The 115,343-nt window shown below is 40.4% G+C and carries 105 protein-coding genes and 7 pseudogenes (2 of these 112 cut by a window edge); 57 read left to right on the top strand and 55 right to left on the bottom strand.

What is annotated here, in order from left to right; all coding sequences use genetic code 11:
- Positions 1-35: pseudogene (locus tag TI10_RS26730) on the bottom strand (phage tail protein) (its annotated part extends 178 nt beyond the left edge of the window); the annotation flags it as partial.
- A gap of 82 nt (positions 36-117) precedes the next feature.
- Between TI10_RS26730 and TI10_RS19550 the strand changes: the two are divergent.
- On the top strand, positions 118-690 hold the full coding sequence (locus TI10_RS19550; RefSeq protein ID WP_049585012.1) for a recombinase family protein: 573 nt from the start codon (positions 118-120) through the stop codon (positions 688-690).
- Positions 691-981: 291 nt separating this feature from the next.
- Here TI10_RS19550 and TI10_RS19545 read toward each other — a convergent pair whose 3' ends face one another.
- Positions 982-1,596: a phage repressor protein CI gene (locus TI10_RS19545; protein ID WP_049585011.1), complete on the bottom strand. Its 615-nt coding sequence runs from the start codon at positions 1,594-1,596 to the stop codon at positions 982-984.
- 396 nt (positions 1,597-1,992) lie between these two features.
- Between TI10_RS19545 and TI10_RS25655 the strand changes: the two genes are divergently transcribed.
- From TI10_RS25655 to TI10_RS19510, 8 genes and pseudogenes are all read left to right on the top strand, one after another.
- Positions 1,993-2,157, top strand: a complete 165-nt coding sequence (locus TI10_RS25655; RefSeq protein ID WP_167337845.1) for a hypothetical protein — start codon at positions 1,993-1,995, stop codon at positions 2,155-2,157.
- Between the two features lie 282 nt (positions 2,158-2,439).
- Positions 2,440-2,643, top strand: coding sequence for a tail protein X (locus TI10_RS19540; RefSeq protein WP_049585010.1), 204 nt, complete (start codon positions 2,440-2,442; stop codon positions 2,641-2,643).
- A 440-nt stretch (positions 2,644-3,083) separates the two neighbouring features.
- A pseudogene (locus tag TI10_RS19535) lies at positions 3,084-3,859 on the top strand (phage baseplate assembly protein V).
- Positions 3,859-4,200 carry a GPW/gp25 family protein gene (locus tag TI10_RS19530; RefSeq protein ID WP_049585009.1) on the top strand — a complete coding sequence of 114 codons (342 nt, stop codon included), beginning with the start codon at positions 3,859-3,861 and terminating at the stop codon, positions 4,198-4,200. The pseudogene TI10_RS19535 and the gene TI10_RS19530 overlap by 1 nt, the downstream one beginning before the upstream one ends.
- 4 nt (positions 4,201-4,204) lie before the next feature.
- Positions 4,205-5,203 carry a baseplate assembly protein gene (locus tag TI10_RS19525; RefSeq protein WP_049585008.1) on the top strand — a complete coding sequence of 333 codons (999 nt, stop codon included), beginning with the start codon at positions 4,205-4,207 and terminating at the stop codon, positions 5,201-5,203.
- Positions 5,196-5,810, top strand: a complete 615-nt coding sequence (locus TI10_RS19520; RefSeq protein WP_049585007.1) for a phage tail protein I — start codon at positions 5,196-5,198, stop codon at positions 5,808-5,810. Before TI10_RS19525 ends, TI10_RS19520 begins: the two co-directional genes overlap by 8 nt.
- Positions 5,807-7,543 (top strand): phage tail-collar fiber domain-containing protein, encoded by a 1,737-nt coding sequence (locus TI10_RS25725; RefSeq protein ID WP_080985109.1) that lies wholly within the window; start codon positions 5,807-5,809, stop codon positions 7,541-7,543. The genes TI10_RS19520 and TI10_RS25725 overlap by 4 nt, the downstream gene beginning before the upstream one ends.
- Positions 7,543-8,175 carry a tail fiber assembly protein gene (locus TI10_RS19510; protein WP_049585006.1) on the top strand — a complete coding sequence of 211 codons (633 nt, stop codon included), beginning with the start codon at positions 7,543-7,545 and terminating at the stop codon, positions 8,173-8,175. Before TI10_RS25725 ends, TI10_RS19510 begins: the two co-directional genes overlap by 1 nt.
- Before the next feature lie 370 nt (positions 8,176-8,545).
- Here TI10_RS19510 and TI10_RS26220 read toward each other — a convergent pair whose 3' ends face one another.
- Positions 8,546-8,806 (bottom strand): tail fiber assembly protein, encoded by a 261-nt coding sequence (locus tag TI10_RS26220; RefSeq protein ID WP_074525042.1) that lies wholly within the window; start codon positions 8,804-8,806, stop codon positions 8,546-8,548.
- Positions 8,807-8,896: 90 nt separating this feature from the next.
- Positions 8,897-9,922, bottom strand: a complete 1,026-nt coding sequence (locus TI10_RS19500) for a pyocin knob domain-containing protein (protein WP_155416498.1) — start codon at positions 9,920-9,922, stop codon at positions 8,897-8,899.
- Positions 9,923-10,323: 401 nt separating this feature from the next.
- On the opposite strand from TI10_RS19500, the gene TI10_RS19495 reads away from it, so the two are divergent.
- The 12 genes from TI10_RS19495 to TI10_RS19440 all read left to right on the top strand — a co-directional run bounded on the left by TI10_RS19495 (position 10,324) and on the right by TI10_RS19440 (position 20,083).
- Positions 10,324-11,496 carry a phage tail sheath protein gene (locus TI10_RS19495; RefSeq protein ID WP_049585004.1) on the top strand — a complete coding sequence of 391 codons (1,173 nt, stop codon included), beginning with the start codon at positions 10,324-10,326 and terminating at the stop codon, positions 11,494-11,496.
- Positions 11,497-11,506: 10 nt separating this feature from the next.
- A complete protein-coding gene (locus TI10_RS19490; RefSeq protein ID WP_049585003.1) occupies positions 11,507-12,022 on the top strand; it encodes a phage major tail tube protein in 516 nt (171 codons plus the stop codon).
- A gap of 26 nt (positions 12,023-12,048) precedes the next feature.
- Positions 12,049-12,366: a phage tail assembly protein gene (locus tag TI10_RS19485; RefSeq protein ID WP_049585002.1), complete on the top strand. Its 318-nt coding sequence runs from the start codon at positions 12,049-12,051 to the stop codon at positions 12,364-12,366.
- A gap of 14 nt (positions 12,367-12,380) precedes the next feature.
- On the top strand, positions 12,381-12,500 hold the full coding sequence (locus TI10_RS24225; RefSeq protein WP_197535146.1) for a GpE family phage tail protein: 120 nt from the start codon (positions 12,381-12,383) through the stop codon (positions 12,498-12,500).
- Positions 12,493-14,919, top strand: a complete 2,427-nt coding sequence (locus TI10_RS19480) for a phage tail tape measure protein (RefSeq protein WP_244161662.1) — start codon at positions 12,493-12,495, stop codon at positions 14,917-14,919. The genes TI10_RS24225 and TI10_RS19480 overlap by 8 nt, the downstream gene beginning before the upstream one ends.
- A 2-nt stretch (positions 14,920-14,921) precedes the next feature.
- Positions 14,922-15,386: a phage tail protein gene (locus TI10_RS19475; protein ID WP_049585000.1), complete on the top strand. Its 465-nt coding sequence runs from the start codon at positions 14,922-14,924 to the stop codon at positions 15,384-15,386.
- Complete coding sequence (locus TI10_RS19470) at positions 15,383-16,465, top strand: phage late control D family protein (protein ID WP_049584999.1); 1,083 nt, start codon at positions 15,383-15,385, stop codon at positions 16,463-16,465. The genes TI10_RS19475 and TI10_RS19470 overlap by 4 nt, the downstream gene beginning before the upstream one ends.
- 76 nt (positions 16,466-16,541) lie before the next feature.
- Entirely contained in the window at positions 16,542-16,763 is a 222-nt protein-coding gene (locus TI10_RS19465) for an ogr/Delta-like zinc finger family protein (protein WP_049584998.1), read from the top strand.
- Positions 16,764-16,967: 204 nt separating this feature from the next.
- Entirely contained in the window at positions 16,968-18,074 is a 1,107-nt protein-coding gene (gene asd / locus TI10_RS19460; protein WP_049584997.1) for an aspartate-semialdehyde dehydrogenase, read from the top strand.
- 166 nt (positions 18,075-18,240) lie between these two features.
- Entirely contained in the window at positions 18,241-18,999 is a 759-nt protein-coding gene (locus TI10_RS24220; protein ID WP_074525038.1) for a DUF4225 domain-containing protein, read from the top strand.
- A 345-nt stretch (positions 19,000-19,344) separates the two neighbouring features.
- Complete coding sequence (locus TI10_RS19445; protein ID WP_049584995.1) at positions 19,345-19,656, top strand: hypothetical protein; 312 nt, start codon at positions 19,345-19,347, stop codon at positions 19,654-19,656.
- Between the two features lie 103 nt (positions 19,657-19,759).
- Entirely contained in the window at positions 19,760-20,083 is a 324-nt protein-coding gene (locus TI10_RS19440; protein WP_049584994.1) for a hypothetical protein, read from the top strand.
- 353 nt (positions 20,084-20,436) lie between these two features.
- Here the strand turns inward: TI10_RS19440 and TI10_RS19435 are convergent, their stop codons facing one another.
- From TI10_RS19435 to dnaA, 5 genes are all read right to left on the bottom strand, one after another.
- Complete coding sequence (locus TI10_RS19435; RefSeq protein ID WP_049585046.1) at positions 20,437-20,916, bottom strand: Hcp family type VI secretion system effector; 480 nt, start codon at positions 20,914-20,916, stop codon at positions 20,437-20,439.
- A 265-nt stretch (positions 20,917-21,181) separates the two neighbouring features.
- Entirely contained in the window at positions 21,182-23,596 is a 2,415-nt protein-coding gene (gyrB, locus tag TI10_RS19430; protein ID WP_049584993.1) for a DNA topoisomerase (ATP-hydrolyzing) subunit B, read from the bottom strand.
- 19 nt (positions 23,597-23,615) lie between these two features.
- The gene (gene recF, locus TI10_RS19425; protein ID WP_049584992.1) at positions 23,616-24,707 is read right to left on the bottom strand and encodes a DNA replication/repair protein RecF; all 1,092 of its coding nucleotides are present in this window, start codon (positions 24,705-24,707) and stop codon (positions 23,616-23,618) included.
- A 21-nt stretch (positions 24,708-24,728) separates the two neighbouring features.
- Complete coding sequence (gene dnaN, locus TI10_RS19420) at positions 24,729-25,829, bottom strand: DNA polymerase III subunit beta (protein ID WP_049584991.1); 1,101 nt, start codon at positions 25,827-25,829, stop codon at positions 24,729-24,731.
- Between the two features lie 4 nt (positions 25,830-25,833).
- Entirely contained in the window at positions 25,834-27,222 is a 1,389-nt protein-coding gene (gene dnaA, locus TI10_RS19415) for a chromosomal replication initiator protein DnaA (protein ID WP_049584990.1), read from the bottom strand.
- Positions 27,223-27,911: 689 nt separating this feature from the next.
- Between dnaA and rpmH the strand changes: the two genes are divergently transcribed.
- From rpmH to mnmE, 5 genes are all read left to right on the top strand, one after another.
- Complete coding sequence (gene rpmH / locus TI10_RS19410) at positions 27,912-28,052, top strand: 50S ribosomal protein L34 (RefSeq protein ID WP_000831330.1); 141 nt, start codon at positions 27,912-27,914, stop codon at positions 28,050-28,052.
- Between the two features lie 16 nt (positions 28,053-28,068).
- Complete coding sequence (rnpA, locus tag TI10_RS19405; protein ID WP_074525037.1) at positions 28,069-28,428, top strand: ribonuclease P protein component; 360 nt, start codon at positions 28,069-28,071, stop codon at positions 28,426-28,428.
- Positions 28,392-28,652: a membrane protein insertion efficiency factor YidD gene (gene yidD, locus TI10_RS24215; protein ID WP_074525036.1), complete on the top strand. Its 261-nt coding sequence runs from the start codon at positions 28,392-28,394 to the stop codon at positions 28,650-28,652. The genes rnpA and yidD overlap by 37 nt, the downstream gene beginning before the upstream one ends.
- Positions 28,653-28,654: 2 nt before the next feature.
- Positions 28,655-30,295 carry a membrane protein insertase YidC gene (gene yidC, locus TI10_RS19400; protein WP_049584988.1) on the top strand — a complete coding sequence of 547 codons (1,641 nt, stop codon included), beginning with the start codon at positions 28,655-28,657 and terminating at the stop codon, positions 30,293-30,295.
- 242 nt (positions 30,296-30,537) lie between these two features.
- A complete protein-coding gene (mnmE, locus tag TI10_RS19395) occupies positions 30,538-31,902 on the top strand; it encodes a tRNA uridine-5-carboxymethylaminomethyl(34) synthesis GTPase MnmE (RefSeq protein ID WP_049584987.1) in 1,365 nt (454 codons plus the stop codon).
- A 176-nt stretch (positions 31,903-32,078) separates the two neighbouring features.
- Here mnmE and TI10_RS19390 read toward each other — a convergent pair whose 3' ends face one another.
- The 3 genes from TI10_RS19390 to TI10_RS19380 all read right to left on the bottom strand — a co-directional run bounded on the left by TI10_RS19390 (position 32,079) and on the right by TI10_RS19380 (position 36,291).
- The gene (locus TI10_RS19390) at positions 32,079-33,299 is read right to left on the bottom strand and encodes an RNA-binding domain-containing protein (RefSeq protein ID WP_049584986.1); all 1,221 of its coding nucleotides are present in this window, start codon (positions 33,297-33,299) and stop codon (positions 32,079-32,081) included.
- A gap of 26 nt (positions 33,300-33,325) precedes the next feature.
- A complete protein-coding gene (locus tag TI10_RS19385) occupies positions 33,326-35,983 on the bottom strand; it encodes a TrlF family AAA-like ATPase (protein ID WP_175445353.1) in 2,658 nt (885 codons plus the stop codon).
- A gap of 68 nt (positions 35,984-36,051) precedes the next feature.
- The gene (locus tag TI10_RS19380; RefSeq protein ID WP_041381254.1) at positions 36,052-36,291 is read right to left on the bottom strand and encodes an HTH-like domain-containing protein; all 240 of its coding nucleotides are present in this window, start codon (positions 36,289-36,291) and stop codon (positions 36,052-36,054) included.
- A gap of 77 nt (positions 36,292-36,368) precedes the next feature.
- On the opposite strand from TI10_RS19380, the gene TI10_RS19375 reads away from it, so the two are divergent.
- The 3 genes from TI10_RS19375 to TI10_RS19365 are packed head-to-tail and all read left to right on the top strand — an operon-like array spanning position 36,369 to position 37,903.
- A complete protein-coding gene (locus TI10_RS19375; protein WP_049584984.1) occupies positions 36,369-36,590 on the top strand; it encodes a hypothetical protein in 222 nt (73 codons plus the stop codon).
- A 43-nt stretch (positions 36,591-36,633) separates the two neighbouring features.
- Complete coding sequence (locus TI10_RS19370) at positions 36,634-37,506, top strand: hypothetical protein (RefSeq protein WP_074525035.1); 873 nt, start codon at positions 36,634-36,636, stop codon at positions 37,504-37,506.
- Positions 37,499-37,903, top strand: a complete 405-nt coding sequence (locus TI10_RS19365; RefSeq protein WP_244161661.1) for a DUF1240 domain-containing protein — start codon at positions 37,499-37,501, stop codon at positions 37,901-37,903. The genes TI10_RS19370 and TI10_RS19365 overlap by 8 nt, the downstream gene beginning before the upstream one ends.
- A 61-nt stretch (positions 37,904-37,964) precedes the next feature.
- Here the strand turns inward: TI10_RS19365 and TI10_RS19360 are convergent, their stop codons facing one another.
- From TI10_RS19360 to fdhE, 6 genes are all read right to left on the bottom strand, one after another.
- Positions 37,965-38,444: an Hcp family type VI secretion system effector gene (locus tag TI10_RS19360; RefSeq protein WP_049584983.1), complete on the bottom strand. Its 480-nt coding sequence runs from the start codon at positions 38,442-38,444 to the stop codon at positions 37,965-37,967.
- 153 nt (positions 38,445-38,597) lie between these two features.
- A complete protein-coding gene (locus TI10_RS24210; RefSeq protein ID WP_139655880.1) occupies positions 38,598-38,759 on the bottom strand; it encodes a RepB family plasmid replication initiator protein in 162 nt (53 codons plus the stop codon).
- A gap of 180 nt (positions 38,760-38,939) precedes the next feature.
- Positions 38,940-40,589: an LTA synthase family protein gene (locus tag TI10_RS19355; protein WP_049584982.1), complete on the bottom strand. Its 1,650-nt coding sequence runs from the start codon at positions 40,587-40,589 to the stop codon at positions 38,940-38,942.
- Between the two features lie 119 nt (positions 40,590-40,708).
- Positions 40,709-42,568, bottom strand: coding sequence for a selenocysteine-specific translation elongation factor (gene selB / locus TI10_RS19350; protein ID WP_049584981.1), 1,860 nt, complete (start codon positions 42,566-42,568; stop codon positions 40,709-40,711).
- A gap of 51 nt (positions 42,569-42,619) precedes the next feature.
- A complete protein-coding gene (selA, locus tag TI10_RS19345; protein WP_049584980.1) occupies positions 42,620-44,011 on the bottom strand; it encodes an L-seryl-tRNA(Sec) selenium transferase in 1,392 nt (463 codons plus the stop codon).
- A gap of 21 nt (positions 44,012-44,032) precedes the next feature.
- Positions 44,033-44,962 carry a formate dehydrogenase accessory protein FdhE gene (gene fdhE / locus TI10_RS19340; RefSeq protein WP_049584979.1) on the bottom strand — a complete coding sequence of 310 codons (930 nt, stop codon included), beginning with the start codon at positions 44,960-44,962 and terminating at the stop codon, positions 44,033-44,035.
- Between the two features lie 527 nt (positions 44,963-45,489).
- Here fdhE and TI10_RS26725 point away from each other — a divergent pair.
- The 4 genes and pseudogenes from TI10_RS26725 (at position 45,490) to TI10_RS19320 (ending at position 50,799) form a co-directional block, all read left to right on the top strand.
- Positions 45,490-46,442: pseudogene (locus TI10_RS26725) on the top strand (methyltransferase).
- A gap of 433 nt (positions 46,443-46,875) precedes the next feature.
- A complete protein-coding gene (locus TI10_RS19330; RefSeq protein ID WP_049584978.1) occupies positions 46,876-47,829 on the top strand; it encodes a methyltransferase in 954 nt (317 codons plus the stop codon).
- Between the two features lie 466 nt (positions 47,830-48,295).
- Positions 48,296-49,249 (top strand): methyltransferase, encoded by a 954-nt coding sequence (locus TI10_RS19325; RefSeq protein WP_049584977.1) that lies wholly within the window; start codon positions 48,296-48,298, stop codon positions 49,247-49,249.
- A 581-nt stretch (positions 49,250-49,830) separates the two neighbouring features.
- Positions 49,831-50,799 (top strand): methyltransferase, encoded by a 969-nt coding sequence (locus tag TI10_RS19320; RefSeq protein ID WP_336431737.1) that lies wholly within the window; start codon positions 49,831-49,833, stop codon positions 50,797-50,799.
- Between the two features lie 265 nt (positions 50,800-51,064).
- Here the strand turns inward: TI10_RS19320 and fdoI are convergent, their stop codons facing one another.
- Genes fdoI through fdnG form a run of 3 tightly spaced genes read right to left on the bottom strand, consistent with a single transcriptional unit; the run spans position 51,065 to position 55,691 of the window.
- Positions 51,065-51,706, bottom strand: coding sequence for a formate dehydrogenase cytochrome b556 subunit (fdoI, locus tag TI10_RS19315; RefSeq protein ID WP_049584975.1), 642 nt, complete (start codon positions 51,704-51,706; stop codon positions 51,065-51,067).
- Entirely contained in the window at positions 51,703-52,632 is a 930-nt protein-coding gene (gene fdxH / locus TI10_RS19310) for a formate dehydrogenase subunit beta (RefSeq protein WP_049584974.1), read from the bottom strand. The genes fdoI and fdxH overlap by 4 nt, the downstream gene beginning before the upstream one ends.
- 11 nt (positions 52,633-52,643) lie before the next feature.
- On the bottom strand, positions 52,644-55,691 hold the full coding sequence (gene fdnG, locus TI10_RS19305) for a formate dehydrogenase-N subunit alpha (RefSeq protein WP_139180543.1): 3,048 nt from the start codon (positions 55,689-55,691) through the stop codon (positions 52,644-52,646).
- A gap of 181 nt (positions 55,692-55,872) precedes the next feature.
- On the opposite strand from fdnG, the gene fdhD reads away from it, so the two are divergent.
- The gene (gene fdhD, locus TI10_RS19295) at positions 55,873-56,703 is read left to right on the top strand and encodes a formate dehydrogenase accessory sulfurtransferase FdhD (protein WP_049584971.1); all 831 of its coding nucleotides are present in this window, start codon (positions 55,873-55,875) and stop codon (positions 56,701-56,703) included.
- 107 nt (positions 56,704-56,810) lie between these two features.
- Here fdhD and TI10_RS19290 read toward each other — a convergent pair whose 3' ends face one another.
- Positions 56,811-57,578, bottom strand: a complete 768-nt coding sequence (locus TI10_RS19290; RefSeq protein WP_049584970.1) for a hypothetical protein — start codon at positions 57,576-57,578, stop codon at positions 56,811-56,813.
- A 772-nt stretch (positions 57,579-58,350) separates the two neighbouring features.
- Between TI10_RS19290 and TI10_RS19285 the strand changes: the two genes are divergently transcribed.
- The 3 genes from TI10_RS19285 to fic all read left to right on the top strand — a co-directional run bounded on the left by TI10_RS19285 (position 58,351) and on the right by fic (position 61,856).
- A complete protein-coding gene (locus tag TI10_RS19285) occupies positions 58,351-59,271 on the top strand; it encodes a carbohydrate kinase family protein (protein ID WP_049584969.1) in 921 nt (306 codons plus the stop codon).
- 47 nt (positions 59,272-59,318) lie between these two features.
- Positions 59,319-60,536, top strand: coding sequence for an MFS transporter (locus TI10_RS19280; protein ID WP_049584968.1), 1,218 nt, complete (start codon positions 59,319-59,321; stop codon positions 60,534-60,536).
- Between the two features lie 210 nt (positions 60,537-60,746).
- Positions 60,747-61,856: a protein adenylyltransferase Fic gene (gene fic, locus TI10_RS19275; protein ID WP_049584967.1), complete on the top strand. Its 1,110-nt coding sequence runs from the start codon at positions 60,747-60,749 to the stop codon at positions 61,854-61,856.
- A 238-nt stretch (positions 61,857-62,094) separates the two neighbouring features.
- On the opposite strand, the pseudogene TI10_RS25280 reads toward fic, so the two are convergent.
- The 3 genes and pseudogenes from TI10_RS25280 to TI10_RS19265 form a co-directional block, all read right to left on the bottom strand.
- Positions 62,095-62,262 (bottom strand): annotated as a pseudogene (locus tag TI10_RS25280) (type II toxin-antitoxin system death-on-curing family toxin); the annotation flags it as partial.
- A gap of 30 nt (positions 62,263-62,292) precedes the next feature.
- Positions 62,293-62,514, bottom strand: a complete 222-nt coding sequence (locus tag TI10_RS19270; protein ID WP_049584966.1) for a type II toxin-antitoxin system Phd/YefM family antitoxin — start codon at positions 62,512-62,514, stop codon at positions 62,293-62,295.
- A 306-nt stretch (positions 62,515-62,820) separates the two neighbouring features.
- Positions 62,821-63,684, bottom strand: coding sequence for a YicC/YloC family endoribonuclease (locus tag TI10_RS19265; RefSeq protein WP_049584965.1), 864 nt, complete (start codon positions 63,682-63,684; stop codon positions 62,821-62,823).
- Between the two features lie 126 nt (positions 63,685-63,810).
- Between TI10_RS19265 and rph the strand changes: the two genes are divergently transcribed.
- Positions 63,811-64,524, top strand: coding sequence for a ribonuclease PH (gene rph, locus TI10_RS19260; protein ID WP_049584964.1), 714 nt, complete (start codon positions 63,811-63,813; stop codon positions 64,522-64,524).
- Positions 64,525-64,607: 83 nt separating this feature from the next.
- A complete protein-coding gene (pyrE, locus tag TI10_RS19255; protein WP_049584963.1) occupies positions 64,608-65,249 on the top strand; it encodes an orotate phosphoribosyltransferase in 642 nt (213 codons plus the stop codon).
- 60 nt (positions 65,250-65,309) lie between these two features.
- On the opposite strand, the gene slmA is transcribed toward pyrE, so the two are convergent.
- The 3 genes from slmA to coaBC form a co-directional block, all read right to left on the bottom strand.
- Positions 65,310-65,909 (bottom strand): nucleoid occlusion factor SlmA, encoded by a 600-nt coding sequence (gene slmA, locus TI10_RS19250; protein WP_049584962.1) that lies wholly within the window; start codon positions 65,907-65,909, stop codon positions 65,310-65,312.
- A gap of 118 nt (positions 65,910-66,027) precedes the next feature.
- Entirely contained in the window at positions 66,028-66,486 is a 459-nt protein-coding gene (gene dut, locus TI10_RS19245) for a dUTP diphosphatase (RefSeq protein ID WP_049584961.1), read from the bottom strand.
- The gene (gene coaBC / locus TI10_RS19240; RefSeq protein WP_049584960.1) at positions 66,464-67,681 is read right to left on the bottom strand and encodes a bifunctional phosphopantothenoylcysteine decarboxylase/phosphopantothenate--cysteine ligase CoaBC; all 1,218 of its coding nucleotides are present in this window, start codon (positions 67,679-67,681) and stop codon (positions 66,464-66,466) included. The genes dut and coaBC overlap by 23 nt, the downstream gene beginning before the upstream one ends.
- Positions 67,682-67,878: 197 nt before the next feature.
- On the opposite strand from coaBC, the gene radC reads away from it, so the two are divergent.
- From radC to TI10_RS19205, 7 genes are all read left to right on the top strand, one after another.
- A complete protein-coding gene (gene radC / locus TI10_RS19235; protein ID WP_049584959.1) occupies positions 67,879-68,571 on the top strand; it encodes a RadC family protein in 693 nt (230 codons plus the stop codon).
- 240 nt (positions 68,572-68,811) lie between these two features.
- Positions 68,812-69,048, top strand: coding sequence for a 50S ribosomal protein L28 (rpmB, locus tag TI10_RS19230; RefSeq protein WP_011148921.1), 237 nt, complete (start codon positions 68,812-68,814; stop codon positions 69,046-69,048).
- Between the two features lie 11 nt (positions 69,049-69,059).
- Positions 69,060-69,227: a 50S ribosomal protein L33 gene (rpmG, locus tag TI10_RS19225; protein ID WP_010847629.1), complete on the top strand. Its 168-nt coding sequence runs from the start codon at positions 69,060-69,062 to the stop codon at positions 69,225-69,227.
- A gap of 174 nt (positions 69,228-69,401) precedes the next feature.
- Positions 69,402-70,523, top strand: coding sequence for a glycosyltransferase family 4 protein (locus tag TI10_RS19220; RefSeq protein WP_049584958.1), 1,122 nt, complete (start codon positions 69,402-69,404; stop codon positions 70,521-70,523).
- A gap of 188 nt (positions 70,524-70,711) precedes the next feature.
- Entirely contained in the window at positions 70,712-71,734 is a 1,023-nt protein-coding gene (locus TI10_RS19215; RefSeq protein ID WP_049584957.1) for a glycosyltransferase family 9 protein, read from the top strand.
- A complete protein-coding gene (locus TI10_RS19210) occupies positions 71,715-72,833 on the top strand; it encodes a glycosyltransferase family 4 protein (protein WP_049584956.1) in 1,119 nt (372 codons plus the stop codon). Before TI10_RS19215 ends, TI10_RS19210 begins: the two co-directional genes overlap by 20 nt.
- Entirely contained in the window at positions 72,814-73,989 is a 1,176-nt protein-coding gene (locus TI10_RS19205; protein ID WP_049584955.1) for a glycosyltransferase family 4 protein, read from the top strand. The genes TI10_RS19210 and TI10_RS19205 overlap by 20 nt, the downstream gene beginning before the upstream one ends.
- Before the next feature lie 33 nt (positions 73,990-74,022).
- Here the strand turns inward: TI10_RS19205 and rfaL are convergent, their stop codons facing one another.
- A complete protein-coding gene (rfaL, locus tag TI10_RS19200) occupies positions 74,023-75,240 on the bottom strand; it encodes an O-antigen ligase RfaL (protein ID WP_049585043.1) in 1,218 nt (405 codons plus the stop codon).
- Positions 75,241-75,359: 119 nt separating this feature from the next.
- On the opposite strand from rfaL, the gene mutM reads away from it, so the two are divergent.
- A complete protein-coding gene (mutM, locus tag TI10_RS19195) occupies positions 75,360-76,169 on the top strand; it encodes a bifunctional DNA-formamidopyrimidine glycosylase/DNA-(apurinic or apyrimidinic site) lyase (protein WP_049584954.1) in 810 nt (269 codons plus the stop codon).
- A 108-nt stretch (positions 76,170-76,277) separates the two neighbouring features.
- Here the strand turns inward: mutM and coaD are convergent, their stop codons facing one another.
- The 3 genes from coaD to waaA are packed head-to-tail and all read right to left on the bottom strand — an operon-like array spanning position 76,278 to position 78,811.
- Positions 76,278-76,760 (bottom strand): pantetheine-phosphate adenylyltransferase, encoded by a 483-nt coding sequence (gene coaD / locus TI10_RS19190; RefSeq protein ID WP_049584953.1) that lies wholly within the window; start codon positions 76,758-76,760, stop codon positions 76,278-76,280.
- Positions 76,760-77,533 (bottom strand): glycosyltransferase family 2 protein, encoded by a 774-nt coding sequence (locus TI10_RS19185; RefSeq protein WP_049584952.1) that lies wholly within the window; start codon positions 77,531-77,533, stop codon positions 76,760-76,762. The genes coaD and TI10_RS19185 overlap by 1 nt, the downstream gene beginning before the upstream one ends.
- On the bottom strand, positions 77,534-78,811 hold the full coding sequence (waaA, locus tag TI10_RS19180; protein WP_049584951.1) for a lipid IV(A) 3-deoxy-D-manno-octulosonic acid transferase: 1,278 nt from the start codon (positions 78,809-78,811) through the stop codon (positions 77,534-77,536). It abuts the gene before it with no gap.
- Positions 78,812-79,040: 229 nt separating this feature from the next.
- Between waaA and rfaQ the strand changes: the two genes are divergently transcribed.
- From rfaQ to TI10_RS19160, 4 genes are all read left to right on the top strand, one after another.
- Positions 79,041-80,105, top strand: coding sequence for a putative lipopolysaccharide heptosyltransferase III (rfaQ, locus tag TI10_RS19175; RefSeq protein ID WP_049584950.1), 1,065 nt, complete (start codon positions 79,041-79,043; stop codon positions 80,103-80,105).
- Positions 80,102-81,232 (top strand): glycosyltransferase family 4 protein, encoded by a 1,131-nt coding sequence (locus TI10_RS19170; RefSeq protein WP_049584949.1) that lies wholly within the window; start codon positions 80,102-80,104, stop codon positions 81,230-81,232. The genes rfaQ and TI10_RS19170 overlap by 4 nt, the downstream gene beginning before the upstream one ends.
- Complete coding sequence (locus tag TI10_RS19165) at positions 81,229-82,332, top strand: glycosyltransferase (protein WP_049584948.1); 1,104 nt, start codon at positions 81,229-81,231, stop codon at positions 82,330-82,332. Before TI10_RS19170 ends, TI10_RS19165 begins: the two co-directional genes overlap by 4 nt.
- Positions 82,333-82,602: 270 nt before the next feature.
- Complete coding sequence (locus TI10_RS19160) at positions 82,603-83,562, top strand: polysaccharide deacetylase family protein (protein WP_049584947.1); 960 nt, start codon at positions 82,603-82,605, stop codon at positions 83,560-83,562.
- Between the two features lie 371 nt (positions 83,563-83,933).
- Here TI10_RS19160 and rfaC read toward each other — a convergent pair whose 3' ends face one another.
- The 3 genes from rfaC to rfaD are packed head-to-tail and all read right to left on the bottom strand — an operon-like array spanning position 83,934 to position 86,897.
- The gene (rfaC, locus tag TI10_RS19155) at positions 83,934-84,899 is read right to left on the bottom strand and encodes a lipopolysaccharide heptosyltransferase RfaC (RefSeq protein WP_049584946.1); all 966 of its coding nucleotides are present in this window, start codon (positions 84,897-84,899) and stop codon (positions 83,934-83,936) included.
- On the bottom strand, positions 84,899-85,948 hold the full coding sequence (rfaF, locus tag TI10_RS19150; protein ID WP_049584945.1) for an ADP-heptose--LPS heptosyltransferase RfaF: 1,050 nt from the start codon (positions 85,946-85,948) through the stop codon (positions 84,899-84,901). Before rfaF ends, rfaC begins: the two co-directional genes overlap by 1 nt.
- 10 nt (positions 85,949-85,958) lie before the next feature.
- On the bottom strand, positions 85,959-86,897 hold the full coding sequence (gene rfaD, locus TI10_RS19145; RefSeq protein ID WP_049584944.1) for an ADP-glyceromanno-heptose 6-epimerase: 939 nt from the start codon (positions 86,895-86,897) through the stop codon (positions 85,959-85,961).
- A gap of 233 nt (positions 86,898-87,130) precedes the next feature.
- On the opposite strand from rfaD, the gene kbl reads away from it, so the two are divergent.
- The gene (kbl, locus tag TI10_RS19140) at positions 87,131-88,327 is read left to right on the top strand and encodes a glycine C-acetyltransferase (RefSeq protein WP_049584943.1); all 1,197 of its coding nucleotides are present in this window, start codon (positions 87,131-87,133) and stop codon (positions 88,325-88,327) included.
- A 9-nt stretch (positions 88,328-88,336) separates the two neighbouring features.
- Positions 88,337-89,362 carry an L-threonine 3-dehydrogenase gene (tdh, locus tag TI10_RS19135; protein ID WP_036811235.1) on the top strand — a complete coding sequence of 342 codons (1,026 nt, stop codon included), beginning with the start codon at positions 88,337-88,339 and terminating at the stop codon, positions 89,360-89,362.
- A 133-nt stretch (positions 89,363-89,495) separates the two neighbouring features.
- Here tdh and TI10_RS19130 read toward each other — a convergent pair whose 3' ends face one another.
- Both TI10_RS19130 and envC read right to left on the bottom strand, forming a co-directional pair.
- Positions 89,496-90,407, bottom strand: a complete 912-nt coding sequence (locus TI10_RS19130; RefSeq protein WP_049585042.1) for a divergent polysaccharide deacetylase family protein — start codon at positions 90,405-90,407, stop codon at positions 89,496-89,498.
- A gap of 4 nt (positions 90,408-90,411) precedes the next feature.
- The gene (gene envC / locus TI10_RS19125) at positions 90,412-91,719 is read right to left on the bottom strand and encodes a murein hydrolase activator EnvC (protein ID WP_049584942.1); all 1,308 of its coding nucleotides are present in this window, start codon (positions 91,717-91,719) and stop codon (positions 90,412-90,414) included.
- Between the two features lie 355 nt (positions 91,720-92,074).
- Between envC and TI10_RS19120 the strand changes: the two genes are divergently transcribed.
- The 4 genes from TI10_RS19120 to cysE all read left to right on the top strand — a co-directional run bounded on the left by TI10_RS19120 (position 92,075) and on the right by cysE (position 94,946).
- Positions 92,075-92,512, top strand: coding sequence for a rhodanese-like domain-containing protein (locus tag TI10_RS19120; protein ID WP_049584941.1), 438 nt, complete (start codon positions 92,075-92,077; stop codon positions 92,510-92,512).
- A gap of 69 nt (positions 92,513-92,581) precedes the next feature.
- Positions 92,582-93,058 carry a protein-export chaperone SecB gene (gene secB / locus TI10_RS19115; protein WP_036778561.1) on the top strand — a complete coding sequence of 159 codons (477 nt, stop codon included), beginning with the start codon at positions 92,582-92,584 and terminating at the stop codon, positions 93,056-93,058.
- The gene (gene gpsA / locus TI10_RS19110) at positions 93,058-94,080 is read left to right on the top strand and encodes an NAD(P)H-dependent glycerol-3-phosphate dehydrogenase (RefSeq protein WP_049584940.1); all 1,023 of its coding nucleotides are present in this window, start codon (positions 93,058-93,060) and stop codon (positions 94,078-94,080) included. Before secB ends, gpsA begins: the two co-directional genes overlap by 1 nt.
- 44 nt (positions 94,081-94,124) lie before the next feature.
- Complete coding sequence (cysE, locus tag TI10_RS19105; protein ID WP_049584939.1) at positions 94,125-94,946, top strand: serine O-acetyltransferase; 822 nt, start codon at positions 94,125-94,127, stop codon at positions 94,944-94,946.
- A gap of 98 nt (positions 94,947-95,044) precedes the next feature.
- Here cysE and TI10_RS19100 read toward each other — a convergent pair whose 3' ends face one another.
- The 18 genes and pseudogenes from TI10_RS19100 to TI10_RS19020 form a co-directional block, all read right to left on the bottom strand.
- Positions 95,045-95,743 (bottom strand): class I SAM-dependent methyltransferase, encoded by a 699-nt coding sequence (locus TI10_RS19100; RefSeq protein WP_049584938.1) that lies wholly within the window; start codon positions 95,741-95,743, stop codon positions 95,045-95,047.
- Between the two features lie 542 nt (positions 95,744-96,285).
- Positions 96,286-96,774, bottom strand: coding sequence for a tRNA (uridine(34)/cytosine(34)/5-carboxymethylaminomethyluridine(34)-2'-O)-methyltransferase TrmL (gene trmL, locus TI10_RS19095; RefSeq protein ID WP_049584937.1), 489 nt, complete (start codon positions 96,772-96,774; stop codon positions 96,286-96,288).
- A 195-nt stretch (positions 96,775-96,969) separates the two neighbouring features.
- Positions 96,970-97,668: a class I SAM-dependent methyltransferase gene (locus TI10_RS19090; RefSeq protein ID WP_049584936.1), complete on the bottom strand. Its 699-nt coding sequence runs from the start codon at positions 97,666-97,668 to the stop codon at positions 96,970-96,972.
- 581 nt (positions 97,669-98,249) lie between these two features.
- Complete coding sequence (gene galE, locus TI10_RS19085; RefSeq protein ID WP_049584935.1) at positions 98,250-99,278, bottom strand: UDP-glucose 4-epimerase GalE; 1,029 nt, start codon at positions 99,276-99,278, stop codon at positions 98,250-98,252.
- Positions 99,279-99,314: 36 nt separating this feature from the next.
- Positions 99,315-101,189 carry a polysaccharide biosynthesis protein gene (locus tag TI10_RS19080; RefSeq protein ID WP_049584934.1) on the bottom strand — a complete coding sequence of 625 codons (1,875 nt, stop codon included), beginning with the start codon at positions 101,187-101,189 and terminating at the stop codon, positions 99,315-99,317.
- A gap of 9 nt (positions 101,190-101,198) precedes the next feature.
- Positions 101,199-101,810 (bottom strand): sugar transferase, encoded by a 612-nt coding sequence (locus TI10_RS19075; RefSeq protein ID WP_175445352.1) that lies wholly within the window; start codon positions 101,808-101,810, stop codon positions 101,199-101,201.
- Positions 101,811-102,968, bottom strand: coding sequence for a DegT/DnrJ/EryC1/StrS family aminotransferase (locus TI10_RS19070; protein WP_049584933.1), 1,158 nt, complete (start codon positions 102,966-102,968; stop codon positions 101,811-101,813).
- Positions 102,961-104,205, bottom strand: a complete 1,245-nt coding sequence (locus TI10_RS19065) for a glycosyltransferase family 4 protein (protein ID WP_049584932.1) — start codon at positions 104,203-104,205, stop codon at positions 102,961-102,963. The genes TI10_RS19070 and TI10_RS19065 overlap by 8 nt, the downstream gene beginning before the upstream one ends.
- A 33-nt stretch (positions 104,206-104,238) precedes the next feature.
- A pseudogene (locus TI10_RS24200) lies at positions 104,239-105,078 on the bottom strand (IS30 family transposase).
- 291 nt (positions 105,079-105,369) lie between these two features.
- Positions 105,370-106,449: a glycosyltransferase family 4 protein gene (locus tag TI10_RS19060; RefSeq protein ID WP_049584931.1), complete on the bottom strand. Its 1,080-nt coding sequence runs from the start codon at positions 106,447-106,449 to the stop codon at positions 105,370-105,372.
- Positions 106,446-107,572, bottom strand: a pseudogene (wecB, locus tag TI10_RS19055) (non-hydrolyzing UDP-N-acetylglucosamine 2-epimerase). Before wecB ends, TI10_RS19060 begins: the two are co-directional and overlap by 4 nt.
- A 123-nt stretch (positions 107,573-107,695) precedes the next feature.
- Complete coding sequence (locus TI10_RS19050) at positions 107,696-108,781, bottom strand: EpsG family protein (RefSeq protein WP_162202315.1); 1,086 nt, start codon at positions 108,779-108,781, stop codon at positions 107,696-107,698.
- A 97-nt stretch (positions 108,782-108,878) separates the two neighbouring features.
- The gene (locus tag TI10_RS19045; protein WP_139180542.1) at positions 108,879-110,090 is read right to left on the bottom strand and encodes an MATE family efflux transporter; all 1,212 of its coding nucleotides are present in this window, start codon (positions 110,088-110,090) and stop codon (positions 108,879-108,881) included.
- Between the two features lie 7 nt (positions 110,091-110,097).
- Positions 110,098-111,197, bottom strand: a pseudogene (locus tag TI10_RS19040) (DegT/DnrJ/EryC1/StrS family aminotransferase).
- A gap of 15 nt (positions 111,198-111,212) precedes the next feature.
- A complete protein-coding gene (locus TI10_RS19035; protein ID WP_049584915.1) occupies positions 111,213-111,800 on the bottom strand; it encodes an acyltransferase in 588 nt (195 codons plus the stop codon).
- 18 nt (positions 111,801-111,818) lie between these two features.
- Positions 111,819-112,868 carry a Gfo/Idh/MocA family protein gene (locus TI10_RS19030; RefSeq protein ID WP_049584928.1) on the bottom strand — a complete coding sequence of 350 codons (1,050 nt, stop codon included), beginning with the start codon at positions 112,866-112,868 and terminating at the stop codon, positions 111,819-111,821.
- A 14-nt stretch (positions 112,869-112,882) separates the two neighbouring features.
- Positions 112,883-114,193, bottom strand: coding sequence for a nucleotide sugar dehydrogenase (locus tag TI10_RS19025; protein WP_049584927.1), 1,311 nt, complete (start codon positions 114,191-114,193; stop codon positions 112,883-112,885).
- Between the two features lie 805 nt (positions 114,194-114,998).
- Positions 114,999-115,343 carry the 3' end of a DMT family transporter gene (locus TI10_RS19020; RefSeq protein ID WP_049584926.1) on the bottom strand. Its footprint extends 615 nt past the window's final position, so only the last 345 of its 960 coding nucleotides appear in the window; its start codon lies off the right edge, out of view — the gene reads right to left on this strand; its stop codon occupies positions 114,999-115,001.

Below are 115,343 nucleotides of genomic sequence, written 5' to 3'. Positions count from 1 at the left end.
GGAAGTGGTACACCTATCGGAATTAGCTTTTCCAATAAACCAAGGTTTTTAAAAACTCGCCAATACGTGATAATTTCGATAATAATAGTCTCATATTGGTATTAGGAAGGGTTACACATGGCGAAGATAGGCTATATCCGGGTATCAACAAATGACCAAAACAGTGATTTACAGCGAAACGCATTGATAAGCATAAATTGTGAGCAAATTTTTGAGGATAAAATTAGTGGAAAAACATCCAACAGACCGGGGTTAAAACGTGCTTTAAAGCAGCTTAAAAACGGTGACACTTTAGTCGTTTGGAAATTGGATCGATTAGGGCGTAGCGTAAAAAATATGGTAACTTTGATTTCTGATTTAAGTGAACGCGGTATTCATTTTCAAAGCTTGACTGATAGCATTGATACTAGTACTTCTATGGGACGATTTTTCTTTCATGTCATGAGTGCGTTGGCTGAAATGGAGCGGGAATTAATCGTAGAAAGAACAAATGCAGGATTAATAGCCGCTCGTGCCCAAGGGAGAATTGGTGGTAGACCAGTATCACTTTCATTTGTTGAACAACAACAAGCAGCAAGATTGTTGGCGAAAGGCCACACACGAAAACAGTTATCATTAATTTACAACACATCGTTATCTACAATATATAAGTATTTTCCAGTAGATAAAAAAAATTGTCGATCAAGTTAGTATTTGCAGTGCGGCTAGTTAAACAGTTAATTTTGTATTTGTAATATCCAAGGCTAATTGGCTCTTAATTTATGCAAAATATATCACGTTTCTTTATCTATTTAAAAAACTTTCGCCGCACTATACATACTATAAAGGAACAACGGAATAAGTTAATAATCAGCAATTTCTCGCAAAATAATTTATTGTATATGAAATCCACTACATCTGAAAATTTTTGAGTAACGAATTGCCATCAGTATAGGATTTACATATCTAAGTAAACTAATTTACTTACAATTGAAAAGCGGGTCAGTACCTGGAAATCATCAAGTAAACGCGACCAATAAAGTTGATTTCATTAATTGCACAGTCAAAAGTTACGTCGTTATCACAAACTCGGATCTTACTAACTGGGATTTTTGTTATTTTTTTAATACTGTGCATACCTTCAATATCAATTAACCATAAACCATCCTGAACATCAGGTTCTTCTGTATTCAACAAATACCAAGTGTTATTGTTATCTACAATAAGAGGTTTTTTTATTTCTTTAGCAATAAGTTGATTATCTAAAATCACTGGGTCGTCATCGTTCAGTTTTCCACCAACTAATTTAACGCGTTGTATTGTTGGAATAATAATGTTTTTTAAAGATTCCTTTTTCTTTTCCCCATCAGGGAACATTTCTCCTTGCCCTGTGCTTAACCATAACAGTGAAGCATTGGTTTCAAGGTTGCATTGAATAACCCAGTCTGCTGGAAAACTGTCCCTTAAATAGCGGTTTGCCATTGTGCTTTTAGACACACCTAAATGGTCGCTCAGCGCTTGACGTGATTTAAACCCATACGCACCCACCAGGCGTTCGATAGCTTGTTTTCCTCCACTATCTGCACCCATTTTTATCTCAGTTATGTTTTTTTTCATTGAAAGTACAGTTTAGTGAGTTTGCTGTCTCCACAAAGCCCTCTAATTAAGAGCTATAGTGATCCCAAATAAGTTTATTAGATCCAATAAGGGATATTGCATCATGGGCATCTAAATTTCAATCTATATACTTTGTGAAACTATGTCATCTAAATAAAGAGAAAAAATCTTCTAAGCGATAAAATAAGAAAAACTTATTAATTACAATGAATTGTGATCAGAAAGAAACCTTTTTAATCATTAATTATTTCAATAAAAACAATAATTAATATATTAACACTATCAAATATAGTTACCAGAAAAGATAAAAAACCACTTTAAATTTTTCTAATCAAAGTGTACTGTTCTTATATACAGTTATGTTATGCGGAGGTAAGTTTGTCAGTGGACTTTCTTATGGAATCAGTAATAGCGCAACGTATTAATTTTATAGCTAGAATGGCAACGAGTTGTGAATGTAATCATGCTGAAGATAAGGAACTTGCTTTAGTTTGGATTGCTGAGTTGTCGACACCACTTGCAAAACAACTTATTAACTACCACGAAACGCTTGAAGAATAAATGCAGCAGATAAATGTGGGAATTCTGTATGATAAATAATCTAAAGTTTCTAAGTTGATAATGATTGCATTGGAAAATGAGCTGAAAAATAGATTTTCCCTATGAATTCAGTAAATTTTGGAAGATATGATTAATTATTAAATTAGCCACTGAAAAGTGGCTTCTTGCTTCTCATTTGTACTGTTTCCTTAACAATATTGTTTCATTGGTTCTCTCCCACTATTCAGCGCACCATAACACTTTAACTTAACAATATTGATTAAATTAGAGAGGGTATACTTAATGAAAATAATTGCACAGCAGAATGATACTATTGATGCTTTATGCTGGCGTCATTATGGTCGTACTCAAGGTATGACAGAACAGGTACTATTAGTTAACCCAGGATTGGCCGAATATGGTGTAATTCTGCCACACGGTACAGAAGTTGAGATGCCGGAAATTATGACAGCTACAACGAAACCTATTTTGCAACTATGGGATTAAATATATCCATTACTAAGTTGGTGGTTTTTGAATAGAATTATCACTCTATATCAGCAAATTAAACTTATCTATATCTGTCTAGATAAATAAACGGTTAAAGTGGATTGATTGAAACTGTGGGCACATTGTTGTTTACATTGTTCAAACAAGAATAACCAGTGTTCAAATCAAATTATCTGGAATGTTGTACTTAATATATAGTCAAATAGCGCAAATTTGAATTTTTTTAACTATTAGAGTCAAGCTTTAACAAAATAGCACGGATTACATAAGGGCCTTTCTCGGTTGCGGGAAAGGCTTTTTAATTTATGCTGTTACATTTTCCCTTTTCAAGAAACTTGTTTTGTCTTTCTTACAATTCCTCTTTGATGTTGGCAACTACCTTTGCTGGCATTCTTTCATACATAAACCCACAACCAGCAAATGGCATTTTTCCAAACATGGATACACAACTAACAGAACTTTTGCGCTTATTGCGTAACTTGATCAGAACTGGTGTTGTTACCGAGGTAGATACCACACGGGAGTTTGCCGAATTGCAACAGGCAATCTCGAAACTGATTGGCGGCCTTGGTTGACAATGCGAGCAGGTAATTCCCGAACTTGGTGGGCTCCCAGTCGTGGTGAGCAAGTTTTGCTGTTATCTGTTGGTGGTGAATTGACCACCTCCTTTGTATTACCGGCTGTTTATTCTAATCAATTTCCTGAGCCATTGGCTGTTTCTGGAAAAACTGTTGATACTGCTTTTGCTGATCAATTCCCATCAGCATTGCCTGCTTCTGCGGAAGCTGTCCATATTGTCTTTCCTGATGGGGCAGTAATGGAGTATGAACCAGCATTCAGCGCCTTAAAGGTAACAGGTATTAAGACTGCGGTAGTGCAGGCTTCAAATTCTGTAGCAATTGAAGCAACAAATATCTCACTCAAAGCACTCAATTCAATCAAACTTGAGGCAATCAATTCTATCGAACTGACTTCAGTCAACAAAATCGATATGAAAACACTACAAGTCGGGATAAATGCACTGGCGGTAAAAGCAGATGTAGCCAAAGGCTTCACACTGGAAACACCAGAGTTTGCTGTAAAAGGAAAAACTAAGCTGGAAGGTGATGTTGAAAATACAGGCGGAAAACTCAGCTCTAATGGTGTGACCCTACATTCTCATAAACACACTGGAGTCATGTCCGGCGGTGCGACAACAGGAGACCCAGTATAATGATGTACCTTGGAATGAACCGACAAACCGGTCGTAGCCTCACGGATCTGGATCATGTACGCCAGTCTGTCAGCGATATCTTACTAACCCCCGTTGGCAGTCGTTTGGAACGGCGCACTTATGGCTCTCTGCTACCCGAATTAATTGACTGGCCGCAAAATGCGGCTCTACGCCTGCAAATTATGGCAGCCACCTACACAGCTATCAGCCGCTGGGAACCGAGGATTAATCTGACAGCTATTACCATAACTACCCAGCAAGACGGCAAAATGACGGTAAATATCTCCGGTCATTATCAGCAGTCCGCCGGGGGGTTTTCTCTATCTATCCCTGTGAGGTAAAACAATGCCGACCATTGACCTGAGCCAGTTGCCACCACCAAATGTAGTCGAGCCACTGGATTATGAAAACCTGTTGGCTGAACGTAAAGCCAAATTGATATCTCTTTATCCTGAAGAGCAACGGGATGCTATTACTCGAACATTAGAATTGGAATCCGAACCTCTGGTTAAGTTACTTGAGGAAAACGCTTACCGGGAATTGATATTACGCCAGCGGGTTAATGAAGCTGCCCGTGCAGTAATGTTGGCCTATGCAACCAGTAGCGATTTAGACCAGTTAGGGGCGAACTATAACGTTACTCGAGCAGTTATGGAGCCTGATAGTACCTTCCGTGATCGCATCCAAAGAGCCTTCGAAGGGCTAAGTGTTGCAGGGCCGATAGGGGCGTATGAATATCATGCCCTTAAAGTTAATGAAAGTATTCGTGCTAATAGAAATGAATACAAAGGTGAATATCAAACTGTTACAGATGTTTCCGTTATCAGCCCATCTCCGGCCAATGTAACTGTGACTGTTTTGTCGCGGAAATGGATATGGGAAAAAGATAAAGAAGACGAAGAAGATAAAGCGCATAAAGGTGTAGCTTCACAAGAGTTACTGGATAAAGTGATTGTGGCGCTTAATGATGAAAACGTCAGACCAGTTGCTGATCGAGTAAAAGTGCAGTCAGCCAAAATAGTGGAATATCAAATTGATGCTGTGCTTTATCTCTATCCGACACCTGAATCTGAACCTATCCGTAAATTGGCTCAACAAAATATGGATAAGTACGTGCTAGATCAACATAAGTTGGGGAGAGATATTCGGTTATCTGCCATTTATGCTGCCCTGCATGTCGCAGGAGTACAACAGGTAGAACTGAGAGCCCCGACGAAGGACATAATTCTGTGTAAAGATCAGGCTCCTTATTGTACCGGTGCAAAACTGGAATTAGGTAAGACACAAGCTGCTGATTGTTCCAAGCCAAATCCAGGTTTGATAGTAGGAGGCTCTGATGAATGACCGCCTGTTACCAACAGGTTCTACGGTTTTGGAGTTGGCTGCTGCTAAGGCGTGTTCGCAATTGCAAAATATTCCAGTACCACTTCGCCAACTCTGGAATCCTGATACTTGCCCTGAAGAATTATTACCCTATCTGGCGTGGGCGTGGTCGGTTGATCGCTGGGACGAAAACTGGCCCGTAAGCACTAAGCGGGACGTAATAAAAAACTCGCTATTTCTGCACAAACATAAGGGAACCATTGGTGCCGTCCGTCGCGTAGTAGAACCGCTTGGTTATCTCATTCAGATAAAGGAATGGTGGCTGAACAACGAAACGCCCGGCACATTCCGGTTGGCGATAGGGGTGCAGGAAAACGGGATCACCGAGGAAACTTTTTTAGAGTTAGAACGGCTAATTTCTGATGCCAAGCCTGTAAGCCGTCATTTGATAGGTTTGTCAATCAATCTGGATGTTAAGGGCGAATTTTATTGCGCTGCAACGAGTTATAGTGGAGATGATCTTACTATTTACCAATATCTCCCTGAAATAATCACAACTAGCGACAATATGCCTTTAGGGGCAGCAATTCATTTGATCGAAACAGATACATTGAGGATTTCACAATGAAATACTTTGCAATTCTAACCAATCTGGGAGCGGCAAAGCTAGCAAATGCTGCTGCTTTGGGGACAAAGGTTGATATTACCCACATGGCTGTTGGTGATGGTGGTGGTAAATTACCCTCTCCTGATGTCAATCAGACCAAATTAGTTAATGAAAAACGTCGTGCTGCAATTAATACATTAAGTGTCGATCCGGTAAACACAAACCAAATTATTGCCGAACAAATTATCCCTGAAAGTGAGGGTGGTTGGTGGATGCGTGAAATTGGTTTGCTTGACAGTGAGGGTAACTTGATTGCGGTAGCAAACTGCCCAGAAACCTATAAACCACAATTACAGGAAGGTTCAGGTAGAACACAAACTGTCAGAATGATCTTGATTGTTAGCAATACGGATTCGGTAACGCTGAAAATCGATCCCTCTGTAGTTCTGGCAACTCGTGATTATGTAGATAGCTCCATTCAGAAACATGAAAAAAGCCGCAATCATCCAGATGCTACGTTGACAGAGAAAGGTTTTACAAAACTTAATAGTGCCATTAACAGTAATGATGAAACTACAGCAGCAACACCCAAAGCAGTAAAAGCAGCTTATGATAATGCTAATAGTAAATTGGCAAAAAACCAAAATGGTGCGGATATCCCAGATAAAAATGCTTTTGTGAAAAACCTTGGTTTAGTGGAAACGGTGAATTTGGCGAAAAATGCTCTTCCTAAGGACTCAACTGAATCATTTACGTCAGGCAATCATAATATTAAAACAGGTGGAAATTATTCCAGTTTGTCACTAACAAAGGGAGATAGCCGATATGTTTTCATAGAAACTACTTCTCATGAAGAAGGCTCTTTCTGTGCAATAGGATATCGCGAGTCTGATTCCTCAAATATAAATGTCATTCACCTCCCTCGAAAGAGCGGCTATGTTGCAATAGCTAATGAGCATTATTCTAAGTCAGAATCTGACAGTCGATTTATTCAGTTAAATACGAATACAAAAACATCAGGTTATATATTAGCTAAAACTGCAAACTATTATGATGATCCTAATTCACGTCATTTGGGCCGTTCGGGATTTTTGAGGCCTAATGGAATTGATAATTTAGGAGCATTAGCAATCCACATAGCTCATCCTAACGTTGATAGCCCGCAGCACTCTCGCGGACTTTCTTTCGGGTATGGGGGTTATTCAGAATCAGAAGCATTCAGCGTTTCTACTTACGCTTTCGATGAAAATGGTAATTTCAGGGGGAAACGTAAGATATTAACAGAGGATGATATTCTTGTTGGTATTCCGCTACCGTGGTCTAAGCCAACCGCACCAGCAGGTTATCTTATTTGTAGTGGCCAGCAGTTTGACAAATCTATATATCCTAAATTAGGGGAAGCATATCCCTCTGGCACACTCCCTGACCTACGCGGTGAATTTATTCGAGGTTGGGATAATGGGAGAAGTATCGATTCAAAAAGGGAAATATTATCTCATCAAAATTCAACAAAGTTACCTAATCTTTACACCCATGCTGGTTCTGCAAATATAGGAGTATTGGTATCTCCTCCTATTAATCGCTTTTCAACTAATTATCCATCAGAAATTATGGCTGGTGATTTTGAGGAAATGGAATTAGGGAGCGGCCAATATTTTTCGACCCAATTAAATCCTTATGGTGCAGTTTCATTATCTACATTTCGAGTACGTCCCCGCAATATCGCATTTAATTACATAGTGAGAGCAGCGTAATGACAACACAGAAACAAAAATATTCTCTAGAACCAAAAACCGCAATATTGGGAAATAACGGATTAGCAACTAAAGCTGGTTGGTTGATAATCTACCATGCAGAGACTTATTCCAGAGAATTTATTGACGCCAGACCAGAATATTTAATGGAAGGAGTAGGACTTCCTGCCAATTCTTATTCAGACGCACCAGAACTTCCAGATTCTGATGATATGGCTGTTTGCCGCAGCGAAGATAAAAGTTGTTGGCAAATAGTACCTGATTACCGTGGAAAGACAGCTTATAACAAGCAAACACGAGCACAACATGAAATTACTGAGCTAGGCGAACTACCAGAATTTCTAACATTCAAGCAACCAGCCACTGATTTTGATAAATGGGATGGTAAACAGTGGGTAACTGATAAAGCCGCTGTAAAAAACAGTCAAATTGAACAGGCTGAGCAGCAGAGAGTAACACTGTTACGACAAGCTAATGAAACAATTACATTATTACAACATGCTGTAGATGTTAATTTAGCTTCGGAAAAAGAAAAGTTATTGTTGTTGGATTGGAAAAAATATTTAGTATTACTGAACCGGACTGATATTTCATTATCTCCAGATATTAATTGGCCTGAAAAACCAGAATAAAATAATAACGGCCTGTCTTTCAGGCCGTAGATTTGAGATTTACAAACGAAATTATAGATACTTATCGTTTCTGAAACTATATCTTTATATAAGAATCATTAACATATTTTTATTTAATCCTTTCATAGAATGTATCTGATTTTTAATTTAAAAATCAAAAATTAATTTCATAACTTTGTATTCTAATATTTGATTATATGCCATTGTAATTAAAATATTAATACTGTATTTGATGTTTTATTGTGGTCCATAAAAATCAAACCACAAAAATCATATAAATAAATATCCAACCAAACTTGGTTGGATATTAACAAGGATCGACATAGATGTATAAATAAATGAATTTTTTTTGCAATAAAAATGATTCGATTTATTGTGGATGTTCTGGCCACTCAATATTCTGTACTGTAGTATCCATTCGATTTAATGTAACACGATATTTTTTCCATGCCATTAATGTTGTTATTTCACTGTCAGTAGCAATGCTTAAATCAATAGCATCTTGCAATGGTGCAATTTTAATTGCTGCTTGTTCCAGTAAATAATACTGTTGACGTTTATTCGCTTTATTTTGCTGTTCGATGACGGCCTGTTTATATAGTGCTTGAGCTTCTTGAGCACTGAAACCCATCGAGATCAATTGATGAGGTTCTGCTGGCACATTAACATATTCATAGCCATTTTTGTCTATTAATTTATTTAATATTATCATATATCCTCATTATGGTTTCTTTTGATAACGTGTGTCATATTCCAGAGAATAAGGCATTGTATTATCAGTATATTCTTCACCTAATAATGGATCATTGATGACTAATGATTTCACCATCCACTTCATTTCACGCTTAAGATTTTCACTTGACCATTTATATATTTCTGACTCTCCTTCTTCACGTGAATAATGGATTGACTGAAAATTACTGGTCGTAAAATAAGTTAAACCACCACGCAAATAACAACCACTATAAACGTAACAATCTACAATATCACCAGATTTTACATCACCATAAAGGGGATATTTGCCGTCAACAGGCCTGGCGACACTTATCATGGCGTGACGGATTGCTTTTACCGTTTTACGATAGGTTTGATTTACGCGTTTAATATTAAGATAGCGGGCATCACCTCCCCACGGCATATCTCCTCCTTCTATTTGTACAAGTAGTCCAGCAACATGTGTCACACCTTCACCGAATGGTTTTTTTTCTGCATCATATGGATAGGGCCGATGAAGTGTTAACCAAGAATTCGCTCCGACATTAGGTGGGAAGCTCCACCAAACCGGATAATAGCGTTCAGTACTCAGGCCAGTAAGATCAATCGTAGTGGTATAGCGTGGTTCACTTTGGATATCCAATGCTGTGGGTTTATTCAGCGTGTTATATTCTTGTGCCCAAGATGTCCATACTCCGACGTCATTTAAGGAACGAGTGTGTATTCGGCTGCTATTATAAATAAAATAGCGTTGAATGATTCCAGCAGCTTTTAGCACAACAAGTGAACCTGCAAATGGTTCAGGATAGTTATTGCCAGATCCCGCTTGTACATTCAAACCCTGATAATAAAGCCCTGGTATTTGATAATCATTTAAATCAGCTTTGTCGGGGATGGATATTGCCTGTCCATTAAAGATATCTTGAGACGTAATATTAATATCCTCAGTCAGAATTTTGCCATTCACTTTCCGGCTATTCGGCACTGCTCCCTGAGCCAAATTTACCGTTTCCACTAAACCAAGATTTTTCAAAACTTACTTATGTGTGAAATTTCAGAAAGAATAGTTTCATATTGGTATTAGGCAAGGTTACATATGGCGAAGATTGGCTATATTCAGGTGTCAATAAATGACCAGAATTATAATTTACAGAGAAATGCGTTGATGTGTATAAATTGCAATCTATTTTTGTAGAAAAAATCTGTGAAAAGATGATCAATGAGCAGAGTTAAAAGCTCATAATAGGAAAAAATAAGCATTGATTTATAGAGGTTTTATTTTCCACTATCATAGAGTGCCGACAGTTAAATTATTAGAAAAAATAATAAATTAACCAACCTGATTTGTATCATCTTCCACACATTTCCCATCGAATGATTTAATAATTCGGATACTTCAACATAGCGGGACACCTTAACAGGAGAACCGCTAATATGGCACAAGATTATCATCACGGCGTCCGTGTACAGGAAATTAACGAAGGCACACGTACCATCACCACAGTTAGCACCGCTATTGTTGGTATGGTCTGTACTGGTCCTGAGGCAGACGAAAAAACTTTTCCACTAAACACTCCGGTCTTGATTACTGATGTTTCACTCGCCATTGGCAAAGCTGGTAAAACCGGTACGTTGCCTCAGGCACTCAAAGCTATTGCAGACCAGTCTAAACCCGTTACTGTTGTTGTCCGTGTAGCACAAGGTGAAACGGAAGAACAAACTACCAGCAACATCATTGGTACTACAACTAATGAAGGTAAGAAAACCGGTATACAGGCATTGTTGGCAGCACAAAGCCAATTAGGTGTGAAGCCACGTATTCTGGGAGTTCCTGGATTGGATACAAAAGCTGTTGCTGTTGAGTTAGCGAGTATTGCGCAGAAACTGAGAGCAATGGCTTATATCAGCGCCTATGGTAGTAAGACTATCTCAGAAGTTATCGAATATCGCAAAAATTTCAGTCAGCGCGAATTAATGCTGATTTGGCCTGATTTCCTGAGCTGGGATACCGTTGCTAATAAAGACGCTATCGCCTACGCTACCGCTCGTGCACTGGGTTTGCGTGCAAAAATTGATGAAGAAACAGGTTGGCACAAAACTCTGTCCAACATCGGTGTCAATGGTGTGACCGGTCTTTCTGCGGACGTATTCTGGGATCTTCAAGATCCAGCAACTGATGCTGGTTTGCTAAACCAAAATGGTATCACGACACTTATCCGTAAAAATGGCTTCCGTTTCTGGGGTTCCCGTACCTGCGCTGATGACCCATTGTTCCAGTTCGAAAGTTACACTCGTACCGCCCAAGTATTAGCTGACACTATGGCAGAAGCACATATGTGGGCAATCGATAAGCCACTAACTCCTTCACTCGTACGAGACATTATCGAAGGTATTAACGCTAAGTTCCGCGAACTGAAATCTGGGGGTTACATTATTGACGGTCAGTGTTGGTATGACGAAAACGCCAATGATAAAGACACCTTGAAAGCGGGTAAATTGACCCTCGATTACGACTATACACCTGTACCACCACTGGAAAACATGATGTTACGCCAGCGTATTACAGATCGTTACCTGATGGATTTCGCTAAAAGCATAAACGGCTAAGGGGACACAGATGGCATTACCTCGCAAACTTAAATACCTGAACTTGTTTAATGATGGCAATAGTTATCAGGGAATAGTGGAAGAACTTACTCTGCCTAAGCTGAGTCGTAAACTGGAAACCTATCGTGGCGCTGGTATGAACGGTAGCGCAACTGTGGACTTAGGCTTGGATGAAGGTGCATTAGACGTTGAATTTACTCTGGGAGGTATGGAGGCTCAGCATTATCGGCAATGGGGATTGACCAAAGCTGACGGCGTAATGTTGCGCTTTGCGGGCTCCTATCAGCGCGATGATACCAACGATGTGATTGCTGTTGAAATCGTGATGCGTGGCCGTTTCCATGAGTTTGACCACGGTACTTATAAGCAGGGAGATAACACTCAGACCAAAATCAGCGCTAAAAACACCTATTTTAAATTGACATGGGATGGTGAAGTTCTGATCGAAGTGGATACCGTTAACATGGTTGAAGTCGTTAATGGTGAGGATCGCTTGGCAGATCACCGTCGCGCTATGGGTCTTTAATCTAATCGGATAAACAAGGTTGAACCATGACAGAAACACTAATTACTCAAAACGACGAGCAGCGCACAATCGTATTAGAAGAACCGCTTGCACGTGGTAGTAGCAACATCACTGAAGTGGTGGTGCGCAAACCGAACAGTGGCGCGCTGCGTGGTGCTCGGCTACAGGCTTTGCTGGAGATGGATGTGGATTCAATGATGTTGGTTTTGCCGCGCGTCACCACACCAACGCTCACTAAAAGCGACCTGTTGTCAATGACACCCGGCGATCTGATTAATCTCAGTGTTGAGGTGGTCAATTTTTTGTTACCGAAGTCGGCCAAGTCCGGTTTCCAGACCGACTAACCGTAGATGAATTGGTGGCAGATATTGCCACCGTTTTCCACTGGTCTCCGTCAGTGACAAGTGAAATGTCACTGACGGAATTACTGGACTGGCGACATCGGGCCATCTTACGAAGTGGTGCAGAAAATGAGTAATACACAGTCACAGCTTACATTGGTAATACAGTCCGTAAATAAGCTGACCAGCGCCTTGAAATCCGCACAGCGAAATAATAAAAGGTTGGCGGATTCTATCCGGCAAAATCGTGATGAATACAAGCGATTAAATCAGACTTATAAAGCCATTAAACCTTATTCTGCTCCTGAATATGCGCAGGGAACTGCGCATACCAGTAGTCAAGAGGAAGAAAATCGCGGTGAAGGCCGTTATAGCAAAATCAAAGAACTTCGTGATCGTGTCAGCCAATATGGCGCTAATGCGAAATCGGCAGGCGGTAAGATACTGACAACCAGTAAAAACTTTCTGATGCCGGGTTATGATCTTAGTGCTCAAATGTCCAAAATTCAGGCGCAAACTAATATTGAAAAGAATTCTCCTGAATACACCATGTTGCTTAATCAAAGCCGTGAGTTGAGTAAAAGCACTGGGATTCCTGTCAGCCAAGTTGCACAGGGACAAAGCCTTTATGCCTCCAAGGGTTATTCTCCCGACCAGATAAAGAATGTGATGCCTGGCGCGGTATTAATGTCGCAGGCAAGCGGTACAGATTTCGCCGATGTGGTTGATATTAGCACTAATGTACTGGAAGGATTTAAATTACAGTCCGAAGAGATGGGGCATGTTAGTGATGTTTTGACGGCAACGTTTATTGGTTCAAAAACAACGTTGGCGGGGTTGGGTGACACCATGAAATCTGTCGCTCCAGCGGCTGCTTCTTTGGGGATTGATATTGAAACCGTTGCGGCAGCTACAAGAAAGCTAAGTGATGCCAATATCAAGGGAAGTGAAGCTGGAGAGGCTTTGAGCAGTGTACTAAGCCGGTTGGCTGAACCACCTAAAGCTGCTGCCGCCGCATTGAAACAACTCGATATTAAAACTCGTGATGCTAAAGGTAATTTACGGCAATTACCTGATATTCTTGCTGAACTGGATGATAAAACCCGGTCAATGAGCAGCAAACAGCGTACAAATTATTTCACGGCAATTGGTGGTGAAAATGCCACTCCTGCTCTGGATGTGTTGGTGAATCAGGCAGGACAGGGGGGATTGCAATCTTTTATCGTTGAACTAAAAAATGCTCAAGGTGAATCCCAAAAAGTTGCATCTGCAATGACGAATAGTCTTACCAGTGATATCCAAAAGCTTAATGCCGCTTGGAGTGATCTAGGCGTTCAGATGTTTTCTGGCGTAGAAGGTCCGGCAAGAGAAGTCACCCAACAGGTGACAAATGTAGTCAATAAAGTCAGTGAGTGGATGGAAGCTAATCCACGTTTGGCTGCAACGCTTGCGACTATTACGGTGGTAGTTGGTGGCATGTTAACTGTGTTTGGCGCATTGGCACAGGCGATCGCTTCAATATTACTTCCGTTAGCTGTGGCGAAATATAGTCTTACTTTCTTTGGTAGTACTGGTGTGAGAGCTCTCGGATTGGTAGGGAATGCTCTGAAAATGTTGGGTAGCACCATGATGATCGTTGGTCGTCTGATGATGGCTAACCCAATCCTTGCCATTATTGGTGTAATTGCAATGGCTGCCACTTATATTTGGCAGAACTGGGAAACATTGGGGCCGAAATTTTCTCAGCTTTGGGAAAATATTAAAATTAGCCTAAGTGAGAAATGGGAGTCTATTAAACAGAGTGTTTTGCAAACTTGGGAGAATATTAAAACTAATATCAGTAATGCCTGGGAATTAGTTAAACAGAATACATTGGATATCTGGGAGAATATTAAAATATCGATCTCGGATAAATGGAATGAGATTATTACTGACGTAATGAATCTACCCAGTAAATTTAAAGAAGCTGGCACAGCGATAGTTAACAGTTTATTGGAGGGGATTAATGAAAAGTGGGAAGCCCTGAAAAAGAAACTGACTTCATTGTCTGAGTATCTCCCTGACTGGATGCGGTCAAAGGAGGATATTTCAAAAGACGCCAGTAATAATGTGAGTCCTAATGTTAGTGCAGTTCTGCCTAAACATGACAAAGGGGGCATTATTCCGGCTGGCCGATTTGGTATTGTTGGTGAATACGGACCAGAGATTGTCACTGGCCCTGTCAATGTTATTAGCAGACGACAGACTGCTAAACTTGCTGCCGCTGCGGCATTTTCTTTAAGCGTAATGGCGCCTTCTACCGCAGCCAGAACAGCACCGTTGCATACTCAGAGCTTACCGGCTCATGCTTATTCTCAGATTCAGGAAAAGAAAGCGGACAAACGTCAGGTGGTAGAGTACCGCAGTGAATCACCGGTCTATCATATAAATATCTATGGTGCGCCGGGGCAGTCTGAGCAGGATATTGCAGCAGCGGTTAGGCGTGAATTGGATGATCGGGAACGTAAACAGCAGGCTCGTTTGCGTAGTTCATTCTCTGATAGAGGAGAATTCTAATTATGATGGCTGCACTGGGTTTATTTGTTTTTATGTTGAAGACCACACCATACCAGAGTATGCAATATACTCAGTCATGGCGACATGCTTTTAATAGCCGTATCGGGATACGGCCTGCCTGGCAATTTCTGGGGCCGGATAACGACACAATGACACTTTCCGGTTCGTTATATCCAGAAATTACGGGTGGTCGTTTATCATTGACGGTATTACAAGTTATGGCTGAAAGCGGTAAGGCTTGGTCCTTTATAGATGGCAGCGGCACGGTTTACGGTATGTTTGTCATTCAGAGTATCGACCAGACAAAAACTGAATTTATGTCGAATGGTTCTGCCCGCAAAATTGATTTCACGTTGACATTGAAGCGAGTGGATAGTTCTCTAATTGAAATGTTCGGTGATCTTCAGGGGCAATTCTCTATGCTTACAGACAATTTGTCAGATAGAGTCAGAGAGGTATTGCCATGACGTCTGAATTTGGCAGGGGAGCTGAAAAAGGCAGTGCGCCTTCATTTCTTTTGGAAATTGATAATAAAGATATCAGCGGGCGCATTCAATCGCGCCTGATGTCACTAACAATGACAGATAATCGTGGCTTTGAAGCCGACCAGCTTGATATTGAACTGGATGATGCAGATGGAAGTTTGGTGCTACCTTCCAGAGGTAATGTGATTTCATTGGCGTTGGGATGGCGTGATCAACCACTGATTAGTAAAGGCCGTTTTACTGTGGATGAAATTGGTCACAGTGGAGCGCCGGACAAATTAACGATTCGTGCCCGTAGCGCTGATTTCCGTGAATCTCTCAATATGAGACGTGAAGAGTCTTATCATAAGAAAACGATAGGTAATATTGTCCATACTATTGCTGCGAGAAATAACCTTAGCGCCGATTTGCATCAAGATATTGCGAAAATATTGATTAACCATATTGATCAGACGAATGAGTCAGATGGTAGTTTTCTTACCCGCTTGGCAAGGCAGGAAGGGGCAATTGCTTCAGTAAAAAATGGTAAGTTGATATTTATTCGGCAGGGACAGAATAAAACAGCCAGTGGTGCGGTTATTCCTGCATTAGTGATTACACGTCGATCAGGTGACAATCATAATTTTACTCTGTCCGATCGTGAGGCTTATACCGGCGTGGTAGCAAATTGGTTAGATGTCCGTAAACCGGAGAAAAAACATACCTTAACCGTTGAGCGAAAAAGTCAGAAAAACACTAACAAATTAACATCTTATTTAGTAGGTAGCAAAGATAACGTATTAGAACTTTCTCGTACTTATGCTGATGAAGCCAGCGCTAAACGTGCTGCCAAGGTTGCTTGGGAAAAAATACAACGTGGGGCAGCGACGTTTTCGATTCAACTGGCTCAAGGGCGTGCAGATCTCTACCCTGAAATGCCAATCAAAGTTACCGGCTTTAAACCAGAAATAGATGCTGCCGAATGGACATTAACAACAGTTACTCACACGGTGGATGGATCTGGTGGTTTTACAACAGCACTGACTCTGGAATTAAAAATTGATGATCTCGATATGAAATAATTGTTCTTTAAGTGAGATCTCATTGCTATATTGTTCACATAATGAGAGTTCATGTTTTAGTTAAGGGTAGAAAAATATGATCAAGTGTCCTCTTTGTGGTAAAGCGGCTCATGCACGCAGCAGTTTTGAGCATTCCTGTCATACAAAAGAACGTTACAATCAATGTCAAAACATCAATTGTGGTGCAACTTTCGTCAGCCATGAAACGTTTGTTCGCTTTATTTCCAGACCTGGTGAAGTAATAAGTGTTAAGCCGCATCCCAAAGAAAAAACTAAAACTCAATTGAATGTGACTTGAAAATTAAAAGTTAATTGTAAATATTTGCCACCAGCAGGTGGCTTTTTACTCAGATGCTAGATTTGTTATATATCTTGCTGCTAGCTACGTTGCTAAATATCTTGTGAATGAGTTAATAAATTCACTTGCGTCCTTGGTCATATTTTGTCAGCTTTGGTGTAATCAGAATCACTGATCAACACTCACCAAAGTAGGATAATAATGATGAAAAATGTGGGCTTTATCGGCTGGCGCGGTATGGTCGGCTCAGTATTAATGCAGCGTATGATTGAAGAGCGGGATTTTGATGTTATTCGTCCGGTATTCTTCACGACATCACAACACGGACAGCCAGCACCTGATTTTACTGGTCAGCAAGGTACGTTACAGAATGCTTTCGATATTGAAGCTCTTAGTGCTTTGGATATTATTATTAGTTGTCAGGGGGGAGATTATACGAATGAGATTTATCCAAAGTTAAGAGCAACAGGTTGGCAGGGATATTGGATTGATGCCGCGTCAGCACTGCGTATGAATGATGATTCCATTATTATTCTTGATCCAGTTAACCATACGTATATTCAGCAAGGTCTTAATAAAGGCATAAAAACTTTTGTTGGTGGTAATTGTACTGTTAGCCTAATGTTGATGTCTTTGGGCGGTTTGTTTGCCAATGATTTGGTTGAATGGGCTTCTGTTGCAACTTATCAGGCAGCTTCTGGTGCGGGCGCTCGTCATATGCGTGAACTTCTGGTTCAGATGGGATCTCTACATACTCAGGTAGCAAAAGAGCTACAAGATCCGGCATCGGCTATTCTGGATATTGAAAGAAAAGTAACGGATTTCACCCGTAGCGGAATTATGTCAACTGAGCAATTTGGTGTGCCGTTGGCAGGTAATTTGATTCCGTGGATTGATAAACAACTTGATAACGGCCAAAGCCGTGAAGAGTGGAAAGGGCAGGCAGAAACCAACAAGATCCTCAATACCGGTAATAATATCATTACTGTGGATGGTTTGTGCGTACGTATTGGAGCGCTACGTTGCCACAGCCAGGCATTTACTTTGAAATTGAAAAAAGATATTTCGATTCCTGAAATTGAGCAATTGCTGGCCGCGCATAATGACTGGGTTCGTGTTATTCCAAATGATCGCGAATTAAGTATGCGTGAATTAACTCCGGCAGCCGTAACGGGGACGTTGAATACCCCTGTAGGGCGTTTGCGTAAGCTGAATATGGGCCCAGAGTATTTATCTGCTTTTACTGTAGGTGACCAATTGTTGTGGGGAGCAGCAGAGCCTCTGCGTCGTATGCTACGTATCTTAGTTTAATCATTTTAATCTATTTGTTTATGTGAAAATCCACTCGTTATTCGAGTGGATTTACCTATATAGCTCTGTTCATTGTTTCTTTGTTGGTTTATCTTTGTTATTTTACATAAACTATATTAATGATTTTGTGGTTTGAAAATAAGAAATCGGTTTTATAGGGGGAGATATGAAGCAAAATAACCTACTGGATTTGAAGGTAAGGGAATTGAGAGAGTTAGCGAAAACTTTATCTTTTCGCTATCTAACTCATAGTAAAATAAGAATGGATTTTAATTCAAAAATAAATCTTTTTGTAGAGGATATATTAGGTCAGGTTCGTATTCATTGTTTATCTCCAAATGGTGCAATTGAATTTATTCAGTTTGAAATAAATCATTTGAAGGAGCAAGATTTCTATTTAACCGCAAACAGAGTAAAGCAATATGCAATAATTGAGAAGGAAAAGGAGAAATCAAGTTATACTAATCTTATATTAAAACAGATCGGATTTGGCGGCGGCGGCACTCAAATTCTTGCAGGTTATACAGTCTGTAAAGCTTCGTTAGGGTTAGCATGTGCCTCATTTGGTGCGCCATTAATGGCTCATGGATATAATAATGTTGTTGAAAATGGATATTATCTACTGTACAGAGAAAATATTAATGGTGGTGTCAGAGAAGGATATAGGTATGTTGCTAATAAAATTGGTTTAAGTGATAAAGATGCAGATATTACTTATGCAACGGTTGACTTAGCGCTTTCAGGTTATGGCATTTTTAGAAAAGTTTTGAAGCCAAGAGAGAAATCTTGGAGTTTATTTAGAAATATTAATAGCGATTTTACCAGAGGATGGAAAGAAATGGATTCTTTAAGCTTAAGTATGGAAATGGCGGTTGATGGTGTTACTCTTTGGAGTATTTATAAGATAACAGAAGAAGAGAAATAATATGGGGCAGGAACTAATTATATCTACTCAATCATCTAATATGGATTTTTTATTATATTTTTTATTTATAATAATTTTTTCTATGTTTTTTCTATTTATTAAAAAATATACAGAAAGTAAAAGGAGTATTTTTCTATTTATAATTAATCTTTTGTTTTTGTTTTCTTTTTGCACAGATCAATTAATTATATCTAAATTTAGTTATTCCTTGATTCCACCATTTAGATTTTTGAATTTAAATGATGAGATAATAAGAGTAAGTGCGGTGATATTCTCAATTTTAACCATGATAATGTTCCCAAGGAAGTTTAAATGTTGACGATAAGTTACTGGTGAAAAACAATAATGGATTATACCGAAATTATTATTTCTACTAAATCATCATGGCTGGATATATTATACTATTATGTTTTATCTCTTGTTATATTGTTTTTTTTATTTATTCTTAAGATAATAATAGAAGAAAAAAATAACAATCTTATGGTTATTCTTGGTGCTATCTTGGTTCTTTTATTATCTAGCGCTCAATTAATTTTAACAGGATATGAGTACAATATACCCGGTTTTATTAATTTCAAAAGCGAAAGTATAAAGGTTGGTGGTTTTATATTTTCTTTATTGTATATTATTTTAATGCCAAGAAGATATTCTAGATGATTTTTTCAAAAATATAATAAAATGTCAGAATTAATTTAGTTACTGAACTAATTGTTGATAACGTTACAGCTCTGAGTATTTATCAGCTAGAAAAGGAAAAATAATGATGGATTATATTGATGTTACAATTTCCACTCAATCTACTTGGCAGGATATTTTTCTGTACTATTCTTTATCATTGATTGTTTTGTTTTTTCTTTTTTTTATGAAAATTTTCATAGAAAAAAAAAGAAGTTATATACTCTCTGTTTTTGGTTTCTTTATAATAGTAATGTTTGGTTCAATTCAATTGTTTATTGTTAAATATGATGGTTATCATGAAATTATATCAATGTTTATTAATTTAAATAGTGAGGTAATTAGAGTGGGTAGTGTGATATTTTCTATTTTATATGCGTGCATGTTACCAAGAAAATATGGGGATTAATTTAAAATTAACTTATCAATGGATAGAGTAAGTTTTAAGTTAATGTTTAATTATTGAAAACATAGTATGCTATATTAAATAAGGTTTCATAATTCCGATACATATAATTTTCTTCAACTAATTGTTATACATAGAGTTATATGTTATGTAACGTTTAGTACTATTTTGGAAAGTTATTTAGTGTTCAATTGATTTTGACAGGATATGAGTGTGATATAGCCAATTTTATTGATTTAAATAGTGATGTAATTATGATTGGCAGTATTTTGTTTTATATTTTATATATATTGCTCTTACCAAAAAAATTCATTAATGAAACAAGGCGTTAAATTAAAACGCCTTGTTTTGATTATTTAATAAATCCTGTCATCCCAAATACTATAACCGCCAGTACCTGCGATAAGGTGATTCCAGGTAATGTTTGTATATTTTAATGAAATACTTTCCTGTGGTGGAAGCTCATTATGATTCAATGAATGTGGATGTAAGACACTTATTTCAGTGATTGTGGCGCCAGTGATCTTTATATTGTAATAACGTTCTTGAGCACCATTTGAGTTAGTTCGGTAAAAATCAATAGAGCATTCAAGAGACTCATTATCAGAAATAGCAACACCGAGTAATGGTGATGATTTGTCGATAGGTTTTTGGATAATAATGGGTTGATGATCGACATTTTGAGCCCGTGTTATCGCATGGCTTAAGCTATAAACTAATATCTGATCAAGGTGGTTTGTTTGATATTTATTACCAATAGAATCAACAGAAGAACATCCAGCCGATATTAATCCCTGTTTTTTTCCCTTTATTATCATGTAAATCATGTCAGCCATATTATACCCGTTATCTTTCAAGTTGCCTCTTTGTTGGCTGCACTCACTCACCCCGGTCACATAGTTAGCTATGCTCCCGGGGATTCGCTCCCTTGCCGTCGCGATGCATCTTGAAATTCATAGGGTATATATCCTTAGATTATATTTAAGTGATGTTTTACAGAAACATTAAATAAATTACACTTTATTGGCTATAAATAACAGATAAAAAAAGCGCCCATAGAGAATCAATATGAGCGCTTATTTCAGTTGATAATAATATCAATTAGATATCAATATTGGCTGCTTTCAGGGCATTCTCTTCAATAAATGCTCGACGAGGTTCAACCGCATCACCCATCAAAGTTGTAAACAGTTGGTCAGTTGCAATGGCATCTTTTACTGTCACACGCATCATGCGACGAGTTTCCGGGTTCATGGTAGTTTCCCATAACTGTTCAGGGTTCATTTCTCCCAAACCCTTATAACGCTGTATAGACAACCCACGGCGAGACTCTTTAGTCAACCAGTTTAGCGCCTGTTCAAAACTGCTAATAGGCTGGCGGCGTTCACCTCGTTCGATATAAGCGCTTTCTTCGATTAAATTGCGGAGTTTATCGCTTAGTTGAGTAATACGATGATATTCGCCGCCGTGGATAAAATCGAAGTCCAATAGATAATCAGTATCAACACCATGTGTACGAACACACAGAACAGGTTCGTACATTTGGCGCTCACGATTTTCATGGAGGCGATAACTGTAGCTGCTGCCGTTTTGTTCATTATCATTCAGACGGGTGACCAGCATTTCAATCCATTCTTCAACTTTCGCCTTATCAGACAATGCTTCTTCGGTCAGCTTTGGATGATAAATTAGGCTATTCAATAAACTTAGCGGATACAGACGTTCCATGCGTTTAATGATTTTTTGCACGCCATTAAATTCGGTTACCAGTTTTTCCAGCGGTTCGCCTCTGAGAGCTGGAGCATGCTCATTGGTGTAAAGCGAAGCGCCATCTAGTGCAATGGATAGCTGGTACTCATCCATTGCTTCATCATCTTTAATATATTGTTCTTGTTTGCCTTTTTTGACTTTATACAGTGGTGGTTGAGCAATAAATACATGACCACGCTCAATGATTTCTGGCATTTGACGATAGAAGAAAGTCAGCAATAGAGTACGAATATGAGAACCATCGACGTCCGCATCCGTCATGATAATAATGCTGTGGTAACGCAGCTTATCTGGGTTATATTCGTCACGGCCAATACCGCAGCCCAATGCTGTGATCAGGGTTGCCACTTCTTGGGAAGAGAGCATTTTATCGAAACGCGCTTTTTCGACATTCAGGATTTTACCTTTTAACGGCAAAATTGCCTGATTTTTGCGGTTACGGCCCTGTTTTGCCGAACCACCCGCAGAGTCCCCTTCCACTAAGTAGAGTTCAGAGAGCGCTGGATCACGTTCCTGACAATCAGCCAGTTTGCCTGGCAGCCCAGCCAGATCCAGTGCCCCTTTGCGACGTGTCATTTCACGCGCTTTACGGGCTGCTTCACGAGCGCGAGCGGCATCAATAATTTTACTGACGACAGTTTTAGCGTCGTTTGGATTTTCCAGTAGGTATTCCACCAGCTTCTCATTCATCAACGTTTCAACCGCAGTTTTCACTTCGGAAGAGACGAGTTTGTCTTTAGTCTGAGAAGAGAATTTTGGATCAGGCACTTTAACGGAAATAACGGCAACTAAACCTTCCCGAGCATCATCGCCGGTGGCGCTGACTTTGGATTTCTTGTTGTACCCTTCTTTATCCATATAACTATTAAGAGTACGTGTCATCGCAGTACGGAAGCCAACTAAGTGAGTTCCCCCATCGCGTTGTGGGATGTTATTGGTAAAGCAGTAAATATTTTCCTGGAAGCCATCGTTCCATTGCATTGAAATTTCAACGCCGATGCCATCTTTTTCTGTAGAGAAATAGAAAACATTTGGATGAATGGGGGTTTTGTTTTTATTTAGGAACTCGACAAACGCTTTAATTCCACCCTCATAATGGAAGTGGTCTTCTATATTAGTGCGCTTATCAATGAGGCGGATGGATACACCAGAATTCAGAAAGGATAGTTCACGCAGGCGTTTAGCCAGAATGTCGTGCTGGAATTCTGTGTTATTACGGAAAGTATCCATGCTCGGCCAGAAACGGACACGAGTACCTGTCTGTTCCGTTTCTCCAACGACTTTCAGCGGACTTTGCGGCACACCAAGGTGATAAGTCTGTTCATGAACTTTGCCGTCACGGCGGATGACCAATTCCAGCTTTTCAGACAAGGCGTTAACAACGGAAACCCCTACGCCGTGCAAACCGCCGGAGACCTTATAAGAGTTATCATCGAATTTACCCCCAGCATGCAGCACCGTCATAATAACTTCGGCTGCTGAAACACCTTCTTCTTCGTGTATACCGGTAGGAATACCGCGGCCATCATCCTGTACGGAGACTGAGTTATCAGCATGAATAGTGACGATAACTTCGCTACAGTGACCAGCGAGGGCTTCGTCGATAGCGTTGTCGACAACCTCGAAGACCATGTGGTGTAAGCCGGTACCATCGTCTGTATCGCCGATATACATGCCCGGACGTTTACGCACTGCATCCAGCCCTTTTAATACCTTGATACTTGAGGAGTCATATGTATTCGACATCAACGTTTCTCGCTCATTTTTAATCCTGTGGTTGAACCTCTATTTTGCCATTTTCCACGCGAAACATCTTGCTATTTCCATCAAGCATGTCTGTTATTTGGTCGGGATTTATCGCACTGACAAATACCTGTGCTTGCGTGGATTTTAGACGTGCGGCCAGCAATTGACGGCGGCCGGTATCCAGTTCGGAGGCAAAATCATCAAGCAGATACAGACATTGTTGTCCGCTCTGTCGGGTGAAATATTCACCCTGTGCTAGCCGCAGTGCGCACATCAGTAACTTTAATTGACCGCGGGATAGCATATCTTCTACTGGCGTTCCTTCTGCTCGAATGCGCAGATCTGCCTTATGCGGGCCGGAAGCTGTATAGGTTAACGCTCTGTCGCGCTCAAATTGGCGCTCCAGTAATTCAGCATAATCACTCTCTTTGTCCCAGCCCTGTTGAAAAGAGAAACTTAATGTAAATTCGGGTAAGAATTGCTGACAAGTATCCGTAATATCCTGAGTAATGCTTGTAACATATTCGCCACGCCACTGATTTATTTGGTTAGCGAGTGGCGCCAATTCCTGATCCCAAGGCCGTATCTGGCTATAGCGGGTAACTTGTCGTAGTGCTGCGTTGCGTTGTTTGAGTAGCCGTTTTAAGTTTACCCATGCAGAAAAAAAGCGTGGCTCATTGTGAAAGCAACCCCAGTCAATAAAGGCCCGTCGATACTTTGGCCCGCCATTTAACAGGGTAAACCCTTCTGGGGTAATAAGCTGCATCGGTAACATCTTGGCCAGTTCTGCAATTTTACAACCATCACTACCATCAATTCTGACTTTACTATCGCCATGACGGTTTTTGCTCAAGCCGATAGACCGTTCCCGTTCATTCTCTGGTTGCCCTAGCCGCCCATGCAGAACGAGCTCATTGCAGTCATGACGGATTATCCGTCCTATCTGAATGCTACGAAAAGAGCGCCCGTGACCCAGCGTATAAATCGCTTCCAGTACACTGGTTTTGCCGCTGCCATTAGATCCAACCAGAAAGTTAAATCCGGTAGCTAGAGGCAAGTCAGCAGCGGCGATATTACGAAAATCGCGGATAAGTAAACGCGTGAGAGTCATATACCTGAAATATAAATCCGGTTACAGGCGCATTGGCATCACGACATAAGCCGCATTGTGGCTGGCACAGTCTTCTATCTGAACACTGGAAATAGCATCAGTCAGCAATAAACGAACCTCTTCACATCTTAGTGTATTGAGTACATCTAGCACGTAACTGACATTAAAGCCTATTTCCATTTCAGCGCCTTGGTAGCTGACATCTACAATCTCTTCGGCTTCTTCCTGTTCAGGGTTATTGGCTGTGATTTTTAGTTGGTTTTCACTGAAATAGAGGCGAACTCCGCGGAACTTCTCATTAGAGAGAATCGCCGCGCGTGAAAAAGCCTGTTTCAGCATATCGCAATTAGCTTCCAGGGTTTTATCCGGGTTCTTTGGTAATACGCGACGATAATCAGGGAAACGCCCATCCACCAATTTAGAGGTGAAAATAAAATCGCCAACGTGGGCACGAATATTGTTACTGCCGATTTGTAACTGTAACGGAGTATCGCCGCCATCCAGCAATCTCATTAGTTCAATAACGCCTTTACGTGGCACGATCACCGAATGGGAAGGCAGCTTTTGACCAATTCCCATAGAACAGACGGCCAGACGGTGACCGTCGGTTGCAACTGTACGCAGTTCTTCTCCTTCGGTTTCAAACAACATACCGTTGAGGTAATAGCGGACATCCTGGTGAGCCATTGAGAACTGAGTTGATTCAATAAGGCGCTTCAGTGTGGCCTGTGGTAGTGAAAACTCCACCTCACTTTGCCAGTCATCAAGATTTGGAAAATCAGCAGCGGGCAATGTGGAAAGCGAGAAACGGCTGCGACCAGAACGGACCAATAGGCGATCGCCATCCAGTTCTACACTGATTTCGGCCCCGTCTGGCAAACCTCGCCAGATATCAAAGAATTTACGTGCCGGTACTGTGGTTGCACCTGCTTCGTGCGGCAATGAAAGCGTGACTCTTGCCATCATTTCCATTTCTAAATCTGTGCCGGTCAGCAATAGGGAGCCTTCTGTAACCTGTAATAATAAGTTACCAAGAATAGGCAAAGTAGGGCGCCCACTCAGCGGACTACTGACCTGTTGCAGTGGTTTTAACAATTGCTCACGTTCAATGATAAATTTCATAGCACTAGGAAGACAATGTTCTGATTAAGTTAGAAAAATCCTCTTTGATGTCGTGACTTTCTTCACGTAGTTGCTCGATTTTACGACAAGCGTGCAACACAGTTGTGTGGTCACGTCCACCAAAGGCATCCCCGATTTCAGGCAAGCTGTGGTTGGTTAACTCTTTTGCCAGCGCCATTGCCATTTGCCTTGGACGGGCAACGGAACGGGAGCGCCGTTTGGAAAGTAAATCGGCCACCTTGATTTTGTAATACTCAGCGACTGTTTTCTGAATATTATCAATGGTAACCAGTTTTTCTTGCAGTGCTAACAGGTCACGTAATGCTTCACGTACAAAATCAATAGTAATCGCTCGACCAGTAAAATTGGCATTTGCTATTACTCTGTTCAGTGCTCCTTCAAGCTCACGGACATTAGAACGCAGACGTTTGGCTATAAAGAAAGCAACTTCTCCCGGCAACTGGATTTCGTTTTCGTCTGCCTTTTTCATCAAAATAGCGACGCGAGTTTCCAGTTCCGGCGGTTCAATGGCAACGGTTAGTCCCCAACCAAAACGGGATTTTAACCGATCTTCTACCCCATTGATCTCTTTTGGATAGCGATCTGATGTCAGAATAATCTGTTGATTACCTTCCAGTAATGCATTGAATGTGTGGAAGAACTCTTCTTGAGAGCGTTCTTTATTGGCAAAAAACTGAATATCATCGATCAGTAATGCGTCGACAGAACGGTAATAGCGTTTGAACTCTTCTATTGCATTATTTTGTAATGCCTTGACCATATCCTGAACAAAGCGTTCAGAATGCATATAGACTACCTTGGCATTTGCCTTACGTGCCATAATGCTGTTGCCTACGGCATGTAATAGATGGGTTTTACCCAAACCCGTACCACCATAAAGAAATAGTGGGTTATAAGCACCGCCGGGATTATCAGCTACCTGTCTTGCAGCAGCGCGAGCAAGTTGGTTGGATTTACCTTCAACAAAGTTATCGAAAGTATGTTTTGGGTTAACATTGGAGCGATAAGATAGCTCTGGTTGTACCGCAGTGTTATCCCAACTGGGGCGTACTGACGTGTTTTGCGGTGCAGGTGCGACCGGTGCGTGAGCAACAACCCTTTGCGGTGGGCTATCGTTTGGAGAAATGGGTTTATTGCCAACTTCAAAACGTAATAATGGTACTTCTGCTCCACAGAAGTCATTCAACAACCCATTGATGTTGTTGATATACTTCTCTCTTACCCAATCCAGAACAAACCGATTTGGGGCATAAAGTGCCAGAGTGTTACCACTTAGCTCTGCCTGAAGGGGGCGTATCCACATACTGAATTCTGTGGCAGGTAATTCATCCTGCAATCGGGCAAGACATTGCTGCCAAAGCGAAAGTGACACGGTGGACTCCCCTAAAACAAGGCCAATAACAATTAAAGAATCGGAGTGGTTAGCTCATTATATTGGGTACAAAACAACGACTCCTCTAAGGCGAGGAAGGATCAATTGTCATGTGTATGGCGATTTTTAATGTCATCGCTCCCCCATGATCCGAGGATAAGATCCAAATCATGGCTCGGGATCATAGCGCAAAAGACGATATAGATCTTCATTCTTTTACACAGTTTAAGCGCTTTTTATCCACAGGATAAAATTGTCTGTGAAATAAAGGGCTGTAAAGGGGTTGTAGTGGAGTTATGGCGGTTGTCGAAAGCAGATCGAGAAGAAGCCGATATTTAAAGTAAAATCGGACCAAGGATCATAACAGAAAATGAAGATCTGTCGGTGATCGTTGCGCTTTGTTCAGTAGTCCGTATAATGTTGCACCCTATGTGCGATACCAGAGTTTTTTACCGATAATTCTTGGTGAAGAGTTCTGGTGTACGCATGGGCAGAGTGTTGGTAAACATCCAACTCAGTAGAAAAGCCGGCCGACTTTGTGTTATGTAAATTGACTCAGAGCTGTACATTTTATTACAATCCCGCTTCTTTTATATTGATGTTGCGATTGAGGCATCGGTGTCTTTTCTCACTGGCTGCCAACGCATTTACTGAATCAGTAATAATCTTAAGTTTAGGTAGAAATCGCTATGAAACGCACTTTCCAACCATCCGTACTGAAGCGTAACCGTTCTCACGGCTTCCGCGCTCGTATGGCTACCAAAAATGGTCGTCAGGTTCTGGCTCGCCGTCGTGCAAAAGGCCGTGCTCGTCTGACCGTTTCTAAGTAATAAAGCTAACCATCTAGTGGTTACGCTCGCTTTTCCGAGGGAGTTACGCTTGTTAACTCCCAAGCATTTCACTTATGTTTTCCAGCAACCCCAACGGGCAAGTTCGCCAGAGATTACTATCCTTGGCCGCCTGAACGAGCTGGGGCATCCCCGTATCGGTCTTACTATAGCCAAGAAAAATGTTAAACGAGCTCATGAGCGTAACCGAATTAAACGGTTGGCCCGTGAAAGCTTTCGTTTAAACCAACATAAGTTGCCTCCTATGGATTTTGTGGTATTGGTTAAGAAAGGCGTTGCTGAGCTTGATAACCGTGCGTTAACGGAGGCGTTGGATAAATTATGGCGTCGTCACTGTCGTTTGGCTCGCGCTTCCTGATCGCATTAATCCGGGGATATCAGTTGGTAATAAGCCCGCTGTTGGGGCCTCATTGTCGCTTTAATCCTACATGCTCTCAATATGGCATTGAGGCATTATGCCGATTTGGAGTGATAAAAGGCTGTTGGTTAACGGTGAAACGCATATTAAAATGCCACCCTTTACATGAAGGTGGTGATGATCCTGTCCCACCCGTAAAAAACAACGATAACAGAGAACACTAACGATGGATTCGCAACGTAATCTTCTTCTCATCGCTTTGCTGTTCGTTTCTTTCTTGGTCTGGCAAGCATGGGAAGCAGATAAAAATCCGCAGCCAACGACAGTACAGGCCACGCAACAAACGGATATGCCGAGCAGTGAGAATCAAGCTGTACCAGGCAGTGGAAAAGGTAAACTTATCACGGTTAAAACTGATGTGCTCTCTTTGACCATCAATACCCGTGGCGGTGATATCGAAGAGGCTGACCTGTTGGCCTATCCTGATACCCTGGGGTCAAACCAGCCATTCAAGTTGTTGGAAACAACACCTGCTTTCTCTTATCAAGCGCAAAGTGGATTGACGGGGAAAGATGGCCCAGATAATCCGTTGAATAGTGAACGCCCACTGTATACCGCAGCACAGGATAGCTATGTATTGGCTGATGGGCAGGATGAATTGCGTATCCCGATGAATTTCGTCACTAAAGATGGCATTGTTTACGTCAAAACATTTGTCCTGAAACGTGGTGAATACGCGATTAGTGTCGATTACCATGTTAATAACACGACGGAAAAACCGTTACAGATGACCTTCTTTGGTCAGTTGAAACAGAGTGTTGAACTACCCAAACATCGTGATACAGGCAGCAATAACTTTGCATTGCATACTTACCGTGGCGCCGCCTATTCTTCCGACGATACCAAATACAAGAAATATAGCTTTAGCGATATTGAAGGTGAATCTTTATCCGTGACCACCAAAGGTGGCTGGATTGCCATGTTGCAACAATATTTTGCTACCGCTTGGGTTCCTGCGGCTAATGAAACCAGTACTTTCTACACTGTTGCATTAGATAAAGGGATGGCTGCGATTGGCTATAAGAGCGCGCCAATCTCTGTTGCGGCTAATAGTGAAAAAACGGTCTCTTCTACGTTGTGGATTGGCCCGGAAATTCAAGATGAAATGGCTGCTGTAGCACCTCATCTGGATCTGTCCGTAGACTATGGTTGGTTATGGTTTATCTCTCAGCCGTTATTTAAGTTGTTGAAGTTCTTGCATGGTTTTATTGGTAACTGGGGCTTCTCCATCATCGTTATCACCTTTATTGTGCGTGGTATCATGTACCCGTTGACCAAAGCACAATACACATCAATGGCGAAAATGCGTTTGTTACAGCCTAAATTGGCGGCTATGCGTGAGCGTATTGGCGATGATAAACAGCGTATGAGCCAAGAAATGATGGCATTGTATAAAGCAGAGAAAGTGAACCCACTGGGTGGTTGTTTGCCTCTGTTGATCCAGATGCCAATCTTCCTTGCTTTATATTACATGTTGATGGGTTCTGTTGAATTGCGTCATGCGCCATTTGCTGGTTGGATTAATGACTTGTCTGCGCAAGATCCTTATTACATCCTGCCGTTGTTGATGGGTGTGACAATGTTCATTATCCAGAAAATGTCTCCGACAACAATTACTGATCCGATGCAACAGAAGATTATGACCTATATGCCTGTCATATTTACCATATTCTTCCTGTGGTTCCCGTCAGGTTTGGTGCTGTACTATATCGTCAGTAACCTGGTGACAATTATCCAGCAGCAATTAATTTATCGTGGGCTGGAAAAACGCGGTTTGCATAGCCGTGAGAAAAAGCCAGCGAAATAAAACATACACCCTATGGATTTCAAGATGGATCGCGGCGGCAAGGGAGCGAATCCCCGGGAGCATAGAAAACTATGTGACCGGGGTGAGTGAGTGCAGCCAACAAAGAGGCAACTTGAAAGATGACGGGTATAGCTTCAGCCAGAATACATGCTGGCCGTTGTCATGGTAAAGGCGGTCATTGACCGCCTTAACTATTTGAGTGAAAAAGTCATTTGAGCGAAAAAGTAAATAGAGAGATAACCATGCATACCACGGATACGATAGTTGCTCAGGCTACCCCGCCAGGACGAGGAGGGGTTGGCATTTTGCGTGTTTCCGGTCCGAAAGCCGCACAGGTAGCTGAGGTGGTATTAGGTAAATTACCCAAACCTCGTTATGCAGATTACCTGCCATTTCGTGATGTGGATGGTCAGATACTTGATCAGGGGATTGCTATTTACTTTCCTGGGCCCAATTCATTTACCGGAGAAGATGTACTGGAGCTTCAAGGTCATGGCGGGCCGGTTATTCTCGATTTGCTGCTTAAACGTATTCTGACTTTGCCGGGTGTGCGAATCGCTAATCCAGGTGAGTTTTCTGAACGCGCTTTTCTTAATGACAAACTGGATTTAGCTCAGGCGGAAGCCATTGCTGACCTGATCGATGCCAGTTCGGAGCAAGCAGCCCGTTCAGCGATGAATTCCTTACAGGGCGCTTTTTCTACTCAAGTTCATCAAATGGTGGAAGCACTTACTCACTTACGCATCTATGTAGAAGCGGCTATTGATTTTCCAGATGAAGAGATTGATTTCCTTTCTGATGGGAAAATCGAAGCCAAGTTGGATGAAGTGATGGCTGAGCTTGAGCGTGTACGTTCTCAGGCTCGTCAGGGCAGCCTGTTACGTGAAGGGATGAAAGTTGTTATCGCCGGTCGCCCTAATGCAGGAAAGTCCAGTCTACTTAATGCATTAGCAGGCCGTGAAGCGGCTATTGTGACGGATATTGCAGGTACAACTCGTGATGTTCTGCGTGAACATATCCATATTGACGGTATGCCGTTACATATCATTGATACCGCGGGTTTGCGTGAAGCCAGTGACGAAGTTGAGCGTATTGGTATTGAGCGTGCTTGGCAGGAAATTGAGCAGGCTGATCGTGTATTGTTTATGGTAGATAGCACGACAACGAACGCGGTTGAACCTGTAGAAATCTGGCCTGAATTTATGGCTCGTCTGCCTAAATCGCTCCCTATTACGGTCGTTCGTAATAAAACAGATATGACTGATGAAGAGACAAGTATTGCCGAAGTAAGTAGTTACTCGCTAATTCGACTTTCTGCCCGTAGCGGTGAAGGCATTGATTTATTGCGCGATCATCTGAAAGAAACGATGGGTTTTAGCAGTAATACCGAAGGTGGTTTCTTGGCTCGTCGTCGTCATTTACAAGCATTAAATACCGCAGCGGAACATTTACAACAGGGCCATGAACAATTGGTGGTTGCTCGTTCAGGTGAATTGCTGGCGGAAGAGCTGCGTCTGGCGCAGCAGGCATTGAGTGAGATCACGGGTGAGTTTACTTCCGATGATCTGTTAGGAAGGATTTTTTCGAGTTTTTGCATTGGGAAGTGAAGTGGTCATTTTTAAAGTGTAACGCTTCAAAACCCATTTACTTCGCTTTGATCCGTTTTACCAAAATCCCATTGTGCATTGTAAAGCCGTTTTCCGATTGCTTTTAAAAAAATGGCGCTGTTTTAAAAGCGCCAAATACAGTGCGGTATACGCTGTTCCAACAGTCACAACATCTGTTACCGGAACAAGATTGTTTTTAAATAATCGTCTGCCAAATCAAACTTAGGATCTTTACCTGTTAACGCTTTCGTTAATGGCATAATTTTGGTCCTCACACCCATTCCTCGGTAATCGACATAGCCATAATCACGTAATACTTCCATAACAATGGTATTTCTAGGGGAACGCTGTCCTGCTTTCATTTTTTCTACCGTCATGGAGTTTGGTAACGAACCCGGGCTAATTACTTCAAGCCGGTCGGAATAACCAGATACTTCAATTTCAACAAAACGTGTCCAATCGCGGTGCGCCAGCGCATTGACCAAGGCTTCTCTAACGGCCTCAAGTGGATAAAACCACTGTGTTTCTCGCCTTAATTCTTCATTCACCTGATCAGACTCTTGAGAAATAAAGGGACTCATAGCCTTCATGAATTTCTCAATAACGCCACCATCGACTAGCCGTTTATCACCATTTTCGAGATCCCAGCGCCCGACCATTGGGCCATCAATGATGTCATCCAATGCAGCTTGGTATTCCTTATCTTCACCATGAAATACCATGACCTGTAAACCCGATTGTTTGAGATAGCGTCTCGGGTTTTTACCAAATAACACCAAGCCCGCTATTGTGCAGCAAACACTGCCTGCGGCTTCGGTTAAAAAACCCAGACCGAGCAGCCTTGCTTGCCATTCATCAGGCGTTTTAGGTACATCGGGATCTTGTAAGATATCCTTTACATAATTGGTTAGGCGAGCGTCATCCAAACAACTCATATCTGTACGAGGCACAGGCATTACTTCGGTATGCAGCATTCCACCCAATTCAAACAATCGCATCTGCTGCTCTCTAGTTGCTAGCCTCGATGTTGTCCCAACACGAATATAGATTTCCTTTTTTCCACTATGGCGAACGATGTAGGGTTTCGAAATGCCGATGGGAAAGCTAACGATAGCAACCAGTTTGCCATCATCCAATTTCACTTCTTCGTAAAACGGCAGAATCATCGGATGAATTTTGCCCTGAAAGACATTCATAACCCACTCTTCAAGGTCATGCCTTTGTACGCCGCTAATAGTGCCGTCATCTTCCACACCTAGCAGTACCCGCCCCCCTTGAAAGTTGGCCATAGCAACAACTTCTTTGGCTAACTGCTCAGGACGTATATCATCTCGTTTAAACTCCACACCTGAGTTTTCGCCATTGGCAATAATTTCCAACAATTCTGTTTTTAACATCGTTCTCTCCCAAGGAAGTAAAGCATTCAGTTAAAGCCGTACTTTTCACGGCGTTGATTAAACGCACTCTCACCACCTTCCAATATATCTGCCGCTAGTTTTTGCACTTCTGGCATATCGATCGCACCCTGCTGTTCTGGCAGGATCAACCCTTTGCTATCTTCCACACTCAGCACGCCAATCCATTCCGCGTCGCCAAATACCGGAATATTGGCGTTGTGGGTTGCGAACAAGAACTGCCGGCTTAGCTTGGCTCTGCGCAGCTCAGCAACTATACGCTCAGCAATAAAGGCGTTATCAAGGTTATCCTCCGGCTGATCAAGGATAAGTGGATCTTGGTTGTCCAATAGCAATAGGTGCAAAATCGCCGTACATTGTTGGCCGGTCGATAGTTCCCCAATTGGGCGGAAAACGGCTTCCCGTTCACCGTGAGTTATATTCAGCTCAATCGCCATTGTATCGGGAAGCTGCAACTCTTCTAGCTCAAGTAGTTTATACTCAGGCAAACGGCTTAACGCTCGTACAACGGAATTAGGTATACCGAAATTGGAGGTTAATTCAGTCTCACCTTGGCGAATAGTGGCAGCAAGATTAGCTGGTGTGAACTCACCCTCTAAAACCCACGCTAGCCTTTTCTGCCCAACACCTTCCAAATTGCAATCACTCAGGAAATTCACTAATTCTTGGCGGTTACCTTCAGAATTCAGACTAAGGCGTACCTTCTGATCTAACTTGCGAGTGAGCCGTTTAACCGACTTCTGCATGGCGCTAGCACGTGCGCTGGTCTGCTGATCTAACTCAAGCAATAGTTTCTTGCGCTGACTATAGAGCTCGTTGAGTTGGGTTTGTCGGTTTTGCAAGGCAATTTCTTTTGGGCGAATCTGTTCAATTTGCTTTAGTAAGGTTTGATATTCAGCGCCAATCTGCCGACCCGTTTTACCTTGACTTGTAGGTATGTCTTTAAATGCATTTTCAAGTTGTTCTTCTTCCGCTTGTAACCTTTCCGACAGTTGTTGCTGTAGAGGAAGTAAATCACTCGAGGCTTTACTGGAGAACTCCTCAACTTGGGTTAAACATTGAGTTAAAGAGCTCTTTAACATTTCCAAAACTTGACGCTTTTGTTTTAAAAGATTTAAGTGTGGCAACCCTTCTAAGCTGGCATCGCTTAAAAATACCGTATCTGGCAAACTGTCTTTTAAGATGTTGATAGCTTCTTTTATTCGAGTAATTTCTTCATTAACTCTCCCACTCAGTTGTTTTTCCTTTTCCAGCTTTGGAATCGCTTTCAACTTTTCATTAATACCCAGCGTCTGGAATTGTTTAGCCTGATCTAATAACTTGGGTAAGCGCTCAACTTCGGCCTCAACATCTGCTTTTTGGCTAAGCGCACGAATAATGGTTTCACGATTATCCTTAAGGCTCACTAGCACTTTGGCTATGGCCTTATCAAACTGTTCGTGCTCACTTCCCAAGAATCGTTCAATAAGTAGGTTTCGGCTTTGCTCATCCCGAGTCATCTCATAAATTTCATTCTGACCGTACAGCTCAACGCCAGGCAGTAAATCTTTGGGGTGATAAGGTAAAATTCTGCCGTTTTCATTCACCACTGGCTGGTTTCCATATTTGCGGCTCACCGTAAATATGCGGCCATGCATGGTTGCAGAGCGAACACTTACTTCAACCATGCCTTTTTCGAGACCTAAGTTATTTTTTACAATAGCGTCATGCTGAGCTTTCGATGCTTTACCAAAAGGTTCTAAATCAAAAGCATAGCGAATACACTCCAGCAGAGTTGATTTGCCCGTACCTCTACCGCCAATCACTGCGTTTAAGTGATCCGATAATTCAATATCCACACCATCAAGGTAACCGCCGACAAAACGAATACGTTCGATAGCTGACGCATAGTTTTCCGGTTTGTCTGAATTTAGCCGCACTCTGGAGCCAGCATCTAAAAAAGCTTGCTTGAAAGAAGTGAAGCAGGGCTTGGTCATTTTAATTAAACAAGAAGCGCCATCAGCTTTAATCTCTTCAGGCTTCGCCACATCAGCGGCATTGATGGCAGCCATTTCCCGCTCGCGGCGATAGTTATCATCCTTATTCAGGAAAACTTTACGATAAAAATCGCTCTCTATACCCTTTAAGCTCTCAACTGAACCTGGGATCTGAGCAGCTAGCAGCCCTTTATGTTGCCAAACATAACTCATCCGACGTTTTAACACGCCATCATCATTAATACAGTGGGCCGCGAAAATGAAACCACCCTTATCGTTTACGTAATTAATAATATCCGTTGCAGATTTCTGTACTGGGGCTTCCGGTTGGTTTATATCCACACCCAATGCCCCCAAATGCATTTTTATCAGATCAGCCGAAGCTGATTCATTAAACAAGCAAACGAAGTGAATTTTCTCACTGGAGGCAACTTTAAAGCCGGGGAATACCACGATTCCACGTTGTGCAAAGAGATCTCTGATCTTTTCAAAACCATTCACTGACCCATGATCAGCTAGGCCAATGACTTCAATTCCCATCTCTAGCGAAGCATTTAACAATTGCTGATTATAATCATCTTCAGAAAGCGTCTGTTGTTGCCCCCGATATTTTATGTAGCCTGAAGAATTTACCTGCAATGCACACTTGAAAAAACGTGCTTTAGCGTACTTATTGGTCTGAATAGTCATACTTATACTCCACTTATACAGGCATATTCATCGTTCAGGCTTTGGTAATTTACATCGACAAAATTGTCTTAAAGCAGATCCGTATTAAGACCTGCGGTTTTCAAACGTTGCGTCAGATTACGCATTTTACTGAACTCAGTGCCAAAACTCTGGGTAAGCCCAACACCTTCACAAAAGTCTTTAGCTGTAATGTTTTTCAGCTCATCGGCATACTTAATCATTTGTAGATGCAGCTCAGCCGTGTACTGATTGCGTGGCGCATTCGCTAAAACCTGCTTGATCCTTTCGTAAATATCTTGTTCGTTTATCATAACCTTTACCATCGAACATTTAGATAATTTAGCTAAATTATCTAATTTATATGCGTACCGCAAGGAAAACTGTAGTGGCGTTGGTAAATGTTCTAGGCTATGAACATCAATGCAATTCCTTTGCCCATTGGCTTGTGCTTTTAATTCCTGCTGCACATTCTGTGTATAGCATACTGTACTCAGCAAAGCATGGATGGGCATATGCCCATGAATCAGTTCTTCTGCTTGAATTTGATCCAGCTCCCAACAATTCAGAAAAATTAAAGAAAAAAATAGCTAAGTCCGATAAAATATAAAACAAAATTTCAATAGACTATATAATATAAGTGGAGTTGTAAGATGAAGTATGATCCACGGTTAAAAACATTTGTTGATAATGATTACAGATTAGAAGATCATCTTGATTTTAAAAAACAAATAGAAGATCAAAAATATAACCGTATGATATTGGAATTGGAGCATCAATTTAAACTAAACCAAGAAGTTATTGCTTTATTAACAGAGGATGAGGCAATAACTTATATAAAAACATTAGATCATAACTTCTATAATAAATGGAAAAATAATGTTAAAACCTTTTATTCATATGCTGATCCAGCTTCATCATTTGCTGGTAATATAAAAGATTCTTATGGCGTGGCTAAAATAGTAAATGATTTAAGGAGTTTCGGTGTTAAGGCAACGGAATATGCTGGGAAAGATGGTAAAAAATATATAAAATTGACAGGTTATCCTGGAGTAAGAGACTATTTAAATGCTACAAGATATCTTGCTAATAATCCACGTATAGTATCTTTTGGAGTAGGTACGCTAGGCATTGAAGCTGGAATTTCCCAAGGTGCTAGATTTGGTATAGTATTTTCAGCCGCATATAGAGCAGTTGAGTTAATATTTAAAGATGAATATGGATTAGTTGATTTGTTCGTTAATTTAACAATGGATGGTGCGAAATTAGCTATCTCAATAGGTATTGCTACGGCTGCTAATACTCTAATAGTTTCTCCACTCTTAGCTGTAGGCGGAAGTCTTATGCTTGTAGTTCTTGGTGTTTTTGCTATTGGGTTTTTAACTTCTCTTGCTTTATATTGGTTAGATGACCATTTTAAAATTAGTGAAACTATAATTAAAAACATAAAAAATAAAAAAATAAACCAGACACCATACCATCCGGATCAATTTTTTAATATATGGGGTAGATATAGCCGTGGATAATATAAATGAAAATAAAACTAAATTATATTTAGGAATTTTATTGCTTCTTTTTATGACGATGTTATCTATATTTTTTTCATTGAATGATTATGTCGGTTTTTTTAAGCGTGATGATGTTATTACATTCTCATGGAAAAGTGCAGGAGCTATTTGGTTTAGCCCTGTATTGATTTATATTTCTTTTACTTTATATAGAATCTCATTGGGTAAAGTGAAACGTCTTAATAGTAAAATAGGAAATTATGTTTCATATGTGTCAATAACAGGCATTATTCTTACTTTATTTGTTTCTTTTTATGTTGATGACGAATTAAAATCTGAGGGATATTTAATCTGTAGTAAATCATCATGGATGGCTCCAAATAAGTATGTGAAGGACATTTCACTTTGTCACTAATCATATGCTCTTTATGTCTAGTTGTGTAGAGTAGCCTACTGGCTACTCTACACAACTAGTGTTAATAATTTCTATCTTCCCATATGCTATAAGCAGATGTGCCAGCTGTTATATGATTCCATGAGATGGATTTATAGTTGAGTGTAACTCTTTCATATGGCATGGCATCAAAATCATTTATAGAATGCGGGTATATACAAGAAATATCTGTAATAGTGGCTTCAGTGATTTTTACTTCATAGAATAATTCCAATTGTCCAGCTTGACCTGTTCTGTAAAAAACAAAAACACCATTTAGAGATTCGTTTGAATCTATTGCCATCGCTAATAATGGTGATGATTTATCTACTGGTTTAATGAATTGTATTGGTTGATGATTGACATTTTGCTGGCGCGTTATTGTGTGGTTTAAACTCAGTACTTGTATTTGGTTTTCGTGGCCATTTTGATATCTGTTTCCTATTGAATCTAGGGTTGAACACCCAGCAGAGATAAGCCCTTGTTTTTTACCATTCAAAGACAAATAAATCATGTATGACATAAAATTACCATCCTAATTTTTTACAATTCAACCTAATAAATTAAGTATATACCCTAACATATGAGTAAAAATTACAATGGTAATATAAATCAAGAAATAGAAATCTAAAATGTTGTTTGTTACTTGTATTAAAGTTGAATGTAAAAAAGTGATCTAAATCACCTTTTTTATTTGGCTGTCTTCCTTAAAATTGAAATGTAAAGCGATAACATTACGACTATTTTTAACTGTATTAACAAATACAATAAGGTTACTTTTTTGGTTTAATTCTTTAATGGCTGGTTTTAAAAGAAGCTTATTCAAATCTTTAGTCATTGAACCGGGGGGGAAGCCTATCATCAGCTCAGGAGAGCAATAGCGTCTGCAATGATTATCAAGTCGAGCAGTGGAACGACTGCGCCGGCCTGATAGCCAATTATCTACTACAACTCGTCACTTGGAGTCATTTACAGTGCCATATAAATATGGCACCTACTCACATGATGATTTTATAAATTACTTTTTACCTGCAACATCTAATTGCTGATAAATATAGTGTTTATAACTTTCCACCAGCGCTTTATCCTGACAATCATCCAATGCTCCCCGGCAGAGATGACGCATTGTCATATTTGCTCGGTAAAAAGGTGAAGCATCCAGTTTAGCTCTCTCCATAATCATGCTGCCAAGGAATGAAATATCCGTCAGTTCATCAGTCTGAATAGATTCTCCCTGTTGCAAGTTATCCCGCATAGTAAACTGGGTGATATGAGCGGGGTTTGAAAATACGCCATTATACTGATTTAGGCTGATATTGGGTTGATGATCACCGAAGTAAAGGAAAATAGTGGGTTTTTCCCGTTTAGCAACAAACTCACTGAAATCTTTAATTGCCGGATCAGAAGCTTTGATTTTCTCCATATAATGATTGAACTTACCCACTGCTTGTGAATTTTTTACGTGTCCGGTAAGCCCGTAGTCATCAGCGTGATCTTCATCATATGGGCCATGTTCATACATAGTCAGTGAGAAAATAAAGAGAGGTTTATCTGTTTCCTGTGCCAAAATGTCTTTCACGTAACCCAACATCTCTTGTGTAGAAATAGTCCAGAGATTTTTATCGAGACTGGCGGGATATCCCAATTCCTGTGGCTGAATAATGCGATCAACGCCGAGAGTCTGATAAGCATGACCGGAATGATAAGAAGATTTATTAAATGGCGTCAAAACAACCGTGTAATAACCATTCTGTTTCATTTCACGGAACAAACTGTATTTCAGGTGATCGACAATAAAATAAAAAACCGCATTCTTACGTGAGCCAAAATCATCTGTATTTAAGCCAGTCAGAGCAGAGAATTCAGATAACCAGGTACCACCACCGAAAGTTTGCACTCGCATGGGGCTTTGTGCGCTGACGCCAGAATCCCGCTGGAACATATAAAGATTAGGTAAGCGGGTATCATCAGACAATTGATAGATATGCGGAGTCACGGTGGATTCTTGTAATAACATCACCACGTCAGGTTTAATCGTTGACTGAGGCACAGGCAGTACGACATTCTTGGCCTGTTGCAGAAAATAATCGGATGATTGCCCAAACTGAGGCGCATGATATTTGGCATCTTTAGCCGACATCACCATATTGGTGACGGTACCCCGTCCTTTTGGCAGTGAAGATTCCCACTGCTCTCTGAATGCATTGGCAGTAGCGCTCACTTCCCATGTACAGAACGCCGCCAGAACCAAACCGACAGTACGCCATTTGAAACCACGAAGGGGAGATGATTTTTTCCAGCTCAGCGTCATGTTAAAAATCAACCAGATAAACATCGCGACAACGCCTAAGCCGGCCAGCCAATAGTGGCGTAATGTTTCCTGATTGGCGGGATCAAACATCAAGTTCAGATCGGAGAACATCAACTGCTCTTTGTAGTAATGAACTTTTATCTGATTGAGGAATTTGAAAATAATAAACAGTGTTCCGGTAAAGGCAGCGGAAAACAGTAACCTGGCTGATACAAAAAACACCAGACCAAATATCACACCAAACACACCGACAGCAATCAGTGCAGGATAAATATCTTCACTTTTTTCAAAAACCAGAATTAAAGTTGCAATAAACAATAATCCCAGATAAACGCCCGATGTTATCTTCTTTTTCATAGCGTATTCAATCCAGTTAATAGAAAGCTAACGGTTGGCAAAAATAGCACAGATCAGTTAAATCGATGAAGCAAGACGGTGATTTTGCTGAAATCATCTATATTTTAAATAAAAAATCATCAGAATAGCCCATTATCTCTGAGGATATGTGATTCGGCTTGACGACGAGTAAAACCACTGCGATCAAAAAATTCTAATATCTGAATAGCCAGTTTACGACCAATACCGAGTTGATTACGAAAATCCGCAGCGGTAATCGCACCATGATCTTGATTAAATTGACGAATCAGTTCGGCAAATTGCTGAATTCGTTGGCTGCAATAATAACGATCAGGAACAATAGCGATAATATGCCCCAATTGGGCGGATTTTTTCAATAAATTGCGGACAGTTACTTCTTCTTCTTTTAAATCAGCAGCCAGATCACGTACCCACCACGGATCATCTGTGAAATAGGGAGCGATTTGTTGCCACAATTTTGCTTGTTCATCACTAAAAGCCAAACGTTGTTCAGGAAGGTATAACCAACCACGCAACTGCTTTAACTGCCCACTACTGAGCAAATCATCTATCAAAGTATAAACTAGCGCTTCATCCAGCGTTGGCAGCGCCATCCGTTTCAGGCGTGCCCTTCCTAAACCCAGTTGATCAACATGTTGCTGGTGATATTCGGCTAAAACGTGTAACAACTTCTGCTTTGCTAACTTGGCATTGTTCTGTGATAACACCATACCATCGGCAATAATCACATCCTCATCAACGATTAGCTGGTGGAGAGTTGCTTCCGTTAACTGGCGTGCCCAAGAAAAGTGGTCGAGAGAAAGCGCGCCTCGTGGCAAATGGAGCGCTAAATTAGCTGCATGATCTGATGTTTTGGCAAGCTGAGTGAGCCAATGCAAAAATTCTGGCTGGCGTTTACCACGGCGGGGGGAGTTTAGATTTATCACCCGCGCACCAGCCAGTGTTTTTCTGGCGCTGATATCTCGCAGTATTAGTCGATCATTCTCAACCAGCCACAATGGGCTATCAAGCACCAATTCAGCCAGCAAAGGCTGATCAGAAAGCTGATTCAATAATGAAATCCGCCCCGTTATATGGCTGGCGGCGTGATGAATATGAAGTGGTTGCCAGTTGCGCAAAGATTCATCAGTTTCTACTTCCACCAAGACCTTTTCTGCATGCTCGAAGGGTTTGTGGGAAAACAGCCAATCACCACGGGAAACCTGTTCTTTACTCACATCGCCAGTAATATTCAGGGCAATACGTTGCCCGGCCTGAGCCGTATCGGTTTGTTGATTCTGAGCATGTAAACCACGTACTCTGACTTGCTGATCCCGGCCGGTCAGCCAGAGGATATCTCCCACCCTGACCCGGCCGGCCAATGCTGTGCCCGTTACTACCAGACCTGCGCCTTTTACACTGAAAGCGCGATCTATCGCTAGACGAAAACGCTGGTGTAATTTTTCATGCTGCTTATTTTGCTGATGTAACTGCAACAGATGTTGCCTCAAAGGGACAATACTTTCTTCATCCGTCGCAGCCGTTACAAACAGAGGGGAATTGCTCCAACCCTGTGTTGCCAGCTCATGTTCAATTTGCTGGCGGACTTCAACTATTCGTTTTGATTCCACTCGATCTGCTTTGGTGAGCACAACGGTCATGGACGGGCAGCCAATCAAACGCAGAATAGCTAAATGTTCCCGTGTTTGAGCCATTACCCCGTCGTCACAGGCAACCACCAATAAAACATGATCGATACCCCCGATCCCTGCCAACATATTAGCGAGGAATTTTTCATGTCCGGGCACATCGATAAAACCAACAGAAGAGCTATCTGGTTGCGGCCAATAGGCATAACCTAAATCGATAGTCATCCCGCGCTTTTTTTCTTCCGGCAAATGGGCGGTATTAACGCCGGTAATTGCTTGAATAAGTGTGGTTTTACCATGATCAACATGGCCCGCGGTGGAAAAAATCATAATAGTTTCAATAAATTACTTTATTTCGATAAATTATTGTATTTCGGAAAATTACAGCAATAGTGCCTGCAATAGCGCGTTTTCATCTTCGAGACAGCGTAAATCCAGCCACAAACGCCCGCCAGAAATACGGCCAAGAACGGGTTTGGCTAATTCACGCCAGCGCCGGGCCAACTGTTCCAACGAACTCCCCTGACCATCAATGGCGGCGAAAGTCAAAGCCCAACTCGGCAGACGATCAACCGGCAGTGAGCCACTGCCAATCTGTGAGTAACAGGATTCGTCACGAACAATAAACTGGTCGCCGTAACGCGCTTGAAGCTGAGGTAATAACCGTTGTGCCATATCATGCACTTGTTGTTGCGAACGAGTTAATAAACGTAACGTTGGTAACTGCTGGCAAAGTTGTTCGGGACGTTGATATAACCGCAATGTAGCTTCCAAAGCGGCCAGCGTCATCTTATCTGCCCGCAAAGCCCGTTTCAGCGGATGACGCTGGATGGCTTCTATCCAGCGCTTTTTGCCGAGAATAATGCCGGCTTGCGGTCCCCCCAGTAATTTATCACCAGAAAAAGTGACCAAATCGATGCCTTGATTCAGATAATTTTGAGGCATAGGCTCGGCTGGCAATCCATATTGCGCCATATCGATCATGGAACCACTGCCCAGATCAATGGCAGTAGGAATTTGTGATGCCATTCCCAGAGCCGCCAATTCACGGCCAGACACTTCCGCAGTGAATCCTTCAATATTGTAATTGCTGGTATGTACTTTCATGAGGAGAGCGGTCTCTTCATTAATCGCTTGCCGATAATCTTTCAGGTGAGTACGGTTTGTTGTGCCGACTTCAATCAATTGGCATCCTGCCTGAACCATCACATCAGGAATACGGAATGCGCCGCCAATTTCCACTAGTTCGCCACGAGAAACCACAACTTGCTTACCGGATGCCACGGTTGCCAGTAATAACAGCACGGCTGCTGCATTGTTATTAACGATACAGGCATCTTCCGCCCCGGTTAGTTCACGCAGTAAATTCGCTAAAGCGTAATCACGGTGTCCACGCCCGGCGTCATTGAGGGAATATTCCAATGTTACGGGTGAACGCATCACTTGTGTGACTGCCTCAATAGCCGATTCTGCCATTAATGCTCGACCAAGATTGGTATGAATCACCGTACCACTGAGATTGAAAACCGGCTTTAAAGCCAAAGTTTGTTTCTGTTCCAGTTGCTGACTAAGCGCCAAGGCCCAGTTATCACACCAATCAGGCAGTGCCTGATACTGCTTGATATAGATTCTGGCCTGCTCCTGCATTTCTCTTAATGTTACAGTTACCAGCGTCTGTCCATATTGTTCCACGAATAGTGTTATTTGTGGCTCACGCAATAGACGATCAATGGCGGGGAGCTGGCTGTACAACAGGCTCGGTTTATATGTCATGGCAATTCCGTCAACTCACTATTACTCATTTGGGAACAAAAACGGGTTGATGCTACTGCGGGCAAAACCTTCCTCTTCCATTTTGGCATCGAGGATCAGTGAAGCTAAATCATCAGCAATGGCCTCAACTTTCGGATCTTTCTCTTGATAGAGAATTTTCAAATAACTCCCACAATCGCCGCAACTTTCCGCTTTCACAGCGGCTTGTTCGCTATCCAATGACCAATAATTAAGATCGCGTGTCTGTTCGCAGTTACTGCATTTTACCCGTACTACATGCCATTCACTTTCACACAAACTACAATGCAGATAGCGCAGTCCGTTGGTTGTGCCAATCTGAACCACACTTGAGACGGGCATACTGTTGCAAACCGGGCAAAACTGACGATGTTCACCATATTCTGCCCTCGCTTTTCCTGGGATTTGATTTGCCATTTGTGCCCAATAGAGGGAGAGTGCCGCCCAGATAAAAAGTGCTTTTTCAGGGCTGACCTTACTGAATTCATTTTTCAACAGAGCATCGGCCATCTGTTCCAGCTCCTGTTCCGACGCCTTTGTTAGATTATCCAGAGCGGCATTAACATGTTCCGACGCATCTGGCAGTAATTCTGCTATCAGAGAGTGAAGCAATTTTTGCCAGTGTTCAGTACGTTGGAAGGTTTTGCAATCCAGAGGTGGTTTACCTTCAATGACAGATTTTTCTAAGATATCCGTTATCTCCATTTTCAATGGATTATCATGCAACGCTTTTTGCTGAGCTTGGGCAACTTGTGCTGAAAAGTTAAGATAATCAACGAACGGGCTCTCTTCCGCCAGTTGCTGCAAGCGCTCTGCCCGGCGTGGATAAAGGTTTCTCAGATTAGCGAAAAGCAATGGCGGGATATAATCTGCTGCTTTTTCATTGATACGATCTTTGCTTAGTTGTTCTTTAGGAACGATGCGAATACTCATTAAGTTCTATCTTCCTGCTATCTGCTTTGGGGGCTTTCAGGTTAATAATAATTCTTAAGCTTGTTCTTAGTGCTCAGCATAGATCAAAAGTGGTTTCTGAGCTACAGAGATAATACTGGAAATGATGTGGTCAATAATGACCAATATATTCATGAAATGATTGCGAATTTTTGCATAACCATTCATTCTTTGTGTAAATTTTTCTGAAAGAAAAATATTATTAAGAAATTTCTTTCAATTTAATGTTAAAAATCCCTAAGAAGAGTTAATTGTGATTTTTAACATTCCTTTCTATTATATTTAATATGGTCTAATGATTAATTGACTCACACCTAAAAGCATATAATTAAAGTGAATAATTAATTGTAAAAAGAGAGTTAAATTTTCATTGCTTCATAAGGAAAAGATAGCAAGGTTAATAATTACATTTTGGTTTAAATACGTTTCAAAAATATATAGTTAGTTATAGTGGTACTATCTATATTTTATATAATAACCTTATTTAAAAATACATAAAGGGTAATTCAATGCTAATCAATCTCATTACGTCATATAGAAAAACAGCCGCAATCTACACTTTTGTTGAAGCGGGTTTATCTATTCACTTTAAAAATGGAACCTATGTAGATATTAACAAACTTGCTGATCAATATGGTATTGATTATTCTAGACTTAATCGACTATGTGATTTCTTAACTGAAATAGGCGTATTGGTTAGCGGCAACGATGGGGTTGCACTTTCTGAGGAATGCAGCGCACTTGCTGATCCTGATAGTTTTGAATTCTTGACAATAAAATATGAAATCAATCGAGAACATTGGGATGCTTGGTTAATGTACCCAAAATCCTTACTGGAAAACAATGGTAAACCGGCATTTGATATGGCGCATGGAAAATCATTCTATGAGATTTGGGATAATGATAAAGTGCTAAAATCAAATTTTGACGCTTTAATGTCAAAATATACAAATAGAATAATTAAAGAACTGCTTGTTATTTATGATTTTAATAAATATAACAGAATATTGGATCTGGGGGGGGAGACGGAGAGCTTTTAATCAGAGTCAGTGAAAAATTCAAAGGAAAAGATTATGCTGTATTGGACAGATATAATGAAACTCCTATTTATGAGGGTATAGATTTCATAAATGGCGATTTTTTTGAGTCAATTCCGTCAGGTTATGATTTATATATTTTAAAGAATGTCCTCCATAACTGGCCTGATAATGATGCAATATCCCTTTTGAAGAATTGCCGAGAAATGATGGATGATAATGCAAACATCCTGGTAATAACCTTAATGAAAAAACAAAAATCCCCAATGGTTAAATCTGTCGATTTATTAATGGATATGCTATATTTAGGGAAAGAGCGTTATTTTAGTGAATTCGAACATCTAGCTAATCAGGCGGGACTCGTCGTTCGATCTTCTAAAGATATAGATGAAATGTTTTCACTTATCGAATTAGGGATAAAATAAATATATCCCATCGTTGGGAAATATTTATGTAAAATATATGGCATCAATATATTTGGTGCCAACTTTTATATTAATGAAATATATATAGAAAAATTACTCTCTGACAGTAAAAACGATTAATGATTATATTAAACAATTCTATTTTATTTTTGAAGTTTATGAGAAGAGTTAATTGTGATCTTTGTCATTCCTTTTTGTCTAATTTAATATAGTCTGGCAGTTAACAATTCTACTCCTAAAAATGCGTTATTAAAGTAAGTTGAACAATGTGAAAATAAGGAGAATTAAATCTTTATTATTTCAACAAGAAAAGGTAACAAAGCTAATAATCACATATTAGTTGTTGGAATACCCAATTAATTATCATGGTATTTCATGCATTTTAGATAAAATACTTCATCTTTTTATAAGATAAAGACATAAGGATAACTCAATGCTAGCCGAACTTATTACATCGTATAGAAAATCAGCCGCAATCTACGCTTTTGTTGATACAGGCTTATCTATTCACTTTAAAAATGGAGCTTATGTAGATATAGATGAACTTTCCCGTCAGTGTGGTATTGATTATTCCCGACTTGAGCGATTATGCGATTTCTTAATTGAAGTTGGGATATTGGTTAATCACGGCCATAAAGTCACCCTTTCTGAAGAATGCAGTGCACTTGCTGATCCTGAGAGTATGGAGTCATTAATTGTAAAATGGGAGCTGAGTCCAGATTGTTGGAATGCTTGGTCAATGTATTCAAGATCTTTACTTGAAAATGATGGAAAACCAGCATTTGAAATAATGCATGGAAAATCATTCTTTGAACATTTGGCTAGTCATAAATTACTCAAATCAAATTTTGATGCTTCAATGTCAAAAGGCTCAGATAAAATCATTGAAAAGCTACTTGATATTTATGATTTTAATCAATACAACAGAATATTAGATGTTGGAGGGGGTGAGGGAAATCTTCTGGTAAGAATCAGTGAGAAGGTAAAAGGAAAACATTACGCTGTATTAGATAGATATGATGAAATTCCTGTTTTGGATAATATATATTTTATGAATGGAGATTTTCTAAAATCAATTCCATCAGGTTATGATTTATATATCTTAAAGAATATTCTCCACGATTGGCCTGATGATAAAGCAGTATTAATTTTAGAAAATTTCCGTAAGGCAATGGATAATGGTTCAAAGATTTTATTGATAAATTATATGAAAAAACCACAATCTAAAGCAGCGATATATGTAGACATGTTAATGGATGCACTATTTTCAGGAAAAGAACGTTATTTGACGGAATTCGAACGTTTGGCTAACCAAGCAGGATTAGTTATTCAAGATGTTAAGGATATTGATGAATTATCTTCAATTATCCAATTGGGAATAAAATAACGTAAAGATAATTATATGGATATTGCTTCTCTGAAAGAATATGTAACAAGCATGGTGTCGAGATATTTGGCACCATGCTTGTTTTATATTAATAAAATATATAGATATTAAAATGGAGATCAAATTTATTCTCTGGGGGTGAAAATTATTTAAGTAGAAAAAAATAAATAGATTAAATCATTTTTTTTAAAATCCCTAAGAAGAGTTAATTGTAATCCTCATCATTTTTTTCTATTATATTTAATATAGTCTGATAAGGAATAATTTGAATCTCTAAAATGCATAGTCAAGGTAAGTTAATAATTTATAAAATAAGGAGAATAATATTTTTATTATATCACGAGAAAAGGTAATAAAGTTAATGATTACATTTTAGTTGTCAGAATACCTAATTAATTATCATGGTATTTCTGATTTTTAGATAAAATAATTCATTTTTTTATAATATAAATATAAAGGATAACCAATGCTAATTGAACTTATTGAATCATATAAAAAATCAATTGCCATTTATACTTTTGTTGATACAGGTTTGTCTGTTCGTTTTAAAAATGGAGCCTGTATGGATATCAATGAACTTGCTAGTCAATATGGTATTGACTATTCGCGACTTAATATATTATGTGATTTATTAATTGAAATCGGAGTATTGGTTAGCAGCAATGGTAAAGTTGCGCTTTCTGATGAATGCAGTGCGCTTGCCGATCCTGAAAGTATAGAATCGTTAATAATAAAGTGGGAATTTGACTCAGATTTCTGGAACGCTTGGTTAATGTATCCAAAATCCTTGCTTGAAAATAATGGTAAATCGGCATTTGAAATAGCGTATGGAAAACCATTCTTTGAACATTTGGATAGCAATAAATTGCTCAGATCAAAATTTGATTCTTTAATGTCAAGAGAATCGGATAGAATGATTGAAAATTTATTTGATATTTATGATTTTAGTCAACACGATAAAATATTAGATGTTGGAGGAGGTAAAGGGGATCTTCTGATAAAAATAAGTGAAAAGGTAAAAGGAAAACATTATGCTGTGTTAGATAGATATAATAAAATTCATGCTCACGAAAATATAGATTTTATAGATGGAGATTTTTTTGAATCAATTCCATCAGGTTACGATTTATATATCCTAAAGAATATTATTCATGATTGGTCTGATAGTGAATCAATACTCATCTTAGAAAATTGCCGCAAGGCAATGCATAATAATTCAACTATTATATTAATAACTTCAATGAAAAAACCACAATCTAATGCAATGAAATCTTTAGATATGATAATGGATATGACATCTTTAGGGAAAGAACGTAGCTTAACGGAATTTGAGTATTTAGCTAACCAGGCAGGGTTGATCATTCAAGATGTTAAAGATGTCAATGAATCATTTTCAATTATCCAACTAGGAGTAAGATAAATTATAGATAATAGGGAGCTTAACCAAATATAATGATATGGATATTGTATGTCTGATAAATCTATAATTAAGTATGGCATTAAAATATTTGATGCCATACTTTTATTTTGTATCAATAAAATGTTGAAATAGAATGTGAATTTAAATTTTATAATAATATTGGTTTAATGGCGAAAATAGTCAAATTAAGTTATATTTCCTGGTTTTATTTTCAAACATCCTGCAAAGAATTAATTGTGATCTTTATCATTTATTTTTATTGAATTTAATATAGTATAATAATTTACACTTGAAAATGGATAATCAAATTGATTTAACTACTTGGCAAGTATGGAGATGAAAATTCTAATTGTTTAATGAGGAAAAAGTAACAAAACTGATAATCACAATTTGGTGAAAATAATGTTGTTAAGATACCTAATCACTTGTCACGGTATTTCCACCGTTTTAGATAAAACATTTCATTTGGATTTCAAGTTGCTTCGCGACGGCAAGGGAGCGAATTCCCGGGAGCATAGTGGACTATGTGACTGGGGTGAGTGAGCGCAGCCAACAAAGAGGCAGCTTAAAAGATAACGGGTATGAAGGATAACGCTATGCTAATCGATCTTATTACATCGTGTAGAAAATCAACCGCAATTTATGCTTTTGTTGATATGGGTTTGTCTATTCACTTTAAAGATGGGGCTTGCGTAAATATCAGCGAACTTTCCCGTCAATATGGTCTTGATTATTCTCGCTTTAGCCGATTATGTGAGTATTTAGTCAAAATAGGGGTATTGGTTAACAGCAATGAGGGAGTTGCCCTTTCTGAGGAATGCAGTGCGCTTGCCGATCCTGAAAGTATGGAGTCATTAATGATGAGGTGCGAAGTTAGCCCAGAATACTGGAACGCTTGGGCTATGTATTCAAAATCATTATATGAGAATAATAGTAAAACGGCATTTGAAATAGCGCATGGAAAACCATTCTTTGAATATTTGGATAATCATGAATTGTTCAGATCAAATTTTGACTCTTTTATGTCAAAAAACTCGGATAAAATAATAGAGAGAATACTCGATATTTATGATTTTAATCAATACAACAGAATATTAGATGTTGGAGGGGGAGAAGGAAAACTTTTGATAAGAATGAATGAAAAAGTAAAAGGAAAGCATTACGCCGTTTTGGACAGATATAATGAAACTCCCGTTTTAGAAGATATTGAATTTATAAACGGAGATTTTTTTAAATCGGTTCCATCCGGTTATGATTTATATATTTTAAAAAATATTATCCATAATTGGTCTGATGATAATGCAGTATTAATTTTGCAGAGCTGCCGAAAAGCTATGGATGATAATGCAACGGTTTTGTTGATAAGCACAGTGAAAAAATTACGATTAGAAATAATTGATTCTACGGATATATTAATGGATGTACTATTATTAGGAAAAGAGCGCTATTTGAATGAATTAGAAGATTTAGCTGACCAAGCAGGATTTGTCGTTAAAGGTATTAAAGATATAAATGAGAAATATGCAATTATTGAGCTAGGGGTAAAATAAATTATAGATAATCATGGAGTTTCACAAAGATAATTATATGGATATTATTTCTCTGAAAGTAGATATAACAAATATGGCATCAAAATATCTGATGCCATATTTTTATCTTATATTATAAAAATATATTTATACCCGTTATCTTTCAAGTTGCCTCTTTGTTGGCTGCGCTCACTCACCCCGGTCACATAGTTATCTATGCTCCCGGGGATTCGCTCCCTTGCCGCCGCGATGCAAATCCATAGGGTATAGTTATATTCCAAACGCATTAACGTTTCTCTTCTTGTTGTTCCTGTTTCATCACTTCACGATACCAACGTGGGTGATGTTTCTTCGCCCAACCACGGGTTACCCAACCCTCAACCATTGCCCGGAAAGATCCTTTCACCCAGAATGCCGCATAAGCGTGAACCATAATTGTCAGGATTAAACCAATAGCTGACATTGAATGGATGAGAAGCGCAATTCGAATTATTGGAATAGAGAAAAGATCAGCAAAATAGGGGCGCCAAATAATAACACCACTGACAACGAGTAATATCAGGCAAATACTGATAGACCAATAGACCCCTTTCTGACCTAAGTTATATTGACCAATATCGCCCGCTTCTTCATTTTTTACAATCTTATGAATATTTTTCAGCCATACAATGTCATCTTTGTCGATAAAATTATGTTTAAAATATCTGAAAAACATAAAGATAAATAAAATAAACATCACGGAGCCAACAAATGGATGCAAAATCCGTGACAATTGGGGCGTACCGAAGATATTCATTAGCCAGTTAAAAGAGGGGAAAAAGAATCCTAATCCACTAATGGCGGTAAATAGAAAGCAGAGTACCACCGCCCAGTGGTTTATTCGCTCAACGGGTGAGTGACGGATAATAATATCTTTCTTACCTTTCATCGCGGTTCCTCCCCATTAGCTGACTTCGGCGAAGACTCTGCATCATGACGCGCATTTTCTTCGTCTTCTTCCGTTACCCGGTTCGGACCAATACCCACGTAATGGAAGAGGCTGGCAGCGAATGTGGCTGCAAATCCCACTGCGGCCAGCGGCTTCCAAATACCTTTCCAGAAGGTGATGGTCGGACTGATCGCGGGATTGTCCGGTAGGCCATGATATAGCTGTGGTTTGTTAGCATGGTGCAGTACATACATCACATGGGTACCACCAACACCGTCAGGATCGTACAGACCCGCATTCTCATAACCGCGGCCTTTCAATTCACTCACCCGTTCAGCCGCCAAATCCTTCATGGCTTTTTTACTGCCAAAATGGATTGCGCCAGTCGGACAAGTTTTCACACAGGCAGGCTCCTGACCGACGTTAACGCGGTCAACACACAGAGTGCATTTATATACCCGGTTATCTTCCTTGTTGAGTCGCGGTACATTGAATGGGCAACCCGCGATACAGTAGCCACAGCCGATACAATGTTCCGACTGGAAATCGACAATCCCATTTGCATACTGAATGATCGCTCCTTCTGCGGGACAAGCCTTCAAGCAACCCGGATCAGCACAGTGCATACAACCATCTTTACGGATCAGCCATTCCAGTTTGCCGTTCTCTTCAACTTCTGAGAAGCGCATTACGGTCCATGATTTAGCGGTTAAATCAGCCGGGTTATCATAAACGCCAACGTTATGACCGATCTCATCACGGATGTCGTTCCACTCAGAACAGGCCACTTGGCAAGCTTTACAACCGATACAGGTTGTCACATCGATCAGTTTCGCTACGCCCTCTTGGTCATCCCGCACCCGTGGCGCAGGAGTAAAAGAATTTGTGGCAGAGCGGCGAATGATGTCTTGAGTTTGCAATGACATAATTTTTCCCTTTACACTTTTTCCACATTAACCAGAAACGCTTTGAATTCAGGCGTTTGGGTGTTCGCATCACCAACAAATGGTGTCAATGTATTGGCAATAAAGCCCTTCTTCGCTGCTCCTTCAAAGCCCCAATGAATAGGAATACCGATAGTATCCACTTCACGACCGTGTACATTCAGGGTACGAATACGTTTGGTGACAACTGCTTTCGCTTTGATGTAACCACGATTAGAGCTAACTTTGACGGTATCACCGTGCTTGATGCCTTTCTTTTCCGCCAGTTTTTCACCGATTTCCACAAATTGTTCTGGCTGGATAATCGAGTTCAACAATGCATGTTTTGTCCAATAGTGAAAATGTTCTGTCAAGCGGTAAGTCGTTCCTACATAAGGGAATTTATCTGCCTTACCCATCGCTTCAAAGTCGCTCTTGAACACGCGGGCAGCCGGGTTGGATATCACATTTGGATGCAACGGATTAGTCCCCAAGGGTGTTTCAAAGGGTTCATAGTGTTCAGGGAATGGCCCTTCCGCCATCTTATCAATAGCGAACAGACGAGCCATACCTTCCGGTTGCATGATAAATGGACCAACATCCGTTTCCGGCGCCGCCACGCTGTAATCGGCAGTATCAACGCCACCCCACTTAATACCATCCCACGTCAGTAACTGACGTTTCGCATCCCAAGGTTTGCCCCGAGGATCAGCCGATGCGCGATTGTACAAAATACGACGATTTAACGGCCAGGCCCATGCCCAACCTAGCGTATTACCTAATCCTGACGGATCAGAGTTATCACGACGAGCCATTTGGTTACCTTCCGGCGTCCAGCTTCCAGCAAATATCCAGCAACCGCTGGCGGTAGTGCCATCATCACGTAGCTGTGCGAAAGAGGTTAATTGCTGGCCTTGTTTCACTATAACGTTGCCATCAGCATCAATCAGATCAACCAATGCTCGGCCGTTACTCTCCTGAGCTACCTCTTCCGATGTAGGGCTGTCCGGGTTGAAATAATCCCAGGTCATGTTCAGCACCGGTTCTGGCGATGCGCCGCCTTCAATGCGGTACATATCCCGCATGCGTTTGAAGATACCGGAAAGGATCTCGCCATCACCGATAGCTTCTCCCGGCGCATCCGCACCTTTCCAGTGCCATTGCAACCAGCGACCAGAGTTAACAATCGAACCATTTTCCTCGGCAAAGCAGCAACACGGCAGGCGGAAAACTTCTGTCTGAATTTTGGATGAATCGACGTCGTTGAATTCACCGTGGTTCTGCCAGAAAGTTGAAGTTTCAGTATTAAGCGGATCGATAGTGATCAGGAATTTCAGTTTCGACAGGGCATCAACGACTTTGTTTTTATTCGGAAAAGAAGCTACCGGGTTAAAGCCTTGGCAAATATAGCCATTGACTTCACCTTTCGACATCATGTCAAAAAATTGCAGAACATCATAACCCTTGTCCCACTTTGGCAGCCAGTCAAAACCCCAGTCGTTATCTTTACGAGCGTTATTACCGTAGAAACTCTTCATCAGGCTGATAAAGAATTTTGGATAGTTACCCCAATAGTTAACCTGACCCGGTCGCATTGGTTTTGGCGTGTTTGCCTGGAGATAAGTTTGCAGATCAGCCTGCTTCTCTGAGGGAAGTGTCAGGTATCCCGGCAAGCTTTGCGACAATAACCCTAAATCAGTCAATCCCTGAATATTCGAGTGACCGCGCAATGCATTAACACCGCCGCCCGCCATACCCATGTTGCCCAACAGTAGCTGGATCATTGCCATAGTTCGGATGTTTTGTGCGCCAACTGAGTGTTGAGTCCAACCCAGTGCGTACAGGAAAGAAGCGGTCTTATCCTTAACACAAGTTTCTGCAATATATTCACAGACTTTCAGGAAATCTTCTTTTGGCGTACCGCAAATATTACTGACGACATCGGGCGTATAACGGCTAACATGCGCTTTTAACAGGTTCCATACACAACGTGGGTGCTTAAGGGTGATATCACGTTGAGCAAAGCCATTTTCATCCAGCGCATAGTTCCAACTGGTTTTGTCGTATTGCCGTTTTTCTGCATCGTAACCACTGAACAGACCATCATCGAACGAGTAATCTTCACGCACGATCAGGCTGGCGTTAGTGTACGCCTCAACATATTCATGATTTATCTTATCGTTGGTCAGCAGGTATAAAATCACACCTGATAAGAAGGCGATATCAGTACCTGAACGGATTGGGGTATAGAAATCCGCGACAGATGCTGTACGGGTAAAACGTGGATCAATCACGATTAACTTAGCGTTATTGTGGATTTTCGCTTCCATTGCCCAACGGAATCCCACAGGGTGCGCTTCGGCAGCGTTACCCCCCATAACGACGATCAGATTCGCGTTCTTAATATCAACCCAATGGTTGGTCATCGCACCGCGACCAAATGTTGGAGCAAGACTTGCTACCGTTGGTCCGTGTCAGACACGTGCTTGGTTGTCTACGGCAAGCATGCCGAGAGCGCGACTAAACTTTTGTGATAGATAACCTGTTTCGTTGCTGGAAGCAGATGCGCACAGCATACCCGTCGTCAGCCAGCGATTGACTGTCACACCTTCTTGGTTGGTTTTAATGAAATTGGCATCACGGTCTGCTTTCATTAAGTTAGCAATGCGATCAAATGCCTCATCCCAAGTAATACGTTGCCATTTGTCGGAACCCGCTGCCCGATATTCTGGATATTTCAGGCGGCTTTCGCTATGAATAAAATCAATCAAGCCAGCTCCTTTGGGGCAAAGCGCGCCGCGGTTTACTGGATGATCAGGATCGCCTTCAATATGGAAAATAGTTGCTTTCGCATTTTTTGCGCCGTCGCCAAGGCTGTACATCAACAGTCCACAACCGACAGAGCAGTATGTACAGGTATTTCGGGTTTCACGTGAGCGCAACAATTTATAGTTACGCGTTTGTGCAAGGGCTGCGGTTGGCGCAAAGCCCAACGCTGCTACCGTCGTACCTGCCATACCGCCAGCGCAGATCTTAAAGAACTGCCTTCTGCTGACTTGCATGGGAATCTCCTCACTCACATTGTCTCAAACAGTATCCATTCCATCATGGGAAAAATTTCAAATGCGTTCTTTCTTATTAAAACCACTTTCCGTAGCGGGATCAGATTTATTGCCTGACAAATAGTATAGACTCTTTTTTCCACACAATTATTGTGTCGTAACACTATTAGGAATTCATCTAATGTATAACGAAAAATCAGGGAAGTTGTTACCATTTGGTGTGATTGAGGGGGTAAAAAGAACGAACGTGCAACAAAAACACCATTCCGATATATTAAAAGCTGATTGGATTGCAGAAGAAGTTCCTGTTGCTTTAGTTTACAACGGGATTTCCCATGTCGTAATGATGGCAAGTCCTAAAGATCTCGAATATTTCGCTATTGGGTTTTCGCTCTCCGAAGGCATCATTGAATCTCAACACGAGATTCGCGGCATTGATATTATTCCTAATTGTAACGGCGGCATTGAGTTGCAAATAGAACTTTCTAGCCGTCGTTTTGCTGGTTTGCAGGAACGCAGACGTCATCTGGCTGGACGAACAGGCTGTGGCATCTGCGGTACGGAACAACTTTCTGATATTTTTCGCCCGATTCCGCCGCTGCCTTTCACTCAAACTTTTTCATTAAACCATCTTGATTATGCTCTCTCTCAACTGACTAACGTCCAAGATATTGGCGCATTGACAGGTTGCACTCATGCCGCAAGTTGGATCAATCCAGAAGGTAAATTATTGGGAGGATGTGAGGATATAGGTCGTCATGTTGCACTGGATAAAATGTTAGGCATGAAGGCAAAAACAGGCTGGCAGCAAGGTGCTGCTATGGTATCCAGCCGTGCTAGTTATGAAATGGTACAAAAATCAGCCATCTGTGGCGTTGAAATTTTGTTTGCTGTTTCAGCAGCTACTTCGTTGGCTGTAGAAATCGCTGACCGATGTCATTTAACCTTGGTTGGTTTTTGTAAACCCGGTAAAGCGACGATTTATACCCATGCTGAGAGATTAATAAGTTAGGTAAGTCAAAAATATGCAATATCAAGAACACCTGTATTCCCTATTGTGATTAAGATGAATATAAATTTTTCATCTTAATCAACGGAGGTTATCGTAATAATACTAAATCACGCATATAAGTTGTGAAACATCCATAAGTTAGGTTCAATGTAATAACCCATTTGTTGTTGTATATCCACCTCTAGCGGTACTAAACCTCCAGGAATAATATACTGCCCACTTTGCGGAAATTTCATTCCTGTCCATTCTTGCCATTGATTGAGCGTGGCATTTATATACATTGAGTACATAGCCGGTCGAATAATCTTTGCTCCCAGGCGCCAATGTGTCCGAATCCAGGGATCAAAAGGTTCATTGTTGTCATTTTTCCATCCACAGTATTGTGCAAAATTCTGCAATGGATAATTTTGTTTCAACGTCGGCCTGACAGGAACAACTAACCCTTCCATCCCGGCATCAATAGCCGCTTGCTTTAAGCTACCAATAAGTAATGCTGGTAAATTCTTGCCGCGAAATTCAGGAGATATCGTTACCGACAGTGCCGACAACATTTTTTTTACGGCTTTTCCTCGAGCAGCCATACCTCTGCGAAAAACTTCATCCCAAGCATTATCCGGCAATTGCTCTAATGAATCGCCTTCCCAAGGGAAAGGCATCGAATTAGCAGTACCAATTAATTTCTGCTCTTTCCCTTGTTGCAAAATAGCAAATTGTTGGAATTGGCTGAAATCTGGTTCGAATAATTCATCCCAGTATTCATCATCCGCTGAAGAATTCAGCATAAATAAAGGCCAGTTATTATAAAGCAGCTCATCAGAGGCACCTTTCAAATCAGGTCGTTGTTTTGCGGATTGAATAATGATGTGTGTTTTCAAAGTAGGATTTCCTGTAAAGGTCATTTGTAAGATTGGTAAGTAATTCATTAGTTAATAATGATGGTTATATATAACAGTAATAATATTTACAGATATAAATAAACAATATGTTTTAAATAATCGTGACTAATAACTAAGTAAATAAATTTTTATTTATTATGATAAGCTTGATTTATGTATCAAGATTGTAAAATTATAAATATTTATATTACACTGATAACATTCTGTTGAAAATACAATAAAATCGATTCACTTCTTGTCCCAATAGGGATATTTTATTTTCCGTTGTTTATTATAAAAATGTGCTTGGGTAGTAATTAGATAAAAATATGATCTTTTGACTACATTTCATATTTAAATACAGACGGATGGAAAAGCGTGAAGACTTTCACCAATTAAATAACTTTTTATCATATTGGGATACTTGGCTTCTTCATTTATTTTGGCTTTCCTCATGAGGCTAATTTTATGAATTCATCAACTTTTTTCATGAGTTTTCATATATCTTGATAACAATGGTTATATGTCACTATTTCACACAGGGATTATCATCGCTCTATGACCGATAAATTGGAGATCAATCACGTTGGTATCACATAATTGATACAGGTTGACTTTCATTGAACCCGATTAATGTTAAAGTATAAGTATTTATTATATATATGAATCCAGCAATAATTGCTGCAAGTTTTCTTTCCTAAGCGATTTATCTGTTTCTTTTCCAATTTGATGGGACTATGGCTGATATTTGGGCCGGTAAGGGGAGAGCCTGATGGCGGATTTACTACCGATTACAGTAATTGGTGCGGCGGCGGGAGATATTGTTCTTAGTTTACCGAGGCTTCCTCGTAGCGGAGCAGATCAGGAAGCTAAAGAAATTGATCGGCAGATTGGTGGTTCTGGTTTCAATGTCGCTCGGGCTTTGGTTCGCCTGCAAATCCCAGTGATTAATGGTATACCGGTTGGTAACGGATACTGGGGGGAACAGATAACCAAAGAGATGCAAGACCTTGGGCTTGAGGTCACGTTAACCAATTCATCTCTTGATAATGGCTGGTGTTTGGCGATGGTTGAACCGGATGGTGAAAGAAGTTTTGTCTCTGTGAGTGGTTGTGAAGTTGACTGGAGTACGTCAATGCTCTCTTCGATTGCTTTGCCGGAAAAGGGATATATCTACTCCAGTGGTTATGTCATGGCGGGTAAATCAACGGCGATTTTATGTGACTGGTTACTGGCGTCACCACCCGGGCAAACATTATTGCTGGATTTTGGCCCACGTTTACCAGAAATAGCGCCTGCTTTTCTTGATGCATTGCCTGCTGACCGGACTATTCTGACACTGAACCGTGATGAAGTTGCTATATTGTGCGGAGAAGGTGATCCTGTCGTCCAGGCTAGCGGTTATTCCAGTAAAAGAAAAATTACTATTATCTGCCGGTTAGGTTCACAGGGGACATGGATATGTCTATCTGATCGTGATCCAGAATATGTTGCTGCTTATAAAGTGAAAGTGGTGGATACCATCGGTGCTGGCGATGCTCATAGTGGCGGCATGCTTGCGGGATTATCGCAGGGGATGTCGCTAAGAGATGCTGTTGAATTTGGCAATCGTGTTGCTGCTATTGTCGTCAACCGTTCTGGTGCTGCTGGCGCACCAACAATAAAAGAACTAGAGGAGTTTGTGTTTGAATAATTATTTTCAGTCACTACGCCTCTTAGATTTTAAGGGGCGTAGTTAAAATGAGTGCATTACTTCCAGGTTGGAAACGCAAAACGGCTTTATTTTTATCAGCTCAAATAATTTCTTTGCTAGGTTCTTCCATTGTCCAGTTCTCTATCGTCTGGTATATCACCTTAAATACTTCATCGGGGGAAATGCTGGCTATTTCGGTACTCTGTGCATTTCTTCCACAGGTATTGATCTCTTTATTTGCGGGCGTTTGGGCGGATACTTATAACCGTAAGTTGCTCAGTATTGCCTCTGATGCGTTAATTGCATTAGTCACGCTTGGTTTGGCGATCTCTTTTATGCTTGGATTCAAGAGCATTGAATTGTTATTTGTGGCGCTGATTGTCCGTTCATTGGGAACGGGTATCCAGACACCGGCAGTGAGTGCGATTATCCCGCAACTCGTCCCTAAAGAAAAATTACTGCGGGTTAATGGTATTAATACTTCTTTGACTTCACTGATGATGCTGGCATCTCCAGCTATCAGTGGTTTTTTGTACTCTCAGACTTCGATGGAAAATATTTTTTTAGTGGACGTAACGACTGCCATTATTGGCATTAGTATTGTTTCGTTTATTCCTATTCCCAAAATTGTTTCTAATTCCATGCCGGATAATAAATTTCAGGCAATTTTAGCGGGTTTCCGTTATTTGCAAGAGAATAAATTAATCAGAAACCTTTTGATTTTTCTGATTTGTGTTTGCTTTCTGATTAGTCCGGCTGCGTTTTTGACACCTTTGTTAGTTAATAGGACATTTGGTGAAGAGTCGTGGCGTTTAGCCGTTAATGAAATGACATTTAGCGCCGGCGCGGTTTTAGGTGGATTGCTGATTTCTTTCTGGAGTGAGTATAAAAATAAAATGCGTATAACGGCGATAGCTTGCGCATTTTTTGGCATATTTATGATCGCTCTTGGTAATGCCTATTGGTTCCCGCTTTATCTGGTACTTAACGTCTTTTTAGGCATAGTAACACCTTGTTTTAACGCACCGATAATCGCGGTTTTTCAGGAAAGAGTCGAACCTGAGATGATGGGTAGGGTATTCAGTTTAGTTCAGATCGCTTTGTCCTGCTCTTTGCCATTAGGTATGGTGCTGTTTGGCCCAATTGCTGACTATATTAATATTCAATCTCTTTTAATGATATCTGGTGGATTGATATTACTGACTGGCGCACTGTTTTTTATGTTTAACGGAGAAGGTAGCAGAGAAAGTAGCAGAGCAGTTTAATCAGGTTTAAGCAACCAGTCGTTCGACTCGTTCTTGTAGACTGGTTGCTCCATTCATGCTGTGTTATTCGCTATGATTTCCGTATGTCGATTCTATCGACATGAAGCCGTTACATGTCGAAATTTTTTGATTTTATCGACATGAAGTCTTTACGTGTCGATGCCGTCAACATATACTCGCAACGTGTCGAAAAAAATAGGAAATATAAATATGACATGGCAGCCCGATGAGCCTTTTAATGCTATTCCCTTATTGCCGCCAACCATAAAGGTGATGGAATCCATTGCAGTATTAAAAGCCTGTATACCTGCCAGAGCTGCACTGGCTGAGCTTAAGCAAGCTGGTGAATTGTTGCCTAATCAGGGGTTACTCATTAATTTGTTACCACTACTGGAAGCAAAAGATAGCTCAGAAATCGAAAATATTGTTACGACTTCAGACAAACTGTTCCAATATGCACAAGAAGCCAGTCTGGCTGATCCTGCAACGAAAGAAGCACTACGCTACCGTACTGCGCTTTATGAAGGGTTCATACAATTAACTCGGCGGCCACTATGTACGAATACAGCTATTGAAGTTTGTAGCCGACTAAAAGCTGTTGATATGAATATTCGCAAAGTTCCTGGTACAACGCTTAGTAATCAAGCAACGGGCGAGATTATTTATACGCCGCCAGAGGGAGAATCTCAGATACGTGATTTAATCAGCAATTGGGAGCAATTTCTTCATGCAGAAGATGGAGTCGACCCATTAATCAAGATGGCTATTGCTCACTACCAATTTGAAGCCATTCATCCATTTACTGATGGTAATGGACGTACCGGCCGTATCATTAATATTCTCTATCTTATTGAACAGCAGCTTTTGACATTGCCAATTCTTTATTTAAGTCGCCACATTGTACAACATAAGCGTGATTATTATCGGCTACTTTCCCAGGTTACCGCTGCTGGCAAATGGGAAGAGTGGATTATCTATATGTTAACCGCAGTAGAGCAAACTGCTAAATGGACTACGGATAAAATTGCTGCGGTAAGAGAATTGATTGAACATACCAGCGAGTATATAAAGCAAAGCTTGCCTAAAGTTTATAGCCATGAGCTGGTACAGGTGATATTTGAACAACCTTACTGCCGTATTAGTAATTTGGTTGAGTGTGATATTGCTAAACGCCAAACTGCTTCGGTTTATTTAAAGCAGTTGTGTGATATTGGAGTATTACAAGAAATTCAGGCCGGGAAAGAAAAGTTATTTGTTCACCCTAAATTGGTGCAGTTAATGACCCAGGATAGTAATAAATTGAGTTATTACACAGTCTGAAAAGTACTTATTAGTCGAATCCGTCATGTAAAAAAACTTGTCATCAAGAGGTTGTCAAGAATAATACAGACACAAAGATCCACTGCATTTGTTTTTATTTATGGGCGGCCTAAAATAGTTAGATCTAAAACCAATAACAAAGAGTATGTTAATTTCTATGTTGATAACTTAGACTACATTGATATTAATGTGGACTAAAAGGAAAGTTTAAATTTAAGTACGGGAAAAACAGGGTTACTTAGCTGAGTGAGTCAATATTTTCTACCAGCTCCCGTAAATACTGCGCCAACTGGCTAACGCTTTTCTCACCAGTAGCGGCATCTACAGTCAGATTTTCCAGTGTATTGTCGCTATCAAGGATCTGTATGCCATTACGATAGAGGAATGTCATGGTAACGAAGATGGAATGCGATAATTTCCTGTGCGCTCACCCACATCATCGGTCGGTCAACGCCTCTACAGTATGCCCGTGGCGCTGCATAATGTGATCAAACTCGGCATCCAGTTTGGCATTTCGATAATTCTCGTATTCAGCTTTGCTAATTACCACAGCGGCGCTGCCGTTCCTGCGGGTGATTTCAACTGGTTCACCGTTGACGGCTGTGTCCAACAAAGTTGAAATATTAGCTCTGGCTTGGGTTGATGTATATGTGCGCATATTATTCCTCCTGAAATGTACATGTTAAACGTACACTTAGATTGCATGTTATTCAATCAGCCAAAAGGATGAAGCATCAATAATGGAACTGCTATAGCTGTACAAATTTTACAATTGCACAGGTATAGTTTGTTCTGTCCGGGTTCTTAGCAAAGATTCTTCATTCCTTTATCCATGTTCGAATTGGTATGTCTGTGAATTTTCCGCTATATCCACCTGTGTTTTGGAGGGTGTACTTAAAACCTGATAAGTGCTCTTTTAAGTACACCAGAAACATGCGTTGGATTTTTGAGTCAGTATGAAACGTTACTCAATATTCTGAATCTGCTCTCTCATCTGCTCGATTAGCACCTTCAATTCAATAGCGGAGTTAGTGATATCGGCATTGATAGATTTGGAGGCAAGCGTATTAGATTCGCGGTTGAATTCCTGCATCATAAAATCCAGGCGGCGGCCGACGGCTTCTTTTTTCTTTAGAATATTACGGGTTTCTTTGACGTGGGCATCAAGGCGATCTAACTCTTCTGCCACATCAAGGCGTTGAGCGAGTAAAACCAACTCTTGCTCAAGACGGTTATTTTCGAGCTGTACCTGTGCTTCTTCCAGTTTGGTTTGCAGGCGTTCCCGTTGCCATTGCATGATTTCAGGCATTTGTTGGCGAACTTTACTGACTTCTTCGGTCACCGCATCCAAACGTTGCTCAATCATAATTTTAAGTGCATTGCCTTCGGCTTCACGGCTTTGAATAAAAGCATCCAGCGCTATATCCAGCTCTTTCAACAATTGAGTGTTGATAGCATCTAAGTCTTGCTCTTCTGCTGCCATAACGCCAGGCCAACGCAGAATATCAACAGGGTTGATTTCACCTTCGTTGCTCTGTTGTTTGACCCAGTTCGCTGCATTGACTAGCTGTTTTGCTAAAGTTTCATTCAGGATAAGTTCGCCTTGAGCGCGTGAGTCCAGTTCAAAACGCAGGTTGCACTCAACTTTTCCGCGAGTCAGACGGGAACGAATACGTTCACGAATCACCGGTTCCAAGCTTCTGAATTGTTCTGGTAGGCGGATATAAGTTTCTAAATAACGCTGATTAACGGAGCGTAGTTCCCAAGCTGCATTTCCCCATTCACTTTTAATATCTCGCCGTGCAAAAGCAGTCATACTACGGATCATGATTCGTTCCCAATTTAAACAAAAGATTAAGAGATTATAACGCTCGTTGTAGATGCAGGATAGGAATTAGCCCTGTTAGGCCGTATAATGCGCCCCCAATAATGATTTAACAACGGAGATAACACTATGCGCCCAACAGGAAGAGCGGCAGAACAAGTGCGTCCTATCACTATAACCCGTCATTATACTAAGCACGCGGAAGGTTCGGTTTTAGTCGAGTTTGGGGACACCAAAGTGTTATGTAATGCCTCCGTTGAAGAAGGGGTTCCTCGTTTCTTGAAAGGTCAGGGGCAGGGTTGGGTGACGGCGGAATATGGCATGTTACCGCGTTCTACTCATACCCGAAATGCTCGTGAAGCAGCTAAAGGCAAACAGGGCGGCCGGACGATGGAAATTCAGCGTTTAATTGCCCGTTCGCTACGCGCCGCTGTTGATCTGAAAAAGCTAGGTGAATACACCATTACGCTGGATTGTGATGTTATTCAGGCTGATGGCGGTACCCGTACAGCTTCTATTACTGGTGCTTGTGTCGCGCTAGTTGATGCGTTGAATAAAATGGTTGAAGCAGGCAAGCTGAAAGTGAGTCCTCTGAAATCAATGGTTGCTGCGGTCTCTGTTGGCATTGTGGATGGTGAAGGCCGTTGTGATCTGGAATATGTGGAAGATTCCGCTGCTGAAACTGATATGAATGTCGTAATGATGGAAGATGGCCGGATGATTGAAGTGCAAGGCACAGCGGAAGGCGAGCCATTTAGCCATGATGAGTTGTTATCCTTATTGGCCCTTGCCAAAGGAGGATTAGAGGACATTTTTTCAGCGCAGAGAAATGCATTAAAATAATAAGTTGATCAGGCGACAGAGTAGTCGCCTTTTTTATGCCTGTTGTGTGGCCATAACTATGATGAAAAGAAGGAGAGACACCAATGAAAGCCTATCAGCGCGAATTTATCGAGCTTGCGCTAAAAAAACAGGTACTGAAATTTGGGGAATTCACCCTGAAATCAGGACGTAAAAGCCCGTATTTTTTTAATGCCGGGTTGTTTAATACTGGGCGTGATTTGGCGTTAATCGGGCGTTTTTATGCAGCAGCCTTGTTGGATAGCGGTATTCAGTGCGATTTGTTATTCGGACCCGCGTACAAGGGTATTCCAATTGTAACGACAACGGCAGTCGCACTGGCAGAGCATCATGATATTGATATGCCATATTGTTTTAACCGTAAGGAAGCTAAAGATCATGGCGAAGGCGGTACTTTGGTTGGTAGCTCACTTAAAGGCAATGTTGTTCTGGTTGATGATGTTATTACCGCAGGTACAGCTATCCGTGAATCGATGGAGATTATCAAGCAGCATAATGCGACGCTTGCCGGCGTAATGATTTGTCTTGATCGTCAGGAACGTGGGAATGGTGAAATCTCGGCAATTCAGGAAGTGGAAAGAGATTATGGCTGCAAAGTGTTTTCTATCATTACTTTGAATGATTTGATTAATTATTTGAGTGGTCAACCAGAGATGAAAGATCATCTGGATGCAGTAAAAGCCTATCGTGCGCAGTACGGTATCTGATAGATAAGCTTCAAAAAAAAGCCCTCGCCCAATAACGGGCGGGGTGAGTAGTAGAATAACTTATTGTAACTGAGCCAATAATAATGGCCAGCGCGCTTCAAATTCCTGTGTTGGACGATAGTGGAACTCAGAGCGTACAAAACGTGATAGCATCCCTTCACAAAATGCGAGTAACTGAGAAGCTAATAACGACTCATCATAACTGAAACCTTGCCCATCACGTAATTTTTTCTCTTTTAAAACTTGACGGATCTGTACTTCAATTCGTTCAAATAACTGATTTATGCGCCCTTGCAGCCGGTTTTGTTCAAACATGAGAGCATGGCCTGTCATGATGCGGGTCAGACCGGGATTTTTTTCTGAAAAACCCAGAATCAGGATCAATATCAGGCGAATACGAGCCGTGGTATCTTTCTCGTCTTGCAGAATCAGGTTAATCCGTGAAATTAATGAGTCTTCAATGAACTCAATTAAGCTGTCAAACATCCGGGTTTTACTAGGAAAGTGCCGGTATAGGGCAGCTTCGGAAACGCCCACGTTGGCGGCCAGTTTAGCGGTAGTGATTCGATGGCTGCCATCACTGGATTGCAACATATGCGCCAGCGCCTGCAAGATCTCCTCGCGCCTGTTTCTTTTCTTCGTATTTTCGTTTTCTGCCATGTCTGACAAGACCTTTGTTAAGAACAGCAAAACAAATAAAATCAGTAATTCTTTGCTCAACGGGGTTTTGAGCAAAGAATATGATAATGGGTTAAATGGTTTTAGGTTTTACAGAGATTTATTGGCGACCGGAATGACCAAAACCACCGCTGCCTCTTTCGCTGGTTTCAAAATCTTCTACCAGATTGAATTCAGCCTGGACGACGGGTACAAAAACCATCTGAGCAATACGTTCTCCTGGCTGGATAGTGAAAGTTTTATCACCACGATTCCAGACGGAAACCATTAGCTGACCTTGGTAATCAGAATCAATCAACCCCACAAGATTACCCAGAACGACGCCATGTTTATGTCCAAGACCTGAACGAGGCAGAATAACGGCTGCCAATTGTTCATCGCCAATGTGAATAGCAAGCCCGGTTGGCAGCAGTTCTGTTTGGCCTGGAGCCAGTTCTACCGCATTGTCCAGGCAAGCCCGCAAATCTAAACCGGCGGAGCCTGGCGTGGCGTAAGTTGGCAAAGGAAATTCCCTCCCGATACGTGGGTCAAGAATTTTAACGTCGATTTTTTTCATCATAGCGTTTGACTATCTCGTCTAATAAATGGTGGCTAAGTAATAACTTATTACTATGAGGTAAACGGATTTCTCCCTCATGCCAGAACAAATGTAATGCATTAGTATCACTGTTAAAGCCGTGGCCGGTAAGGGATACATCATTTGCACAAATCAGATCCAAATGTTTTTGGTTCAGTTTTTTTCGTGCGTATTCTTCCACATTCTGGGTTTCAGCCGCAAATCCAACCACAAAAGGGCGGTTTTCCTGCATTGCTGCTACATTGGCAACAATATCCGGGTTTTTTATCAGGGTAAAAGTGATCTCATCACCCTGTTTTTTAATTTTTTCTTCGGCAATCTGTTTCGCGCGATAGTCTGCAACCGCAGCACAACCAATGAAGATATTCTGTGAACCCGCAACTGCCTGTACTTGTTCATTCATTTCCAGGGCGCTGGTGACGTCGATTCGTTTGACTCCCGGTGGTGTCGGTAAATTAACGGGACCAGTGATAAGGGTGACTTCCGCACCACGTGTTGCCGCAGCTTGGGCGATAGCAAACCCCATTTTGCCGGAGCTGTGGTTGCTGATAAAGCGGACGGGATCTAGTGCTTCTCGGGTTGGTCCAGCGGTGATAGCAAGTTTTAGGTGAGCTAAGTCCCGATTGGTTTGAAAATGTTGCTCAGCGAGTTCGACAATCGCCAAGGGATCTAGCATTCTGCCGGGGCCAACGTCACCACAAGCTTGGCTGCCATTGTCCGGTCCCCACAGGAGAACGCCTCGTTCTTCAAGATGTTTGAGATTATGTTGTGTTGCTTGAGCTCGAAACATTTGTTGATTCATTGCGGGCACTGCGGCAATTGGGGCTGGGGAGGCCAAACAGACCGTTGTCACGAGGTCATTTGCCATACCGACTACCAAGCGAGCCAGTAAATCAGCGGTAGCGGGGGCGAGAATAATCAGATCGGCCCACTTGCCAAGCTCAATATGCCCCATCGCCGCTTCTGCTGCCGGATCTAACAAGTCATCAGACACGGGATAACCAGAAACCGCCTGCAACGTCATTGGTGTAATAAACGCTTCTGCTGCTGGTGTCATTACTACACGTACTTGTGCGCCGCGATCGCGCAGGCGACGTACCAGCTCGGGAGTTTTGTAAGCGGCTATCCCTCCGCTGATACCGAGCACAATCTGTTTGCCGGAAAGTCCTGCCATCATGATTGTCCGAATATTAAGTTGCAAGGGGCCAAGATTTTATCACAAGAGATTACAGAGTTGAGCAGAGTCTGAGCTTTGATGGTAAAAAAGAATAAGTTTGCGAGCGGCTACGCAGCTCTTGAATATGATATTCGCCCTTATATTCAAGGCATGGAATACTGTTCGTATCAGGTGAAATAGAACAGGGAGATGAATATATGGGAGTTGATATCGCTGAAAATACAGGAGAAATATATTCAAATTTAGCTCCCAGAGAAAAATTGTTGGCTTATGGTTCGGTGTCTCTGACAGATGCTGAATTACTGGCTATTTTTTTGCGTACCGGGACCAGAGGACTGCCTGTTTTACGAATGGCTGAATTTCTACTGAAAGAATTTGGCTCTTTGTACCATTTACTCTCTGCTGATTATGACACTTTTTGTTCTCATAAAGGAATGGGATTAGCCAAGTATGCACAATTGCAGGCTATCGCAGAACTGGCAAAGCGTTTTTTTTCCAGCCAGTTCATGCATGAGGATATTATGAGTAGTCCAAGCGTGACTCAAGAGTATTTGCAAAACCTATTATCGGGGCGTGATCGGGAAATATTTGTTGTGTTGTTTCTCAATAATCAAAATAGAGTCATCTGTCATGAGGAGATGTTTAAAGGCACAATTAATAAAGTTGAAGTTCATCCTCGTGAAATTGTCCGATCAGCGATAAAGGTGAATGCTTCATCCGTTATTTTGGCTCATAATCATCCATCAGGTCATGCAGAGCCAAGTTTGGCAGATAAGATTGTTACAGATAAAGTGATTGATGCCTGTAATTTGGTTGGTGTAAAAGTGCTGGATCATCTGGTTATTGGCCGGCAATGTTGTGTCTCATTTGCTGAGCGAGGATGGATTTAAGCTAACTTTTTCAAGATCCTTGTGGATCTTTGGTTGTGCGGGACTTGAGCGTCAGCGATTGAGGGCGTATACTACGCCACCTTTGAGGATCTTTGGTTTGGCGAGAAGAGCCTATCTCAGCACATTTTCTGAGTAAATGTGAGTCTTTTCAGTAGAATTTGCTGAGATGGGCTCCTAAGCCTGACGAGGCGGCCATACCCAATACAAAGCTCGAGCTGATTTGATTTTTGGAGAATAGACATGTCCCGAGTCTGCCAAGTTACTGGCAAACGCCCGATGAGTGGTAATAACCGCTCTCATGCATTGAATGCGACTAAGCGTCGTTTTCTGCCTAACCTGCATTCCCACCGTTTCTGGGTTGAGTCCGAGAAGCGCTTTGTAACTCTGCGTGTATCTGTTAAAGGTATGCGTGTGATTGATAAGAAGGGTATCGATGCAGTTTTGGCTGAGCTTCGTACCCGCGGTGAGAAGTACTAAGGAGCTGAAAAATGGCTAAAGGTATTCGCGATAAAATTAAGCTAGTTTCTTCTGCTGGTACTGGTCACTTCTATACCACTACGAAGAACAAGCGTACTATGCCTGAGAAACTGGAAATGAAAAAATTTGATCCAGTTGTTCGTCAGCATGTTATGTATAAAGAAGCCAAGATTAAATAAAATTTTGGTTGATTTGATAAAAACCCGGCCTAGGCCGGGTTTTTTGTTGTCTGAAAAGTTTTAACAGATATTCACTGATTCTTCTCTGCATTTCATATATATCCTGTTATTCGTAGACGTAAGATGTTGTTTCGCTATACTAGCGCCTTCCGGTAGGCTGGATATGAAACCGAAATGGCTAAAGAAAAACTAAATATTTTACATACGGAATCTTCTTGTGGTTGGGGTGGTCAGGAAATTCGTGTTCTGACGGAATCCCAAGGAATGATAAAACGTGGACACAACGTGGTTATTGTCTGTTGTCCTGGTTCGAATATCTACCGTGAAGCAAAATCTTATGGTGTGCCGGCAGTAGCTCTGCCTATTGAGAAAAAGCGGCTGTCCTGCTTTCTTGCTATGCGTCATTGGTTGAAAAAAGAAGGCCGTCAATTTGACGTTATTAATACACATAGCTCGACAGATGCATGGTTGGTTGCTGCGGCTTGCACGACGTTAAGGCATATGCCGCCAATGGTCAGAACCAGGCATGTTTCTACCCATGTTTCTCATTCAATATCAACCCGTTGGTTGTATCTGAGAGCATGCCGACATATTGCGACTACCGGTGAAAAACTACGCCAATATCTGCACACCAATAATCATTATCCATTACAACATATGACATCAGTGCCCACCGGCATCGATTTAGATCGTTTCCGACCAGAAGATAAGAAAGTTTGCCGTCAGCGGATTGGAATTCAAGATAAACCGACATTAGGTGTCGTAGCGACCATGAGAACCTGGAAAGGGCATCGCTATCTGTTAGAAAGCTGGAAAGTTTTGCACCAGAAATATCCTGATTGGCAACTTTTGTTTGTTGGTGATGGTCCACAACGTAAATCATTGGAACCATTAGTAAAGCGAGAAGGTTTGTCAAACAGCGTCATTTTTTTAGGCAACCGTCAGGATGTGCCTGATTGCTTGAATGCGATGGATTTATTTGCATTACCTTCTTTTGGTAATGAAGGCGTGCCACAAGGCATTATGCAAGCAATGGCGTGTGGGATACCTGTTGTATCAACCTCTGTTGGTGCAATTGCCGAAGCGGTAGTTGATGGTGAAACGGGTTATATCGTGGAACCCAGAAATACAGAGTTATTGACGAAAAGTTTAGATTTGTTGATGCATAATAATGAACTGCGCTTGCAATTCGGTCATTGTTCATTAAAGCGGGCAATGGCTTTATTTGGCATAGATAATATGTTGGATAAAATGGAAAATATCTTTTTTCACAGCATTAAAGGTAAAAAACGTTAACATTTTTTAAGATTTATTCTGGTCCTTATTCTTTGGTTTATGGTTTTGGGTAATATCAACTTATTGATATTAAATCACTTTGAAGTTGATTATTAGTTAAATCACCCTATTGCGATCAATTGTATGCAAAAATGTTTTTTTTGTATATTTTGTTGAATTTTATAGCAGATTAATTAGATAATTGTCTTATGCAGATCAAGAATATTCTGGTCATTGTTGTAGCACGTTTCGGTGATACCTTATTGGTAACACCGGTGATTCGTGCTTTAAAGCAGAAATGGCCTGGTGCGAATATTGATGTTATGGCTCATAAAAGGACTAAACAAATCCTTGAAAATATAAATGATATCAATAAATTGACTGCTTTTTCGAAAGGTAAGGCAAAATGGTGTGGTTGGTTTACCCGTAAACATTATGATCTGGCTTTAGTATATAGTGACGATAAACCTTTATTGCAGTACGCAAAACGTAAATCGCGCTTAACAGTTTCATTTTCAGATAAGTCCACGTTGCAACCTGATTGGCTGACTGTGGAAAAGCCAAAGGTGTTGATGCCTGCTCAACAGGAACGGGCCATGCTTGCTGGTGCGGTAGATGTTGAGGTAAGTGACTGGCGGTTGAATTATTGTGTTAGTGAAAAGGAGTTACATTTTGCCGATAGTTTTATGCGGCAGTATCATTTAGAGAATAAACTCCTGATTGGTTTTCAGTTACAAAGTTTCCCGGCAAAAGCTTATCGTGATTGGCCGGTTGAACATTTTTACCAATTAGCGCAACACATTTATAGCCGTTATCCCCAGTCGCATATTATGTTATTAGGCAGTACTGACGGCAAAATTACTGCACAGTCACTGGCGAAAAGATTAGGGGCTGAAAAGTGTACTTCATTGGTTGGTAGACTAACAATGCGACAGAATGCAGCAATAATGAGTAGACTTGATTTATATGTTGGTGTTGATACAGGGCCGACACACTTAGCCGGTGCTTTGGGTATCCCGATGGTTGCTATGTATCATAGTTTTCACCCTGGCTGCTTTTTAGCGCCTCAACAGCATTCACATTTGGCGGTTATTGAACATCCGGTTCACTATATGCAAGCCACACGTAAAGACTCGATGTCTGCAATATCTGTTGAACAAGTCTGGCAGGCAACGCAAAAGTTACTAGAAACTACGTCGTCAGGAAAAAAAGATGAAAATAGGTTTGGTTGATGTCACGGTAACGATGTCTTACGGTGGTATTCAGACGGCAGTCTGGGAACTTGCGAAAGCGTTGACTGATGCCGGTCATGAGATCCATATTTTTGGTGGGAAGGGTGATGTCCAGCCAGAACTCAATGGAAGGGTAATTCAGATTCATACTTTTCCATTCATTCCCAGAGAGAAAGTGATTAATATTGGTCGGCGTTTTCAGCGTATTATTGAACGCTACTCATTTGCTCGCCATGCTCATGATACGGTTGTTGCTGAAGATTTTGACTGGATTATTCTGACCAAGCCATTTGATTTTTTCTGGCCTCGAATGATGCCAAAAGAGAGTCGTACTAAATTTTGCTATATGAGCGGCGGCACCAGTTTTTTCAAGGGTGACAGAAAGCTAAGTAAGCGAATTTCAGCTTGGGTGGCGTGCAGCCATTTTAATGCCTGGCAGATTCAACACCATTTTAAACAATTTCCGCAGGTGATTTACAACGGTGTTGATATTAATAAATTTAGGCCAATAGACTCTTCTGTCAGAACTCGTCTTGGGATCAGTGATAAAACATTTCTGCTGACCTTTGCCGGGCGGTTGGTTGGTTGGAAAGGCATGCATGTGGCTATTGAGGCAGTGGCTCAGCTACAGGATAAAGATGTTAAGTTGCTGATTATCGGGGCGGGTGAAGATCTGCAACGCCTGGAAAAGCGGGTTGCGACACTGCGGCTGGAAAAACAGGTCATCTTCCATCCACCGGTAGGGCATGATCAGTTGCCTGAATATTATGCTGCTGGTGATGCGGGGATTTTTCCAAGTATTGGTGACGAAGCGTTTGGGATTACGATTGCGGAAGCGATGGCGTGTGGCAGACCGGTTATTGCCAGTTATATCGGAGGCATACCCGAAGTTGTCGGTAACGAAAGTAATTCGGGCATTTTGGTCACGCCGGGAGATGCTTCAGCAATTGCCGATGCGGTTAATTTTTTATTGTCTCAACCAGACAGGGGGCAAGAAATGGGAAAAGCGGCTCGTCAACGGATTGAAACAATGTATACCTGGGAGCATTCGGCAAATCGTTTACTGAAAGCGATAAATAATGAAGATTGCCTATATTGATCCCTATCCGGTTCCTGATTATCGGGTAGCATCATTGCAAATTTTGCAGAATGTTGATGCGTTTGCTCGCCAGGGAGCTAGCATATATCTGGTTACGCCGGAAGGTAAAAATACCGCAGAGGAGATACTGGGGCGTTCATTATCACCATCAGTTAGACTGGTATCTTTACGCAATATTCGGCGTAAATGGTATTTTCCATTCAATACCCAAAAAATGTTCTATTTCCAGGTTTCCCATTGGTTGAAGAAAAATGAGGTAGATGCCATTTTTACTCGTAATCTGAAAATGGCAAAGTATTTATTATGTGAACATCCAGAAATTCCGCTGTTTTTTGAAAGTCATGAGATTTTTGCCCAGTCATTTAAGGAATCGCATGATTTAAGTGAAAATAAAAACCAGCGTAAATATCAGAAGTTGAGAGAAATTGAACACTTTGTTTATCGTCAGTCCAGGATTATTTTCGTTCTGACGTCGTTACTCTGTGACGATATTATTAGTGAATATAATGTCAACACGCCAATAGTTATTGCGCCAGACGGTGTGGATATGCTGGCAGTCGAATCGATGTCATTAAATAAACATGCGCCAGACGACGCTGAATTACCAACCCAGATCCTTTATTTGGGCAGTTTGCATCGTTGGAAAGGTGTTCCGACGGCGATCAAAGCGATGGCTTACCTTGAAAATGCAGTATTGAATATTGCTGGTGGTGAATCAGGGCAAATTCAGCAATTGCGGCAGATTGCTCAGCAAATGGGGGTTGGCGATAAAGTTAATTTTCTTGGGTTTATTCAACCTAAATTACGTTTTCAGATAATTGCAGATAATGATATTTGCCTGTTGCCATTAACTAAAACCAGCATTGGCAGTCGTTATACTTCGCCACTGAAACTATTTGAATATATGGCGATGGATAAGCCTGTGGTTATCTCCGATTTTCCTTCGATTCGTGATGTAGTTGATGAAAGTGCGGTCAGTTTTGCTGACAGTGAAAATGCAGAGAGTTTTGCTCGACAGATTCAGTTAATAAGAGATAATCCAGGAAAAGCTAGGTCACAAGTCAGTTATGCAAAAATGTTGGTGACAGAGCGTTTTAATTGGGAACAGCGAGCGAAGCTTATTATGCAGACAATATCGAAGGATATTTCTGCATAATAATCGGTTTGATAATATAGCCGAGATGTCTGATTAATCGTTTTTCTGCTTATATAGAGCAATCATCAGGCCAAATAGAATACCTATTTCATTGATATAGGTATTTTCAAAGGCTCCTCGGACAATAAACAATCCGATAAATCCGGTTAGTAGAATAATACTGGCTTGCTTTATTACGCCATTGTTACGGCTAATAATATGGCTACCCGTATACAGTGCTGAGAAGGTCATCAGTAAAGTAGTCATCAAGCCAATGATTCCACCGGCAAACCAGAGTGCCAGAAAGATATTATGGGGGCCGATGGATGTGCGATATATCCAGTCTGGATAGTCAACAGCGCGTTCATTGTAGACCTTATGATAGACTTTATTGCCATAACCATAGCCTTTAATTGGGTTTTCTAGAATCAACTCAAGAGCAGCCCCTTGGGTGCCATTTTGATAACGATGACTGCTATCAGTTTGAGTCAGCTTCCAAAATAGTAATTTAGTATTTTCATTAGCTATTATTGTAGTGTGAGAAAGTGCAACTGAAAAACTAAGGATTAAACTCGCTATTATGGTCAGCTTCCATTCCCGATTAATAATGATGATAAAAGCAGTGATGACGGCAACGGCGACCCAAGCGCCACGAGCTAAGGTGCCTAATAACAAAAACAGGCTGATAGCGGAAGCAACAAACAGTATTAGCCAACTCACTAAGGTATGTTTCTTCCACAATGCCCAAGTACAAAGTAAGACCGGAAAATAGAAAATAAAGCCGTAAGAAAATTCTCGGTGATTGAAGTTGGTAAAAGGCATTTCACCTTTATTGTAGTTAATAATGTATTTACCAATATCAGTTAGGCATATTGCCAGCATACCAATGGCAAATGAGTACAGAATCATCTTGGCAATACTTTCTTTATTTTCTTTGTACAGTACGACAGGAAAAGTAAAACTGAACAATAACAGTCCATTCAATATGGGTTTATTCATCTCTTGAAAACTCAATGCGGGATCGACGGAAATCGCTACTGAATAGAACATTGCTACGAGGAATAACATGATGGATAGAAACAGTGAACTACGTATGGAACGCATCACTTGGCGGAAATCTGTCACCAGATAGGTTAGTGCTGTAATGCCAATAAGCACGATAACCAGATTTTTATATCTCGTTATATCAGGCAGATAAACAAGGGCTATATAAATCCCAATGATGGATAAATTCCATAATGATCTTTTATCACGACTTCTAATATTAAACATATTCATCAATCTGCTTTCGTTTCTGTTGAGTTTGGTTGGAAATAATACATGAAAAGATTATCTTAATCTGCTCAGATGCAATAGAGTTGAAACAATATACATATTTAGGAGTTATTACCATGCCAGAACTACCAGAAGTAGAAACCAGCCGGCGGGGAATAGAGCCACATCTGGTAGGGAATGTAATCCAGTATGCGGTAGTCAGGAATAGCCGGCTACGCTGGCCGGTGGCGGAAGAAATTATGAAGTTGAGTGATCAGCTTGTGCTTAGCATTCAACGCCGGGCCAAATATTTGCTGGTTGAACTGGCAAAGGGTTGGATTATTGTCCATTTGGGGATGTCGGGTAGTTTACGTATCTTGCCGGAAGAACGCCCTGCGGAGAAACACGATCATGTGGATTTAGTGATGGCAGATGGTAAGGTTTTGCGTTATACCGATCCCAGACGATTTGGGGCGTGGTTATGGAGCGATGATCTCGAACGGTGCTCGGTATTAGCTCATTTGGGGCCGGAGCCGCTTTCTGATGATTTTCATGGTTCTTATCTTTACGCCCGATCAAGTAAGAAGAAAACCTTGATTAAGCCCTGGCTAATGGATAACAAATTAGTTGTTGGAGTCGGTAATATCTATGCGAATGAAGCGTTGTTTACTGCCCATATTCAGCCCGATCGTCCCGCGCATACTTTAACTGAGCGTGAAGCCAATTTACTGGCGGAAACGATTAAGAAGGTTCTACAACGATCGATTGAGCAGGGTGGTACGACACTCAGGGATTTCCTGCAATCTGATGGTAAACCGGGCTATTTTGCTCAGGAATTGTTTGTTTATGGTAGAGCAGGAGAACCATGCCGAATTTGTGGTGAAAAAATAGAGAGTATTAAGCTTGGGCAGCGCAGTACTTTCTTTTGCCGTCATTGTCAGTATTAGTTGATATCGGATTTGGTTGATATTGGATTTAGTTGAGATCGAATAGTTAGGGGAGGCGTTGCAGAGGGAGTATCCTACTTTGTGCCGCCTCCAGTGAACGGAGTAAATTTATTTTCCCAATTTTTTTAGCATGGCTTCGGCAATAGGTTCTGGCAGAAATGATGAGATATCGCCATCGTGGAGAGCGACATCTTTAATCAAGGATGAAGAGACAAATGAGAGGTTTTGTGAGGGTAGCAGAAAAACGCTCTCTAATTCGGGCATAAAGTGACGGTTCATATTAGCAAGCTGCCACTCATACTCAAAATCAGATACTGAACGCAGGCCACGGATCAGAATATTGGCTTGCTGTTTTTTGGCGAAATTAGCCATCAATTCACAGAAACCTACCACCTCCACATTATCCAGGTGTGAGGTCACCTGTTTTGCCAGGGTAATGCGCTCATCCAGAGTAAACATAGGATTCTTTCTGGCACTGTTAGCAATAGCAAATAGAACGTGGTCAAACATATCCGCGGCGCGGGTGACGATATCAATATGACCATAGGTAACAGGATCAAATGTTCCGGGATAAATGGCTTTGGTTTTCATCAATTTTTACCCTTCTGTTGTCTCTTTTCCCACAACGCGACGTACTTATTAAACGTATATTGAGCATTGACAATAGCCAGTACTAACCCTTGTTTACCATCAAGAAAGCCAGCTCGCAACAGCCAGGTTTTAAAAAAAGCCCCAAAAGTGTGACTGAAAACGGAGAAATAACGGCACTGTTTACCTTGTTCATAGCGCTGTTTTGCCCAAGCTTTAGCATAATTTAGCTGTTTTCTCTGAAATTCCATCAGATCACGGCAAGTAAGATGAAGTAAATCCCCTTGCAGAATAACAACTGGCGAGCCATTGGTTTCAAGGGATTCATGAACCTGATTGTCATTGTATTGATAACGGTCGCGGGCATAGAGGCGGATGACGCGATCCGGGTACCAGCCACTGTGTTTCATGAAACGGCCAAGAAACAGATTCCGGCGGGCGCAACTGTAGACTTTGCTGTTATCAGCATGTGCCAGAACCTGCTCTATAGATGCTTTGAGTTCTGGTGTGACACGTTCATCAGTATCGATCATAAAAATATAATCGCCAGAAGCATATTGCTGAGCTAGCTGACGCTGACGGCCAAACCCGGGCCATTCTGTGTTGGAAAATACTTTTGCGCCCATTGCCTGTGCTATCTGGCAAGTATTGTCTGAACTACCAGAATCGAGCACGATGATTTCATCAGCCCAATGGACTGAGGTCAGGCAATCTGCTATCAGATCCGCTGAATTCTTGGCGATCATGACAACGGAAAGACGTTTTTTGTCACTCATTCAGTGGCTCCGAGGTGGAAGATAGGGTTCCAGCAGTTTCAGCAGACGTTGAAGAGCGCCCTGATTTTCATGCAGCACTTCTGCTGCGTGGCGACCATAGTACAGACGATAATCTTCGTCAGTCAGTAAGCTGTTGATCTCGGTGAATAAAGAGTGGCTGTCCGTCACGGTAATCAGACCATTAGCCTGATTCAGCTTGGCGCAGATATCTTTAAAGTTGAAAGTATGCGGGCCCATTAGCACTGGAATCGCATGGGCTGCCGCTTCTAATGGGTTGTGGCCGCCGCGTTCAACCAGACTGCCGCCAACGAAGGCCAAATCGGCAATACCATAGAGCAGCATCAGTTCGCCCATCGTATCGCCGATAACAACCTGAATATTGGCGTCAGGGATTTTATCGGAACTACGAAGAATATAGCTGAGTCCAGCTTTCTTGGTTAATTCTTCAGCTTTAATAAAACGTTCAGGATGGCGCGGTACTAAGATAAGCAGCAGACTTGGACATTGTTTCAGTAACTTGCAATGAGCATCTAAAATAATACTCTCTTCCCCATCATGGGTACTGGTGGCTATCCAGACAGGCCGGCGAGCAGCCCATTGGCGTCGTAATGTCACTGCTTTAGCTGCCAATTCAGGCGTTACTGAGATATCGAATTTCAAACTGCCAGTAATAGTCAGTTGAGAGCGTTTTAAACCCAGTTCAATAAAGCGTTCGCCATCTTCTGGATTCTGAGCGGCAATCAAGGTAATGCTGCGCAAAATTGTTTTTACGAAATTTCCTACCTTTTGGTATCCCGCCGCAGAACGTGCAGACAAACGAGCATTAGCAATGACCAGAGGAATGTTACGTTGGTGAAGTTGGAAAATCAGATTAGGCCAAAGTTCTGTTTCCATAATGATGACTAACTTTGGATTAACTTGATTGAGGAAGCGCTCCATAGAACCGGGAAGATCGTATGGTAAATAGACGTGATTAACATCATTTCCCAGAGCGGAAAGCACTCTTTCTGAGCCTGTTGGCGTCATCGTTGTTACGGTTATGGGTAAAAAAGGATAATGATGGCGTAAAGCCCTGACTAAAGGGATTGCGGCCAATGTCTCACCAACGGAAACGGAATGGAGCAGGATGCCTCCAGCGGCAACTTTACCGGCACAGAAACCATAGCGTTCACCCCAGCGCTGACGGTAAGCAGGCGCCTGGCGGCTGCGGAGCAATAAACGCAACCAAATGAGAGGTTGGATAAGGTAGAGAAGTACCTGATATAAACGCAGTAACATTCTATCAAATTCATTTACATAAATTAGCGCCAATAGTATCACATTGCTTCAAAGAAAGTATGAAAATGCGTATCGCTTCTAGAATCTGAACATAATTAGAAGGGTAAATTAGGATTTTTGCGTAAGATCGTGCTTCTATTAATGTGAAAGTAGCACGGATTTTTTTGCAGCTTCTGCATATGGTCGCGGCAGCTTTTTCTTTTATCTGTATCTTTATACTGGGAATGCAATGAGTAAATTACACGCTCAATTTGACCGTATTCTGATAATAAAGTTACGACATCATGGTGATGTATTATTAATTACACCAGTTATTAATACCCTTAAGGATAATTATCCTGAGGTGGAAATTGATGTTTTACTCTACAAAGAAACCGAACCAATATTGGCTGATCTTTCTTCTGTGGATAATCTATTTTCTATAGATAGACAATGGAAAAAACAAGGAATCAAAGCACATCTTGGTCATGAATGGAGATTGCTTAAACGATTAAGACATCGTCAATACGACATGGTTATTAATCTTGCTGATCAGTGGTATAGTGCATTTGTGGTACGATTTACTGGCGCAAAAGTGCGTATTGGGTTTGATTTAGCAAAACGGCGCAGCCTGTTTTGGAAAAAATGTTTCACAAATCTTGTTCCGACAGAACATAGCCAGTTTTTGCATATTGTTGAGCAAAATTTGTCAGCCCTTTCGCTATTAAATCTTCCGTTGATCAACACTAAAGTGACGATGAGTTACCGTCAGGAGGATAAAGAAGCTGTTTTGGCGCTTCTTGATAAGCATGGTGTGAATCAAAGATATATTGTTGTGCAACCAACATCCCGCTGGTTTTTTAAATGTTGGGATGAAAAAAAGATGAGTGAAACAATTAGTGCATTGCAGTCTGATGGTTGGACAATTGTTGTTACCTCCGGACCAGATCGTAAGGAGGAGGAGATGGTGGAGAAGATTTTATCAAACTGTCCAAAAGAAAGAGTAGTTTCTTTTGCAGGCCAGTTAACTTTGCCGCAACTTGCAGTGCTGATTGAGCAGGCTAATTTATTCATAGGGATGGATTCCGTTGCTATGCATATGGCTGCTGCGTTGAAAACACCGGTTATCGCTTTATTTGGGCCATCAAAGTTAGTATTCTGGCGTCCGTGGGAAGCGAAAGGTGAAGTTATTTGGGCTGGTGATTATGGTGATTTACCTGATCCTGATGATGTTGATACTAAAACGGATATACGTTATCTGAATGTCATTCCCAGTGATATGGTTATTGCTGCCGCCCGGAGAAATTTATTATGAAATTAGTACGTCTTGCGATTATTCGGCAGAAATATCGTCCGGATGGTGGCGCAGAACGTTTTGTCTCCCGCGCCTTAGAAGCTTTAGGGAATGAAAATTTGGAGCTTAACGTTATTACGCGCTCCTGGCAGGGAGACGTTAATCCTGATTGGCATGTTCATTTAGCAAATCCTCATAAATGGGGACGTATCAGTCGTGAAAGAGGATTTGCCAGAGCGGCCAAAATAACATGGGAAAAAGAGCAATTTGATCTTGTTCAAAGCCATGAACGTATTGCCGGTTGCGATATTTATCGTGCGGGTGATGGCGTTCATCAGCGCTGGCTACAGCAGCGTGCGCGTGTTTTATCTCCTTGGCGAAGCAAATTGCTTTTTACGAGTCGTTACCATCGTTATGTAATGGATGCTGAGCAAAAGATGTATGCGGCGCCAGAATTAAAAATGGTTATTTGTAACTCAGAAATGGTAAAAAGGGAGGTCATGACGGATTTTGGGCTTTCTGAGGAAAAAATATCGGTTATTTATAATTCGATAGACAATAAACAGTTTTTTCCGGCAACGGAATCTCAGAGAATACAATTAAGGAAAGAACATAACCTTCCCGTACAGGCTAAATGTTTAGTTTACGTTGGTTCGGGGTTTGAGCGAAAGGGATTAAAAGCAGCGATTCAGGCGGTGAGCGCGACTGATGCCTATTTAATAGTTGTGGGGCAGGATAAAGAAGAGAAAAAATATAAGCAGTTAGCCAATTCACTGGGATGTAACGAACGAATCAGGTTTATGGGCGTCCAGAAAAGAACACTGCCTTTTTATCAGCTTGCCGATGGCTTATTGTTACCGACCTTATATGATCCGTTTCCCAATGTAATACTGGAGGCAATGGCTTGTGGGCTTCCGGTAATAACCAGTACGACATGTGGCGGCGCTGAATTTATTAACTCTGGGAATAACGGGTTTGTCTGTGATGCTCTGGCTATTTCAGATATTACGGAAGCGATTCAGAATACGCCTTCAAATCATTTGAATAATAAAATGTCAGAATTAGCGAGAACGGGAATACTCTGTTATACACCGGAACATTTATCACAACAGCTTATTGGATTATATGAAAGGGTGCTCTCATCATGAAAGGACATATATTATTTATCATTGATGGATTACCTGGCGGCGGTGCGGAAAATGTCACTATCCGGCTTTGTGATGGTCTGCAACAGAGAGGATATGATGTTACGCTGCTCTCTTTGGCAGAGAAATGTGAATATTCAGTGCCTGACGGTATTGAATTGATCATCGATGCTGATGGGTACAAAGGGCTTTTTAGAAGACAGACTGAGATTTGCCGTCGGGCTAAATCTATGGATAAGGTTTTAGAAAAAGTTTTTCTTCGCAAGGGAGTCCCTGCGTTGATTGTCTCAAACTTGCATAAAACTGATCGCATTGTTGTGCAATCAAAAGTATTAGCGGGATTAAACGTATGGTTTTGTATTCATGGGGTATTTTCAAGCTCATATCTTGGTAATAAAACGGGATTGTCTCGCTGGCTCAAGAAACAAAAAATTAAGTGGACATATAATAATCGGAATTTAATTTGTGTATCTGATGCGGTAGGAAAAGATTTAGAAAATAATTTGTTGCTTGCGCCTAATAAAATGGTAACAATTTATAATCCTTTCAATATCCCAGATATTAAAGAAAAATCTCTGCAAAATAACCCTTATTCGGATGAGACCTATTTATTGCATGTTGGCAGATTTCACCGGGTTAAGCGGCATGATCGTTTATTAGCAGCGTTTGCGAAAGCAGATATTCCGTGTAAGTTATTGATTGTCGGCCACGGAGATGAGGATATTACGCAACAGATAAAACAGAAGATTGTGGATTTAAACTTACAGTCTAAAGTTGTTTTAACGGGATTCCTTGAAAATCCATTACCTGTTATCCGTGGAGCTAAAGCAGTGGTCTTGAGTTCTGATAGTGAAGGATTAGGTAACGTACTGATTGAATCATTGATTTGCGATACTCCTATTGTTAGCACGATGTGTCCCGGCGGCGTTAATGAAATTATGGTTGGCGAGTTGGAAAAATATAAATCAGAGCTAACAATTGATTCACTTGCAGAAAAAATGAAGTCTGCCTACTATGAACCACCTGTCATTACAGAGGATATGTATAAGCAGTTTGATTTAGATATTATTTTGGCAAAATATCTATCCTTAATGAAGAAGTAAGCATGGTTACATGTGCTTTTAGAGTATGATTGTTTAGATAAATTAATAAATATAAAAAGCCTCGGAAATTAAAAGAATTGATAGAGGGAAAAACAACTTTCTGAAAAATCTAACATTTCATTTTATAAAGTTTTTTATTGATAAGATTAGATACGAAATATAGGGTTTAATGAGATATAGAGCTGTTATATATATGATAAGGTAATTGCACTATTTTATAGATCTGCGTACTATAAAGCCATCATTTTATTCTATTGTGGGCATATTCTGATGACTCGACCTGCATTTATTATCACTATTGATACTGAGGGCGATGACCTGTGGCAAAATCACGGTCAGATCTCGACAAAAAATACCCATTATTTACCAAGATTTCAGCATTTATGCGAGCGCTTTGGTTTTAAGCCAGTTTGGTTGACGAATTATGAAATGGCAATGGATGATTTATATATTGAATTTGCCAAAGATATTATTGCCAGAGAACAGGGGGAAATTGGCATGCACCTACACGCCTGGAATAACCCACCACTTGTGCCTCTGACAGACGATGATATGCGTTATAAGCCTTATCTGATTGAATTTCCAAAAGAACAAGTTAGAGCCAAAGTTGATCTCATGACTAAGTTATTGGAAGACAAACTACAGATTAAAATGTTAAGTCATCGGGCAGGTCGTTGGGCATTTAATGAATATTATGCTGAATTGTTGGTGGAATATGGTTATCAAGTCGATTGTTCAGTAACGCCACGGGTTAATTGGCGTTTCACTAAAGGCGATCCTAATGGCAACGGTGGAACTGACTATCGTCATTTTCCATCTTATGCCTATTTTATGGATTTGCAGAATATTGCTAAAGAAGGTGATTCTCCTTTGCTGGAAGTTCCTATGAGCATTCAATATAAACATCCTCCGCTGATGAATTTTCTTAAACAGAAATATGATAGCTTACGTGGGAAACAGCGTTCCCCATCTGTTAACTGGTTAAGGCCAAAGGGGGGCAATCTGGCGCAAATGAAAAAAGTGGTCCAGCAGACATTAGCAGAAGGCTGTGATTATGTTGAATTTATGCTGCATTCATCTGAATTTATGCCTGGTGGTAGCCCGACATTTAAAAATGAAGAACAGATTGAATTACTTTATCAGGATCTAGAGGCACTATTTAACTATTTACAGCCACAGGTTCAAGGAATGACATTGGCTGAATATTATCAATTTAAGAGATCATCATGATTAATAAAATAGAATTAATATAAAGATATTAATAGAGATTCACTTAATTTTGGGCAGATAATACTGCCCAAATTAGGCTAGATGTTAAATATATTGTTTTTTAAATTAGAGTGTATTTTATTAATAATATAAAGTTAAAAGAAAGTTCTTATATGATATAGTTTTCGATTAAAAAATTTAAATAATATATTTTCTATCAATTAGATTAATGGGGGAATATGACTTGAAATTATTTAAATCTATTATTATAAATCGCTTATTTTAATAAGGGGATAAATAATATAGAAGATGATTTATAGTGAATTGTTTGTTTTCAATTAATGATTAAAAACTCAGGCGCCTACCAGAAACGCCTCAGATTTAATCATTAATCAGCCAATATTTTTCTGGAGATGAGCTAATACCTTCGATGGTGTAATACTGTTGATATTCCCATCCTCTGCTTTTAAAGATATTTGTTCCTTGCCATAACCACCAATGAGTCCTGGATCTGTCGGACCAAACAGCGTGATATTAGGGCGATCCAATGCGGCAGTGAGGTGACTCAGGCCAGTATCAACAGAAACAACCGCTTTTGCACCGGCCAGTTCTTGGGCCACTTGTGCCAAAGTCAGCTTCGGTAATACTTCCACATGAGGGAAGTTTTCCGCTAGTCTCAGCGCACGTTGGTATTCATGTTCTGCACCCCAGGGGAGTTTAACTCGTACACCCGTCGGCTGAATTTCAGCAATGAGTTGCCGCCAATGGCTTTCCGGCCAATGTTTTTCATCGCGAGTTGTGGCATGGAGAAAAACCAGATAATTGCTCTGATTTTCTGGGTGCGGGTGCAGAAAATGACGGGCAATTCCATAATCGCCCTGTGCTGCTGGTTTGATATAACCCAGGCTGACAGCAAACAGTTCCCGGATACGTTCTACGGCGTGCTGTTGCTTGCTGACTGCATGACAGCGATCATAAAAAAAACTTGCTAATGGCTCACGGATACTTTTGCGGTCATAACCATGTTTAGGACCGTAAGCTAATCGGGTGACCAAAAATGCGCTTTTCAATAACCCTTGAGCATCAATGATGGCATCATATTGATGTAATTTTAATTTCTCTCTGAATAAACGGCGTTCTGCACGAATTTCTGGACTAAACCAGTTTTTGCGCCAGCGGCGGATAGCAACAGGAATAATTTGATCAACAACACTGTGCCAGCCAGGAATTTGGGCAAAACCTTCCTCAACTACCCAATCAAAACGGATGTCAGGTAAGTTTTTTTCTGCGTCAGTCAGTGCAGGGAGCGAGTGAAGAACATCGCCCATAGAAGAAGTTTTAACCAGTAAAACCCGCATTAACTCTGGTTCTCCGCTTGTAATAATTTTTCCAGGGAAGAGCTCACCTGCTCTGGCTGAATATCAATTAGACTCTGATGATAGCCATGTGCGCTGTCACCTTTTCTGACTTTGTGATAGCCAGTAATAAGACGGATAACTTCCGCTTTATCGGATAATGGAGGGGTAAAATCTGGGCTACTTGGGCCGTAAAGTGCAACCAGAGGGCGATTAAGCGCTGCGGCAACGTGCATTAAACCAGAATCGTTAGTAACAATAGCATCACAGGCCGCAATAATATTGACTGCCTGTTCAAGAGAGGTTTGTCCGGCAAGATTGATGCAGTATTCACGGGCTTCTCCTGTCAGTGATTTGCGGATATCCTCTCCACCTTCGTGATCTTTGGCAGAGCCGAATAGTAGAATTTGATATCCTTTTTCAGTAATAAGCTGTTGAGCTAACGCGGCATAGTGATAATGCGGCCAGCGTTTTGCCGGGCCAAATTCTGCGCCGGGGCAGAAACCGATGATGGGCCGATGATCAGAAATATTGAATGCTGCGGTGGATTCAGCAATATCCTCATCACTGACATCGAGTTGAGGCCAAAGCAATGGTTGAGGCAGGTCTGCCGCACTATTGGGTTTTGTATCGTAAGCCAATGCGGCGTAGCGTTGAACCATTAATGGGAAGGCTTCTTTATTCAGTGTACGAATATCATTGAGCAATCCATATCTCATTTCACCGCGCCAGCCGGTGCGCAGAGGAATATTGGCGAAGAAAGGCACCAAGGCAGATTTGAAAGAATTTGGCAGCACATAAGCGCGATGATATTTACGTTCACGCAGAGCAACCCCCAAACGACGGCGTTCGCCTAATGCCAGTGCGCCATGCCCTAATGGCATAGCCAATGCTTGATTGACCTCCGGCATTTTGTCCAGCAGTGGGCGGCACCAGGCTGGGGCCATCACATCAATTTCTGCATTAGGATGCAAAGCCTTTAATGTTCGGTAAAGGCTCTGCGACATCATCATGTCACCCACCCACGAAGGGCCGATCACCAATATTTTCATAGCGAGTAGATTACTTCTCCTGATTAAGCCAATGCATATATTCCGTTACCCCTTCGGCAACGGTTTTGAATGGTTTATCATAACCCGCTGCCCGAAGTTTAGTCAGATCTGCTTGCGTGAAGCTCTGATAACGGCCTTTCAAATGTTCAGGGAAATCAATATGCTCAATAGTTAGTGATTTATCTTGATGGAATTCAACAACGGCATCTGCAACCGCCTGGAAAGATTCAGCACGACCCGTTCCGCAATTATAAATACCGGAAACGCCGTTTTTCCAGAACCAAAGATTAACCGCAGCGGCATCGCCAACATAAATAAAATCACGTTGAAAGCTTTCACTGCCAGCGAATAGTTTTGGGTTTTGTCCCTGATTGATTTGATTGTTCAAATGAAAGGCAACACTCGCCATACTACCTTTGTGCCCTTCACGTGGCCCATACACATTGAAATAACGGAAACCACAAATTTGTGAATCAGCTTGAGGCAGGATCTCCCGAACATATTGGTCGAACAGAAACTTAGAGTAACCATAAACATTAAGTGGTTTCTCATATTGACGCTCTTCGATAAAATTATCAGTGCGGCCGCCATAGGTTGCTGCTGAGGAGGCGTACAGAAAAGGAGTGCCGCGTTCAAGGCAATAGTGCAGCAATTCTTTTGAATATTGATAGTTATTATCCATCATATATTTGCCATCCCACTCGGTTGTGGATGAGCAAGCGCCTTCATGGAAAATAGCGTCAATATCACCGAAATCATCACCGGCCAGAATACTGGCAATAAACTCTTCCTTGTCCATGTAATCAGCAATATCTAAGTCAGCCAGATTGGCGAACTTAGTACCATCTTTCAGATTATCTACGACCAGAATATCTTTATATCCTTCGTCATTTAGTGCTTTGACAATATTGCTGCCAATAAATCCAGCACCGCCAGTGACAATAATCATCCGACTCACCTCTACAATCGGGTTAATGAAGCAAATTGCTTCTATAATAACATCTAACATCCATGACGACAGTAGCTTAAGCAGGGGAATATACTGAAATATTATGGTCATTCAGGTTGCATGGCGTGACGGATACGGCAAAGTTAATATTATCTGCCTGATAGAGTCGTCAGTTGCCTGATCAATGAGTAAAATGTGTAATGACCCTTTATTTATAAATCAGGAGAAAATAAATGTCAGCATCATTTTATCAGCAAATTAATGAACAATTAGAACAAGCCCATTCCGAAGGGTTATTCAAAAATGAACGTATCATCACTTCTGCACAAAATGCTGACATTGCTGTAGCCGATGGCAGTCATGTTATTAACTTCTGCGCAAATAACTACTTAGGTTTGGCTAATCACCCTGAGCTTATTGCGGCTGCTAAAGCGGGAATGGATAGCCACGGTTTTGGTATGGCGTCTGTTCGCTTTATTTGCGGGACTCAGGATACTCATAAAGAGCTGGAGAGAAAACTGGCGGAATTTTTGGGCATGGAAGATGCCATTCTTTATTCTTCTTGTTTTGATGCTAATGGCGGTCTATTTGAAACGCTGTTTGGGCCGGAAGATGCCATTATCTCTGATGCGCTGAACCACGCTTCTATTATTGATGGCGTCCGTTTATGCAAGGCGAAGCGTTATCGTTATGCTAATAATGATATGCAAGAACTGAGAGCGCAATTGGAGAAAGCCAAAGCAGATAATGCACGCCATATTGTGATTGCAACCGATGGTGTGTTCTCAATGGATGGCGTTATTGCTGATTTAAAATCTATCTGTGACCTGGCTGATGAATTTGATGCGATGGTCATGGTGGATGACTCCCATGCTGTTGGTTTTGTTGGCGCTCATGGTCGTGGTACGCATGAATATTGTGACGTAATGGATCGTATTGACATCATTACCGGCACATTAGGTAAAGCGTTGGGGGGAGCTTCTGGCGGCTATACTGCGGCGCGTAAAGAAGTTGTTGAGTGGTTGCGTCAGCGTTCACGTCCATATCTGTTCTCTAACTCACTGGCGCCGGCGATTGTTGCGGCATCCATCAAGGTGCTGGACATGCTGAAAGAGGGAGATGCATTGCGTGATCGTCTATGGAAGAACGCTAACCTGTTCCGTGAAAAAATGACAGCAGCAGGTTTCACTTTAGCAGGGGCTGACCATGCAATCATTCCTGTCATGTTAGGCGATGCAAAATTGGCGCAGGAATTTGCCGCAGAATTACTGAAAGAAGGCATTTATGTGACTGGTTTCTTCTATCCGGTAGTCCCTAAAGATCAGGCCCGTATCCGCACGCAAATGTCAGCGGCGCATACGGAAGAGCAAATTGAACGCGCAGTTACGGCGTTCACGCGAATTGGTAAGCAATTGAACGTAATTGCATAAGGCATCTCTATGAAAGCATTGTCGAAGTTAAAAGCAGAAGAAGGCATCTGGATGACTGATGTGCCCGAGCCAGAGTTGGGGCACAATGATGTGATGATCAAAATCCGTAAAACGGCGATTTGTGGTACGGATGTGCACATCTATAACTGGGATGACTGGTCGCAAAAAACCATTCCTGTACCGATGGTTGTCGGTCATGAGTATGTTGGCGAAGTCGTTGCTATTGGTCAGGAAGTAAAGGGTTTTAAAATTGGTGACCGGGTGTCTGGCGAAGGGCATATTACTTGTGGTTACTGCCGTAACTGTCGTGGCGGCCGTACTCACTTATGTCGTAATACCATTGGCGTAGGGGTAAACCGCCCTGGTTGTTTTGCTCAATACTTGGTTATTCCCGCATTTAATGCGTTTAAAATCCCAGATAACATCTCTGATGAGCTGGCTTCTATTTTTGACCCATTTGGCAATGCTGTTCACACCGCGCTTTCGTTTGATTTAGTTGGCGAAGATGTGCTGGTTTCTGGCGCTGGCCCCATTGGTATTATGGCTGCGGCAGTCTGTAAGCATGTGGGGGCGCGTCATGTTGTTATCACAGATGTTAACGAATATCGCCTTGAACTGGCGCGTAAAATGGGGGTTACCCGTGCGGTGAACGTCAGTCAGGAAAATCTGACCGATGTCATGGCGGAATTGGGTATGACGGAGGGTTTTGATGTTGGTTTGGAAATGTCCGGCGCCCCGGCAGCGTTTCGTACCTTATTAAATACCATGAATCACGGCGGTCGTGTCGCATTGTTGGGCATTCCTCCATCAGATATGGCGATTGATTGGAATCAGGTGATTTTCAAAGGCTTGTTTATTAAAGGTATTTATGGCCGTGAAATGTTTGAAACTTGGTACAAAATGGCTACGTTGATTCAGTCTGGTTTGGATCTGACCCCCATTATCACTCACCGGTTCTCTATTGATGATTTCCAGAAAGGCTTTGACATCATGCGTTCAGGGCAGTCTGGTAAGGTTATTCTGAACTGGGATTAATCAGTAAAGTTACTACTAAGATTAACAGGCGCTTTTAGTTTTTGAGCGCCTGTTTAAGGCATTAGCAATATTGCAAGCTATCATCGAATAAATAGAAATAACAAGATAATTGGTTATTTCTTAAAATGATTTTCTATTCTGTTTTATCCTGAGACTTATTTCCGGCCAGTTTCTGGATGTATCGACTCACTGTGTTCACAATAGGATTATCAACCAGAGTATCGCCAATAACCGCCAGATAATCTTGGCTGGTAACTGTAATGGGGGCCTCTTTTATTTCACACAGCTTGCCCCATTTATGGTGATTACCCCCAACAGGTTTGCCGCTTAACAACCTACTTGGGCTGACTAACTCAATATCCGCGGGAAGCGTTGGCAGCATCTGCTGTAATGCGCGAATGGTTGTTGAATGAGGATGACCGATAGCAATAGCGGAACCATTTTTACGAGCAATGGAAATAGCACGATTTAACTGATGGCGAGTTTCCGCTTCTGATTGCACATCATCGAGGAAAACATTACGGCGGATAACGCGAACAGGCGTGCCTTGCGCGGCCTTTGTTGCCTGAGTGTCGCCAATCGTCACGCTGTCGAGAAAATAGAGGTTATAACGAGACAGTGATCGCATCACTTTCTGCATTCCCGGCAAGCTTGAAGTCATCGCGCTGCCCATATGGTTATTGATTCCTACAGCATAAGGAACTTTTTGTATTGCCCGCTGGATAATGCGGTCAATTTCTTCACTGCTCATGGTTGGCAGGAGCGTATCCGGTTCTAACAATTGCTTACTTAAAGGCGCCATTGGCAGGTGGATTAAGATCTCACGCCCTTGTTTATGGGCTTTTTCGGCCATCTCCCTGCCATGCGGTGAATCCGGCAAAATGGCGATAGAAACCGCAATAGGCATCTGCAATATTTTGTATTCATTATGAGGACGGTAGCCAAAGTCGTCGATAACAATAGCTAAACGGGCAGCGCTGGCTTGTAGGCTCAAAAGTAACAGGGTGGTAGTACCAATGAGTTTTGCGAACTTGCGTTGTCTCACCTGATTATCTCCCAAGCCACGGTTGAGGGTTTACCGCTCTTCCTTGACGGCGAATTTCAAAATAGAGTGCGGATTGTTGCTGACCGCCGCTATTACCGACCAATGCAATAGCTTGTCCGGCCCGAACTTGCTGGCCGACCCTGACTAGGGCGCTCTGATTATAGCCATAGAGACTCATATCACCTTTACCGTGCTCTATAACGACAACCAGCCCATAGCCTTGCAACCAGTCAGCCAGCAGCACCCGGCCATCGGATATCGCTTTGACTTCAGTGCCTTCTGTGGCCGAAATTACCATGCCTTTCCAGCGCAATTCGCCTTGCAGCGCTTCACCAAACTCATGTATCACCTTACCGTGGACAGGCCAGATTGCCTGACCAGCCGGACGGCCAAGGCCACCGGTACGCGCCATCAATGCCCGCTCATCTTCAGTGGGTTTATAGCTAGAGCCTTTTTGCTGTGCTTGCTTCTGTTTCGCTGCAATTTGAGCACGGACACGGGCAGCTTCTCTGGCTTCTCGTTCAGCCCGTGCTTTCGCTTCCCGTTCTGCTTTAGCAATTTTATCTCGCAGACGGGTTTCATTTTGTTTTAGTTCAGCGAGATTTTTCTGGTCTTTCTTTAAGGAAGACTCCAGCTCAGTTAGAGTTTTTTGCCGGGCATTGCGGGCGACTTCCATTTGCTGTTTCTGTTGCTGCTGCTCAGTCAGAACTTGTTTTTGCTCTTCCTGTTTCTGTTGCTCAAGTTTTTTCTGTTCGGTTAAATCAACGGCTGTTTGTTCAAGTTTAACAATGGTGTCCTGACGGGCTTGATTAAGGTAGCTATAGTAAGCAAGTATGCGCTCATCTCTCTTGCCCTCTTCTCCTTTGAACATGAGTTCAAGCCCTTGATGTTGCCCTTGACGAAATGCAGCATCCAATTGGCGTGCCAGCATATCTCGTTGCGCTTTCTGTTGTTTTTCTAATTTTTTGATGTTGGAGACTAGAGCGGTAATCTCTTTATTCAGCTTACTGAGTTGAGTTTGAGTGTTGTGTAGGGATTGACCAATTTTGGAAATGGTATTTTCCTGATCTTTTAGCTGATTTAGCAAAGAACTTCGTTTTTGCTGCTGTTGTTGCACACTTTTCTCTTTCTCCGCGATGTTTTGTTGGAGATCTTTCAGTTGATTTTTATTGGCGATAATTTGATTTGCAAAGGTATTAAAGCTGAAAATAACAAATAGGAAAGCATAGAACAATGGGGCACAGATATTATTCCGCCATGAGTTCCGATTGCGCCGATAATTACGGCTATGTATTTCCTTGTTGTCAGCCATTTCTGTAAATATACCTTGCTACATATGCGCTAGATTATTTCATGATGAACAAAGAGTTACCAGATGCTACGCTGATTTTTTACACTTTCAGATAATGCTGTCTTAACATCGAAATCGAATAATAATAAACATATTAGCCTATTTATCGTTGAAATGCCTGCATACATTCAGTGTGACAGGGCAGATGCGAGTAATGTACTTAACATGCTTCATTTTCAGGATATTTTTATTTTTTCTCGAAACTCTCCGCAAAATTTGCATTGCGCTTGTGCTATTTGGCTGTAATTGACGCATCACAAAGGTATACTCTGGAATCTTAGATATTTGTTATTAACCAACGGGAGTTGTTGCCCCCATGCTGCAAGAAATCATGCAATTTATTAACCAGCATATGACCTTAAGCCTCATCTGGATTGCGCTGCTGGTTGCCGTTATTGTAACTACAACGAGAGGTTTCTTCTCTAAAACCAGAGAGATAACTCGTGCTCAAGCTATTAATCTGATCAATAAAGAAGAAGCCATCGTCGTGGATTTACGTTCCCGTGAAGATTTCCGCAAAGGGCATATTATTGGTTCAGTAAACCTGACTCCCTCTGAAATTAAAGACAACAATTTTGCTGAGTTGGAAAAACACAAAAAGCAGCCTGTAATTGTTGTTTCTGCGAATGGCACTGAATCTCGTACTCCGGCAGAGAATCTTATTCGTGCTGGTTTTGAACGCGTATGTTCCTTGAAAGAAGGTTTGGTTGGTTGGACAGGCGAAAACTTGCCATTGGCGCGTGGTAAAAAGTAATCATTTTGGGCGTGAATGGCGACATTCACATAAAAAATTTAATAAGGACATCTAAAGGTAACAATTATTATGTCAGAACAAAGCAATACAGAAATGGCTTTCCAGATCCAACGTATCTACACCAAAGATATCTCTTTTGAAGCACCAAACGCACCGCAGGTGTTTCAGCAGGAATGGCAGCCGGAAGTAAAACTGGATCTGGATACAGCTTCCAGCGAATTGGCTCAAGGGGTTTATGAAGTTGTTCTGCGTGTGACTGTAACGGCAACGTTGGGAGAAGAGACGGCATTCCTGTGTGAAGTACAGCAAGGGGGTATTTTCTCTATTGACGGTATTGAAGGGACTCAGCTAGCTCACTGCTTGGGGGCATACTGTCCGAATATCCTGTTCCCATATGCTCGTGAATGCATCACTAACTTGGTTAGCCGTGGTACCTTCCCACAGCTGAATCTGGCTCCAGTAAACTTTGACGCCCTGTTCATGAACTACCTGCAACAGCAGGCGGAACAGTCTCAGGGTGGTGAACAAACTGAACAGGAAGCTTAATGAATAGTACTGTTTCTATGACAGTGATCGGTGCCGGTTCATACGGCACCTCATTAGCCATTACGCTGGCTCGTAATGGTCATAATGTTGTACTTTGGGGACATAATCCAGAACATATTAGGGCATTACAACAGGCGCGTTGTAATCAGGAATATCTGCCGGATGTTTCCTTTCCTGATAGCTTATTGCTTGAAACAGACCTCATAAAAGCACTAACAGCGAGCCGTGATATTCTTGTTGTGGTGCCTAGCCATGTGTTTGGTGAAGTGTTAAAGCAAGTAAAACCACATCTACGGCCTGATTCACGTATCGTCTGGGCAACTAAAGGCTTGGAAGCGGATACTGGTCGGTTATTACAAGATGTAGCCCGTGAGATATTAGGCAATGCAATACCGTTAGCGGTGCTCTCAGGGCCAACATTTGCTAAAGAGTTAGCGGCTGGTTTGCCTACTGCGATTGCTATTTCCGCGACGGAATCTGCTTTTGGCGATGAACTTCAGCAATTATTCCACTGTGGCAAAAGCTTCCGGGTTTATAAAAATCCTGATTTTATTGGCGTTCAACTCGGTGGCGCCGTAAAAAACGTGATTGCCATTGGTGCGGGGATATCTGATGGTATGGGTTTTGGCGCTAATGCTCGTACTGCCTTGATTACTCGTGGATTGGCGGAAATGAGTCGCCTTGGCACAGCGCTTGGTGCTGATCCTTCAACCTTTATGGGCATGGCGGGATTGGGCGATTTGGTCTTAACTTGTACTGATAACCAGTCACGCAACCGTCGTTTTGGCATGATGCTGGGGCAGGGAATTAGTGTCGAAGAAGCCCAATATCAGATTGGACAGGTTGTTGAAGGTTACCGCAATACCAAAGAAGTACGTGCGTTGGCTGATCGTGCCAATGTAGAAATGCCGATTGCAGAACAAATCTATCAGATACTCTATTGCAATAAAAATGTGGTAGAAGCTGCTCAGGCATTATTAGGAAGAGCCAGAAAGGATGAGAGCGATGATGTGCGCTCTTAAATAAAAATCTAATGAGATAGGTTCTAAGTGTGAGAGTAAAAAATATGTCGCTAGAGGAATTGGACGAAGTTTGGAAGAACATAAAAACAGAGGCGAGAGCACTGGCTGAATGTGAACCGATGTTGGCCAGTTTTTTTCATGCAACGTTACTCAAACATGAAAATCTTGGTAGTGCCTTAAGTTACATACTGGCTAATAAGCTGGCTACGCCGATTATGCCGGCTATTGCTGTCAGAGAGATCGCAGAAGATGCATATAATTCAGATCAGCAAATGATTGTCTCTGCTGCCCGCGACATCATAGCGGTACGTCTACGTGATCCCGCTGTAGATAAATACTCGACTCCTCTGCTGTACCTTAAAGGATTTCATGCTCTACAAGCCTATCGTATTGCCCATTGGATTTGGGGAGAAGGGCGTAAGGCATTGGCTATTTACTTGCAAAACCAAATCTCGATGTCTTTTGGCGTTGATATTCATCCGGCAGCAAAGATTGGTTGCGGCATTATGCTTGACCATGCTACAGGCATTGTGATTGGTGAAACGGCAGTAGTGGAAAATGACGTTTCTATCCTGCAATCCGTCACCCTTGGCGGTACTGGTAAAACAGGGGGTGATCGTCATCCGAAAGTCAGGGAAGGGGTGATGATTGGCGCAGGTTCGAAAATACTTGGCAATATCGAAATTGGTCGTGGAGCCAAAATTGGCGCAGGTTCAGTTGTACTTCGCTCCGTTCCGCCACACACAACAGCCGCCGGGGTGCCTGCCCGTATTGTCGGTAAACCTGAAAGCGAAAAGCCATCATTGGATATGAACCAACATTTTAATGGTATCAATCATGGCTTTGAGTACGGTGATGGGATTTGATTTATCGAAATCTGGATATTAATAATAGCTATCATATTTTCACATGTTGAATGTGGAAATATGATTTTGCACGCTTAACTTATTAAATCCTCTATAAATTATTTTTTTGCTACACCTATTATAATATAGTGCCAATCTTTAGGAACGACTTTATTTAGAACTTTATTATCTAATACTCCTAAAAATCTTCTTTGAAATTCATTCCTACCAAGCGTAGCAAGGAATCCTAATGTTGTATAATTAACATTTGAAAATGCTGATAAATAATCGGTCATTTCCTTGGCGGTAACATAGCCCCAAGTATTTCCCCAATTAACGTAATTTTTCCTGAGGAATTTATGTAATGGTGATGCAACCAGATTTTCTGCAAACCAAAGTTCACCCCCTTCTTTTAATGAATGAAAGATTTGATTAATAGCCTCTTTTTGTGCTGCTTTATTGAAATTATAACCGACAGCACCTAATACTGATTTAAACATAACAATATCAAAATGGTTCTTATATTTAATATCCGATGCGTTTAATTTATCATATTGAATACTCTTTTCTATATTATAGCGCTGATGTTTCTCCAGTGCCTTTGGCGTAGGGCCATCTAAATCAGTACATAAGACATTTGCTCCATTCAATGCTGCCCATAATGATAACCCACCATTTCTACTACCTAGCTCTAGAATATTAGCTGACTTTAATTCTAATCCAGAATGATCTTGCCAATATTTTAAGGAATGGCTCCAATTATATATGTCCCATTCTATGACATCATGGAGAAATTCTGTTGAATTTTTTGCTTTCATAGCGTACCCAATATATATCAGTGAAAATGAGTTGTCTTAATACTAACTTTATTAAATTATTATGATCTAAATAGTTTGACAAAATAGTAGATCATTTGAGGAAATTAACCCTGATTAAGTTATATGAATCAACTTCTAAAGTGAAAAAATTCCCCAATAGAGTTAATTTATACTAATCATAGCATCTACTTCCTGCGATGAATTATGATTTAACGCAAAAACTTGTTCAGAAAACCTAGATAAAAACTATGCCCTTGTTTTCCTAACGATACATTATGAGTAAATTCTGTTACTTACATCGGCAATTTGCCTATCTTTTGTCGGAAGGGATATTGGAGCACTGAGCTGGTAACCATCGTGGTCGTACCATGCTTTATCCGAAAACATGACGAAAATGGTTGTTTGGTTCTCACCGTGGGTCTGGTGCAGAGCTGCATTTCTGTGACCCACGCAAAGAGGAAAAAACTGCCGTGATATGGTCAATAACACATTAAACCATTGCAGGAATGTGTAGTGATATTAGGCATATTTATATTGACGCACTATTTTCTGATGATAGCGCCCTGATAATCCAGTTGCCGCCAGGCTTCAAAAACAACAACGGCAACTGAATTGGAAAGATTCATACTGCGACTGTTTGCGAGCATTGGGATACGAATTTTTTGTTGTGATGGCATATTATCCAATACATAAGGCGGTAACCCTCTGGTTTCCGGCCCAAACATTAAATAATCCCCTGCTTGATAACTTATGGCGCTATGTGCCGGTGTTCCTTTTGTTGTGAGAGCAAACAAACGAGCAGAAGACTCTCCTGCTAATCCTTCATTCTCTAAAAAAGTAAAATAATCATGATGTTGTTTAATATTGGCAAACTCATGATAATCCAGCCCGGCTCGACGTAGCCTTTTATCATCCCAGGTAAAACCCAGGGGCTGAATTAAATGCAATTGAAATCCGGTGTTAGCACAAAGACGAATAATATTACCGGTATTAGGTGGGATTTCAGGTTCAAATAAGACGATGTTTAGCATAATGCCCCCCAGAAACAAGGGGCACAGGTTAGCAGAAATCAGAAGGGGATGCAGGGGGATCTTCATCGATATTCTTATATCTGTTGGAAGATCTTTCCCTGTTGAGGTACTCGATTGTATTGTCAGTAAACTTAAAAGTGAAAAAACATCACTGGATATAATCCAACATACTAAATTTTTTAGAAATTCTCTGGATTATTTTTTTGCCACACCGATTATAATATAGTGCCAATGTTTAGGAACGACTTTATTTAGAACTTTATTATCTAAACCCCCTAAAAATTTTCTTTGAGATTCATTCCTGCCAAACGTAGCGAGGAAACCTAATGTTGTATAATTAACATTTGAAAATGCTGACAGATACTCGGTCATTTCGTTGACAGTAACATAGCCCCAAGCATTCCCCCAATTAACATAATTTTTTCTGAGAAATTTATGCAATGGCGATGCAACCAAATTTTCTGCAAACCAAAATTCACCACCTTCTTTTAATGAATGGAAAATCTGATTAATTGCCTTTTTTTGTGCTGATTTATTTGAATTATAACCAATACCCCCTAATACTGATTTAAACATAACGATATCAAAATGGTTTCTATATTTAATATCTAACGCACTTAATTTACCATATCGAATTCTATTTTCTATATTATAACGCTTATGTTTCTCCTGTGCCTTTGGAGTAGGGCCATTTAGATCAGTACATAAAACATTACCTCCATTTAATGCTGCCCACAGTGATAATCCACCATTTCGGCTTCCTAGCTCTAGAATATTAGCTGAATTTAATTCTAGGTTAGAATGGTCCTGCCAATATTGTAAGGCATGACTCCAATTACATATATCCCACTCTATGACATCATTGAGTAGCTCTCTTGAATTTTCTGTTTTCATAAAATGACCAATAGATTAATTATTTTAATAATACTTTTATAGTGAATTATTAAGATCTAGTGATAGATTATTTTTTAATGATGGTATTTTAGGAAAAGATTACGGGAGGGCTTGCTTAGCAGGAATTTCAGATAGATAGGCTGTATTCATCGTTGTTTTTGTATCAGTTTCTCCTTAAACATTTTCGTGTTATTCAGTATATTCACTGCAATATGTTTTATACGAGATAGCAACTCTACTTGAATTGGGAGCGCCTAACGGTTTTTCCATCTGTGGTACCCCCAGAGTTCTTCGTTAGTTAACGGTAAATATTCATCCATTCAATGAAACACTTTTGGAACTGTTCGGAGTTGAAACGGCTTTTTGTGTCATAAGTTGGAATACCCTGTTCAAATTCACTCTATTGCTTTAACTATCCTCAACGTTCGACACCAAAATCTTCAATTTCTCCCCAGTCTTTGGCGCCAGCAAAATAACGTCACAATTATTAACGGCAGAATATCTGCCAGCTTATAGTTATTTGCTGTTCTGGCTAAGATTGTGAGTAACCGAGTGGTTGCTAAATCAATCGTAAAAGGCTTTTAGCGTTTTTCCCCTGAGCGAAAACCATGAGGATTATTCTTCTGCCAATTCCAACTATCACGCATCATATCATCAATATTGCGTGTTGCTTGCCAGCCAAGGATATTGCGAGCTCTGGACGGATCAGACCAACACTCAGCAATATCCCCAGGACGTCTATCTGTAATTTTATATGGAATATCTTTACCTGATGCTTTTTCAAAAGCATGAAGTAGTTCAAGTACAGAGTAACCAGCACCTGTTCCTAAATTAAAAACTTCATAGGATGGCTGCTTATTCAGATAGTCAATAGCGGCAATATGGCCTTCAGCCAAATCCATCACATGAATATAATCGCGAACACCGGTGCCGTCTTTAGTTGGGTAATCGTTGCCATACACTGATAAACATTCCAGACGATCAATAGCAACTTGAGTGATATAAGGTAACAGGTTATTGGGAATACCGTTAGGATCTTCGCCAATTATACCTGATGGATGAGCACCAACAGGATTGAAATATCTTAGACTGGTGATTTTGAAACTTGGTTCGGCAGCGGCAAAATCTTTTAGAATTTGCTCAACCATTAGCTTGGAGGTGCCATAAGGGTTAGTTGTACCACCAACTTTAGCATTTTCCGTGAGTGGTACAAATTCAGGATCACCATAAACCGTTGCGGATGAACTGAAAATCAGCTGATGTACGCCATTAGTGTGCATAGCCTGCAACAGAACCAAAGTACCAGTAACATTGTTTTGATAATACTCAAGAGGCTTTCTGGTGGATTCGCCAACTGCTTTTAAACCTGCGAAATGGATAACGGTTTCAATTTTATTTTCTTGGAAAATCTTATGCAATAAATTCAAATCAAGCATATCACCTTGATAAAATCTCACTGATTTGCCAGTGAGTTTCTCAACTCTATGAAGAGATTCTGGTGATGAATTGAAAAGATTATCGATAACAACAACATCAGCTCCTCTTTCCAGAAGCGCTAATACTGCGTGTGAGCCGATGTAGCCAGCTCCACCGGTGATTAATATGGTCATATTATTTCTATTTTAGTGGGTTAGAAGGCTTAGATACTACTTTAAAATATCGTAAATGTGATCTTTGGGATGAAAATCAATGGGGGAGTCGATAAGGATCTTCCTAATATTTTCAAAATCATAATTCTCACAAGATAATTTTAGGTCACTTAATAGCGGATTTAATTTATCCCAGGTCAGAAAAACTTCATTGGCTGTCATTATTCTTGGGTGATTGGTGCCAGAAACATTATCACCAATTAAGAGCTCTTCATAAAGTTTTTCACCAGGTCTTAATCCGGTAATTTTGATCTCGATATCGCCATGAGGATTGGTTTCATCTTTCGCTGTCAGTCCGGAAAGATGGATCATTTTTCGGGCGAGATCATAAATTTTTACTGATTCTCCCATATCCAGAACAAAAACATCGCCATTATTGCCCAGTGCCCCGGCCTGGATGACTAATTGGGCGGCTTCTGGGATTGTCATGAAGTACCGGGTGATCTCTTTGTGGGTGAGGGTTATCGGTCCACCACTTTTTATTTGTTTCTCGAACAGGGGGACAACGGAACCGGATGAACCAAGAACGTTGCCAAAGCGGACAATTGAAAATTTTGTATAACTATTCTCTTTAGCAAAGGCTTGTAGTATAAGCTCTGCAAATCTTTTAGTTGCTCCCATTGTATTTGTCGGGCGAACGGCTTTATCGGTAGATATTAATACGAATTTATCAACTTTTTGATTTGTGGCAGCCTTGGCAAGTGAGAGGGTACCAAAAATATTATTATTAATGCCCTCTATGGTATTCATTTCTACAAGGGGAACGTGTTTATATGCAGCCGCATGATATATTGTGTTAATGTTGAATTTGTTTATTATCTTATTTATCTTATCTGAGTCTTTTATATCACCTAAAATTGGAATAATGGTTATATTAAATGCTCTTTTTAGATTTATTTCTTGTAGCTCTTTTTCTATTGAATAAAGACAGTACTCAGTTAACTCAAATAATATCATCTGAGAGGGAGATTGGGTTATAATTTGCCTGCATAGCTCTGAACCTATTGAGCCGCCAGCGCCTGTTATAAGGACATTTTTATTTCTAATGTTTTTGCTCAGTAAATCTTGTAATGGGTTAACTTGTGCTCTTCCTAAAAGGTCATCGATAGAAACTCGTTTGAGTATATTTATTTGTGCTTTTCCTTCAACCAGGTCATTGAAGCTTGGAATTGTGAGTATTTCACAATGTTCTTTTTGGAGTCTTTCAAGTATCTTCTTTCTATCAGATATTGAAGCACTGGGTATAGCGAGTAATATTTTCTTTATACTATACTTTTCTACTAAATATGTTATTTTTTCTGGAGGAAAAACACAAACCCCAAGAATAGATAAATCATGTAATTTAGTGTTGTCATCAATAAAAGCAATAGGGTTAAATTCTCTATGTTCTTTTAATATGGGTAAAAGTTGCCGGCCAGATTCCCCTGCTCCATATATAATCACTGGTGAGCCTTTATCTTTTAATATATTACGTAGCGTTCGGTATAAAAACCTTGTACCACAGAGTGATATTACCAGAAAAGATAAATAAATAATAGGTACAGTTCTGGGTAAAAATGCTTGCTGATATAAAGAAATTGAAGACAATAATAGAGAAGATAGAAATGAACCAACGATAGCCCATTTTAATATACTCATATTAACATATTTTATTATAGATCTATAGAATCCAATTTTTAAGAAAATAAATAGTGTGCAAGGTATGGTGAATATAATAGCTAGCCAATGTTGTAAGCTATAGATTGGTACTTCTCTATCAAGACGTAACCACATGCTTAGCCAATATGAAATACTGATCATCAGTATATCTACTGCTAGAAGAATCACGGTCTTTATTAATCTATCTCGGTTGAAAACTATTCTTTTATTCATGGTTTTTAATTACCTAAAAACTATTTTATAAAATGTTTTAAAAATAATTCTCAGGTCATATAATAGTGAATTATTATCAATGTATTCTAAGTAATACTTGGTTTTAATCGGCATAATAATATCGATATATGCCTGATGAGGATCTTCATATCTACTTAATATCTGATTTTCATCGATCATTTCTATGGAGGCTAAATCTGTTATACCGGGTTTCACAGATAATATTTTATTTCTTACATCATCTGGATATTTGTTCATAAATTGTGGGACTTCGGGTCTAGGGCCAACTAAGCTCATTTTTCCTTGGATGACATCAATGAGCTGTGCTAATTCATCAATTTTATATTTGCGTATAAATTTTCCAGATTTTGTAACACGGAGATCATTACCTATAGTGAGTTGTCCTTTTTGTTCTGATCCAGTAGCCATACTTCTGAATTTGTGAATATAAAAAGACTTATTATATTGGCCTACACGTTTTTGCCTAAAAAAAATGGGCCCTTTTGAGTCCATTTTTATCCAAATAGCTATCATAATTAAAACGGGAGAAAGGAAAACTAACCCAATTGAAGATAAGATTAAATCAAAAATTCTTTTTATAATTGAATACGTTATTTTCATTTATTCAATAATCTCTTTAATTGCGTTGACAACATAGATTTGGTCTTCTTTTGTCATTTTTGTATATAAAGGAATAGATACAATCCTTTTAAAACTTTCTTCCGCTATGGGGAAATTATTTTTATCTAGAGAGTAGCTATTTTTCCATATTGGTTGTTTATGTAGTGGAATAAAATGGACAGAACAGCCGATATTTTTTTCTGCCATTTTTATAATAAAGTCATCTCTTGATATTTTGACTTCATCATTTAGTCTAATAGTGTATAAATGCCAAGCGTGTTGACTATTAGGTTCTTTGGGTTTTGTGGGTAAGGTAATGGGCAGGTCTTTTAATTCATTATCATAAAATTTGGCCATTGTTTCTCTTTTCTTCTGAAAAGAGTCTATTTTCTGCAATTGGTGAATACCAATGGCAGCACAAATATCGGGCATGTTATATTTGTAGCCTGGTTCAATCACTTCATAATACCAGGCAGGTATTTTAGATTGATATCTATCAAAGGCGTCTTTGCTAATGCCGTGGAGACGCATTATTTTTGCTCTTTTTATGATATCTGGATGTCTGGAGACTAGCATGCCACCTTCTGCTGTCGTCATCGTTTTATTCGCGTAGAAGCTGAACACAGTGACATCGGTGTCTAGCGTGCCAATTTTCTTTCCCTTGTATAAAGTCGGAAAGGAATGGGCGGCATCTTCAATGACTCGCAGATTAAATTTTTTAGCTATCCCAATGATGGCATCCATATCACAGGATAACCCCGCAAAGTGTACCGGCATAATCGCTTTAGTTTTGGCGGTTATGGCTTTTTCTATTGCTGTTGGATCAATATTCAGGCTGTCAGGTAAAGAATCGACAAAAATAGGGTGAGCTCCCAGATAACGGACAACTTCTGCGGTTGCCGTAAAGGTGTAGGTAGGAACGATAACTTCATCACCCGGCTGAATACCAATGGCTTCCAACGCTAAATGCAATCCCGCCGTTGCTGAACTTACCGCAATGGCTTCAACATCAGAATCTAAATATTGCGCAAAATCTTGTTCAAATCTTCTGGCCTTAGGCCCGGTGGTTATCCAACCTGTTTTAAGTGAGTCGATGACTTCATCAATTTCAGATTGTCCAATTTCAGGTAATGCGAAAGGAAGGAATTTATTATTCATGGTTGATTATTGCTTTTAGAAATTTCTCTGATAGGACATTATATGTGTGGTTTTTCAATACATATTTTTTACCGTTATTTCCTAATTCAATTTTCTTTTCCTTTGAGAGTTTGTTTAATTTAAGTAATCCATTTGCAATGGCTTGAGGAGATTCGGGTAGGGTAGATAATCCACAATTTGCATCTGCAACAATATCATTACCAGCTTCTACAGAATGTAATACTATACATTTCGCCATCATATAATCTATTAATTTATTCGGTGAAATTCCAAATCTATATATAGATTTTCTATTCCAGCCTATATAGGCAATGTCAAATAATGGAAGTAGAAACGGGATCTGCGTTTTAGGTATTGGATCACAAAAAGTAATGTTTCTTAAATTAAGTAAATTAGCTTGTTTTATTAGATTTCCTTTTTCTAATCCAGAGCCCACTAATAGGAAATGAAAGTTTTCATTTTCTAATAATTTTGCAGCATCAATAAGGTAATTCATAGCATTAGGTTTTCCAAGAGATCCAGCATAACCCACAATAATTTTATTTTCTGATTTATAGTAATCGATTACTTCTCTAATATGAGAAGTAATAGGAGAAATATTTTTAATATTCCAATCTTCTTCAACTATACCATTAGGTATGATATTTAACTTTTTTAAGTCTAGGCCATGAGCTTTCATGTGAGCATGTACATTGGGAAGCATCGAAATTACAGTATCTGAATGGCGATAAGCAAAATTTTCAGCAAATTGACATAATCTTATGAAAGGATGCTTTGGGGACATACCTCCTATTTCAATAGGAGATAGTGGCCATAAATCGTGAACTTCATATATTAGCTTTGCCCCAGATTTCCTGGCTATATGTTTCGCGACCAATATATCTAATGGATATGTACTGGAAGCAATGACAACATCAGGTTTAATTTTATTAATATTCCTTTTCTTATTTAAATCTAGAAAAACTTGAAATAAAAAAGAAAAAATGTTCATTACCCGAGAAATCCCGTTCCCATTATATAACCGGGTTGGATACCAAATATAATTTATACCATTAATATTCTCTTCAGTAATCTTATTACCTACATTAGGTTGCCTAGCTCTTACATGGGAAAATGAGGATGCCAATATGGTTGTTTTATGCCCATACTTCAGCCATTCCTGTGCCAAGTAATATGGTCTAAATTCCATCCCATATTTTGGACTTCCGGCATAATGGTTAATATATAATATATTCATAGATGGTAGATTCACATAATAAGTGCAATATAGTTAATCTGGAAGTAAACATGTTCGTATACCCTTAAATAATTCATTCGATGTTTTCCCACCCCGTGTTTTTCGGGGGAGATGATTTAATTGGTTTACCACAAAATTTATTTCCTGATAAGAGACTTCATTAAAATCAGTTTTCTTTGGAAAGTATTGTCTAATTGACCCATTGATATTCTCATTGATCCCTCTTTCCCAAGGCGATAGTCTTAACCCTTTGTTTTAACGGATATAATACTTTCACCGCCGCTTTTGTGACTTCTGATGCCCGCTTGCCATCCAGTTTAACAATAATTGTATACAGCATTTTACGGTCAACCAGGGTTAATAAGACACTTTTTTCTCTTTCCTAATTATCGTATCACTTTCCTAGTCGCCGATACGCTCTTCTTTATCAACGATTTCCGGGCGCTTATCTTTTTAATTTTGCCTCTTTTTTCGTAGCAACCATAGCGTTTGCGATAGGGTTTTCTGGCAATTCGCAGATGTTGCCATAAATCACACCCTCTATTTTATCTTGATAAATCAGTCTATAAACCGTCTCATGATGCAAAAATATCCCTTTATGTTGCTTCAAATAATCAGCCACCTGTTCAGAACTTAAGTCTTTCCAAATTAACCGTTTTATCCATTTTTTACTGCTGGTGTTATTTTCACGGCTTTCTTAGCAAAATGACGACGTGCCAATCCCTTTAAATGAGCCTGTTCGGGGCAGTATGTCTGGGCTTCTAATTCTCTACTGATGGTCGACGGGCTTCGCTTAAGTGACTCAGCAATGAAACGCTGTGAAAAACCTGCTTTTTTTAAACTGGAAATCGGGTATCTTTCTGTCTCAGTCAGTTATGTATAGGCCATAGTGCATTTTCCTGTGGCGGGAAAGATGCCTACTATAGCAACTGACCACCTTTCTGGAAAATTGCACTTATTAGGTTAGGCGAATCCGCCTTGAGCATGTAATTCGGTTTAGAAGTATTTGATTAGCCTATTAAAAAGTATATCGGAAATCTTATAGTCAAAATACTATTCTATATTTATGGTAATATTCTAATAAACTTTTAATTATGTAATAGTATTCTTCATTAATTATGAATGACCATTTATTATAATATTAATTTTTCTATTCCAATTTGTTTATGATTTAAAGAAAACATGTAACTCTTCTTTTGCTAAAACAGTTGGAGAGAATTTGGTATTTTTCTTAGTGACTTTATTGATCTGATTAATAAAGACTAAATCTATCTTATAGGTGGGAAAATCAGTATTACTTATAAATAGACATGAATTGAAATCACTCAACATCTCTTTACATATAGGCAAATCAGATGTAATTATAGGCATACCATAGGTTGCCATTTCACACATCATTACACCTTGGGCATCTAGTCTAGTTGGCATTACTGCCGCTTTATACTGGTTTAGTATATCAGGTATATCTTTCTGGTGAATAAATGTTTCTATATGAATAACATTTTCAGGTTTTTTATTGTATTTGAAGAAGTTACCTTTTCCATAAATAGTAAAGGTGTAATTCGGATTATTTTTAGCTAATGCTACTACTAAATCCACACTATACTTACTACCATCTAATGGCCTAATTGTGACAAAATCACCTTTTTTGCTTGATTTTATATCGAAAGATTTTTCGAAGAAAATGATATTTGAAGAATTATTGATGATATATGCATTTTCTTCAATATTGAGATTTAAACATGATAGACTGTGTTTCTTCATCCATTTACTGACAAAAATCAATCGTAGATTACTCATATGTTTTTTTATAAAAAAGCGTAAACAAAATAGCTTAAAATAATCATATAAATTTTGCGAGTATTTTTTTATGGTAGATTGTTTTGATATCCATAGATAAGGAGATGGATAATACTTATTTATTTTTAATGTTTCGTGCCCGTGAAATATGAAAACTAGCTTTTTTATCTTATGCATTTTTAGAAATAAAAAATTTAAATGATGTCTTATATTTGGAGCATGTGAAACAATACAATCATAGTCATCTAAACTATTCTGCTTGAAATTTTTTTTATTATATACAGTTATGCCTTCAAAGATATAATTCTCGGTGGCTGAAAAGTTTAATACATGTACGTCAATCCCTAATTTTGAATATTCAATATTACGGCTATGTACAAAGGACATCGCGTATACGTTAATTGACGATGGATAATTCTCTACGAGGACTAAGATTTTTTTCATAGGATTATTTCTCCTTTTGAAATTATTTCACAAATTTGTTTTGCAGCTGTTCCATCACCGTAAGGGTTACATATAGTTCTTAATTCTAGATATAATTCGTAATTTTCTAATAAATTAGATGTGATGTTAATAATTTTTTCTATTTCTGTTCCAACTAATATTGCTGTGCCTGCTGAGATTGCTTCTGGCCTTTCTGTCGTATTTCTCATCACTAAAACTGGCTTACCTAAAGAAGGAGCTTCTTCTTGAATTCCCCCCGAATCAGTCATAATTAAGTAGCTCTTATCCATGAGATATACAAAGCGATCATAGCTTTTAGGTTCTATTAAGTGAATGTTAGTTTGATGTCCTAGTATTTTAGATACGGGACTTATAACGTTAGGGTTTAGGTGAACAGGATAAACAAATCCAATATGAGGGTATTTTACTGAAAGAGCATAAATTGCCTTGCATATATTCTCAAATCCCACTCCAAAATTCTCTCGACGATGTCCTGTGATTAAAATGAATTTAGTATATTGATTTAGGAAACTGAATTCATAATCAAATTGCTCTTTTAAATTGGATTCATTGATAACATTTTTCATATACAGCAATGAATCAATGACGGTATTTCCTGTAACGTAAATTCTATTTTCGGGAATGCCTTCAGTTAATAGGTTATTTTTTGCCATCTGTGTAGGAGCAAAGTGTATAGATGCTAAGTTTGAAACCATTTTTCTATTACCCTCTTCGGGCCAGGGGGAATATATATTGTAGGTTCTCAAACCAGCCTCTACATGAGCAATTTTGATTTGTTGATAATATGCAGCTAAACTTGCAGCAAATGTGGTGGTGGTATCACCATGAACTAATATCAAATCTGGTTGATACTTTTCTAGTTCAGGTTGTAGTTTTTGAAGTATGCTTTTTGTAATTGATGTCAGATCTTGTTTTTTTCCATTATATTCAAATCAATATCTGGATCTATTGAAAATAGGTTCAGGACTTGATCTAACATATCTCTATGTTGGCCTGTAACACAAATAAGCGTTTGGAATTTTTTGTTATTCTTGAGTGTTTTTATTAGAGCAGCCATCTTAATAGCTTCTGGTCTAGTTCCAAAAATAATCATAATTTTCATAGAATTTTCTTAAATTACCTTAATAATCAAGAGGAGTATTCCTCTTAGAGATTAATCTATATCTAAAATTTATTTAATATAAGTTTTATGTGATCAGTGTGTAATGAATAGTTGATTTTTGATCTAAATCCCGCTCTGTCTTAATAACTCTTGCTGTTTTGATTTGGTGATATATGGTTGTTTATCACCTAATAAATAATTTTTATATGGCAAATATAGATTAATATGATTTGAGTTGGAATATATTGAGTGTCCATAGTTTATTATAATATATAAAAATAGAATTAAGCTATATAAACGCTTTGACCTAAGCGACAGCTTCCTATATATCATTATTAGAATAATAGGTTCACAAATTCCAAACATTAACAAATATCTTGATGCAATGAGTTGATTAGAAAAAAATAGACCATATAGGCAGAAGGATAATATAATTACTACCCAGCATATATATATATATCCATCTTTGTTCTTAATTTCTTTCTTAAATACGTAATAGAAAAAAAATATTAATAATATTTTTTTTATTAATTGGAATGTAATCCTCACACTACCAAAGCGAGAATAATTAATGATTTTAGATAAATAATAGTTAGAGTTTAATATATTAATTACGTATTCATTTTTAGAGAGTGAAATTAGTAATAACCCTGATATGATACTGATAATCAAGGAAACTCTTAGATATTTTCTTTGAGTTAAGATAGGTAGAATTAAAGCCGGCATTAAAGATTTATGGAAAAGAATGCCTAGTATTATAACTATATAAAATGTTATATATTTTCTTTCTAATAAGTAAATAGTGGCTAAAAATAGAAATGATGTTGCAATAGAAAATCTTATTGAACCTAAATCTAGATATACTAAAAATGTAGAGAAATATAATGAAAAATAGTATCCACAATTAATATGAATAAATTTATTGAGTCTTTTTATTGCTAAGAATTTTATTATAATAGATAAAGATGCGGCCAGTAAAAAAAGATAGAATTCATCTTCTGTACATAGTTTTATTAAATAAGCTAACCAAAAAAAACCAGGCTCTAAAATAAGTATTGGGTTTTTTATATCTATATCATGGAAATAATAATAATAAGAATAATAATCTCCGCGTGAAATAGAACATGATAAGCCTATAGTAATAATAATAAAAGATAATAAATAAATAATGAGTTTATTTTTAAAATAATATTGTTCTAATAATCCCATAAAAAGCATCATGAATAACACAGTATAGTAGTAAGGCATATATTCAATAATCCATTTTATAATAGTGATTTAATGATGTTTTTAGAGTCTAATATTATTAGACTTTTTTAGATAATAGCTTGATTAAGCTATATGAGAATATAATAGTAGTGATGATATCACAAGCTAACCAGCAAATGGCAATACTTGTTAAATTCATGGGAAGTAAGGATATCATTGATAATATTAGTACTAAACATAATAATGCTTTAAATATATATATTTTTGTATTTAACCTGAAGTATCCATGTGCAGCTGAAAAGCAAGATAGAATATTATTACTAAATAAGAAAAATGCCGCACATACTAGAATTTGCGTACTTAATACGGCAATTTTAATATTATATCCAAATATAATTGGTAGGATGATTGGTATTATAGCCGCGAATATTAGACTGATTGGTATTAAAAAAATTCCTATCTTTATAAATTTAAACAATTCTTTTTTAGATATATGAATGTTTTTTGTTTTTGACCATTTATTGAAAAATATAGGAGATATCATGTTTAATGGTAAAGCAAACATTAAATATCCATAAATAGCAATATTGAAAGCTCCGATGTCATCATGTGAAAAATTGTTTAATTTCATCAACCAAAAAGTACCCATTGGTAGTAAAGTTATAGCTAAACTTTGTAGAAATACATTATTCCCATTTTTTAGAACTAATTTCCAAGGGATTTTTTTTTCTTTTGTATTATCTGGAGTATATGTTAAAACTAATAATGATAAAAAAGATACCCCCCCTGCTAATAAATATATTTCAACTAACATTAAATGTTGAGATTCTACTAAATTTATTATAATGCCTAGTAAAAGGCATATAGCAGGTAATATACTTACAATAGCAAAAATAGCTCCATCATTCTTTGTTAGTAAAAGACCTCTAAGTAGACCATGCCCTACCAAAAAGCTAACCGACATACCTAAAAAAATATATGAGTTAATATTAAAGTTATTAATGATTGTGTTCTGGCTAAACCATACATACGCAATAATACTAGACAAAATTGTAACAATGCCAATGTAACTGATACTAAATTTCCACAAAGGTTTGGGGGGGAAATTTAATTGATTAATGATATAAATAAAACTCTGGGGGAAACCAAAGCAACCAATGACAACCATCAAGTCAATCCATGATTTTACTAATGCAAATTGTCCTTGTGCAGATAATCCATAATAGCGATTAATTATCCAGATCACCAAAAAAGAAGATAAAGTTCCTATAGATTGTAAAATAATTGAGGAGGAAATTTTTTTTAACATGTCAATTTCAAATGTATCCTATTTCTTTATACCAATCCAACATTAGAGAAGTTATTACCTTTATATTTTTTTCTTGTAAATAAGGATGCATCGGCAAACTAATCACTTCTTGTGCAACTTCGTCACCAACAGGCAGAACACTATGGCTGGCCACCGCCGGTTGTTTATTGAGGGGAATAGGGTAATGTACAGCGGTGGGAATGCCTTGTTCTTTTAATTTGTGTTGTAATGCATCGCGGTTTTTAACCCGGAGAGTATATTGGGCATAAGCGGAGAGATTGTGTGGCTCTATATATGGCGTGGTCAGGATGCCGATGTTATTCAATGCCTGATGATAGTTTTCCGCCACCGTCTGACGTAGTGCCATTTCTTCCTCAAATATCTCCAGTTTGGGCAGCAGAATAGCCGCTTGCAGAGTATCTAAACGGCTGTTCACCCCGACTCTGACATGATGATATCGGCGGTCTTGCCCATGACGGGCAATCTGACGAATAATTTTCGCCAGCTTTTCATCCTGGGTGAAAATAGCGCCGCCATCCCCGTAACACCCCAACGGTTTACTGGGGAAGAAACTGGTACAGGCAATGGTGGTGAGGTTACAGGAGCGTTTGCCTTTATAAGTCGCGCCAAAACTTTGGGCCGCGTCTTCGATGACGGTCAGGTTATATTTTTCTGCGATGGCATTAATTTCATCAAAATCGGCACATTGGCCGAATAAGGAAACCGGCATGATGGCTTTGGTTTTCGGGGTAATCGCCGCTTCGAGCTGCGCGGGATCTAAATTGTAGGTCGTGGGCTTGACGTCAACATAAACCGGCACCCCGCCCAGTAGCGCAACGGTTTCAGCGGTGGCAATGTAGGTAAAGCCGGGGTAATCACTTCGTCGCCGGGTTTAATGCCAATCGCCATTAAGGCAATTTGCAGGGCGTCGGTGCCATTGGCGCAGGTAATGCAATATGGCGCCCCGGTGTATTCAATCAGCCTTTCTTCTAATTCGGCTACTTCGGGCCCTAAGATATATTTTCCGTGTGTGAGGACTTTCTGGATATTCGCGTCAATTTTATCTTTAATTCTCAGTTGTTGTGCTGCCAAATCAGTAAATTGCATGCCTTTATCCTTTAATTATTTTATTCGCACGACACGATTATTTTCTAGCTGATAAATATGGTGAGTATGAGGACAGGTGGCGGTGGCGTGTCCGTGTAGCGGTAAATCTAATTGTTCACCAAATTCACTCATCCAGCCAATCTGTTTAGCCGGCACGCCCACCATCAGGGCATAATCGGGGACGTCTTTATTCACCACCGCGCCGGCGCCAATAAAGGCATAAGCGCCAATGGCGACGCCACAAACAATGGTACAGTTGGCGCCTAAGGTGGCGCCTTTTTTTACCCGCGTGTTTTGATATTCACTTTTTCTTTCAATCAGTGAGCGGGGATTATAAACGTTAGTAAACACCATGCTAGGGCCGCAAAATACCCCGTCTTCCAGATGAACGTTGTCATAAACCGAGACATTATTTTGTATTTTGCAGTGATTGCCGATGGTGACTTGGTTGCCGATAAAGACATTTTGGCCTAAAGAACAGCCTTCGCCAATTTGCGCGCCAGAGCAGACGTGGGTGAAATGCCAGATACGGCTGTTTTTGCCGATTTGGGCCCCATCATCCACGATGGCGCTGGGGTGTATCATTACGTGTTCTGCTGACATGAGACCGGTTCCATAGGTTTAATAGGTTAAAGGCAAAGAAATAGTTTTATTGTCTCTGGCAGACAGGTAAGCGGCGATAAGCAGCTCCAGGGATTTTAAGCCTTCCCGGCCATCGGTTATCGGTTTGGCTTCGCCTTTCATCACCTCAATGACATTTTTATAATAAAGCGGATGACCAAAGCCGTACACCGAGGTGGTTTCGTAATTGGCGGCTTTGACTTGCTGGTCATACTCTTTTTCGTCAGCGAAATGCCATGCCTGGATTTCATTGACGGCTAAACCCCCCACTCTGACCGTGCCTTTTTCCCCTAAAATGGTGATTGACCCTTCGAGATTTTGCGGATAAGTGCACATGGTGACGGCCATCGACCCTAATGTGCCATCCCGCCAGCGGATATTGAGTACCCCGGTATCTTCCGTTTCGATATCTAAGTGGGTGGACGTCATGGCCTGAACATCTTTGACCGGGCCGATTAACCATTCAATTAAATCCACATAGTGGCTTGCCTGATTCATGAAGGCGCCGCCATCAAATTCCCAGGTACCCCGCCAGGCGGCCTGGTCATAATAGGCTTGGGGACGGGTCCAGAAAACATTGAGGTGGACCAGATGGATTTTGCCAAACCGTTTTTCGCTGACCGCGCGTTTCAGTAATTGCAGGGTGGCATTTAAGCGGTTTTGTTTGACGACAAAGAGGTGTTTGCCGGCTTTATCGGCGGCTTTAACCATGTTTTCCCCATCAGCCAGCCGGGTGGCCATCGGCTTTTCGGTGACGACATGAAAGCCTTTATCAAAGCAGGCCATCGCCTGTGCGGGATGCAGGCCGGATGGGGTGGTCAGGATAATGATATCGGCGGTGATGGTATCCAGCATGGTATTTAAGTCGCTAAAACCCGGGACGCCGGTTTTTTCTACCGCCGCGTTTAATGCGTCTTGATCGTTATCACAGACGGCGACTAATTCGGCCGTTTCTTGATGTATTTCCAGCGAATTGAAATGATTTTTAGCGATCCGCCCACAACCGACTAAAGCAAATCTTATCTTTCTGTCTTTGATCATACTCAGCATATCTTATCCTAAAGTTAAGCTTTGATAATATTTGTGTGATTGGGTGAATATTTACCCCGGGTATCGACAATTAATGTGGCGTGGTTGATAATTAATTCATAATCAAATTTATCGTGGTCGGTGGCTAAAATAACGCAGTCGAAGTCTTTGAGACTATTTTCCGTGACAGGCTGGCTGATTAAATTAAAATGATGCTCCCGCATTTTCGGGAATGTCGGGACATGCGGATCGGCATATTCAATATCGGCCCCTAATTCTCTTAATTTTTCCATAATATGTACTGAGGGGCTTTCTCGCATATCATCCACGTTCTTTTTATAGGCGATACCGAGGATTAAGATGCGGCTGCCATTAATGGATTTATTCGCTTTGTTGAGGGCTAATACAGTTTTGGTGACCACATAATCGGGCATGGAAGAATTGACTTCGCCGGAGAGTTCAATAAAGCGGGTATTGATACCGTATTCCCGGGCTTTCCAGGTTAAATAGAAGGGATCAATTGGAATACAGTGACCGCCTAATCCGGGGCCGGGATAATAGGGAACAAAGCCGAAGGGTTTGGTGGCCGCGGCCCGGATCACTTCGTGGATATCAATCCCCATTTTATCGGCAACGAGTTTCATTTCGTTGACTAAGCCGATATTGACCGCCCGATGGATATTCTCCAGAAGTTTTGTCATCTCGGCGGCTTTGGTTGAACTGACGGGAACCACCTGGTCAATCGCGTATTGGTAAACGGCGATACCGGCTTTTAAGCAGTTTTCCGTGTGGCCGCCGATGACTTTAGGAATGGTGCGGGTTTCGAAATCAGGGTTACCCGGGTCTTCTCGTTCGGGTGAATAGACCAGGAAGATATCTTCGCCGACGGTTAACCCGCTTTCTTCAACCCGGGGAAGTAACTCTTCTTCGGTGGTGCCCGGATAGGTGGTGCTTTCTAACGAGAGAACCTGTCCGGCTCTTAAATACGGTTTTACCCTGTCCGTGGTGTTAATCACGAAACTGATGTCGGGTTCACGGTATTTATTTAACGGCGTGGGGACGCAAAGAATAATGGCGTCGCATTGCGCGATGTGGGTGAAATCGGTCGTGGCTTCGAAACCGGTCTTGATCGCGTGACTGATTTTGGCCGCGGGAATATGTTCAATGTAACTTTGGCCCTGATTTAATTTATCTGTTTTTTCTTGATCAATATCGAAACCAATGACTTTAAAACCAATATCGTTATATCGGAGCATTAACGGTAAGCCAACATAACCCAGGCCAACAATGGCAATGGTGGCGGTTTTATTATCAAATTTCTCGGTGAGAAGGTTGAGTGAGGACATATTTTGCCTTTTTAAGGTTCCTGTTTAAATAACGAATCTTTAAACAACGAATCTATGAAAATAAAGAAAATAAATAACATTCAGTATTTAGCAGAATACTATTTGTTTTCATAAGTTTTACTTGATAGTTGGAATTCTAATTAGGCTGTTAGGTGATTTTCATTAGCATAGTTACTGAAGTAAATAGAGGTATAACGTTAAAGCTACCGCACTAGGTTATTGGCTCCCAGAGTGCCTGTAATATTCGGAAATCTTACCTATTGCACTGATTTTCCAATACTTTTGTCTGTCTTAACAAAAAGTAATGGGGGATAAGATTTTGTAACTAGTTGAGGGGAGATTAGACTGTAAATTTATCTGGGTCAAGCTTAACAGCCAACTTGTTTAACTAATTGGTAGAATACAGTTAGCTGAAATCTGTATTACCGCTCATGGAATGGCGGTTAGATCTTACCAAAACATACTATGATGCCTTGTTTTTCAACAGATTTCCTTCTATTCCATTCGCCTCGGGATGTGGCAATATTTCTGTGGATATCCATCGGATAGTAAAGATTAATTGTGACATCATGTTTATTTAGCATTGTGATTGGAGAGATAACAATATTCCTATCCTTCAACCCAAAATCTTTGAAGGTATAGGTAAACCCAGTGGTGATTGTTGTTTGAAAGTCAGGGAAGGAAAGTGGTTGATGTAGGTTCGAGAATATTTGGCAATATGTTATTGATCGCTAGTAGAGCTTTAGAGTTTTTCTTTAACGATAGCATTAAAACGAACTTAAATTTGCTACGAATAGAATCGCATTCATTTAAGCGTTAAGATCAGTTTTTTGATGTTAAGTGGATTTACAGCAGTCAGGAATGAGCCAGCGGAGACGCCTACACATAGGAGCAATAGCTTGATAGAGACGGGTTCATCTACCAGTAAACAAGCAAAAATTACTGCCCAGATAGCATAAGTGATGTTTAAACTCATAGCACGGATGGGTTGAAGCATGCAGATTGCTTTGTAGTAGAAGAGGTACGATAGCGTGGCTACCAGAGAAGTGAAGAATAATAAGGAGTATAATTCTATATTTGAGAAAGTGTGTACAATACCAGGAAAGGAGTGAATGAATAATATGATAATAACTAAATAGCCTACGGAAGA

Origin of the sequence: Photorhabdus luminescens subsp. luminescens (assembly GCF_001083805.1) — a bacterium.
Classification (GTDB): Bacteria; Pseudomonadota; Gammaproteobacteria; order Enterobacterales; family Enterobacteriaceae; genus Photorhabdus; species Photorhabdus luminescens.
Note: the sequence above shows the minus strand (reverse complement) of the source record. Positions and strands in the feature narration are given on the sequence as shown.

Excerpts from the sequence above, each read along its gene's own strand:
- TI10_RS19550 (WP_049585012.1), top strand. The coding sequence starts at position 118 with ATGGCGAAGATAGGCTATATCCGGGTATCAACAAATGACCAAAACAGT.
- TI10_RS19485 (WP_049585002.1), top strand. The coding sequence starts at position 12,049 with ATGACAGAAACACTAATTACTCAAAACGACGAGCAGCGCACAATCGTA.
- rfaC (WP_049584946.1), bottom strand. The coding sequence starts at position 84,899 with ATGCGGGTTTTACTGGTTAAAACTTCTTCTATGGGCGATGTTCTTCAC.
- rfaQ (WP_049584950.1), top strand. The coding sequence starts at position 79,041 with ATGAGTAAATTACACGCTCAATTTGACCGTATTCTGATAATAAAGTTA.
- fdhD (WP_049584971.1), top strand. The coding sequence starts at position 55,873 with ATGTATAACGAAAAATCAGGGAAGTTGTTACCATTTGGTGTGATTGAG.
- TI10_RS19480 (WP_244161662.1), top strand. The coding sequence starts at position 12,493 with ATGAGTAATACACAGTCACAGCTTACATTGGTAATACAGTCCGTAAAT.
- TI10_RS24220 (WP_074525038.1), top strand. The coding sequence starts at position 18,241 with ATGAAGCAAAATAACCTACTGGATTTGAAGGTAAGGGAATTGAGAGAG.
- TI10_RS19390 (WP_049584986.1), bottom strand. The coding sequence starts at position 33,299 with ATGTTAAAAACAGAATTGTTGGAAATTATTGCCAATGGCGAAAACTCA.
- TI10_RS19205 (WP_049584955.1), top strand. The coding sequence starts at position 72,814 with ATGAAGATTGCCTATATTGATCCCTATCCGGTTCCTGATTATCGGGTA.
- tdh (WP_036811235.1), top strand. The coding sequence starts at position 88,337 with ATGAAAGCATTGTCGAAGTTAAAAGCAGAAGAAGGCATCTGGATGACT.
- TI10_RS19495 (WP_049585004.1), top strand. The coding sequence starts at position 10,324 with ATGGCACAAGATTATCATCACGGCGTCCGTGTACAGGAAATTAACGAA.
- dut (WP_049584961.1), bottom strand. The coding sequence starts at position 66,486 with ATGATGAAAAAAATCGACGTTAAAATTCTTGACCCACGTATCGGGAGG.
- TI10_RS19080 (WP_049584934.1), bottom strand. The coding sequence starts at position 101,189 with ATGAATAAAAGAATAGTTTTCAACCGAGATAGATTAATAAAGACCGTG.
- envC (WP_049584942.1), bottom strand. The coding sequence starts at position 91,719 with ATGGCTGACAACAAGGAAATACATAGCCGTAATTATCGGCGCAATCGG.
- TI10_RS19270 (WP_049584966.1), bottom strand. The coding sequence starts at position 62,514 with ATGCGCACATATACATCAACCCAAGCCAGAGCTAATATTTCAACTTTG.
- fdxH (WP_049584974.1), bottom strand. The coding sequence starts at position 52,632 with ATGTCATTGCAAACTCAAGACATCATTCGCCGCTCTGCCACAAATTCT.
- rfaF (WP_049584945.1), bottom strand. The coding sequence starts at position 85,948 with ATGAAAATATTGGTGATCGGCCCTTCGTGGGTGGGTGACATGATGATG.
- gpsA (WP_049584940.1), top strand. The coding sequence starts at position 93,058 with ATGAATAGTACTGTTTCTATGACAGTGATCGGTGCCGGTTCATACGGC.
- dnaN (WP_049584991.1), bottom strand. The coding sequence starts at position 25,829 with ATGAAATTTATCATTGAACGTGAGCAATTGTTAAAACCACTGCAACAG.
- TI10_RS19065 (WP_049584932.1), bottom strand. The coding sequence starts at position 104,205 with ATGAATATATTATATATTAACCATTATGCCGGAAGTCCAAAATATGGG.
- TI10_RS19210 (WP_049584956.1), top strand. The coding sequence starts at position 71,715 with ATGAAAATAGGTTTGGTTGATGTCACGGTAACGATGTCTTACGGTGGT.
- TI10_RS19025 (WP_049584927.1), bottom strand. The coding sequence starts at position 114,193 with ATGTCCTCACTCAACCTTCTCACCGAGAAATTTGATAATAAAACCGCC.
- TI10_RS19215 (WP_049584957.1), top strand. The coding sequence starts at position 70,712 with ATGCAGATCAAGAATATTCTGGTCATTGTTGTAGCACGTTTCGGTGAT.
- selB (WP_049584981.1), bottom strand. The coding sequence starts at position 42,568 with ATGATTTTTTCCACCGCGGGCCATGTTGATCATGGTAAAACCACACTT.
- TI10_RS19050 (WP_162202315.1), bottom strand. The coding sequence starts at position 108,781 with ATGGGATTATTAGAACAATATTATTTTAAAAATAAACTCATTATTTAT.
- TI10_RS19170 (WP_049584949.1), top strand. The coding sequence starts at position 80,102 with ATGAAATTAGTACGTCTTGCGATTATTCGGCAGAAATATCGTCCGGAT.
- TI10_RS19355 (WP_049584982.1), bottom strand. The coding sequence starts at position 40,589 with ATGAAAAAGAAGATAACATCGGGCGTTTATCTGGGATTATTGTTTATT.
- TI10_RS19525 (WP_049585008.1), top strand. The coding sequence starts at position 4,205 with ATGCCGACCATTGACCTGAGCCAGTTGCCACCACCAAATGTAGTCGAG.
- TI10_RS19035 (WP_049584915.1), bottom strand. The coding sequence starts at position 111,800 with ATGTCAGCAGAACACGTAATGATACACCCCAGCGCCATCGTGGATGAT.
- rph (WP_049584964.1), top strand. The coding sequence starts at position 63,811 with ATGCGCCCAACAGGAAGAGCGGCAGAACAAGTGCGTCCTATCACTATA.
- TI10_RS19280 (WP_049584968.1), top strand. The coding sequence starts at position 59,319 with ATGAGTGCATTACTTCCAGGTTGGAAACGCAAAACGGCTTTATTTTTA.
- cysE (WP_049584939.1), top strand. The coding sequence starts at position 94,125 with ATGTCGCTAGAGGAATTGGACGAAGTTTGGAAGAACATAAAAACAGAG.
- TI10_RS19325 (WP_049584977.1), top strand. The coding sequence starts at position 48,296 with ATGCTAATTGAACTTATTGAATCATATAAAAAATCAATTGCCATTTAT.
- TI10_RS19185 (WP_049584952.1), bottom strand. The coding sequence starts at position 77,533 with ATGAGTGACAAAAAACGTCTTTCCGTTGTCATGATCGCCAAGAATTCA.
- rfaD (WP_049584944.1), bottom strand. The coding sequence starts at position 86,897 with ATGATTATTGTCACTGGCGGTGCTGGATTTATTGGCAGCAATATTGTC.
- TI10_RS19360 (WP_049584983.1), bottom strand. The coding sequence starts at position 38,444 with ATGTCATACATGATTTATTTGTCTTTGAATGGTAAAAAACAAGGGCTT.
- TI10_RS19520 (WP_049585007.1), top strand. The coding sequence starts at position 5,196 with ATGAATGACCGCCTGTTACCAACAGGTTCTACGGTTTTGGAGTTGGCT.
- TI10_RS19435 (WP_049585046.1), bottom strand. The coding sequence starts at position 20,916 with ATGGCTGACATGATTTACATGATAATAAAGGGAAAAAAACAGGGATTA.
- TI10_RS19030 (WP_049584928.1), bottom strand. The coding sequence starts at position 112,868 with ATGCTGAGTATGATCAAAGACAGAAAGATAAGATTTGCTTTAGTCGGT.
- TI10_RS19540 (WP_049585010.1), top strand. The coding sequence starts at position 2,440 with ATGAAAATAATTGCACAGCAGAATGATACTATTGATGCTTTATGCTGG.
- rpmG (WP_010847629.1), top strand. The coding sequence starts at position 69,060 with ATGGCTAAAGGTATTCGCGATAAAATTAAGCTAGTTTCTTCTGCTGGT.
- galE (WP_049584935.1), bottom strand. The coding sequence starts at position 99,278 with ATGACCATATTAATCACCGGTGGAGCTGGCTACATCGGCTCACACGCA.
- TI10_RS19545 (WP_049585011.1), bottom strand. The coding sequence starts at position 1,596 with ATGAAAAAAAACATAACTGAGATAAAAATGGGTGCAGATAGTGGAGGA.
- rfaL (WP_049585043.1), bottom strand. The coding sequence starts at position 75,240 with ATGTTTAATATTAGAAGTCGTGATAAAAGATCATTATGGAATTTATCC.
- slmA (WP_049584962.1), bottom strand. The coding sequence starts at position 65,909 with ATGGCAGAAAACGAAAATACGAAGAAAAGAAACAGGCGCGAGGAGATC.
- TI10_RS19060 (WP_049584931.1), bottom strand. The coding sequence starts at position 106,449 with ATGAAAAAAATCTTAGTCCTCGTAGAGAATTATCCATCGTCAATTAAC.
- TI10_RS19100 (WP_049584938.1), bottom strand. The coding sequence starts at position 95,743 with ATGAAAGCAAAAAATTCAACAGAATTTCTCCATGATGTCATAGAATGG.
- TI10_RS19370 (WP_074525035.1), top strand. The coding sequence starts at position 36,634 with ATGAAGTATGATCCACGGTTAAAAACATTTGTTGATAATGATTACAGA.
- kbl (WP_049584943.1), top strand. The coding sequence starts at position 87,131 with ATGTCAGCATCATTTTATCAGCAAATTAATGAACAATTAGAACAAGCC.
- rpmB (WP_011148921.1), top strand. The coding sequence starts at position 68,812 with ATGTCCCGAGTCTGCCAAGTTACTGGCAAACGCCCGATGAGTGGTAAT.
- TI10_RS19075 (WP_175445352.1), bottom strand. The coding sequence starts at position 101,810 with ATGAAAATAACGTATTCAATTATAAAAAGAATTTTTGATTTAATCTTA.
- rpmH (WP_000831330.1), top strand. The coding sequence starts at position 27,912 with ATGAAACGCACTTTCCAACCATCCGTACTGAAGCGTAACCGTTCTCAC.
- asd (WP_049584997.1), top strand. The coding sequence starts at position 16,968 with ATGAAAAATGTGGGCTTTATCGGCTGGCGCGGTATGGTCGGCTCAGTA.
- coaBC (WP_049584960.1), bottom strand. The coding sequence starts at position 67,681 with ATGATGGCAGGACTTTCCGGCAAACAGATTGTGCTCGGTATCAGCGGA.
- TI10_RS19470 (WP_049584999.1), top strand. The coding sequence starts at position 15,383 with ATGACGTCTGAATTTGGCAGGGGAGCTGAAAAAGGCAGTGCGCCTTCA.
- recF (WP_049584992.1), bottom strand. The coding sequence starts at position 24,707 with ATGACTCTCACGCGTTTACTTATCCGCGATTTTCGTAATATCGCCGCT.
- selA (WP_049584980.1), bottom strand. The coding sequence starts at position 44,011 with ATGACATATAAACCGAGCCTGTTGTACAGCCAGCTCCCCGCCATTGAT.
- radC (WP_049584959.1), top strand. The coding sequence starts at position 67,879 with ATGGGAGTTGATATCGCTGAAAATACAGGAGAAATATATTCAAATTTA.
- TI10_RS19070 (WP_049584933.1), bottom strand. The coding sequence starts at position 102,968 with ATGAATAATAAATTCCTTCCTTTCGCATTACCTGAAATTGGACAATCT.
- mutM (WP_049584954.1), top strand. The coding sequence starts at position 75,360 with ATGCCAGAACTACCAGAAGTAGAAACCAGCCGGCGGGGAATAGAGCCA.
- TI10_RS25655 (WP_167337845.1), top strand. The coding sequence starts at position 1,993 with ATGGAATCAGTAATAGCGCAACGTATTAATTTTATAGCTAGAATGGCA.
- TI10_RS19465 (WP_049584998.1), top strand. The coding sequence starts at position 16,542 with ATGATCAAGTGTCCTCTTTGTGGTAAAGCGGCTCATGCACGCAGCAGT.
- TI10_RS19285 (WP_049584969.1), top strand. The coding sequence starts at position 58,351 with ATGGCGGATTTACTACCGATTACAGTAATTGGTGCGGCGGCGGGAGAT.
- gyrB (WP_049584993.1), bottom strand. The coding sequence starts at position 23,596 with ATGTCGAATACATATGACTCCTCAAGTATCAAGGTATTAAAAGGGCTG.
- TI10_RS26220 (WP_074525042.1), bottom strand. The coding sequence starts at position 8,806 with ATGGGTTTCAGTGCTCAAGAAGCTCAAGCACTATATAAACAGGCCGTC.
- fdoI (WP_049584975.1), bottom strand. The coding sequence starts at position 51,706 with ATGAAAGGTAAGAAAGATATTATTATCCGTCACTCACCCGTTGAGCGA.
- TI10_RS19475 (WP_049585000.1), top strand. The coding sequence starts at position 14,922 with ATGATGGCTGCACTGGGTTTATTTGTTTTTATGTTGAAGACCACACCA.
- TI10_RS19265 (WP_049584965.1), bottom strand. The coding sequence starts at position 63,684 with ATGATCCGTAGTATGACTGCTTTTGCACGGCGAGATATTAAAAGTGAA.
- TI10_RS19445 (WP_049584995.1), top strand. The coding sequence starts at position 19,345 with ATGGATTATACCGAAATTATTATTTCTACTAAATCATCATGGCTGGAT.
- TI10_RS19490 (WP_049585003.1), top strand. The coding sequence starts at position 11,507 with ATGGCATTACCTCGCAAACTTAAATACCTGAACTTGTTTAATGATGGC.
- TI10_RS19530 (WP_049585009.1), top strand. The coding sequence starts at position 3,859 with ATGATGTACCTTGGAATGAACCGACAAACCGGTCGTAGCCTCACGGAT.
- TI10_RS19045 (WP_139180542.1), bottom strand. The coding sequence starts at position 110,090 with ATGTTAAAAAAAATTTCCTCCTCAATTATTTTACAATCTATAGGAACT.
- TI10_RS19330 (WP_049584978.1), top strand. The coding sequence starts at position 46,876 with ATGCTAGCCGAACTTATTACATCGTATAGAAAATCAGCCGCAATCTAC.
- TI10_RS19090 (WP_049584936.1), bottom strand. The coding sequence starts at position 97,668 with ATGAAAACAGAAAATTCAAGAGAGCTACTCAATGATGTCATAGAGTGG.
- TI10_RS19120 (WP_049584941.1), top strand. The coding sequence starts at position 92,075 with ATGCTGCAAGAAATCATGCAATTTATTAACCAGCATATGACCTTAAGC.
- TI10_RS19220 (WP_049584958.1), top strand. The coding sequence starts at position 69,402 with ATGGCTAAAGAAAAACTAAATATTTTACATACGGAATCTTCTTGTGGT.
- fic (WP_049584967.1), top strand. The coding sequence starts at position 60,747 with ATGACATGGCAGCCCGATGAGCCTTTTAATGCTATTCCCTTATTGCCG.
- TI10_RS19510 (WP_049585006.1), top strand. The coding sequence starts at position 7,543 with ATGACAACACAGAAACAAAAATATTCTCTAGAACCAAAAACCGCAATA.
- TI10_RS19160 (WP_049584947.1), top strand. The coding sequence starts at position 82,603 with ATGACTCGACCTGCATTTATTATCACTATTGATACTGAGGGCGATGAC.
- TI10_RS19385 (WP_175445353.1), bottom strand. The coding sequence starts at position 35,983 with ATGACTATTCAGACCAATAAGTACGCTAAAGCACGTTTTTTCAAGTGT.
- trmL (WP_049584937.1), bottom strand. The coding sequence starts at position 96,774 with ATGCTAAACATCGTCTTATTTGAACCTGAAATCCCACCTAATACCGGT.
- fdhE (WP_049584979.1), bottom strand. The coding sequence starts at position 44,962 with ATGAGTATTCGCATCGTTCCTAAAGAACAACTAAGCAAAGATCGTATC.
- mnmE (WP_049584987.1), top strand. The coding sequence starts at position 30,538 with ATGCATACCACGGATACGATAGTTGCTCAGGCTACCCCGCCAGGACGA.
- secB (WP_036778561.1), top strand. The coding sequence starts at position 92,582 with ATGTCAGAACAAAGCAATACAGAAATGGCTTTCCAGATCCAACGTATC.
- TI10_RS24210 (WP_139655880.1), bottom strand. The coding sequence starts at position 38,759 with ATGACTAAAGATTTGAATAAGCTTCTTTTAAAACCAGCCATTAAAGAA.
- TI10_RS19165 (WP_049584948.1), top strand. The coding sequence starts at position 81,229 with ATGAAAGGACATATATTATTTATCATTGATGGATTACCTGGCGGCGGT.
- yidD (WP_074525036.1), top strand. The coding sequence starts at position 28,392 with ATGGCGTCGTCACTGTCGTTTGGCTCGCGCTTCCTGATCGCATTAATC.
- coaD (WP_049584953.1), bottom strand. The coding sequence starts at position 76,760 with ATGAAAACCAAAGCCATTTATCCCGGAACATTTGATCCTGTTACCTAT.
- pyrE (WP_049584963.1), top strand. The coding sequence starts at position 64,608 with ATGAAAGCCTATCAGCGCGAATTTATCGAGCTTGCGCTAAAAAAACAG.
- TI10_RS19320 (WP_336431737.1), top strand. The coding sequence starts at position 49,831 with ATGAAGGATAACGCTATGCTAATCGATCTTATTACATCGTGTAGAAAA.
- yidC (WP_049584988.1), top strand. The coding sequence starts at position 28,655 with ATGGATTCGCAACGTAATCTTCTTCTCATCGCTTTGCTGTTCGTTTCT.
- TI10_RS19440 (WP_049584994.1), top strand. The coding sequence starts at position 19,760 with ATGATGGATTATATTGATGTTACAATTTCCACTCAATCTACTTGGCAG.
- waaA (WP_049584951.1), bottom strand. The coding sequence starts at position 78,811 with ATGTTACTGCGTTTATATCAGGTACTTCTCTACCTTATCCAACCTCTC.
- TI10_RS25725 (WP_080985109.1), top strand. The coding sequence starts at position 5,807 with ATGAAATACTTTGCAATTCTAACCAATCTGGGAGCGGCAAAGCTAGCA.